Raw genomic sequence first — 113,739 nt, 5'->3', positions numbered from 1 at the left:
CGTCACATCTCCAGGGTTCCTCGGAAGTCTCGCGTCCGGACGGAGGGTGGGGCATGATCACCCCTCTAGCATCTGATGCGGCGCCCCGCCGGGGTGCGCAGCTCTTCGAGAGGCCCCCCATGAAGCGCCGATCCTTCGCCCACCTGCTCCTGTTGCCGTCTCTCTTGTGGACGTCGTGCCGGTCGCCCGTCGACGAGCCGGGCTCCAACCTCCCCGGGAAGTGCGAGAGCGAGTCTCCCGTCATCGCGCCGCAGAAGACGGACATCCTCTTCGTCATCGACAACTCCGGATCCATGGAAGAGGAGCAGAACGCCATCGCCACCGAGCTGCCCGCCTTCCTGGAGGCGCTGAAGGAGGGCAGCGGCGTCTCGCAGGACTTCCGGGTGGGCGTGATCACCACGTCCGTGTACCGGCTGGCCATGTTCCAGGGGAACACGCAGTACCGCGAGTACGCCAATGAGTCTGGCCGGCTGCAGCGCGTGCCGGACGCGGCGGGCAACCCCACCGACGAGCGCTTCATCGACGGCACGGATCCATACGTGCTGGAGAAGTTCCGGCGGCTGGTGATCCAGGGCACGGAGGGCAGCGGCCAGGAGACGCCCTTCGAGGCGGTCCGGCTGGCCGTGACGGAGCCACTGGTGTCGACGCCGGGCGCGGAGAACGGCAACGCCGGGTTCCTGCGCGACGGCGCGCGGCTGCTGGTGGCGGTGGTCACCGACGAGGAAGACTGCAGCACCATCCAGCGCCCCCCTCCAGTGTGGGTGTCCGACGACACGTCCATCGACAACTGCAGTGAGCAGTCCCAGCTGCTGACGCCGGTGGAGGAGTACTTCGCTACGTTCCAGCAACTCCGGGATTCAACGGGGGCCTCGCGCCAGGTGCTCTGGGCTACGATTGGCCCGGTGGCGCTGTCCGACAAGCGGGCGGAGCTGATCCGCGACACGACACCCGATGGTGTCTTCGTGCGCAACGTCGACTGCCCGACCTCCTACGGTCCCGGCCACCGGCAGCGCGCCATGGCGGAGGCGTTCGACCAGGGGCTCGACAACCTCGACTCCGTCTGCCGGGACAACTACCGCGACACCCTGCTGCGCATCGCGGAGCTGGCCACGGTGGCGCAGAGCATCGAGGTGGTGAACCTGCCCGACCCCCGGCTGGTCCAGGTGGAGCTGACGCGCGCGAACGACGAGGTGGAGCGGTGCTCGGTGGCCGCGGGCGACCTGCGCTACGAGGCGTCCACGGAGGCGTACCCGGCCCGCCTGTTCTTCCAGTCGAGCTGCCTGCGCCGCGCGGACGACAAGAAGGTGGAAGTGAAGGTCCTCTGCGCCGGCTGAGCCCGGGGAACCCGCGCCAGCGGGTCTGATCCCCGCACCCACCGCCATGCGTCCCATGAAGGCGCATGTCAGACCTCCGAGGATAGTGGACGACCGCCCCACCGGTCGTCCGGTCCGGAGGGGACTGGCGAGGAGGCGAGATGAGCGCGGCGGAGCAGCGAGTGGGAGGGGAGCAGGGGACGGGCTCGGTCGTGGAGCAGCTTCGGGAGCGGATCCGCCAGTTGCAGGCGGCGCCCCGGCGCTACCTGGCGGTGCTGCGCACGGGCCTGTCGGCGGTGGACGCCCTGCTGCCGACGGGGGGCCTGCCGCTGGGGCAGGTGGTGGAGCTGTGCGGCGAGGCGGCCTCGGGGCGCACCAGCCTGGCGCTGCGCGCGGTGGCCGCGGCGCACCAGGAGGCGCGGCTGTGCGCCTGGGTGGACGGCCCCCGGGAGCTCTACCCGCCCTCGGCCGCGGCCCTGGGCGTGGACCTGGAGCGGCTGCTCATCGTCCGGCCCCAGGCTCCCGAGCAGCGCATCTGGGCGGCGGTGCAGTTGGCCCGGAGCGGGGCCTTCGCCTGCGTGGTGCTGGACCTGACGCGCGGGGTGAGTCCCGGCGGGCGCGCGTGCCGGGTGGCCCTGGCGGAGGCGCGCAAGCTGGCGGACGCGGCGGCGCGCGGCGGCGGGCTGCTCCTGCTGCTGACCTCGCCAGAGTCCCCTGCGGACGGCGGGGTCCGGCTGCGGACGGAGGCCCGGGACGGGGACGGCTGGTCGGTGGAGGTGGTGCGCAGCCGGCAGGGGGGCACGGGCGCGCGGGCGGAGCTGCCGTGGCGCGCGCTGTACCCGGCGCTGGGGCTGGAGGGGGGAGGTCGGTTGCTGGACGTGGCCGAGGACGCGGAGGATGACACGCCGGACTTCCTGCGAGGGCAGTCCGGAGCGCTGCGCAACGGGCTGGGCATCCTGGGCCAGCGCCCCGGCCGTGACGCGCCCATGCCGCCCCTGCGGCAGGGGCTGCTGGACGCGGCCCTTCCGGCGCGCTGAGGCACGGCATGCGCAGGGCCTATCTGCACCTCACCCGCTTCCCGGTGCAGCGCCGGGTGGTGGAGTCCCCGGAGCTGGCGGGCCGTCCCTTCGCGCTGGTGGAGGCGGTGCGTGGCCAGCGCCGCGTGGCCTTCGCCTCCACCTCGGCGCTGAAGGTGGGGGTGCGCCCGGGGATGACGCTGACGGCGGCCACGGCGCTGGAGCCGGGGCTGCGGCACTTCGACTACCGCCCGGAGGACGAGCTGCGCGCGCTGACGGCGCTGGGGGAGGCGCTGCTGCCACTGGCCCCAGGCTTCCAGCTTTGCGCGCCGGACGGGTTGTGGCTGGACGCGGGGGCCGCGCACCTGTGCGACGGCGAGGAGGGCCTGGGCGCGCGGATGCTGTCGCGGTGCGCGGAGCTGGGCTACCGGGCGCACGTGGTGGTGGCCTCGGAGGCCTTCACCGCGCGCGCGGTGGCCCGGCATGGCGCGCGCCGGGTGGAGGTGGTGGCTCCGGGGGGCAGCGCCCGGGCCCTGGCGCCGCTGCCGTTGTCCGCGCTGGAAGGCCGCGAGGGGGCGGCGTTCTCCGCGCTGGGCCTCACCACGCTGGGGGAGGTGGCGGCGCTGCCCGCGGGGGCCGTGGCGGCCCGGGGCGGCGCGGCGGGCGCACGACTCCACGCGCGGTGCCGCGGGGAGGACGACACGCCCTTCGTCCCCGCGGCGCTGGAAGCGGTGCTGGAGGAGCGCGTGGTGCTGGACTTCCCGGCCGAGTCCTTCGAGCCGCTGCGCTTCGCGCTCAAGACGCTGACGGACCGGTTGGGCGCGCGGCTGTCCGGGCGGTGCCGGGCGGCGGTGCGGCTCACCTTCACGCTGAAGCTGGACCCCTCGGGGCAACGGCAGGTGACGCTGACGCTGGCGCGGCCCACGGCGCGGGCGAAGCTGCTGCATGAGCTGGCGCGGCACCGGCTGGAGGAGCTGCGGCTGGAGAACCCGGTGGCGGAGGTGTCCGCGCGGGTGGACGAGCACTCCGAGGACGGAGGGCAGCAGCTCGCGCTGGGGGACGCGCCGGAGGGCGACGCGGCGCTGGAGGTGGTGCTGTCGCGGCTGGCGTCCACGCTGGGGGAGGCGTCGCTCTTCGCGGCGGGCCTGGCGTCGGTCCACCGGCCCGAGGCGGCCCATGGGGCACGGGCCTTCCGGCCGCCGGAGGCGCGGCGGGGCCTGTCCGCGGAGTTGCTGGAGCCAGGGGCCCGGCGCGGCCCGGCGCCGGCGGCCTCGCGGGAGCGGCCCTCCCGGTTGCTGGCGGAGCCGGCGTGCCTGGACGCGGAGGTGGCGGAGTCCGGGCGCTTGCTGGCCGCGCGCATGGGGGGCCGGCGGCACCGGGTGACGGCGCTCACGGGGCCGGAGCGGCTGGGCGGGGAGTGGTGGTCCCAGACGCCCTTCCAGCGGGACTACTACCGGGTCCACTTCGAGGGGCTGGGCCCCGCCTGGGTGTTCCGCGACGGACGGGATGGACGCTTCTACCTCCAGGGACTGTTCGACTGAGGCCCGGCGGCCCAGCATAGTGGCCCCGTACCCGTCTCCCAGGTTCCCCGTCATGCGCGTCCTCCGCCCCGCGGCCGTCCTGCTGTGCCTCCTGCTCGCTTCGTGCGCTCCGCGTCAGGTCCGCCCGCCAGGGGCCCTGCGCAAGGTGGTGGTGGTGGTGGGCTCCCGGGTGGACGCGCTGCCGACCTTCACGTACCGGCAGGACATGATGGGGGAAGGCAACCCCCGCTCGGTGCTCGTCAGCCAGGCCCAGGCCACGCTGGGCGAGCGCGGCTTCGAGGTGGTGGGGACGCGCATCTCCCAGTCGCCGTCACCCACCATCCACGAGGTGGTGGCGATGATCGACGATAACGACGCCGAGGCTGGAGTGGTGGTGGTGCTGAACTGGGTGGACGTGACGTCCGCCCAGTTGATGGGCCGCGCGGAGGTGTTGCTGGAGACCGGCGTGGTGGGCCCCAACGGCAAGCTGCGGTGGAACAACTCCACGCGCACCGTCTCCACGATCGGCATGTACCAGGCGCAGACGGACCTGCGCTCCTACCTGCGCAAGGCGGTGGTGGAGGCCATCCAGGCCATTCCGTGAGGCCCGGGCGCGGGGCGGCTCAGGGCGCGTTCTTCGGGACGGCCAGGCGCAGGTGTTCGTAGACGGTTTCGGCGCGCAGGTAGAGGAACTGGGCGTCGCCGAAGGCCAGGGTGTCCCCGTCGTGGAGCAGCACCTGGGCGCGGTAGCCCAGGGGGGCGCCGTTGATGAAGGTGCCGTTCATGGACTCGGCGTCACGCACGGAGAAGCCGCCGCGGGCGGCGTTCCAGCGCATCGTGGCGTGGTGCTGGGAGACGGACGGGTCGGGCACCACCAGGTCGCACTCCTCGGTGCGGCCGACCGTCAGCTCCTCGCCGTCCACGGAGGGCTGGAGGAAGTGGACCTCCAGGTTGTCGAAGTCGCGGAGCATGGCGAGCAGCCGCTCGTCCATGTGCGCGCGGTGTGCCATGCCGACGGTGCGCGCCGCCAGGCCCCGGTGGTGCTGGCGGATGAGTTCCACGGGCTGCTGGATGAGGGCCACGGGGCCGGACGCGGCCCGGAACGCGTCCAGCGAGGCACCGGCGAAGGGGCGGAGCTGATTCACGGACACCATGAGGGCCTCCACCCTACGTGCAAGTGGCGGGGACGGGAAGCGCCGCGTCCACGTCTTCCGCCGTGGCGTGTTGGGGGCAGGCGTGGGAGCGTGAAGGTGGATGCGGGTACTCGTCACGGGAGCTGCGGGCTTCATTGCCCACCACGTCAACGCGCGGCTGCTGGCGCGCGGTGATGACGTCATCGGCGTGGACAACCTGGACCCGTCCGGGGACGTGGCGTTGAAGCAGGCCCGGCTGGCGCGGCTCGGCGCGCTGCCGGGGGCGGCGGGCTTCACCTTCCGTCCCGCGGACGTCACCGACGGCCCCGCGCTGAGGGCGCTCTTCGAGCAGGCGCGCCCCGAGGCCGTGGTGCACCTGGCCGCGCGAGTGGGCGTGCGCGCGCCGCCGGGCACCGCGCAGGCGTACGTGGACGCCAACGTGTCGGGGTTCCTCCAGGTGCTGGAGCAGGCCAGCGCGGCCCGGGTGCGGCACCTGGTCTACGCGTCCTCCAGCTCCGTGTACGGCGCCGGATCGGTGCCGCCGTTCCAGGAGGGCGCGGCGGCGGACCACCCGCTCAGCGTCTATGCGGCCACCAAGCGCGCCGATGAGCTGCTGGCGCACGCGTACAGCCATCTGCACGGGCTCCCAACCAGCGGCCTGCGCTTCTTCACGGTGTATGGCCCGTGGGGGCGCCCGGACATGGCGCCCCTGCGCTTCCTCCGGGCCCTGCGCGACGGCGCCGAGCTGGCACTGCATGACGAGGGCCGGATGCAGCGCGACTTCACGTACGTGGAGGACGTGGCGGAGGCCGTGGTGCGCGTGCTGGACCGGCCGCCCCAGGGGGCACCGGCCTGTCGCGTCCTCAACGTGGGCCGGGGCGAGCCCGTCTCCGTGCGGGCCTTCCTGTCCATCCTGGAGCGGCGGCTGGGCGTCCGGGCGCGGGTGAGGTCCACGCCCGCGCAGCCGGGGGAGATGGACGCGACCTGGGCGGACGCCTCCGCGCTGGAGCGAGAGACGGGCTTCCGTCCGCGCGTCTCCGTGGAGGAGGGGCTGGCCCGGCTGGTGGCGTGGTTCCACGCACGGCCAGGCACCTGACGGGCCCGAAGCGCGGCGGCCTCGCCGCGCCCCAGACCTCCGCCACGGGTGACTCGCGCGGGCGGCTCACAGCAGGGACGCGCGCGCGGCCACCGGGCTGGCAATCTGCTTCGCGTAGTCCGCCGGGGTGAGCACCTTCACCGTCCCCGAGTACGTGTACGTCCGGCCCAGGAAGTCGGAGTGGCTGAACTGCAGCGGGTACGTCCCCGCGCCCAGCCACGTGGAGAGGCTGCTGGACGAACTGTACGTGACGGCCGACAGCCTCCAGGAGAACGCGGAGGCGGCGAAGGACAGGTTGGCGCCGCGGGCGCCCCAGGCCGAGGTGAGGTTGAGCGCCTCGGTGGTCCGGATGACCGTCCTGCCCACGAACTCCGCGACGCGGACCGGCTCGGGGTAGAGGATGTGCAGCCCCAGCGCGTCCCAGGTGGAGGGCCCCGCGTGGCCGTAGTTGCCGTGGATGCCGCAGGACAGGAACTGGTAGTGCATCACCGAGTCCCTGTCGTAGGGCGTCAGGAAGCCGCTGCTCGCGCCGCCGCCATACCCGGAGGCGCCGCAGGTGGCGCCGCTCACGTCGTTGCGCTCGTGCTCGTGCCGCAGGCCCAGCGCGTGCCCGAACTCGTGCAGCGTGTGGTCCTTCCAGGGCACGCCGAACGCATCGGCGTCGTCACCGAGCTTCAGGTTGTGCCGGCAGCCGCGGTTGGCGCCCAGGTCGGAGGGCGCGTTGGACCAGCTCCCACCGCCATTGTTCTTGCCGTTGTAGTGGCCGTTGGCGTCCAGGAACATCGGGCAGCCGTTGCCGGGGACCTGGCCCGCGAAGGGGGAGTTGGTCCCTGGGATGACGACGCGGATGTCGCCGCCATGCCAGTGGTTGCCGTTGGACAGGACGATGGGGGAGGGGCAGGTGCCCAGGATGTTGAAGCGGATGTTGGCCACGCGCTCGAAGTCGCGGATGGAGTCAATCACCTGCTGCACGCGCGCGGGACGCGAGGTGAGGGCGTCCCCCACGAAGCAGACGCTGGGCGTGCTGCTCCGGACGCCGTGGCCCCAGTAGAGTGATGCGTGGACAGGGCCTGCTCCCAGCGTGGCGGCCAGGAGGACGAGCCCCGTCCAGAGGCTCCGGAGGTTCATGGCGCGCATCACTGCATCGCCGTCCAGTTGATGAGGCGGCAGTCGCTGGAGAGACACCCGACGGACGTGCCCGCGGTGCTGGACGGGTTGTAGTCCACGGCCAGCGTCCGGCCGCTGGCGAGCGCCGTGGTGAGCAGGGTGAGCGTCCGGTTCATGAACGCGGTGTCGGACGAGGCGAGCGCGAAGAACCAGATGCCGCCGGCGACAGAGGCGGCGCACTTCACGTGGATGCGGTTGGAGAACACCGCCACGTTGGTCGGGACACAGGAGGCGCTGTCCGCGAGCGCGGGCGTGGCGGTGAGGCTCATTCCAAGGGCGAGGGCGGGAATCAGGCGGGCGGCGTTCATCGAGGGTGTTCTCCGGAAAAGAGCGCGGAATCGCGCCGGCTTTCGGCAGGAGAACGGCCCCTCGATGAATCCTTCGCCGGGCCTACCCGGACGTCACCGTCACCTGGCCATGCTCCACGCGCCACACCTCGGAGGTGCAGGCCTGGGCGAAGGACGTGTCATGCGTGACGAGCAGCAGCGCGCCGGGGTACTCCCGCAGCGCCGCCTCCAGCCGTTCGATGGACGGCAGGTCCAGGTGGTTGGTGGGCTCGTCCAGCACCAGGGCCCAGGCGTGTTGTCCCAGGCCCCGGGCAATGAGGAGCTTGCGCACCTCGCCGGGGGAGGGCTGCTCGGAGGCGAGCAGCCGCTCCGGGTCCACGCCGAGCGCCGCGACGAGTGACAGCACGCGTCCGCGTTCCTCGGGAGGCAGCGCGCGCACCGCGTCCAGCGTGGCCCGGGCCTCATCCGCGCTGACGTCCTGGGGCAGGGAGAGCACGCGCTCCAGCGGAATGCGCGCGTTCTCCAGCAGCGCGCGCACCAGGGTGCTCTTGCCGGCGCCGTTGGGCCCTTCGATGCGCACGCGGGCCTCGCGGCTCACGGAGAGCTTCAAGGGGCCCAGCAGCTCCACGTCACCGGCGCGGAGGCCGGGCACGTCCAGCGTGAAGAGCCACGGATTCGGCGCGCGCACGTAGTCCATGAAGACGGAGCGGCCCAACGTCTTGTCCGCGGTGAACTCGCCCACGGCCTCGCTGACGCGCTCCAGCTCGCGCCGTGCGACGCCCACGCGCCGTCCGGCCCCCGCCTCCGCCCAGCCGGCAACGACCTTGGCGCCCATGGAGCGGGCGTCGTTGTCGTTCTTGTTCTTCAGGCGCTTGCGGGTGTGCCGCGCGGCGTCCGCGGACTGCTGTTCGCGCCGGGCCTGGTCCAGCAGGTGCGCCGCGCGGCGTTGCTCGGCGCGGGCCTGCTGGTGGGTGGCGATTTCAGTCTCGCGCTCCGCCTCCCAGTGCGCCCGCGCGGCGGTGTAGGCGCCGGGCCACAGCCGAACGCTCCCGTGGTGGACGCGCAGCGTGGAGGTGGTGAGGGACTCCAGCAGGTCGCGGTCATGGGACACCACGAGGCCCAGGCCCCGGAAGCGGCGCAGCGCGGAGACCAGCCACGTGCGGGCCTCCGCGTCCAGGTGGTTGGTGGGCTCGTCCAGGAGCAGCAGGTGGGGCTCGGCGGCCAGGGCGGCGCCCACCTGCCACCGCTTGCGCTCGCCCGGGGACAGCGTGGGCCAGCGCTCCAGCGCGGTGACGTCCAGGCCCAGCTGGCCGTGCAGTCGCCGCGCGACGGCGTCCCACGACTCCGCGAAGGCGGAGATGTCGGGCGTCAGCGCCTCCACCTCCTGACGGCAGAGGCGCAGGGTGGGCGCGGAGGGCTCGAACTGGAGGTGTCCCTCCGTGGGGGTCAGCGTTCCCGCCAGCAGCCGGAGCAGGGTGGACTTGCCGGCGCCATTGGCGCCCACGAGCCCCGTCCAGCCAGGGGACAGGTGGAAGTCGACATCGGAGAGGACGGGAACAGCGTCGGAAAAGGCGAACGAAACGCGGTGCGCGCGTACGGAAGGCATGAAGGAAGCTCCTGAAGCCAGGGCGCAAGCCAGCCTGAAGGCGGCTCAGCGCGGGAACGTCAACGGACCTGGGGGTTCAGCGAAGCGTCCTCAAGGGTGCGTCAGACCTCTCGTTGGGAGGGGGCGTCAATCCCTCCTGGGATGGCTGCAATCTATGTCCAGCCGCGCGCCGGAATGCAACCCTTGCCTTCATGGGGGGCAGGGCGCGCTACTCCGGCAGCGCGTCTGACTGTTTCGCATCAACCTGCCGCGGGCGCCGCGAAGTTCCCCATCCGGCGGGAGAGCCGCCACGCGCCGATGGACGCCAGCAGGGCGCCCAGCATGGCGAGCAGCAGGGCGAGCGCCACGTTGTGCAGCGCCTCATAGGTGCCGACGAAGAGGACGCGCGGGCCCTGGTCCCACAGCGGGCCGCTATAGGCGTGCAGGAGGGAGAGGATGCCGGTGGCGAAGCCGAGCGTGCCGGCAATCAAGGTGCAGAGTCCCAGTGACAGCATCAGCGGCACGTAGCGCGGCGCGGGCCGGCGCGCGTACTGGACGCACGTGGCGATGAGCGCGAGTCCCGCGAGCAACGTGGGGTACATCCCCCAGCCTCCTGCGATGAAGATGTCCTGCATGTTCCCCTCCGGTGGGTGTGTTCGGAGGCTCTGACATCCGGACACAGGGAAGGTTCCCGCGAAGCGCCCTTGGAGGCCTGCGCCGGGGCTCAGTCGTCCTGCGAGTCCAGGGCGGGCCGCTGGCGCCGGGGGGCCGCGGCGGGCGTGCCGCCGGGGAGGGTGGCGTGCTCGGGGACCTTCGCGTTCCGGGCAATGGCCTGGGCGCTCAGGCTCGCGGCGGAGCGGGCCGGCGCCGGGGCGGGCCTGGTGGCCTCCCCCGTCTGGGTGAAGACCTCCTTGAGCGCGGCGACGGCGCCCAGCGTGGCGGTGGCCTCGTAGGGGACGAACATCTTGTTGTCGCCCTTGCCCAGCTCCTGGAGGGTCTCCATGTAGCGCAGCGCGAGCACCTCGGGCGTGGCGCGGCCGGTGTGGATGGCCTCGAAGACGAGCCGGGTGGCCTCGGCCTTGCCTTCGGCCTGCAGCATGGTGGCGCGCTTGTGGCCTTCGGCGCGGGCGACCTCGGCGTCGCGTTCGGCCTCGGCGCGGAGGATGCGGGAGATCTTCTCGCCCTCGGCCTGGAGGATGGCGGCGGACTTGTCGCCTTCGGCCTTGGTGACCTCGGCGCGGCGCTCACGCTCGGCGGTCATCTGCTTGGCCATGGCGGCCTTGATGGCCTGGGGCGGCTCGATTTCGCGCAGCTCCACGCGCGTCACCTTGACGCCCCACTTCTCGGTGGCCTCGTCCAGCACGATGCGCAGCTTGGTGTTGACCGTCTCGCGGCTGGTGAGCGTCTGGTCCAGCGTCAGCCCGCCCATGATGTTGCGCAGGTTCGTCATCGTGAGCTGCTCGATGGCGAGCGCGAGGTTCTCTATCTGATAGAGCGCCTTCGCGGGCTCGACGATCTGGTAGTAGATGACCGAGCCGACCTCCATGTTGACGTTGTCGTGGGTGATGACCTGGACGGTGTCGAAGCCCATGACCTGCTCGCGCAGGTCCACGAGGTTGCTGCGCATGACGCGGTTGCCCGTGCGCATCTCGATGGCGCGGGGCGCGTCCACCAAGGGGATGAGGAAGTTGAGGCCGCTGCTGGCCGTCTTGTAGAACTTGCCCAGCCGCTCCACGACCATGACCTTGGCCTGCGGAACGATGCGGATGCCGGTGGCGGCGATGCCCACCAGGATGACCGCGAAGACGCCGAAAATCGTCACGACTTCCATCCCGTCTACTCCTTCCTCGGAGCCTCCGAGGGAACCGGCAATGACGCCGTCGGTCGGCGCACCCAGAGTTTGAGACCTTCCACCTGCTCCACGGTGACGCGTTCGCCTTCGGGCACCGGGCCCGACAGGGAGCGCGCCGTCCACAGCTCGCCATTGATGCGCACCGTGCCCCCGAGCGGGTCGCCCAGGGACTCCACCACCACGGCCTCCTGGCCAAGCATGGCCTCGATACCTGTCTTCAAATGCGTGGCGTCACGCATGAAAACGTTCTTGAAGAGGGTGCGGGAGGCCGCGAACAGGGCGACGGAGACGGCGGTGAACAGGTAGAGCTGGCCGTTGAGCCCCAGGCCCAGGGCCGCCCCGACAGAGGTGGCCAGCGCCCCCACGGCGAGCCAGAGGACCATGAAGCTGGTGAGCTGGAGCTCCAGCGCTCCCAGAAGGAGCGCCGCGATCAGCCAGAGCTGCCACGCGGTGGGAGTGAGGTCCATGGTGAAAGATGTTTGTCAGTCGGGTTGGCGTCCTGTCAAACGGTCGCGAGGGCTTCAGTAAGCGCCGCGCCGCGCTCTCGAAAGTGGACGACCGCGGCGCTCAAGCGCGCGGAGCAGCGCGGGGCGCAACCCATGAAGTCGCTTGCCCGCACCGCGAAGATCCAATCTAGCGCCTGAACGCCTGTTCGGTATCTAGATCCGGGCGTGGACTACGCCGAGCTGGTCTGCCGCTCCAACTTCTCGTTCCTTCGCGGGGCCTCGCACCCGGAAGAGCTGGTGGCCACCGCCGCGAGGCTCGGGCTGCGTGCGCTCGCGCTGACGGACGCGGATGGCCTGTACGGCGTGGTGAAGGCGCACCTGGCGGCGAAGGAGCACGGGGTGCGGCTCATCCTGGGCGCCGAGCTGACGCTGGAGGACGGCCCCCCGGTGGTGGTGTACGCGGCGGATGGGACGGGGTACTCCAACCTGTGCGCCCTGGTGTCCCAGAGTCGGATGACCCACCCCAAGGGCGAGGCCGGGCTGCCGTGGCGCGCGGTGGCGGACCGGTCCGCGGGGCTGCTCGCGCTCCTGCCCGCGCCCGCGCCCTTCGAGCAGGTCGCCTCGCTGGCGGAGGCCTTCCCGGAGCGCTTCCATGTCGGCATCTGTCGGACGCTGTCCGCGGGGGACGCGGAGCGCGAGACCCGGGCGGAGCGGCTGGCGCTGGAGCTCGGCGTGCCGCTGGTCGCGCACAACGACGTGCACACGCATCACCGCCGGCGGCAGGCCTTGCAGGACGTGCTGGTGTCCATCCGCCACGGGACGTCGGTGGACCAGGCGGGGACGCGGCTGCTGCCCAACGCGGAGCGGACGCTGAAGTCCCCACGGGACATGGCGCGCCTGTTCGCGGACCGGCCAGAGGCCCTGGCGCGCGCGGCGGAGCTGGCCTCGCGCTGCCACGCCTCATTGGATGACTTGCACTACCGCTTCCCGGAGGAGGGTCTGCCCGAGGGTCGCACCGCGGACGCACACCTGCGCGTGCTGACCGACGAAGGACTGCGGTTCCGCTATCCGGAAGGTGTGCCCCCGGCGGTGGTGAAGCAGATTGAACATGAGCTGAAGCTCATCGCCGCGTTGGACTTCGCCGGCTACTTCCTGGCGCTGTGGGACATCGTCCGCTTCGCCAGGGCCCAGGGGATTCTCTGCCAGGGGCGGGGGAGCGCGGCGAACTCGGCGGTCTGCTACGCGCTGCAGATCACCGCCATCGACCCGGTGCGGATGGGCCTGTTGTTCGAGCGCTTCCTGAGCATGGAGCGCAAGGAGCCGCCAGACATCGACGTGGACTTCGAGCACGAGCGTCGCGAGGAGGTCCTCCAGTACGTCTACGAGAAGCACGGGCGCCGGCACGCGGGCATGGTGTGCGAGGTCATCTGCTACCGGGGCCGGCTGGCGCTGCGTGAGGCGGGCAAGGCGCTGGGGCTGTCGTTGGACCAGGTGGACCGGCTGTCGAAGGTGTCCGCGTCGAACGGCTTCGACGTGACGCCGGACGTGCTGCGCGAGGCGGGCCTGTCCGCGGAGGACGGCCGGGTCCAGAAGACGCTGGCGCTGGCCATGGAGCTGGAGGGCTTTCCCCGGCACCTGTCCATCCACGTGGGCGGCTTCGTGATGACACGCGAGCCGCTGACGGAGCTGGTGCCGGTGGAGAACGCGGCGATGCCGGGCCGCACCGTCATCCAGTGGGAGAAGGACGACATCAACGAGGTGGGGCTGCTGAAGGTGGACCTGCTGGCGCTGGGCATGCTGACGGCGCTGTCGAAGTGCTTCGCGCTGATTCGCGAGCACCACGGGAGGGAGCTGTCCCTGGCGACGGTGCCGGCCGAGGACCCGAAGGTCTACGACATGCTGTGCGAGGCGGACACGGTGGGTGTGTTCCAGATTGAGAGCCGGGCGCAGATGAACATGCTGCCCAGGCTGCGGCCGAGGACGTTCTACGACCTGGTGGTGGAGATCGCGCTCATCCGCCCGGGGCCCATCGTCGGTAACATGGTGCATCCCTTCCTGCGCCGGCGCCACGGCCAGGAGCAGGTGGCGTACCCGAGCGAGGCGGTGAAGGAGATTCTCGGCAAGACGCTGGGGGTGCCGCTCTTCCAGGAGCAGGCGATGAAGCTGGCCATGGTGGCGGCGGGCTTCACCGCGGGCGAGGCGGACGGACTGCGGCGGGTGCTGAGCCACAAGCGCGCTGAATCCATGCTGCTGCAATACCGGGGGCGCTTCGTGGAGGGCTGCGTGTCGCGGGGGTACACGCGCAAGCAGGCCGAGGAGTGGTTCGACAACTTCCGGGGCTTCGCGCACTACGGCTTCCCGGAGAGTCATTCAGCGAGCTTCGCGTTGATTGCGTATGCGTCCAGCTGGCTGAAGTGCCACTACCCGGCGGCCTTCACGGCGGCGCTGCTCAACTCGCAGCCCATGGGCTTCTATGCGCCGCACACGTTGGTGGCGGACGCGCAGCGGCATGGCGTGGTGGTGCGGCCGGTGGACGTGCGGCACTCGAGCTGGGACTGCACGCTGGAGGAGGGCGGGGCCGCGCTGCGATTGGGCCTGCGGATGGTGAAGGGCCTGGGCGAGCCCGCGGGGCGGCGCGTGGCGACGGCGAGGCGCGAGGGCTTCCGCGACGTGGGCGACCTGGCGCGGTGGTCGCGGGCGCCTCGGCACGAGCTGACACGGTTGGCCCTGGCGGGCGCCCTGTCGTCGCTGTGCGGCTCCCGGCGTCAGGCGTTGTGGGAGCTCCAGGCGCTGGGGCCGCTGGACTCGGATGACCTGTTCTTCGGCATGGCCATGGACGGCACAGCGGTGGAGCTGCCGTCCATGGACGTGCTGGAGCGGGTCGTCGCGGACTACGACACGGTGGGGCTGTCGCTGGAGAAGCACCCGCTGGAGCTGCTGCGCCCGGTGCTGAAGCAGCAAGGCGCGGTGACGGCGGAGGGGCTGAAGAAGGTGGCCCACGGGCGGAGGGTGGCGGTGGGGGGCATGCTCATCTGCCGCCAGCGTCCACCCACGGCCAAGGGCATCTGCTTCATCTCCCTGGAGGACGAGACGGGCATCGCGAACCTGGTGGTGCCTCCGGACGTGTACGAGCGGTGTCGGAAGGACATCCATGGCGCGCTCTTCCTGGTGGGAGAAGGCGTCCTGGAGCGCTCCGGCAAGGTGACGAACGTGAAGTCCTTCCGCGTGGCGTCATTGCATGGACAGCGGGGTACGCTGCCTGGGCGATGACCGCCGAGCTCGAATGGAATGATGGGGTGCGCCCCTACACGCCGCTCTCCACCCTCAAGCCCGTGGCTGACGGCGTCTGGTGGGTGGACGGGCCGGTGGCGAGGATGCGCGTGGGCCCCATCTCCCTGCCGTTCCCGACGCGTATGGTCATCGTCCGCCTGGGGTCGGGCGGCTTGTGGCTCTGGTCGCCCACGGCGCCGACGCCCGGGTTGTTCGAGCAGGTCGATGCGCTCGGCCCGGTGGAGCACCTCGTCTCTCCGAACCGGTTCCACTACGCGGGCATCTCGGCCTGGAAGGCACGCCATCCGCGCGCGACGGCCTGGGCGTCTCCGGGGGTTCGCGAGCGGGCGCGCTCCCAGAAGCTGGACGTCCCGTTCGATGCCGACCTCGGCGACGCCGCGCCCGCGGCCTGGGCCACGGAGCTGGGCCAGCTCATCTTCCGGGGCAGCCGCTTCGTGGAAGAGGTGGTGTTCTTCCACGGTGCGTCCTCGACCTTGATTGTCGCGGACCTGGTCATGGCGCTGGAGCCCGAGCGTCTCCGGCCCCGCCTGCGATGGCTGCTGACGCTCGGCGGAGCGATGTGGCCGGGACAGACGCCACGCGAGGTGCGGGTGGCGACCTGGGGACGGACGGCGCGGGCGCGCGCCTGCTACCAGCGGATGATGGCATGGCAGCCTCGCCGGGTGCTCCTCGCGCACGGCCGCTGTCACCTCGATGAGGGCGTGGCCCCGCTCGAGCGCGCCTTCTCCTGGCTGCGCTGAGGCACGGGCGTGGCGAGTCCTGGACGCGCGCGCCGCGTCAGCGCAGGTGCATGAACACCCTGGGGGAGGCGGGCAGCTCCACGTCGGGGGTGGTGAGCAGGCAGGTGACCCGGGAGCCCCCGGGGAATGGCAACCACCTGGAGCGCAGCATCAGGTGCGCGGGCGTACACGGGCTGCGCAGCATCGCGGCGCAGTCGACATCCTGGGTCACCATGTCCTGCATGGCGACCCACAGCAGCCGCCGTTGCTCCGAAAAGGGCAGTCCGTCCTGGAAGGCGAGCAGGTCCACCAGTCCCGTCGTCAGGAGGCCTCGGGCCGTCATCTGCAACGTGTAGTAGTTGACCAGGCCTTGGATGACGCCGCCCCGCTCCAGGACGAAGGTGCGTGGGACGTCGCGGAACTGGAGCTGGTGGGCCAGACGCTCTGACGTGTAGGCATAGCCCAGGTTCACCGGCCGCATCATCTTCTGGACCAGGGCCATGCATTGCGACAGGTCCCGGGGTTGGTAGGCCCGGATGCCGTCGGTGCGCGCCGCCAGGAAGCCCCGGTGGTGGAGCGGACGCGTGAAGGTGAGGAACGCGCGCTCGGCGACGCTCAGCGACCAGCGGACCGCCTTCTCCGTGTTGAAGACGTGCAGCCACATGCCCAGGCCGTTGAGGTAGCGCGTATGGCTCCGCCGGCCCCAGAAGCCCTGGCCCAGGGTGCCGTTGGCCACGCAGCCCAGGGTGATGGCCGCGCCACGCTCGCGGTGACGTGCCCGCATGGTGTCCGACAGCTTGATGCCAATCCCCTGGCCCCGGTTTTCTGGCGCCACGCTGACCCAGCTCCCGTAGGTGCCATCCACCTGCCGCTGACCGAGCTGGATTTTCGCCGGCTCCGCCAGGAAGGCCCCCACCAGCTTGCCCTTCGAATACGCCCCCAGCAGGTAGTCCCGGTCCGCCAGGGGATTGCTGAAGAGCAGCCAGTCGAAGAAACGCTCGTCCCAGACCGTCAATCCCATCTTCGCGCCGTAGGTGCGCTGCCAGACGCTGTTGATGAACCGGGACGCTTCCTTCGCGTCGCCCTCGAAGGTGCGGACCTCAACCATGACGGGCCTCGGGCGCGGAGATGGGCACCGGCGCCGAGGTAGGAATGGGGACGACGGTCATGGGCTCCGCGGTGGAGGCGGACGGGTGCTGGCCGAAGAGGTGCGTGTACAGCGCGCGCGTGGTGGGGATGAGGGCATTCCAGTCGGGGAGCTGGATCTTCTCCGGGCCGACGAGCACCTTCGCGTAGATGGCCTCATAGACGCGCTTCACCGTGTTGGGCGCGATGGCGTCCACGTCGAACGCGGGCACCAGGCCCACCAGCTTGAAGCCGCGGAGCTCGGCGTTGCGCTGCGCCCGGGCCATCTTCAGGGTGGAGTAGTACAGGATGACCTCCGCGCCGATGCCGCGCCCCACCTGCTCCAGCAGGGCGATGCCGAACTGCCCCAGGCCCAGGCCTCGCTGCGAGGGCTCGACGGCCCCCATCGCGGCGGACAATTGCAGGCCGCGAACGTTCTTCTCCAGCGTCAGCAGCCCGATGATTTCCTGGGTGGCCTCGTCCCTTCCCAGAATCGCATACACCGGCTGATCCGGAGACTCACCCTGGAGACAGACATGCTGATCATAGAAAGAGTGCTCCAGGTGCCGGCTCTCCGTGCCGACCCGGATGTCCGGATACCACTTCCCCAGGAGCGTCGTGACCTGATCGATGGAGTCCCGCGAGAGCTGCTCGAGGCTGCAGCCCTCTGGCGGTCTGAGCCCCCCCAGCATCTCGTCCAAACGGCGCCATTGCATCTTGTGCATGGTGAGCATGATTCAAGGTTGTGGACGCGCCGCGCAGCTGCTTTCTTCTGTCTTTTCTTGAGTATGTCTTTGGCCGATCATGTCCTCTCTTGAAGCGTGACGCGTTACACAGGCGCCACGTTTGGGAGTGGGCAGACGATATGCGGGCTCGGCGTGAGGGGAGGGGGGACGTCCGTGAGCCGACGTCCGCGCGCCCTCAAGGGCGCCCTCCCCGGAGGGAGGGGCCGGGCGGCCCCGGGTCAGGAATTGAATGTGAGTGATTGGGATTTTTTTAGTGTGTCGTGTCGCTTGGGGCGGATGCCAGGCGCGGCCCTCAGGCCAACAGCCGGACATCCTCCAGGCTCGCGGCCGGTTGGATGAGGTCCACGCCGTGCGCGGCGAAGCGCCGTGCCGCCGCCTTGCTCCGGGGGCCGTGGCCATGCTCCAGACACCACTGCGCATGGGCGCAGAGCAAGGCCAGCTCCAGCGTCCGTCCCAGCGTCAGCGAGAAGCGCCGGGCGCCCGCCTCCAGGGTGGCGGGGTCCTCCATGGCGCCGGCCACCCAGGCCCGCGCGTGCTCCAGCGCGCCGTGGGCCGCGTCGACACAGGGCCGCAGGCCCGCGTCCCGGGCCTGGCCCAGATGGCCCTCCACCTCGTGGAAGAGCGCCTCCAAGGCGCCTTCCTTCGCCAGGGCGCGCAGGGCGTCCAAGGAGAGGACGTTCGTGGTGCCCTCCCAGATGGACAGCACCTGGGCGTCGGCCTGCAGCCGCGGAATGCCCGTGTCCTCCACGTAGCCCGCGCCGCCGAAGGACTCCGTGACCTCGGAGGTGACGTGCACCACCTGCCGGCCGGTGGTCAGCTTCGCCAGGGGCGTCACCAGCCGCTGGAGGAGCAGCTCCTGCTCGGTGGCGACGCGCGCCTCCATGCGGCCCAGCAACTCCACGGCGCGGAAGGCCAGCAGGAACCCCGCCTGGAACTCCGCCTCCAACCCCGCCAGGGTGTCCATGTGCAGCGGCTTGTCCGCCAGCGTCGCGCCGAACTGCACCCGCCGCTGGGCATAGTCCCGGGCCAGGGCCAGCGCCCGGCGCATGCTCCAGGCGGAGCCCACCGCGTTCCAGGTGCGTGTCACATTCAGCATCCACGCCATGTTCCGGATGCCATCCGTCAGCCCCGCCACGGGAATGGCCAGCGTGCCATCCAACGTCAGCTCCGCCGTGGGCACCTTGCGCGTCCCCAGTTTGTCTTTGAGCCGGTTGATGTGGATGCCATTGAGTCTTCCGTCCGCGTCGCGTGTCTCCACGTAGAACAGGGCCAGGCCCTTGCCGCCGGGGCCATTGCCTTCCGGGCGCGCCAGTGTGAGCGCCATCTGCGCCGTCGTCGCGGAGGTGAACCACTTCGTCCCGGACAACCGCCAGCCCTCCGGGGACTGCCGGGCCACCGTCTGCGTGAGCCCCACGTCCGAGCCGCCGGTGCGCTCCGTCATCCACTGGCCGGACGTCCACGCCGTGGCTGGCTCCCGGGACGTCAGGCGGGGCAGGGCGCGCTCGATGAGCGCCGCGTTGCCCAGCGTGAGCAGCGAGCGCGCCGCGCCGTCCGTCATCGCCAGCGGGCACGAGTACACGTCCAGCGACGGCTGCACGAGGTAGTTGAGGACGAACTGATGGACGCGGCTGAGCTCGGCGTTCTTCTGCTCGTAGGCCGTGGCCACCAGGCCGCGCCGCGCGGCCAGGGCCTCGGCTTCCTTCCACAGCGGTGACACCTCGATGTGGTCGACGCGGTGGCCCCACGCATCCCACTGGGTCAGCGCCGGCTCGTTCAGCCGGTCGCGGAGCTGGAAGCGGTAGAAGTAATCCCCGCCCAGCTCTCCCAGCTCGCGGAACTCCTCCGTCAACCCGCGCTGCAAGTCTTGGGGCAAGGTGCGCGCCAGGTAGCTCTGGAGCAGCGCATCGTCGTCGTACTGGTTGCCCAGCCTCGGCGGTTCCTGGAAGAAGCTCATGCGCCAAGGCTAGCACCCACGCTCCGCGGACCTGGCTGGCGCGACGCCGTTGTCGGGGAGGCGTCGGACAGGAAGACTTGGGTTCAGTGCTTTTCTGCTTGTTCCGCAACTCCGTTTCGTTGAACCCGGACCGATGCGGTAGGCTCCGGCGCGAACACCTTGGAGCGAGCACCGCATGTCCCTGTTCAGGCGACCGCCATCCCCGGAGTCGGGCTCGTCGAGCGACGAGTCCAGCCGCAGCGTCACCCCCGTGGAGACGGCCGTGGTGCCGCCCACGGTGCCCACGCCGGTGCTGTCGGGGCCGCCTCGCCCGCGCGTCGGCGCCACGGGGGCGACCGCCGCGCTCCCGCCGCGTCCCCCGGGCGCCGCCACCGGCTCACGCCCCGCGCTGCCGCCGGAGCCGGCCGAGCCCGACTTCCCCACCGAGCGCCGCGCCGTGTCCTCGCCGCCGGACCGCCGGGCGCCTCCACAGGGCCCGGCCACGCTGCCGTCCGTCATCGTCGCCCCGCCGGAGCGCCGTGGGCCCGGGCCTTCCCAGTACTCGGGCCCGGACCGGCGTGGCAGCGCCGCCAGCCCGCCGCAGTACAACGGCCCCGAGCGCCGGACGCGGCGGCCGGGAGAGGAGGGCGGCGCCGGCCAGGGCGACCGCTACTGGCCCGCCCAGCCCCGCACCCTGCTGGAGACGGGCCTCAACACCACCTTCGTGGAGGAGCTGGTCCTCAAGGCGCTCTTCTTCGCTGGTGAGATGCGCGGCATGGACATCGCCGCGCGCCTCCAACTGCCCACCGCGCTGGTGGACGACGTCATCGAGGGCCTGCGTCGCCAGAAGTACATCGACATCCGCGGCGGTGGCGGCTCGGGCGTGGGCAAGTCGACGATGATCTACCAGCTCACCACGTTCGTGACGGACGTGCTGCGGCAGGTGCTCGACCGCAACCGCTACAACGGCCCCGCGCCGGTGCCCTACCTGGAGTGGGCGGCCGCCGTGAAGAAGCAGACCGTGCGCGGCAACCGCATCACCCGCGCGCGCATGCAGGACAAGTTCGGCGACCTCATCATCAAGGACTACATCTTCGACGGCATCGGTCCGGCGATGAACTCCGGCCGCGCCATCTTCTTCTACGGGCCCCCGGGCAACGGCAAGACGGCCATCTGCCAGGGCATGGTGAACTGCTTCGGCGGGGACATCTTCATCCCCCACGCCATCCTCATTGACGACTTCGTGGTGCGCATCTTCGACGCCAACCTCCACAAGGTGGTGGAGGACGAGCCCGGCACGCCGTCGTATGACCGGCGCTGGGTGCGCTGCCGGCGCCCGCTCGTCGTCGTGGGCGGTGAGCTGACGCTGGAGATGCTGGACCTCGTGTACTCGCCGGAGGTGAAGTACTACGAGGCGCCGTTCCAGATGAAGGCGAGCAACGGCATGCTCCTCATCGATGACTTCGGCCGGCAGAAGGTGTCCCCCAAGGACCTGCTCAACCGGTGGATCGTCCCGCTGGAGAGCGACATCGACATGCTCACCCTGCACACCGGCAAGAAGCTGCAGGTGCCCTTCGACGTGTTCGCGGCCTTCTCCACCAACCTGGACCCCAGCGACCTCGTGGATGACGCCTTCCTGCGCCGCGTCCGCTACAAGCTGGAGGTGCAGCGCCCGGACGAGCAGCAGTTCCACGACATCTTCCAGGTCATGTGCCGCAAGCGGGGCGTGCCCTACAACGCGGCGGCGGTGGACTACCTCATCGACGCGCACTACCGCCCGGTGGGCCGCCCGTTCGCCGCCTGCCAGCCGCGTGACTTGCTGGACCAGGTCATCGACATGGCGCACTACCAGGGCGTGGAGCCGCGCCTGACGACCGAGCTCCTGGACTCCGCCGTGCGTGGCTACTTCGTGCGCTTCGACAAGGACAAGCCGGCGGGCACGTCGGCCTCCGCGGGCTGAGTCACCGTCATCCGCCCGGGGGCCGGGGCGCGAACGGTCCCCAGGGCGAGGGCTCCAGCCACTGGCGCACCTCATCCACCGGCACGTTGGCCAGCACGTCCACCAGCGACATGCCGTGGACGAAGCGGCCCGGCCGGCCCTGCGCGTATTCGGGGTGGCGGAAGCGCTGCCAGAGCACGCGCACGTCCACGTCCCGGAACCGGCCCACCTGGAGGTACAGCGACGAGCCCAACCCCGAGTAGTACGTGTGCGCGCCCAGCTGCCGGCAGTACGCCACCAGCCGGGCTGACTTGTCCTCGCCCTGCTTGTCCAGCGTGGAGGCCAGGACGAGGTTCGGCGTCAGGCCCAGCGGCTCGTTGAAGAGGGCCATGCTCGCCAGCAGCACTCGCAGCAGCGAACCGGGGCCCGACTCGCGCGCCGCCGCGTCATAGAAGGGCTCCAGCCGGGGCAACACCTGCGAGGCGAAGCAGGGCCGCTTCGCGTACAGCGACACCAGCGTGCGCAGGTGCTCGCGGGCCCAGGGCTGACGTGCGTCCACCGCCAAGTCCTTGATGAGGGTGTCCCGGTGCGGGTCCTCCAAGGGGATGGACAGCCACTGGAACCCGGGCTCCGTGGGCGGGGGCAGGGGGACGTTGTGGGGCAGGGCCACCCGCGTGCGCCGCTGCCAGCCGCGCCGCAGCCACTGCACGTTGTCCAGCACGACGAAGGTCCCCGCGCGGGCCAGCTGTTCGTGGAAGTCCACCCACGGCAGGTAGTGCGGCTGCTCGGCGACCACGACTCCAGGGATGCCCGGCACGCGCCGAGGATAACGTCCTGGCGCCACCCCGTGGCCACCCGTTTGCCCGCGGTCCCGCATGTTTCCAGCGGGCGTGGGGTGTACCTGACCCCCGCGCTCCGGAGGCTCCCGGCTGGAAATGCCATGCTGCAGAACCGTAGTATTTTACAGCCCGTGTGTTTGGGGCCACGGAGCAGGGCGACTGGATGAAGTTCCTGTGTCTCACCACCGATGCGCGGCACCCCGTGGCGGAGGAGCTGCGGCGACAGGGCCAGGCCGTGCTCATCACCGCCGACCTGGTGGAGGCCGGCGCGGCGTTGGGGCACGGGCCCGTGGACGTGCTGGTGGTGGACGCGGCGGACCTGGCGGAGGACGCGCGCTGGTTGGACACGCTGCGGACGCGGGCCCGTCCCGAGGAGCCGTTGGTGCTGGGGCTGGCGCGGGAAGGCACCGACGCGGGGCTCGAGCCGCTGCTGGCCGCGGGGGTGGATGAGTTCCTGGTGGAGCCCTTCACCCCGGTGCAGGTGCGCGCGCGGCGGGTGTTGTTGGAGCGGCGGATGGCGGCGCGGCGTCAGCGGCAGACGTCCGAGGCGGAGGCGCGGGGTGAGCTGTCGCGGCTGGCCTCCATCATCCAGATGCAGTCGGACGTGTCGATGGCGGGCTTCGGGCTCGACGAGCTGATGCGGATGTTGTGCGAGCGCTCGCGGGTGCTGTGCGGCGCGGATGGCGCGGCGGTGGCGCTGCTGGAGGAGGCGACCGCGGAGGTGAACTACCTGGTGGCCACTGGCAGCCTGGCGCCCTTCATCGGCTTCCGGCTGAAGGTGGAGGGCAGCCTCACGGGCGCCAGCCTGCTGAGTGGCGAGGTGATGCGGACGGATGACTCGGAGACGGACGTCCGGGTCAACGCGGCGGCGCTGCGCCACGTGGGCGCGCGGTCGATGATTTGCGTCCCGCTGTGGCGCGAGGGCCGCCCGGTGGGCGCGCTCAACGTCACCAGCCGGCGGCCGAACGCGTTCGAGGACCGGGACGTGCGCACGCTGGAGCTGATGGCGGGCCTGCTTGGCGCGGCCATGGGCAACGCGGCCGAGGCCCAGGCGCGTCAGGAGTTGATGGCGCAGAACACGCTGGCGATGGGCGCGCTGGAGGAGTCGCAGGAGCTGTTCGCGTCCTTCATGGACAACATCCCCGCGGTGGCCTTCATGAAGGACGAGCAGGGCCGCCGCATCTGGGTGAACGCGCGCTACAGCCGGTTCTTCGGCTACCCGGTGGGCGTGGACATGTCCCACGTGTCCGATCTGGAGCTGATGCCCGCGGCCTCCGCCGAACAGTCGCGCCGGGACGACGAGGCGGTGCTCGCGTCCGGGAAGCAGAGCATCTCCGAGACGATGATTCCCGCGCGCGACGGCACCGAGCGCCACTGGCTCACCTACCGCTTCATCGTGCGGGAGCGCTCGGGGCGGCGGCTGCTGGCGGGCGTGGCGGTGGATGTCACCGACCGCAAGGCCATGCAGGCGCAGCTCGTGGTGTCGGACCGGCTGGCGGCGGTGGGCACGCTGGCGGCGGGCGTGGCGCACGAAATCAACAACCCGCTGGCCTTCGTCCTCTCCAACCTGTCGTTCCTCGCGGGCGAGCTGCACGCCCTGGCGCGGGAGCTGCCGCCGGGCCGCATGGGGGAGCTGGAGGAGGTGCTGCGCGAGGCCACCGACGGCGCGCACCGCGTGCGGCAGATCGTCCGGGACTTGAGGACCTTCTCCCGGGGCGACGACGAGGTGGCCACCGCCGTCAACGTGAAGGCGGTGCTCGAGTCGGCCATCACCCTGGCGCGCAGCGAGCTGAAGCTGCGCGCGCGGCTTGTCCGCGACTACCGCGAGGTGCCGCTGGTGGAGGGCAACGAGGGCCGCTTCGGACAGGTGTTCCTCAACCTGCTCATCAACGCCGCGCAGGCCATCCCGTTGGGCCATTCGGAGCGGCACGAGGTCCGGCTGAGCCTGCGGACGGCCGGGGACCGCGTCGTCATCGAGGTGCGGGACACGGGCGTGGGCATGCCGCCGGAGGTGCGCGCCCGCATCTTCGACCCCTTCTTCACCACCAAGCCGGTGGGTGAGGGCACGGGGCTGGGCCTGTCCATCTGCCACGGCATCGTCACCGGCTTTGGTGGAGACATCTCCGTGGAGAGCGAGGAGGGACGGGGCAGCATCTTCCGCGTCTCCCTGCCGGTGGCGCAGCGCGCGAAGGAGCCGGTGGCGCCGCCGCTGCGCATGCCCCTGGTGGGCTGAGCTCAGCGGCGGAACACGGGCGGGAAGACGCGCGGGGCCTTCTTCTTGCGCAGGCAGCGCACGTCCGCGTCCATGTAGCAGGCGGAGAAGGCGCGGCGGCGCAGGCCGGGGCGCCCGCGTCCGGAGCGGTGCCAGAGGTGGTTGTGGACCAGGAGGGCCTCGCCGGCGCGCACCGGCAGGGACACGACGCGGGCTTCGGCGTCGGCCGCCGCCACCGCGTCCGGAGGAATCACCCCGCCCAGGGCCGTCACCAGGCCGCCGCGGTGGCTGCCCGGAATGACCTCCAGACAGCCGCCGTCCTCGGGGGCGTCATCCAGCGCGGTCCAGACCTGCAGCTCCGGCTCCCGGGTGAGCCCCCACAGCCGGCCACCATCCTGGTGCCAGGGCAGGTTGCTGCCGCCGGCCTGTCCCTTGTGAAAGAGGATGGCGCGGTAGAGGACGATGTCGCCGGGGATGCGGGCCCGGGCGAGGCGTTCGAACAGCGGGTTCTCCAGCCACGCCAGGAAGCGCGGGTCCTTCTCCAGCTTCTCCAGCTTGCGGTAGTCCAGGGAGGGGCCCTGCCAGCCCAGGCCCAGGGGGGCGTCCTCGTAGCGGCCGGTGGTGGCGTCCGGCTGAAAGAAGAGGCCTGGGTGGACGACCCGGCCCAGCATCAGGTCGTCGGCTCGCTCGCGGAGCGCGTCCAGGCCCTCGTCACCCAGCACGCGGCCCAGCTTCGCGTAGCCGTGCTCGGCGTAGTGGGCCAGGGCAGGGCGGATATCGAACCGTTCCACGTCGACGCAAAGCATGGCGCCCCCTCATACCCCGGCACACGCCCGTCAGGGCAGGTTGATGCTTGCGCCTCCGGCCCGGGGGCCGCATGGTGGGAGGTGGCATGCCCTACCGTCGCACCACGCGCTTTGTGACTGCCCCGGATGGTACCCGGGTCGCCTGGCATACCCACTTCGGCAACCTCCGGGAGGCCACCGCCGACTCGGAGCTGGTGGCCCGCCCCACGGTGCTGCTGACGAACGGGATTGGCTCCTCGGAGAACTTCTGGCGCTACCTGGTGGCGAACCTGGAGCAGGACCACCGGGTGGTGCACTGGAACTACCGGGGCCACGGCAGCAGCGATGAGTCCCTGGCGGACGGGTACCAGATTCCCGTGCACGTGGACGATTTGGAGCGCGTCACCGAGGCGCTGATGGCCCGAGGGGACGGCAAGCCGCCGCACCACGTGGCGTTCTCCATGGGCGTGCGCGTCCTGCTGGACTTGTACCGGCGGCGGCCGGACCTGGTGCCGTCCATGACGCTCATCGCCGGGGCGCCGGGCGCGTTCGGCTCGGGGGCGGATACGGCGGGCGCGCGCGCGTTCCTGTCCGCCGCCCGGGGCATGCTCAAGCTGGCCACGCCCACGCTGCCGCTGGCGGCGCCCGTGGCGCACGCGGTGATGGCCAGCCGCTTCGCCTATCCCTTGGGCCGCATGGTGGGGGCGCTTCGGGCCCGGGCGCCTCGGGCGGACATCGACGAGTTCATGCTCGCCCTGCGCCGGATGAGCCCCCGCGCCTACTGGTACACCCTCCGGGGCATGGTGGAGGGCCACGCCTGGGACGTGGCCAGGACGGTGCAGGTGCCCACGCTCATCGTCGCCGCCAGCAACGACATGCTCGTCCCGCTGGGGGAGATGGAGCGGATGCGTGACGTGATGCCACACGCGCATTGGATGCGGGTGGATGACGCGGGGCACGCGGGTCTGCTGGAGGCCGGGTCGGAGATCGCCGAGGCCGTGCGTGTCTTCCTCGTGGACCACGGGTTGGAGTCGCCCCATGCGGTCGGGGAGCACGCTCCGGTGCCTCCGGCCTAGCGCCTGGAGCGCAGCCGCGTCCCGGGCCCTTGAAGTGGGTCAAGGCGCTGCGCGTCCGCCGATCTCCGGGAACCGCTCATAGGCCCGCAGGAGCGCGTCCAGGTGGGCGGGGTTGTCCAGGTCGAGCGGCGCGTCGGTGAGCTGCACGACCCAGCCGCCCGACTTCGTGCGCCGCGCTCGCGAGAGCAGTTCGGCGTCACGGGTCGGGTCCGGGAACCCGATGGCTTGCGCGGCAGCGGCGGACCAGTAGTTGAGCCACCCGAGGTAATAGGGAATCTCGGGCGCGCGGAGGTGCTCGAAGAGCTTCAGGGCGGGCAACCCCCGGCGAGGGGACGGCGGCCCTTGCGGCGTGGGGGCTGTCTGATACGCGATGTCCACCGCCGCGTCGTAGGGCGTCGCTCGTCCCCATAGCGCATGTGCCCCTTCCGCCACGCCCTCAAGCACCGCCACCGCCGACGCGATCACCGGCTCGTCCAAGGGCAGTTTCGCGTGCACCTCAAACTGGGCCTGACCGCCTGGGCTGAAGGGGCCCGGGTTTTCCGTTCCCCAGACCGTCACGGGGTAGCGCTCGTCCCCGTTACACACCATCGGGAAACCTCCGTCCTCAATCTTTTCCATGAGCCACGCGTCACGCTGCGGCAATGCAATGGGGCGCCCGCTCTTGGAAAGCCGCCATTCCAGCCGCAAGCCGGGAAGCGTCTTCTCCATCCCATGAATGCTATCGATTGCGCGGCGATCTCTGCCCGCAAGCGCAGGCGCGTAGACGATGAAGGTGAGTCTTTTTCGCGCAGTCATCGCTTACACCCCGTGACGACGACATTCAGGGACTGATTCTCTTGCAACAGCGCGTCTCTGTGCGCCTCGGTACTCACCCCAATGACAAATTCGTATCCGCACGCCATAGCAGCTTTTCTCTCCTTTCGTAGCTGCTCGATTTCCCTCTTGATCTCCTGGTCTTGGATGAAATCATTGTACAAATCAAACCGATGGGTCTTGATCTCCCAGAGCACGCGCCTGCCGACTTGAAGCGCATCGAAGCGTACACCGCCAACAAGCACATCCATTCCGGGATAACGGTTGGGCGGGAACTGGTCGGCGCACTCATTGTGTGGGTCGTCCTCGCCCGCGTGGGGCACTGGAACAGGCTCGCAACTGGCGCGGCGCGTCCGGTCCACGAGTTCAGGTGGCACCGGGGGCTGCCAGTCCTGTCCCGCTGGATCGGGCTTCAGCTTGGGTTTGCGTTGCGCTACAGCTTCCCGGGTTGCCACTTTCGCTCCTCGTGAGGCCCCTGCCTCCTCGGGGTAGGCGTGGCGTAGCGCATATGCATCCAGTTCTTCCTTGATGGCGACGGCGACCACCACCACGCCAAGGACGATGACGGCTCCCACAACGATTTCAGGAGCCAGCAGAACGCAGAGCCCGACGCCCAGGGCACCAGCGCCAGCGGAGGCGACCGCGCATCTTCCGGTGGTGTCGTGGAACTCGAGCCGGTCATGGTCGAGGGTTTGATAGCACCGCTCAATCAGCACGGGCCAAGGCTGGGAAGCCTCGCGGACAACGCACTGCCCGCCGTCCGTCCAGGGCAGCGCCGCCGCTCGCTGAAGGTTGGCGATTCTCTGGATCCGAGTTCCCCGCGCGCTGGGCGACGGTGTCGACGTAGCGCAGGCGGAGAGAAGAAGGAGGAGTCCGATGCAAGCGCGGGAACGCATGACCACCGCCCTTCCACCAAGGTAATGAGCTACGGGGCCGGGATGGCCCACTCTGGAGTATGCCAGCACGCGCTGATGACGCGGGGACTCGGTACGTGCCCGTTGGCGAGGGATGCGCTTCGCCGAGTCGGGAGGTCCGTGGTTTGTTGCGCCGCATGGCACTCCCCGCGCTTCATCACGCCCGGCGCCCCGCCTTCGCCGCCACCTGGCCCACCGAGCTCCTGGACGTCATCACCGCGAGGCTCGCGGACGAGGTGCACGCCCAGGACTTGCGCGTCATCGTGCTCGCCCCCACCCAGGACCGGCTGCGCGTGGGCGTCTGGCTTGGCACCGAGTGGGACAACTACCCCTACGTGACGGGAGACGCGGCGGCCGCCGGCTTTGTCTCGCTGACGCCGTGGCTCGACGAGCTCGACGCGCTGTCCCGAGGGGAACGGACGCTCCCCCCGCCCGAGGACTGGACGCCGCTCGCGCCGCTCCACTTCCACGATGCGGCGCGCGATGCCTCCTTCCTGGCCTGGTGGCTCGAGCTCCACCGCGCCCTCGTCGCCAGCGCCATCGAGCTTGGCACGCGCCTGCTGGCGGAGCGCTTCGAGCAGCCCGTGGGCGTCTTCGTGTCCATGGACGGAACCGAGGCCCAACTCGTCTCCTTCTGTCACCCCCGAGGCGCCCCGCTCTGGCCCGTGCAGGAGCACCGGAAGGAGCACGGCTACGGCAGCGTCTATCCGCGCGCGTCCCTCGAAGGCGACACGATGGTCCTCTTCTACCCGGAGGGCGAGGGTGAAAGTGGCGGGCCGCCCGCCATCCGTTGCTGGTCCCATGCCCAGGTCGTCCGGGCCCGCGTGGACCGGAAGGCGCTGCACGTCACCGCGCGCTTCAAGGGCGAGGACTTCGACGTGCGCTTCAGCGCGGGCCACACCCACCCCCGGTTCGGAGGGCCAACGCCGCCCGCCATCATCAACGCCCTGCTCGGGTTCTTCAGGGCCAGCGGCGGGCTCGATGCTGGCGACCTGGCGCCACCGCTGCCCACGAGCGCCGAGGAGGTGGCGGCCACCCTCGCCGCGCTTCCCACCGCCCAGGAGCAGCTCCGGTACGTCACCGGCCTCGCGCGTGTCGTCAGCCTCGAGCGGCTGATCAGCCTTCTGGCGGGCCTCGAGGTGGCCGCGCCGACGCGCGGCGCCCTCCAACGCGCGCTTGCCGCGGACGCGCTGGACGCAGGGCAGTGGGCCACGGTGCTCGCCCATTTCGAGCAGCTCTCCGAAGAGGACCGCTCGTCCTGGATGGAGACACGGGCCCTCACCGGGCTTGGGCGCTGGGAGGACGTGCTGCGCGTGGCCAGCGATGATGCCCTCCCGGAGCGGGCGCTGGCGCTCGGTGCACTCGGGCGCCTCGACGAGGCGCTGCCCCTGGTCGACAAGGACAGCTCCGGGAGTGACGCGTTGGCGGTGCTCGCGCTGCTTCAGCATGCGCATGCGCCGGAGCAGGCCTCCGCCACGCTGCGCGCCGCCCTCGCCGGAGGGGTCCGCGAGCACCTGCTCGTTCATGTGGAGGCCTCGCCCGGGCTGAGTCCCATCCTGAAGGCGCACCGGGACTTCGAAGCGGCCGTGCGCGCCAGCCGCGACGCCTGCGAGCGGCTCGACCTCTCCCCGCTGAGGCTGGAGCCGGCGCGGATCCTCGCTGTCGAGCCCGCCACGCGGGCGCTGATCGCGCCACTCGAAGATGCCGACGCGGAGTCCAAGCGTTCGTACTTCCTCGCGGTCGTGGAGCGCCCCGGTGGAAGCTGGTGGGGGGCTGACAAGGAGGGCACGCTGTGCGAGTACCGCGCGGACGGGGGCGCGAAGACACTCGCCACGTTCAGCCCCCGCATCGAGGAGCTCGTCGCGCTGGAGTCCGGGGTCGTGGCGGCCGTGGGCTCGACGCTCGTGCTGCTGGATGCGGCGGGCCAGGCACGAGCGACGCTCCAGAGCCCCCGCGCAGGGGACGGCCCCATGGCCGCGCAGGGCGCGCTCCTGGCCTGCGCGAACGGCGAGGCGCTCAACCTCTACCGCGTCACGGGCGACACGTTGCAGTGGCTGGCCCCGCTCGCCATGCCTGGCCACAGCGCCATCGGCCAGCTCGGCTTCACCGGGCCTGGACAGCTGCTCGTCACCGCCGGGCGGCACCTGGTCCTCTTCGACGTGAGCGAGCCCACGCGGCCGGTCCCCCTGCGGCGCTGGACTGACGACGTGGACTTCGAGCTCGTCTCCACGCGTGAGGGGGCCGCCGCGCTGACCCGGGGGGAGTGGGTCTGGCTGGTGGAGGTGGGCGAGATGCTGCGCGGCAAGCACAAGCTGCACCTGGGCGCCTCCCCGACGGCCGCGGCGAGCGACGCGGCGCCGTGGGCCTTCTCGGCGCGCGGCCGTGTGGTGGAGGTCTCCGGCGCAGTCGCGCGCGAGGTCTTCCTGGTGGGCGCGGATGGCTCCCGCCTTGGCCCCCGGGCCCTCTCCCTCTCGGGCAGCCAGGGCACCGCCGTCACCCATGACACCGTGCTGCCGCTGTCGTCCGTGGAGCTCGACACGGCGCCCTTTACCGCGCACGTTGAGTCCCTCCTCCCGCGAGTGCGGGAGTGGCTGTTCGGCCACCTGGAGGCGTGGGCGCGCGACGGCGTCCGGGCCCCCGCCGGCGGGGGACATGCGCCCCTGGGGGGCCTCGTCCTCACCTGGATGACGGGGTTGTGGGCCGGCCTGCGCGGCCAGCCGCCCTGCAGCGTTGTGTCCCTGGGGTATGACAACTCCGGGGCGCTGCCGCTCGAGGGGGTTGGGACGCCACCGCCGCCCCGGGTCGCCCCCGCGTCCTCCTCCATGGCCGCGGAACGACAGACCCGGGCGCTGGAGGACGCGCGAGAGCAGCGCGCCATGCACGAGCAGCTCCGGGTGTGCCGCGCGCTCCTCCGCGAAGCCGCGGCGGCCTTCGCGCACCGCACCTCCGCGCGGACCTTCTTGCTCGCGCTCGACACCGAGGATGGCCTCGAGGTCCTCGACGTCCTCCCGGGAGGGGGAGCGGCGCTGCCCCACCGCGCCGCGGACGCGCCGCGCGCTGAGCGGACGCTCCGGGAGCTGCTGAGCGCCGCGGATGCGGGCCTGTCGATGCCGAACCTCGTGGCCCGCGCGCGCCGCGACGCCGCCGTCCGCGCCGCCGTCCTGGCCCTCTTCGAGCAGGAAGGGCTCGAGGCCGCCGGCCGGCTCTCGCTCGAGCTGCTCGACGTCGACCTGGAGGGCTGCGCGCGCGCGTGGCTCGCCGTGGCCGCGCGCGACGCTCACCAAGGACTCCCAGGCCTCATCGCCCTGGCTCGGCGCGGCCACGCCGGGGCCCGCGCGCGGCTGCTGAGCCTCGTTGATGCCAGCGACGCCCGTCTGGCGCTCCAGGCGCGCGTGGAGCTCGGCCGCGCCGACGAGGACGCCACGGTGCCCCTGCTGGAGCGCCACCTCGCGTCGCCTGGGGAGGTTGACGAGGTGCTGGCGCGTGCGCTCGCTGCCCTGAGCGACGCGCGCATCGTCCGCCTGCGAGCCGCGCTCGAGTCCGCGCGCGCGCGACAGGGCGCCGAGACGGACAGGCTCCTGCTCCCCCTGGTGCGCAGTGGCTGGGCTCCCGACGAGGAGACGGTGAGGGCCGGCAACGAGGCCCGCCTTGATGAAAGCGAGTTCGTCGCGAGCGTCTTCAGCGACGACGCGCCGGAGGGCTCGGCGAGCGCGGTGCGGCACTGGACGGCGCAGCGCATCGCCAGCGCGGTGGCCGCGGCAGGCCCCCTCTGGCCCCAGGAGGTCCCCCTTGAGCCACACCGGACGGGTTGGCAGCGCTTCTTCACGCTCGCCTGGCCGTACTGGGAGTCCCGTGGGGTGCTTCCCAGGCTGTACGAGACCCTGGCGAAGTGTGAGCAGGAGGCGGACGCGGAGCTGGCGTACCAGTTGCTCTTCCAGGGGCTGCTGCGCGGAGACCCACGGGGCGCCGAGCTCGGGCGGGCGCTCGCCCGGAACGCGGCCCACGCGAGCCGCCATGCGGAGACGACGCGACTGGCCGTGTTCTCGCGCCTTCAGTTCGGATGGTCCCTGGTGAAGGCCAGGCGCCTGACGGAGGCGCGCCAGGTGGCGGACGCGGCGCTCGCCGACGCGCCCGGAGATGGGCAGGTGCGCTTCTTCGACGCGCGCGTCGCCTGGCTCGAACGCGATGACCCCACCGCGGCGCTGGAGCGCATCGAGCCGGCCCTCCGCGCCGCGCGTGACTCCGTGGGGCGCGCCCGGCTGCTCAACCTGTACGGCGCCGCGCTCGACGCGCTGGGCCGCCACGCGGAGGCGCTCGACTGGTTCCACAAGGCCTTCGCCGCCAACGAGTCGTCGGTGGACGGCCACACTGGCAAGTCAGGTGACCCGGAGATGTCCCACGCGATTCTGTCGAACATCGCGGAGATGCACTGGAGGCTGGGTCAGCGGGAAGAAGCCCGGCGTCACGCCGAGCAGGCCGCGCGACGGGGCTCCACGACGGAGATCGTCATGGAAATCCTCGCTGAAAAGCGAGCCTGACGGCCGGCCCTGGCTCCCACCCTTCGGCCCTTGCCGCCGGGTGGATCAAGAGCCGGGCTTGGGTCCAGTGAAAACGGAAACTGCCGCCCAGATTGCGTCGCGGGTGACAGATATGGGATGCAGGGGGCTCTTCAAGGTTCAACGGAGACTCTTTACTCATGCCCTGGTCCTACCGGCAGATGCTGGCGCCGCTGTCCGCGCTGCTCCTTTTGATGTCCGCATGTGGCGACGATCCTGAAGTCCGGCCCGTCTGCGGCAATGGCGTCGTCGAGGCTGGCGAGACGTGCGACGACGGCAACCGGAACAACGACGACACCTGTGACAACTCCTGCCGGCGTCCCACCACGGACGATGCGGGCACCGACGCGGGCACCGGTGAAGAGGACGCGGGCACCGGCGAAGAGGACGCGGGCACCGGCGAAGAGGACGCGGGCACCGGCGAAGAGGACGCGGGCACCGGCGAAGAGGACGCGGGCACCGGCGAAGAGGACGCGGGCACCGGCGAAGAGGACGCGGGCACCACCGAGGATGGTGGTTCGGGCGAGCCGGACTCCGGCACGGCCGAGGACGGCGGCTCCGGTGAGCCGGACGCGGGTTCGGAGGAGGACGGCGGTTCGGGTGAGCCGGATTCCGGCACCGACCTGGATGGCGGCCCGGGGCCTGACCTGGACGCCGGCACCGACGCGGGCACGGGCGAGGACGACGCCGGCACCGACGCGGGTACGGGCGAGGACGACGCCGGCACCGACGCGGGCACGGGCGAGGACGACGCCGGCACCGACGCGGGCACGGGCGAGGACGACGCCGGCACCGACGCGGGCACGGTCCAGGTCTCGCTGGACAGCTTCGGTCCGACGGGCACCTTCGCGCGCTCCGGCACCACGGGGGCGACGTTCCCCGAGGCGCTGACGGTGCGCCTGCGTGAGGACGCTCCGGCGGAGGTCTGGGTGGAGGTTGCTTCGTCCAGCGCCGTGCTGAACGTGCAGGGCGGCCTGGTGCGCATCGCCCCGGGTGAGCGCTCCGCCACGGTGCAGGTGACGGCGAACCTGGCCGCGGATCCGGAGACGGACAAGGCGACGCTGACGGCCACGCTGGGCAGCGACACGCGCGAGGCCACGGTCCGGGTGCTCGCGGAGGATCAGGCCGCTGAGCTGTCCACGCTGTCGCCCGAGGTCATCTCGGTGAGCGCGGGCCAGACGCAGGGCTTCACGGTGGAGCTGGACGTTCCCCCGGCGCAGGACACGGTCATCCAGCTCGCGCTGGAGCCCGCGTCGCTGGGCACGGTGCCGGCGACGGTGACGGTGACGGCCAACAGCCTGTCCGCCAAGTTCGACTTCACCGCGGGCAGCGAGGGCGGCGAGGGTCAGCTGGTGGCCGCGCTGAACGGCTCGTCCATCGCGGCGGCGGTGCAGGTGAGCGGCGGCGGCAGCAGTACGGGCCATGTGGTCATCAGCGAGATCGCGCCGCAGGGCCCGGGTGGTGCCGGCGATGAGTTCGTCGAGCTCTACAACCCCACGTCGAGCCCGGTGGACCTGAGCGGCTGGAAGCTCCAGTACAAGTCCGCGACGGGCACCTCCGGCTACACCGGCAACTACTCGCTGCCGGACGGCTCCATCATCGCGCCGCGCGGCTACTTCCTGGTGGGCGCGGGCGCGTACTCGGGCAGCGGCGCCACGGGGCGTGACGTGAGCTGGGGCACCATCTTCGCGATGGGCGCTGCCGGCGGCCATGTGCGCATCGGCTACCCGGAGTTGGAGGGGAGCGACCCCATCGACTCGGTGCTGGTCGTGGACACCGTGGGCTACGGCAGCACCGCCAACCAGCCGGAGGGCAACCGCATCCCGGCCTCGGCGCCCGCCGCCGGCAGCTTCGAGCGCAAGGCCTCGGCCACGTCGACCGTGGAGTCCATGACCACCGGCGCGGACGCGCTGCTGGGCAACGGCCACGACTCGGAGGACAACGCGGCGGACTTCATCATCCGTCCGACGCGCCAGCCGCAGAACACGTCGAGCGCGGCGGAGCCGTAGCAGACCCCCTTGTCCGCCCCTACCGCCCGTGTGTGCGGTAGGGGCTGGTAATGCCGCACGGGGCGGGCCATAAGCCTTCCCCGTGCGAGTCGTTTCGTGGAACGTGAACGGACTGCGCTCGGTGCACCGCAAGGGCTTCCTGCCCTGGCTCGCGGGGTGCCGAGCGCAAGTCGTTGGCCTTCAGGAGGTCCGCGCGCGCGCCGACCAGCTCCCCGACGAGGTGCGCTCACCGCCCCGGTGGAAGACGCACTTCGTGGCGGCGGAGCGGCCGGGCTACAGCGGCGTCGGGCTGTACAGCCGCCTGGAGCCCGATGAAGTCGTGACGGTGCTCGGCGTGGGGGAGCTGGACGTCGAAGGGCGCCTGCAGATTGCCCGCTTCGGCAAGCTCACCGTGGTGAACGGCTACTTTCCCAACGGCAACGGGAAGGACCGGGACCTCAGCCGCATCCCCTACAAGCTGACCTTCTACCGGCGCCTCTTCGAGCGGCTGGAGAAGCCCCTGCGCGACGGTGGCCGGGTGCTGGTGATGGGCGACTTCAACACGGCGCATCAAGAGCTCGACCTGGCGCGGCCCAGGGAGAACCGGGAGACGAGCGGCTTCCGGCCCGAGGAGCGCGAGGAATTCGACCGGTGGCTCCGCGCCGGCTGGGTGGACACCTTCCGCCACTTCAACAAGGGTGGGGGGCACTATTCGTGGTGGAGTCAGCGGTTCGGCGTTCGGGAGAAGAACATCGGCTGGAGAATCGACTATGTCCTGGCCTCGCCAGCGGCCATGGCCTACGTGCGCAAGGCTGGCATCCACCCGGACGTGCTCGGCTCGGACCACTGTCCGGTGAGCGTGGACCTGGACCCCGCGGTTCGCTGACGCTTGTTCGAGGCTCTCATGAACGCACTGCTCTCCATCTGGACGTGGATCGAGATTGGCCTGGTGGCACTGGTCGGCTTCTGTGTGCAGCTGTCGCTGGCCATCCTGACCTGGGCCTTTGACCGCAAGCGCCACGTAACGGGGCGCTGCTTCCGGCTCATCGGCGTCACCGCGGCGAAGCTGACGCCGTTCTGGCGCTTCGGCGTGCACGGCCAGGTGCCGGACAAGCTCGCGCCGAACACGGTGGTCGTGAGCAACCACGAGTCCAACGCGGACCCGTTCCTGATTTCTCACCTGCCGTGGGAGATGAAGTGGCTGGGCAAGGCCAGCCTCTTCAAGATTCCCGTGGTGGGCTGGAGCATGTGGATGGCGGGGGACATCCCCGTGCACCGCGGCGACCGGGACTCGGCGACGGGCGCCATGGCGAAGTGCCGCCAGTGGCTGGCCAAGGGCATGCCGGTGATGATCTTCCCGGAGGGGACTCGCTCGAAGACGGATGACCTGCTGCCCTTCAAGGACGGCGCGTTCCGACTGGCCATTGAAGCGCAGGCGGACGTGCTGCCGCTGGCGGTGAGCGGGACGCGGCGCGCGCTGCCGAAGCACTCCTGGCGCTTCGCCACCTCGCGCGGTCTGGTGACGGTGGGCACGCCCATCTCCACCAAGGGGATGACGCTGGCGGACGTGGAGACGCTGAAGAGTCTGGCCCGCGATCAGATCTTGACGCTGCGGGCTTCGCTGATGCCGCTGACGCGCACCGGCACCGAGCCGGCCGTGCCTCCGGGGCCGGCCAGCGCCGCGTGACTCAGACGTCTTTGTCGTCGCGCTCGTCGACGATGTGGCAGCCGGTCTCCTCGTCGAGCGCGTCTTCAATGAAGCCGCGCACGATGTCCCGGCCGCCAATCTCGAAGGAGAGGCTGACCTTGTCGCCCTTGACCGCCTCATCCAGATCCACCTTCAGCCGTCCCCCCAGGGCGATGGCGTTCCCTTCGACGGCGGCGCCCTTGTGGACGCGGACCTCTCCGCCCAGGGACACCGCGCTGCCTGTCACCCGGGCACCGGCTTCGATGATGACGCGGCCCCGGATGGCGACGACGTCCTCCACCACCGCGCCCTTGCGGACGATGACGTTGCCCTCCACGGCGACGCCGTCCTTCACCTTCTCACCCGCTTCGATGATCAGGTCCGTGCCCTGGACGGCGCGGCTGCCGTCCTTTGACTGCGTGGCGCACACCACTTTCCACTTCTGGGGTGGCTTCGCGTCGTCCTCGGCGAGGGCAGGGGTGGCGAGGGTGAGCCCGAGGGCCAGAGCGGCAAAGGGGGACGAGCGCATGCGAGGCTCCTGTGAAAGCCGTGACACCGCTGCATACGCGCCCGTCCGGAAACGATTGCGTGCCCAGGCCCGTCGCGTTCCCGGCGTACGGCTTGCACACTTCAAGTTCCACCTCCACCCGGGAACACGTCCTGTCCGCCACGCCCCTTCGAGATGATGACGTCCGTGACTTGAGCATCTGGGGGTATGCCCTGGGCTACTTCGTGGCCTATGCCCCCTACAGCGCGCTGACGAAGGCGCTGTCCGGAGGCGCCTTGCCCGGCATGGGGCAGGGCATCTCCGGCTTCACGCTCCTGCCGGTGAGCACCGCGGCCTCGCTGGTGGGGATGTTCGCCTTCCTCACGTGGATGCGCTGGTGGCGTCACGCGGGGCACCGTCAGGTGCTGGGCCTCCAGGTGCCGGTGCCGGGGCGGTGGACGCTGCTGTCGGGGTTCTGCTCGGCGGCCATCATCGGCACCACGACGCTGGCGTACACCCTGCCGGGGGCGTCCATCGTCTTCATGATGCTGCTGATGCGCGGCGGCGTGCTCGTCCTGGCGCCGCTGGTGGATGTCCTCAGTGGACGGCGGGTGCGCTGGCCCTCCTGGGTGGCCTTGGGCTTGAGCTTCGCGGCGGTGGCGGTGGCCGCGGGCTCGTCGGTGAGCCCCACGCTGACGCTCCTGGCCACGGTGGACGTGGGCGTGTACCTGGCGGCCTACTTCTTCCGGCTGCGCGCCATGAGCCAGCTGGCCAAGTCCGGTGAACGTGAAGTCTCCATCCGCTACTTCGTGGAGGAGCAGATGGTGGCCACGCCGGTGCTGGTGAGCACCCTGGCGATGCTGGCCCTCATCGGCGGCGACGGCGTGCTCGGGGACATCCGCGACGGCTTCACCGGGGCCTGGTCGCGAGGCCACCTGGCCTCCGAGGTCGCGGTGGGACTGCTGTCGCAGGCCACCGGCATCTTCGGCGGCCTCATCCTCCTGGACGGGCGGGAGAATGCCTTCTGCGTGCCGGTGAACCGCGCGTCCAGCGTGCTCGCCGGGGTGGTGGCCACGGTGGTGATGTCCGTCACACTGGGGCAGCCGGGCGCGGGGGCCCTGGAGCTGGTGGGCGCCGCGCTCGTCGTCGCATCCATGGCGGTGCTGGCCGTGCCCACGGTGCTGGCCGCGCGGCGGAAGGCAGGGGCGCAGACCGCTCCTCCGGTGGCCTCCGCCCCGGGGCCATGAGGCGCGTCAGCGCGGTTTCTGCTCGGACAGGTGGATGGTGAGCACCGGGCAGGACGCGCGGGCGACGACCTTCTGCGCCACGCTCCCCAACAGCAGGCGAGGGAGGCCACGCCGGCCGTGGGTGCCCATGACGATGAGGTCGCACTTCTCCTGCTCGGCGAGGTCCAGGATGGTGGACGCCGCCTCACCCACGACGATTCGCTGGCTCATGGGGACGCCGGGTGGCTCACCCTGGTTCACCTGCGCCGTCAGCTCCTTGGTCGCCGTCTCCACGGCGACGTGCTCCAAGGATTGGGAGTTCCACCCAGGCGCGGCCACCAGCAGGTCGGGCGCCACGTACTGGGGCGGCTCCCAGGCGTGGACCACCTCGACCGAAGCATTGAAGGGCCGCGCGAGCTTCACCGCGTAGTCGATGACCTCCCGGGAGCCATCCGACAGGTCCACGGGAACGAGGATTCGGGAAACAGTCGCCATGTCTTCTTTTCTGGGCATGACCCGCTCCATATGGAAGCGCCGTGCCAGCGCCTCGCCGGCTGTCCGCTGGCCGGGCGTGCAAACCTTGCGGAGGGAGCGGCAGACCGCGCAAGGCGTGCGCACGATGGGCACCTCAACGAACGGAGGATTTTGTCATGCGTCCTCTCCCCATCGACCAGGGAACCGTGCTCATCATCGGCGCGGCCCGAGGGATTGGCCGGGAGCTTGCCCGGCTGCTTGCGCGTCGCGTTCGGACCCTGGTGCTCGTGGACCGTGAGGCCCAGGCACTGGAGCCCCTGCGCGAGGAGTTGCTGCTGCACTACCCGACGCTGGGCGTGCTCGTCGAATCCTGCGACGTCTGCGACCCCCGGCAGGTGGACGCGCTGCTCGCTTCGCTGGAGACGCAGTTCGTCCGCGTGGACGTGCTGGTGAACAACGCCGCGGAAGGTGACCAGGCGCTGTATGCCCAGGAGGGCTGGGAGCGCGTGGAGGCCATGCTGCGCGCCAACGTCTGGGTGCCCGCGCTGCTGACGCACCGGCTGCTCAAGCCCATGTTGGAGCGGGGGCGGGGCGGTATCCTCAACATCGGCTCCGGCGCGGCGCAGCTCATCCTGCCGGGCTCAGCCACCTTCGCCGCCACCCAGCGCTTCCTGGATGGCTTCACGGAGGCGCTGCGCCTGGAGGTGGAGGGGCAGGGCGTCACGGTGACGCGCGTGGCGCCGGGGCCGCTGTGGGAAGCGGGCATGGAGGGCACGGAGTCCCTGGCGCCGTTCTTCCACCTGTCGCTGGAGCGCTGCGCCCGCGAGGCGCTCGCCGGCTTCGAGCGCGGCGAGGCCCTGGTGTACCCGGGCCTGGGGCACCGGTGGGTGATGCGGCTGCTGCCAATGCTGCCACGCGGGCTCAAGCGGAGCCTGGGGCGGATGGCGCTGCGGGGCCTGCGGCGGGAGGCGTTGCTGCTCCCTGGGCAGGCCCCCAAGACGCTGCCGCTGTCGGGCGAGCCCTCACCCGCGTGACAGGCGTGGCTCGACGCTAGAGGCCAATCTCCGCCAGGCGCGCCTTCACGCGGGTGGCCTTCACGCCGGAGTTGGCCGTGCCGCGCCCTTGCGAGTTGCCGCCCAGGCCGTAGTGGTGCAGCCCCACCACCTGGTGCGAGGACGAGGACAGCACGGGCGAGCCGGACGAGCCGCCCAGCGTGTCCGCGTTGTAGGACAGGTCCGTGGTGCTGTAGTTGGCGTTGAGCACCACGCCCGGCGAGGACTTCTTCGTCGGCGTGCAGCCGCTCGACGTGTAGTAGTCGCAGTTCTGGTGGACCACGTAGATGCTGGAGTTGGTGGCGGCGTTGGCGCTGGCCACCGTCAGCCAGCCGTACACGTCACCCGGGAGCTGGCCGTTGGTGGCCGTGCAGCGCAGCGCCGTCATGTCGTCGCCAGCCCAGGTCCGAATCATCGTGCCGCAGTTGTACCAGACGCGGGCGGAGGAGCTGACGCCGTCCTCGTAGTTGAAGGACGCGCGCGCGCCGGAGGCCTGGGAGCTGCTGCCAACGCAGTGGTTGTTGGTGATGATGACGTCCCGCGACACCAGCCACGCCGTGCAGCGCGAGCCCACCGCCGGAATGGACAGGTAGCCCACCGCGCGTGAGCGCGTGCGCTGCGTGCCGGACAGGGTGGTGGCGCTCACCCAGTTCACCGAGCCCACGATGACGTTGGACTCTTGCGACTGCAGCGGCTCCTGGCCGTCCGCGTTGGGAACGTCGAGAGGTGCTTCGGTACCGCAGGCAGACAGGGCTCCCACCAGGAACAGCGCACGAACGCTCTTCGGGAACATCGGAACACCTCCTCGCGCTGAATTGCGCGGCGAGGCGCCAAGGCACGCGCCGTGCCATGCCAGCACATTGAGCGTCTCCGCTCGGAGCGTTCATCGCGCCGGCATGCGCGACTGGTGCGTCCTTGTCCCGGCAATCCGGTTGTTGATGTAAAGGAATTTCACAATCTCACTGGGGTGGTCAGTGAAATTCGCGATTTGCGAGATTGTCCGGAGGTGACGCGGTCCGGGTCAATCCGTTCCCCAGCCGTTGTCTCCGGCCAGGACAGGCGCTGGAAAAGTACAGGGGCTCAGCCGATGACCATGTCCTCGCGCTCCAGGGTGCCGGAGCCGAAGTCCCGCGAATGGCCCGCCGCGTCGGAGTAGCGCCGGAGGTTGAAGCGGGTGAAGAGCTCGTCGGACTCGCCGGTGGCCATCCACTGGGCCATGCGCTCCGCGACGGCGGGGGCCATCATGAAGCCGTGGCCCACGAAGCCTGACATCTGGAGCAGGTTGTCCAGGCCCGGGGTGCGCCCCAGAATCGGGTTGTTGTCCGGCGTCACGTCGTAGCAGCCGGCCCACTGGCGCAGCACCTTCACGTGGCCCACCTGGGGCAGCTGCTCCAGCAGCGCCTGCGAGAAGCGCGACACGAAGCGCAGGGTGCTGCCCATGTTGAGGCCCGCGGGCTCCTTGGCGTCACCCATGCCGCCCACGATCTCACCGCGCATGGACTGGCTGAAGTACAGCCCGCTGTCGAGCACGGACACCAGCGGCGTCAGGAAGGGCTTCAGCGGCTCGGTGCTGAGGATTTCGTGCCGGTGCGGCTCGTTGGGCAGCTTCACGTCCGCCAGCTTCGCCACCTGGGGGCTCCAGGCGCCGGCGGCCAGCACCACGGTGTCGCAGGCGATGTCGCCGCGCGTCGTCTTCACCTTGCGCACCTGGCCGCCGCTCGTTTCAAAGCCGGTGACGTCCGTGTACGTCTCCACGCGGACTCCGCGCTTCTGGCAGCCCTGCGCGTAGCCCCACAGGAAGGGCCAGGGGAAGATGACGCCGTCCTCCGGATTGTAGGACGCGATGAGGCTGTTCTTCATCGTGAGGCCGGGGACGATGCCGCGCGCCTCGTCGGGGGTGATGAGCCGGGTGGGGACGCCGAAGCGGTTGTGCAGCGAGACGTTGCGCTCCAGCCGCTGGGCCACCGGCTTCGTCTTCGCCAGGAAGATGTAGCCCCCCTGGCGCAGCCAGACGTTGATGCCCAGCTCGCGCGCGAAGCCCTTCATCAGCTCGATGGAGCGCTTGGCCAGCTCCACCAGCGAGGGCGTGCCCCACTGCATGCGCACGCCGCCGCCGTTGCGGCCAGACGCGCCCGCGCACAGGTAGCCGCGCTCCAGCACCACCACGTCCGTCTCACCGGCGCGCGCCAGGTTGTACGCCAGCGCCAGGCCCATGATGCCGCCGCCGATGATGACCACCTTCGCCTTCGCGGGCACCGGGCCCTCCGGGCGCAGCGCGGCGGGGAAGGCGTCCACTTCCTGGGGCAGCCCGCCCACGGGCGGCTGGGACTCGTCCACGGGCGCGGAGGCCAGCATCCGCAGCTCGGTGGGGTAGAGCGGCGGGCGCGGCGTGAAGGGCACCACGGCCGCGGGCTTGAGCGCCTTCTCCTTCTCCAGCAGCGCGGCCACCGCCGCCGCGCAGCTCTTGCCCTGGCAGATGCCGGTGCCGAAGCCGGTGTAGCGCTTCACCGACTCCACGTCGCGGAAGCCCCGGGACACCGCGTGACGGATGTCGTCCACGGTGACGTCCTCACAGGAGCAGATCATCGCCTTGCTCATGACAGTCCTCCCACCAGCGCCTGGGCCGCGCGCCGTCCGGCCGCCGCCGCTTCCCGCGCCGTGCCTCCGCCCGTGACGTCCCCCGCCGCGTACACGTCCTGTGCCTGGGTGCGTCCGTCCGCGTCCGTCTCCACCACGAAGAGCCCGCGCTGCGCGTCGAACGGCACCTTCGCGCCGCCCTGCCGCGCCAGCTCGAAGCTGGGGCTGACGGGGACGGAGACCAGCACCGCGTCACACGACACCTTCTCCCGGCCGCCGCCTTTGCGCGTGTAGCTGAAGGCGCTCACGCCGCGCAGGCCATGGGCCTTGGGCTCATCGCCGCGCACCGCCGTGGCATGGGCGCCCGGTGGCGGCGGGTCCCGCAGGTCCACCACCGCCACCACCTTCGTGCCGCGCTCCTGGAGCAGGTTCGCCAGCGCGTGCAGCTCCGCGCCCCAGCCCACCAGGGCCGCCGTCTGGGGCGCCACGTCGTAGCGGCGCAGCAGGAGGCTGGCCGCGCGGCCGGCGTAGACGCCGGGCAAGTCGTTGTTCTCGAAGGGCAGCGTGGGCGGATGGCCGCCGGGCGTGAGCAGGAAGCGCTCCGAGTACACCTTCACCAGGCGCGGCGCGTCCGCCTCCCAGGTGCCCACCGCGAGGAAGCGCCCCGCCTCGTCGTCGTACAGGCCCAGCGCGGTGGCCCGCGTGAGCACGCTGCTGGGTGGGATGCGGTGGACGTCGTCCAGGCTGGGGCCGCCGGCCTCCGGCGCGCCGTTCGCGAGCCGGCCCCCGAGCGCGTCGTCCCGCTCAATCAGGAGGAAGCCCACGTCCCGCTCGGTGAGCACGCGCGCCGCCGCCAGGCCCGCCGCGCCGCCGCCCACCACCGCCACGCGGGTGCGCACCGTGCGCGCGGGCGCCGTCACCGGCGCGGGCGTCTTGGGCAAGAGGCCCAGCCCCGCGAGCTGCCGCGCCACCTTGGCCATCACCTGCTCGGCCACCGGCACGCCGGCGAACATCTCGTGGTGGTCCATGCCCTTGGGGAAGGCCCAGTCGATGCTCTCGAAGATGTCCACCTTCGCGGAGGGGTAGGCGTTCTGCCGCTCCAGCTTCATGCCGTCCCGCGCGGGCGTGCGGCACGCGTAGACGTTGGGCACGCCGTCCACCCGCATCAGGCAATGCGAGCAGGCCCCGGCGAAGCAGTAGGGGCCTCGCGGCCGGTGGTACTTGATGGAGCGGGCGAGCAGCGGCTCACCCGCGGCAATCAGCGAGCACGCCACCGGCTCACCTTCGATGGCGGGGAGGCTCTCGCCCTCGAGGTCCACGGTGATGGCCCGGCCGCGCGGCGGTACGTCGGGAAGGCGTCGCATATGGGTGCGCGCAAAATGGCTTAGGCGGACCGGGCGGTCAAAGCCTCTGACGGCATGACGCGCAATGCCCAACACGCCTGGCTGACAGGCGCGGTGATGGCGCGCCCGAGCCTGGCTAAGGCGCACACCGTAAAACGAGCGGGGACCGTCCCGGGCGTGGGGCGCCCGGGACAGTCCCCGTGAAGGCTCGCGTCGGTGCGTGACGCGCCGGGCAAAGCACCCGGCAATCCCTGTCAGACGGGCTGCTCGCTGGACGGGATGATGGGCTCGGGCATGCCCTGCGGCCGGTGCCCGAAGCGGGTGCGGACCACCGCGCCCAGGGCCATCAGCCCGACCAGCGTGGTGAGGATGGGGCCGAAGATGGGGAGCGCGCCCACCACCATCAGCACCAGCAGCCCCAGGGCCAGCACCACCGCCTGCGTCTTCCGGCCGCGGAGGATGGGCAGCCTCGTGCCCAGCTCGCTCGCCACCGCCGCGTAGCCGAGCGCCGCCGCCAAGGGGGCCGCCATCCACAGCACCAGCGCCACCGGGATGCCGATGATGGTGATGCACAGCACCACCGTGAGGGGAAGCATCGCCAGCAGTCCCACGAAGCCGGTGAGCCCTGTCTGCACCGGCTTGCGGCGCACCTCCTCACCCAACTGCTTCATGCGCGCGGGGAAGAACATCTGTCCCAGGAAGCCGAGCCCGAAGAGCACCGCGAAGGTGAGGATGAAGCCCGCCAGGCCCGCGCCGTCATCGTCGCGGTCCCTCCGGTCTTCGTCAGGGTCCTTGGCTTCCTTCACGCCCTTCTTGATTTCGCTGGCCACCATGCGGCCAATGCCCGCGCCGCCGAAGGACTCGATGCTGCCCTCCACCCGGGCGTCGTCGTCGCGCTCCACGGAGCCGCCAAAGGCAGACACGTCGCCTTCCACGTGGGCGTCCGGCCCCAGGATGACGTTGCCGCCGAAGGCGTGGGCGTCCCCGTCCACGCGGCCGTGGACCTCCAGGTTGCCGCCGAAGGCGACCGCGTCATCCCTGACGTGGCCGTTGACCACCAGGTTGCCGCCGTACACCACGGCGCTCTCCACCGCCTGGCCTTCCTTCACCTCCAGGCTCTGTCCGCGCGCCACCACGTTGCGGCTGCCGTTGCGGCGCATCGTGCGCCGCACCTCGTCGCGGGCCCGCTTCATCTCGTCCCGGGCGCGCTTCATTTCCTCCCGCGTCTCCTCGGAGAACGCGTCCGGGAGGTCGGGAATCGGAGGGATGGGCGGTGCCGCCATCACGGGCGGGGCCTCCGGCGCGGGCGGAGCGCTGGGCGCGGTTGGAGCCTCCGGCGCGGCGGGCGCGACGTGGGCGTTGGCCGCACCCGATTCGGCGGCGTGCTTCTCCTGCGCCGTCATGGGTCGCAGCGTGAAGATGGTGCCGTCCTGGTCCAGCCGCAGCGAGTAGGCGCGGGCCACGGTGCGCAGGGCCTGGTTCGCCGTGACGTGGCGGACGTGGACCTCGGCGGGCACGTCCAGGTCACCGGTGACGACCAGGTTGAGGCCGCCCTTGTCGGCGATCGTCTTGAGGGCGTCGCGCAGGGTGCCGCGGAAGCTGATGTCGACGGTGCTCGCGGCGGGCGCCGTCACGCCGGCCTGGGGCGCCGTGTCCTGGGCAAGCGCCAGGGGGGCGCCGAGCAGCAGAGCGGGGAAGAGGATTCGAGAGAGGATCTTCATGGTTCGCTCACGCTTCGGAAGGAGAGGGACCGGTGCCGACGAGCCGCTTGAGGCCGTACAGTGACGTCAGCAGGAGGAAGGCGAGGGAGCAGGCCACCGTCAGGCCCGCGGTGGTCCACAACGCGTTGGCGCCGCTGAGGACGCCTTCGACGAAGGGCCGCCCCTGCACCAGCACGGAGGCCAGCCCGGTTCCCAGCCGGCCGAGCGCCTGGTCGCTCATCACCAGGTAGCCCAGCCCGCCCAGCATCGACGTCAGCAGGATGGCCAGCCCGGACCAGACCTCACGGCGCCGGGGCACGGGCTCGGCGGACACGCGCGCCATGACGCTGGCCACCAGGGTGGGCGGAGGGAGGGGGTCCGCCAGCCGGTACAGGTCCTGCTCCATCAGCCGGTGCTCTTCCAGGACGGCGGCGCAGGCGGCGCACTCGGCGGCGTGGTCCAGCGCGGGCCCTTCACCGGCTTCCAGCTCCGTGAAGAGGACTTCGAGGTCCGGACACAGGTGGGGATTCATCGCGGCGCCTCCTCCGTGGTCATCTTCTTGCGCAGCTTCTCACGAGCCCGGAAGAGCCGGGCCATGATGGTTCCAGGCGCACAGCCCATGATCTGGGCGATCTCCTTCGTCGTGCGCTTCTGGACGTAATAGAGGGCGAGCACCTCCCGGTCGTCGACGGACAGGGTGGCCATGGCCTCCTCCAGCGACTGCCGCTCCTCGCGGGCGATGGCGCCATCCTCCTGCGACGCCTCGCCGCTGGGGATCAGCTCCTTCATGGGCTCCAGCTCCTCGGTGCGCACCTTGGTGCGGCGGCGGAGCAGGTCCAGGCAGAGGTTGCGGGTGATGGCGAGCACCCACAGGTCGAACGGGCGCGCGTCGTCGTAGCGGTGGAGGTTCTGGTAGGCGCGAAGCAGCGCTTCCTGCGCCACCTCCGCGGCCTCGGCCTCGCGCTGGAGCAGCCGCAGCGCCAGGCCGTAGACGGGGCGCTGCACGCTGCGAACCAGGGCCTCGAAGGCGGACGGGTCGCCTCGTCGGGCGGCCTGCACGTCCGCTTTCCAGGGAAGCGGCGGGGCTTCCTCAGCCATCAGCATCCCGATGGCATGGGCGAGCGTCCCGGGAGCGTCGTCGAGGGCAAGAGCGTTCACGCCTTGTCCTACGGCGCGCCCGTCCGCCCATTGCATCCGGGCGAGACATCTCTATTTCTTCCGTGATTTCGCGGGTTTGGATTTCTGGGCGCGCTGGGCCGCGGTCTCAGCGCGGGCCGTCTCACGGGCGTCCTTGCGCTGGCGCTGGCGCTCGCGGAAGCCCACGGGCGTGGCGGGCTCCTCCGGGGCCGCGGGCCTGGCCTCGGGGGCCTTGGCGGCCAGGGTGCGGGCGCGGCCCGAGGTGGGCTCCAGGAGCTCCGGTTCCCGGGGACCGGTGCGGCGGCGGCCGGGCGCGCCAGCAGCGCCCCGGGCATCGCGGTTTCCAGCGGGCGCGCGCGTGTCGCGGTCTCCGGACGAGCGGCGGCGGGGCTCCGCGCCACGGCTTCCGGCGCGTGCGCCGTCCGTGTCACGGCGGGGCGGGCCCCGGCGGCTGGAGGGCTCGTGCGCGGCGGCGGCGGCTTCGGCCTCCACCAGCTTCGGCCGCTGCGAGGCGCGGATGGTCTCCGCGCTGTCCTCCGCGTAGTCGAAGTGGAACAGCCGCTTGACGACCAGGGTGGCGTAGGCGCCAGGCGGCAGGGTGAAGGCGATGTTGACCTTGATGTCGTCGCGGCTGAGCTCGTCCACCTGCGTGCGGCCCACGACGAGCTTGTGCGGGAACGACAGCAGGGGCCGCTCCTCGTGCTTGAAGTAGAGCCTGCGCTCGGCGCCGGGGACCTGCAGGTCCGACAGCTGGAGCTTCTCGCGGCCCAGCACCCAGCGCACGGCCTCCTCCACCTTCGGATCGCTGAACGTCGAGTTCGGCGCGAGCAGGGGGAAGGTGGCGTCGCGCAGCGTGCGGAGCACCTCCGGGCTGGCGTCGCGGTGGAACAGCAGCGTGCCGGCCTGGTAGCGCATGGGGAAGAGGTGCTCGCGCGGCAGCATGAGTTGGAGGTAGCGCCGCACGCCCTCGTTCCAGAGGAAGCTCTGGAAGGTGAAGATGAGCATCGCGCGGTAGTCCGCGTCGATCTGCATGAAGGCGCGCAGGTAGTCACCCGGCTGGTCGCGCAGGGACTTGAGGACGCGGTGGTACTTGCGCGTGCCCTCATACGGGACGCGCGCGTCCCAGCGGCCCCAGTTCTCCCTCCAGAAGGCCTTGATCTTGGCGTCCTCCGTCCGGTCCAGCTCGGACGGCTTGGCCATGTAGTTGTGCAGCGCGGCCTCGAAGTCGCCCCGGATGAGGTCCTTGGCGATGAAGCCCTGGCCGTGCTTCAGCGAGCCGAAGCGCTGGCTGTCGAAGTAGTTGATGACGCCCAGGCGGTTGACCTCGGCGGTGGCCACGTTGAGGGGCCCCAGCGACGCGGGCTGAAGCGAGCGCACCGTGACGGAGAAGCGGTTGGAGGTGATGTTGGCGGCGGACAGTGGCTTGTCCGTGCGGCCCAGGTACTTCAGCCGCAGGTCAGGCTCCTGCATGTCCACGTCGGTGCCGTCCACCGCGATGATCTGCTCGGTCCGGCCCTGCTTGTCCTTGAGGCCGCAGTAGCTGATGGCGCCGGGCTTGAGCCCGAACGCATCCCGCAGCCGCGTCACCGCGTCGAAGGTGGACAGCTTCTGCTTGTCCATCAGGTAGACGCGGTGACGTCCCGAGTCGACTTCGTCGAAACGGTATGACTCCTTGACGGAGAAGTCCTCGGGCTTTTGTTTGATTCGCACGGCGCCCCCTTACCAGCGCGGCGCCCCGGAATGAAGCATCTGCGCCAGAAAGGGGATAACGTGACTTCTCATGCGAATCCTTCCCCTGCTGCTCCTGGCCCTGGCCCCAGGGTGTGCCTCCACGCTGTCCACGCAGCAGACCGCCCGGACGCTGGCGCCGGGGCAGGTGCAGGTGACGGGCGGGGCGGGGTTCTTCATCCCGGTCGGCACGCTGGTCCGGGTGGTGGACGCCGGCAAGCGTGAGGGCGAGGCGGCCCGGGACGCGGTGGAGAATGACCGCCCCTACACGCTGAGCGAGGAGGCGCAGCAGGAGCTGCTGACGGCGGGCGTGGCGCTGATGGTGGCCCCGCCGGGCGTCAATCCGGAGCTGATGGTCCGGGTGGGCGTGGTGGACCGGCTGGACGTGGGCCTGCGCTACAGCGGCATCTCCCTGCGCGGGGACCTGAAGTTCCAGCTGGCCCATGGCGGGGATGAGGTGGGCCGCTACCTGGAGCTGGGGCAGCGCTCCTACGACATGTCGCTGGGGGTGGGGGTGTCCCGGCACTTCTTCAGCAGCCCGGTCCTGGACGTGCTGGAGGTGGTGGAGATGGGCGAATTCAGCCGCTACGACGTGGAGGTGCCCCTGTACCTGAGCGCGGACTGGGGGGACGTCTTCAAGCTCTACGCGGCGCCCAAGTACATCTACAGCCGGACCCGGCTGGACGCCCGGTTGGTGGACTACGCCCAGCAGGGGAAGCCGGTGTCGGGCTTCGACGCGACGCTCCCCGCCTCGGTGGGCAGCCACTTCGTGGGCTCCACGCTGGGCATCGCCGTGGGCTACCGGTACGTCCACCTCTTCGCCGAGGTGACGGGGGGCTACTTCCGGAGCAGGCCCCAGCTCTTCGGGATGAAGCGGGACCTGGGCGGGGTGACGGTGATGCCGTCGGTGGGGCTGGCCATCCGGATGGGCGGCTCGGACCGGAAGCCGACGGCTGGTCGCTGACCAGGCGTGCAGTGGTGATTCCGAGCGTTCCCCGGTGACGATGGGCTCTGGTAGTGTCCGGGCCGGTGAGGATTTCCGCGTGAGCCAGTCCCCCGTCCCCTTCGCACCCAAACCCGGGCAGCTTCGTGGCCCCCGTCTGACAGGGCGCTTCGCGGATGGCACGCTCGGAGAGTTTCCCCTGGGGCCGGCGACGTCCCTGGGCCGGCATCCGTCCAACACGCTGCGGCTGGTGGACCGGGAGGTCTCCAAGGAGCACGCGGTCATCGAGCGCGTGGGCAAGGACTTCCTCCTCAAGGACCTGGGCTCGTCCAACGGCACCTTCGTGAATGGCCGCCGGGTGAAGGAGCTCAAGCTGCGCGACGGGGACGAAATCTCCCTGGGCGCCTCGCGGCTCATCTTCCACAGCGGCGAGCCGGTGGCGCCGGCCACCCTGCCCACCGCGCCGGGCGTGACGGTGGTGGCGCAGTCCATCTCCATGCCGGCCTTCCTGGCGCAGATGGACCAGGTGCCGCAGAACTTCCGACCCGCCGAGCAGGTGACGGACGTGGAGGCGCTGCGCCGCGACTACGAGAAGCTGCGCATCGCCCATGAGTTCCACCGGCAGGTGAGCCTGCAGGGCAGCCAGACGGGGCTCTTCGAGCAGATCCTCAAGGTGGCCTTCCAGTTGCTGGCCGCGGACCACGGCGTCATCCTGAAGGTGGCCGCGGACGGCGAGTTCATCCCGTCGGCGGTGCACCACCGCTCCGACAAGGCCGTCAACGTCATGCTGTCCGACACCGTGCTCAAGCGCGTGGTGGAGACGGGCAAGGCGGTGCTGACGGCGGACGCCATCATCGACGAGCGCTTCTCCGCGGCGGAGAGCATCGTCGCGCAGGGCATCCGGTCCGCCATGGCGGTGCCGCTGAAGGTGAACGGGAAGATTCAAGCGGTGCTCTTCCTGGACAGCCGGCAGCAGATCAACGCCTTCTCGGAGAAGGATTTGACCATCCTCTCCGGCATCGCCTCGCAGGCGAGCATCGCGCTGGAGAACGCGGCGCTGGCCGAGCAGATTCGCGCCGAGGCCGTGACGCGCGCGGAGCTCAGCCGCTTCCTGTCCAAGGCCGTCGCCGACGCGGTGATCGCCGGCGAGACGGAAGACCTGGCGCAGAGCCGGCTGGCGGAGGTGAGCTGCCTGTTCGCCGACATCCGCGGGTTCACCACCATCTCGGAGAACGACTCTCCGCAAGAGGTGGTGGACATGCTCAACGCCTTCTTCACCGCCATGGCCGGGGTGGTGTTCCGCCACGAGGGGAACCTGGACAAGTTCATTGGGGACTGTGTCATGGCCGTCTGGGGGCCGCCGTTGTCGCACCCGGATGACGCCGCCCGCGCGCTGCGGGCCGCCCTGGAGATGCAGGACGCCGTGCAGGAGCTGAACCGCCGCCGCGTGGACGCGGGCAAGCAGCCCATCGAGGTCGGCGTCGGGGTGAACACCGGGCAGGCCGTTGTCGGCTACATGGGCAGCGCCGAACGCCATGAGTTCACCGCCATTGGCGACACGGTGAACACGGCCTCGCGCCTGTGTGGCATGGCGAAGAGCGGTGAGGTGCTGGCCTCCGAGTCCACGGTGCGCAAGGCGGGCGCCGGCTTCGACGTGGAGGGGCTGCCGGCCCTCCAGGTGAAGGGCAAGGAGAAGGCCGTGCCGACCTACCGCGTCCACGGGCTGGAATACACCACCGCCGCCTCCTCACGCCGCGCATGAGCCCGACGACGCAGGCCTGCCCCAACTGCGGCCATCCCCACGACATCCGCGTCTACGTGAGCGGCCAGCGTGTCCAGTGCCGCTGCGGCATCCGGTTCGAGGCCCGCCGGGGTGACGTGGCCGCCGAGGTGGCGCGCAACACGATGGTGCCCACCGGCAGCGGCCTCCAGGAGCGGCGTCCACCGGCCCATGGGACCTCCGGCGCGGTGACGGTGGTGCCCCACGCGGAGCCGGCGCCGGGCATCGACATTTCGCTCTCGCGCGTTTCGGAGCCCGTGGGCTCCGGGCCCCACGGCGGCGTGAATGGGCCGCCGGGCGTGGTGGCGCAGGAGAGCAGCGGGGTGGCCATGCCGTCTAGCAAAGGGAGCTCGGACGCGCCGGTGGACCCGACGCTGGTGCGCTCGTCCGCGAAGACGGGCTCGGGCAGCGCGCGCTCGGACCTGAACGGGCACGAGGACAGCACCTTCGTGGGGGGCGGCAAGGTGGACCTGCCGGGGTTCGAGCTGCTGGAGATGCTCGGGCGCGGCGGCATGGGTGAGGTGTGGCTGGCGCGGCAGCAGTCGCTGGGGCGCACGGTGGCGGTGAAGCTGCTGCCGCCGCGGCTGGCGAAGGACCCGGAGTTCGTCACGCGCTTCGAGAAGGAAGCCACGGCGCTGGCGGCGCTCAACCACCCGCACATCATCCAGATCATCGACCGGGGCGTGGCGGGCGAGCACTACTACTTCGTCATGGAGTACGTGGAGGGCCGCTCGCTGCGCGAGGCGATGTCGGCCGGGCTCACGCCGGAGAAGGGCATCAAGCTCCTCCTGGCGGTGGCGCGCGCCATCGAGTGCGCGCACGACAAGGGCATCATCCACCGCGACCTGAAGCCGGAGAACATCCTGCTGGACGGGCGTGGGCACGTGAAGGTGGCGGACTTCGGCCTCGCGGGCATCCGCGCGCCGGACTCACGCCTGCAGCTCACCGCGACGTCGGTGGCCATGGGCACGCTGAACTACATGGCGCCCGAGCAGCGCCGCGACGCGAAGAACGTGGACGGCCGCGCGGACCTCTTCTCGTTGGGCGTCATCCTCTATGAGGTGCTCACCGGAGAGCTGCCGCTGGGCCGCTTCAAGCTGCCCTCCGCGAGGGTGCCCGGGCTGGATTCGCGCGTGGACCCGGTGGTGGACCGCCTGCTGGAGCAGGACCCGGCCGCGCGTTATCAGAAGGCCGGTGAGCTGTGCGCCGCGCTGGAGGCGATGACGGCCACCAGCTCCGCGCCGGGCATTCCCCAGGGCGAGCTGGACGGGCGCCTGGTGCCCGCGGCCGCGCGGTCGGTGCGGCCGGCGCGGCAGACCGCGCTGTCGCGTCAGCTCCGTTCAGGCTGGCGGCGCGTGCGCGGTGGCCTGTCGGTGGTGGGCGGACTGGCGCTGCTGGGCTTCGCGGTCCGGTGGTTCGTGGGGCCGGTGAGCCTCCACCTGGGCGAGGACCAGGGCGTCATCATCGGCACGAAGGGGGTCCGGGTGAAGCCCGGCAACCAGGTGCTGCCGCCGAACACCTACGGCGAGGTCTTCTCCACGCTCTCCTTCGCGGCGCCCGCCAAGGCCGGGGGCACCTCGCGCCTGGAGCTGGGCTTCAACGAGGGAAACGAGGAGATCAACGTCCACAGCGGCCAATGGCGGCTGGTGGATGGGGAACTCCAGGCCCTGCAGGCGGGCAAGGAGACCAACGGGCGGCGGCTGGTTCCGCGCGCGTACATCGCGCAGCGCTACTTCTCCTCCAACGAGTTCACGGCCGAGGTGCTGATGGACGTGGCGGCGCTGGGACAGGAGTACGCGCAGGACGCGGACGCGCAGCACTACGGCGAGCTGGCGTTCCGCATCAAGGACCTGCAGGTCTCCGCGTTCGCCATTCCGGACGTAGGCATGCGGCTGTCGTGGCGCTACTTCATGCCGGACGGGCGTGAGGTGGTGGGCAACAGCGCGCAGGACACGGAGGCGCTCGTCGAGGACGAGATGCCGCTGCCGGCCCACGGCCCCTACCAGGTGCGGCTGCAGCTGCGCCGGAACAGCTCGGGCGTGCTGGTGGAGGCGTTCCTCAACAATGAGCGCTTCGCCCGCAAGCTGCTGGTGGGCCTGGAGGACCGGGTGGGCAAGGTGGCCCTGGGCTGCCGCAACCTCTCCTGCTCGTTCGATGACCTGAAGGTCCGAGGGCACCTGATGCCCCGGCCCGTCCGCCGCGTCGCCGCCAGCCCCGAATAGCAGCCCACACGGGCAGGCGGAGGCTTGCGCGGACGCCGCGTCATCCCCACCTTGCGCTCGGCAGGCTTCGCCACGCGGGTGGCCATGCCCAAGCCTGCAGGGGGACGCGATGGAGCTATGGCGCATGGCGCTGGCGCCGGTCTACGCGGCGTGCCTGTTGGGGTTGTTGGTGGCGGCCTTCGCCTACGGGCGCAAGGACGCGGCGCCGCGTCCCTACCGCGTGCCCTTGTTGTGGTTTGGACTTCTGGCGGGGGCGTCGCTCGTCGTGCTGCGGCACGTCCAGGGGACCGGGGCGGTGCTGGCCTCGGAGACGGCCGTGAAGGCCCTGGGCTCTGTCCTGCTGGTGCTGGCCGCGGGGTTGGCGCTGCGGGGCGCCTGGGCACGGACGCGCGCCAAGGTGCTGCGGGGCTCGGCGCCGGTGCCGTTGGAAGAAGCCGTGGCGGCCCTGCGCGCCGGAGCGTCGCCGGGCTGGGGCGTCTACCACGGCGTCCTGGACGCGGAGTCGACGTTGACGTCGCCCGGCGGCGTGCCGTGTGCCTTCTTCGACGCGGAGGTGCGCGAGGTGGCGGCGGACGGCCAGCGCGGGGCGCTGCTGTCTCGTGAGCGCGCGTATGCGCCGGTGCTGGCGCTGCGGGGCCAGCGCGTCAGCGCCTCCGTGTCGTTTTCGCCCGCGTCGCTGATGGCCCCGGTGGAGGTCCGCCGGTGCAAGGCGCTGCCAGGCACGGTGCCCGCGTCCTGGTATCAGACGGCGCATCCTGGGGCGGCGAACGCTCCTCCCACCGGCGCCGCCGAACCCGAGGCCCTGTCCTGGGAGCGCGTGGGCGCGGTGGGCGAAGCCTGCCTCGTGGTGGGCGAGCTCCGCCGAGGCCCTGTCGAGGGCAGCTACGTCCTGGGCGGCCGGGAGGGAGGCCCCGCGCTGGTGGTGCTGGGGCCGCAGGCGCCGGCCACCCGTGAGACGCTGGCGCGCCGGGCCTGGCGGCACTTCGCCGCGGCCGGGGTGTTGTCCATGGCCGCGGCCGTCGTCCTGTCACGGGCGCTGTGAGGCGCGCTCAGTCGGCCCGGGTGTTCCCGGTGCCGCGTGTGGTGGAGAACACGAGCTGTTCCTCGCTGTCCGCCACCCGCACCGTGAGGGTCCGCTCCATGCCCGCGAGGCCCAGCGGCGTGGTCTGCGCCAGGTCCGCGAGCAGCGAGCCCGCGGCGCGCAGGTGGAAGCCGGTGGTCCACATGCCCTCCAGCTCGCCGAACACGGTGCGCAGCTCGTCCGGGGCCTTGCGCTCGTCAATGGCGCGGCGCAGGCGCACCATGCCGCTCACGAAGCTCCGGCACCGCGTGAGCGTGTTGGGGTTCTTCGAGATGACCTCCGCGAAGCTGAAGTTGCCGCCGCCCGGACGCCACTCGCTCTCGATGAGCTGCAGGTCCTTGCCCAACTCGCGCACCGTGGGGTCCTTCTGGAAATACCATTTGGCGATCTGCGCCGCGCGGCTGGGCGACAGGTCACTCAGCATGAGGCTGCCTTGCTCCTGCACCTCGCGGAGGTAGGCCTCCCAGATGGGGGCGTAGACGGCGCGCCGGAACTCGGGGGAGGCGCGGGGGAGCTGCTCGCTCCAGGGCAGCGCGCGGGCCAGGGCGCGTGAGAAGCGCGACAGCTCGAGCGTCTGGATGCGGGGCACCAGGGCGCGGAACGAGTCATCCGCCATCTTCAGCTCGAGCCGCGTTTCGATGGGGTGCTTGCCCACGTCCTCCTGCATGACGCTGATGACGCTGGCCGCGTCCTTCGCGTCCAGCACGCCCCAGACGACGGCGTCATCCACCGCCTGCTGCAGGTCCTTGCGCGACAGCTTCTTCTGCCGTCCCCACAGCATCAGGTGCAGGCCGTAGCCGAAGTCGGAGGCGACGGGGGTGGGGGAGAAGCGCGTCATGTCCGCCTTCAGGTCCACCACCCACTGGCCGCGGGTGCCCAGCAGCTTGTCCTCGTAGCCCCGGCGGCCGAGGAACGCCATGCGCCGGGCGCCCTGGAAGTTCTCCTGCGTCACCCAGGACTGCTTGCTGACGTTCTTCGCCTTGAGCAGCTCGAACGAGCCAATCCCCAGGGAGAAGCCGTAGGCCTGCTGGCGCGTGAGCGTGGTGGCGTGGAGGTAGTTGCGCAGCTCGAACTCGCTCTGCTGGGCGGGGAGGCTCTTCATCCACTTCAGCAGCTCCACCAGGTTGCCCTTGAGCAGGGACTCGTGGAAGCGCATCGCGGTGACGTCCTCCACGACGACCTCCATCAGCGTGGAGGCCTCTGACAGGCGCAGGTATTCGTACTCGAAGCCCTCGGCGACCTGCGTGCGGACGGCGTTGTCCAGCGCCTCGGAGACGCGGGCCTTGAAGTCGGCCCAGGCCTGCGGGAGGTTGGCCGGGTCGGCCAGCTGCGGGTCGATGCCCAGCCGCTCCAGCACCTGGCCCAGCACCTTCTTCTGGGTGTCGTCCAGCTTCGCCTTGCTGGCCTTGTCCACCAGGCCGTCCATGAGCTCCACCGCGGTGGCGCCCTTCTTGGCGAGCTCGCGGAGGACGGGTCCCAGCAGCGCCTCCAGCACCTGGCCCAGCTGGGACTTCACCGCCGCCGGGTCCAGCAGCTCCACGGTGATGCCCAGGCCGGCGGAGAGCGCCTGCTCATGGGACTTCACCTTGCGCACGGCGACCTGGATGCGGCCGGCGCGGGGACGGGAGAAGCTGAGCTGGTAGTCGTCGGTGAGGGACACCCGGGCGGCGAGGCCGGCCTTGGCGCTGACCTTCAGCGCGAGCAGCTCGTTGCCGCGCAGGAAGCCCAGGCGGTTGAGGTTGGCGGGGAAGAGGTCCGCCCAGTTGAGCTCCAGCCGCGTGTGGAGCGCGCCGCGGGCCTGCCACGCCACCGCGTCCCCCGTGCCAAGCTTGGCCAGGTCGGTGGCCTGCATCAGCCGCAGCTCGGACAGGTCCGCGCGCACCGCCTCGCGCATGTTCTGCCCCAGCGGGTGCGCGCGGTAGTCGCTGAGCGTGACGGACAGCTCCGACTGGTTCTCGGAGGCGAGGAAGGACAGGCTGGCGCTCACGGCGGCCTTCACGCGCGCGGACACCTGGTAGCGCATCCAGCCCACGTCACTGCCCAGCAGCAGCTGGGGCCGGGGCCCTGACTCGGCGCTCTCCGGGCCCGGCTCGCCGATGATGCCGTTTTCGTCCACGTCACCGGGCGAGTTGAAGTTGCGGATGGAGGCCTCGCCGGTGGTTTCGAAGGAGAGGGTGAGGCCGTGCATGGCCAGCTTGGGCGGAAGGATTTTCTCTTCCGTGAAGGTCCCCTGGGCCAGCGGCACCTTGATGTCCTGGTCCTGCAGCTTCACGTCGGGCACCTTGCCCGCCACGACGTCGGGAAGCTTCTCCAGCAGCTTGTTGACCACTTTCATGCGCATCCCCCTGGGCTGAAGCCTCCTGCTCGGTGGCCGGAGGTCTCTTCGTCGTACGCCGTTGCTCAGCTCGGAACAAGGCGGATACTCGAAAAGCCCGGTGGTCAGCGGAGACCTGCCCTGGAGGGAGGGGTCAGGGCTCGTCGCCCAGGCCGTACTCCTTGAGCTTGCGTGCGAGCGTGTTGCGGCCAATCTCCAGCACGCGGGCCGCGGCGGTGCGGTTGCCCTTCACGGCGTCCAGCACGCGCAGGATGTGGCGGCGTTCGACCTCCGCCAGCGACAGCAGGCCCGCATCCACGGGCGCGGGGGCCTCCGGCGCGTCGGCATCCTGGGCGGCGGCTGGAGGCGGCAGGGCGGCCCGGTCGACGTCGGGCAGGGGCAGGTGCTCTTCGAGAATCTCCCCTTCGCAGAGCACCACGGCGCTCTCGATGCAGTTCTCCAGCTCCCGCACGTTGCCAGGCCAGCGGTAGCGCTTGAGCCGCTCCAACGCGGCGGCGCTGAGGCGGGGCGGCGTCAGCCGGTGCCTCCGGGCGACGGCGGCGACGAAATGGCGGGCGAGCCGCTCGATGTCCTCCGCGCCGCGCTCCCGCAGCGGCGGCAGCACCACCTCGACGACCTTGATGCGGTAGTAGAGGTCCTCGCGGAAGCGGCCCTCGGTCACCATGCGGGCCAGGTCCCGGTGGGTGGCGGCGACGATGCGCACGTCCACCTTCACGGCCTGGGTGCCGCCCACGCGCTCGAACTCACGGTCCTGGAGGACTCGCAGCAGCTTGCCCTGCACGGGCAGGGGCAGCTCGCCAAGCTCGTCGATGAACACCGTGCCGCCACTGGCCGCCTCGAACTTGCCGGGCACGCGGTGGTCCGCGCCGGTGAAGGCGCCGCGCTCGTGGCCGAAGAGCTCGTTTTCGATGAGCGCGGCGGGCAGCGCCGCGCAGTCCACCTTGATGAAGGGCTGGTCCCTGCGGGGGCCGTTCACATGGACGGCGCGGGCGAACAGCTCCTTGCCGCTGCCACTCTCGCCGCGCAGCAGCACCGTCGCGTCGGTGGGCGCGGCCTTGCGCACCAGACGGTAGATGGCCTGGAGCTGCGGGGACTCTCCGATGATGCGGTTGAAGAAGTAGCCCACCGGCACCTGGGGCTGGTCCTTCGCGCGCTGAAGCTCCTGATAGAGGCTGGTGCCCTGGAGGGCGGTGCTCACCTGCGAGGCGATGGCGGTGAGCCGCTGCGTGTCCTCATCGGTGAAGCGATCCGCGCCGCGGCGGTTGAGGACCTGGAGCACGCCGTAGAGGGCGCCGTCCCCGTCGCGCAGCGGCACCGCGAGCAGGCTGGTGGTGCGGTAGCCCGTCATCCGGTCGATGTCCGCGAAGAAGCGCTGCTCGCCGCGCGGGTCCGGCACGTTGATGGCGTGGCCCGCCTCGGCGACGGTGCCGGCGACGCCCTGGCCCAGCTTGACGCGAATCTGGGACACCTCGGGCAGGTGCGCGGCGCGGCTGAACAGCTCGCGGCGGGCCGGGTCCAGCAGCCAGAGGGTCCCGCGGTCCGCCTGCAAGGTGATGGCGATGCGGTCCATCAGCGTCTGGAGGAACGCGTCGAGGTCCACCTCCCTGCCAACGAGTCCTCCGAAGGGGAGGAGGACCAGGGAGACGTCCGAGGAGGCTTGGGGCATGGCGGGCAACGGCGGAAGGACGAAGGCGGAGGCCGCACCATAACATCCGGAGGGCATGGGGCCGCCCTTCTCAGGCCGCGCGGCCCAGCACCAGCCGCTGGCCCTCTCGCGCGGGCTCGCAGACGGGGAAGAGCGCGCGCGCCTGCTCCGCCATGTCCTCGAGCACGTCGTCACCGTGCGCCGGGTCATGGTGGAAGAGGCACAGCCGGCGCGCGCCCACGAGCCCGGCCACGCCCGCCGCGTCCATCATCGTCGAGTGGCCCCAGCCCTTCTTCGACATCCCCTTGCGGCCCTCGTATTCGTCCGGCGTGTACTGCGCGTCCAGGCATAGGACATCCGCGCTCTCGAAGAGCCGCCCCACCTCCGGGGCCAGGTCCTCCACGCGCACCTCCACGTCGGTGGCATAGACGAACGAGTGTCCATCCGCCTCCACGCGGTAGGCCAGACATCCCTGCGGGTGCGGCACGTCGATGGGCGTGACGCGGAAGGGGCCCACCTCCACGGGCCGGGCGTGCAGCGCGGAGCGGAAGTCCATCCGCGAGCGCATGGTGGAGAGCGGCACCGGGAAGTGGGGCGGTTGCATCTGCGCGGCCAGCTCGGACTGGAGCGCCTGGGCCCCATTCGCCCCCGGGCCGTAGAGCGTCAGCTCGGACGTGGGCAGGTATGCCGGCGTGAAGAAGGGGAAGCCCTGCACGTGGTCCCAATGCAGGTGCGAGAAGAAGAGCGTGGCCTTCTGGGGCGCGCCCTCGCGCATCATGACTTCGCCCAGCGCGCGGAGTCCCGTGCCCGCGTCCAGGATGAGCCGGTGGCCCTGGCTGGTGACTTCCACGCAGGCCGTGTTGCCGCCAATGCGCGAGCCCGACACCGCGATGCTCCCCCGAACGCCATGAAACCGGACTTCCATCGTGAGGCTCCTTGAATGGGGGGGCCTCCGCCTGGGACGCCCTCATGCCCAGCGCTTCAGAGCACGGGGTGTGCCATTTCCAAGTGTCTGGAATCAGGAGCGCGAGCCACGGGGGGGCCTACCGGTGCTCCAGAATGGAGCGCGCCTGGCTGGTGCGGGCGATCCAAACTGGTGCTGAGGGCCCCGTGTCTACGCGGTGGCGGCGGGGGCTGGCTGCGGACGGCGGGAGTCGAAGGCCATCAAGATGGCGCCGACGACGAGCGCGGCGTCCGCGACGTTGAAGGCATACCAGGGGTTGAGCGGCCAGAACCCGAAGTCCGCGACGACGAAGTCCGTCACGCTGCCCAGGCGGACGCGGTCAATCAGGTTGCCGATACCGCCGCCGACGAGGCCGAGCGCGACGTGCAGCCGGTAATGGTCCGCGGGCGTCTGGCGGACCAGGTGGATGACCAGGAGGAAGACGGGGATGGCCACCGCGCTGAGGATGAGCTGGGCGTAGGGCAGCGACCGGAACATGCCGAAGGTGATGCCGGTGTTCTCCACGTACTGGAAGCGGAGGACGTCGCCGAAGACGCTCATGCCGAAGGCGCCCAGGGGCTTCACGTGCTCGCGGACCAGGACCTTCGTCCACTGGTCGAGGATGAGGAGCATCGTGGCCAGCCCGCCCACGACCAGGTACTTTCGACGGTCCGGAGTCATTGCGGCGCAGCCTCCTACAATTGCCGGGGCCCGACAACCACCCGGAGTCTCAGTCCGCCTGCCTGGGAAACGAGCGCTTCTGTTCCTCCAGAGGCAGCACCAAGATGGGGGCAGTGTCATCCCGTCTCGTCAGCCGCCCGCGGTGTTCCCGCTGCAACCTGTCGCTGCACCTGTGTCTGTGTGACGAGATCCCCCAGATCCACACACGGACGCGAATCCTCTTCCTGCAACACGTGATGGAGATCGCGAAGAAGAGCAACACCGGTGGTGTGGCCGTGCTGGCGCTGGTGAACTCGAAGCGCATCATCCACGGCGCACCCACGGGGAACTCGGAGCTGGAGCTGCTCTCCGAGCCCGGGACCTGGCTGCTCTATCCGGATGGGCCCGCCGCGCCCCCAGGTGCGCCCCCGCCGCGGCAGCTGGTGGTGCTGGATGCGAGCTGGTCCCAGGCCCGGCGGATGACCCAGCGGCTCCCCCTGCTGCGGACGCTTCCTCGCCTGGCGCTGCCGCCACCGGAGCCCGGCCTGCTTCGGCTCCGCGAGCCCTCGCACCCCTCCGGGATGTCCACCCTGGATGCCGTGGCTCGCGCGGTGGCGGCGCTGGAAGGGCCCGAGGTGGCCTTGCCCCTGGCGCGGCTGGCCGCGCTCCGGGTCCAGCGGATCGCCGAGTGTGGGACCTTGTATTGAGTCCCCCGGGAGCCGCGCTCCGCGCCGTGTCGTCGTGACGGGGCACGCGCTTGAGCGGGTATGGGGCGGCTCAGGATGTCTGTGATTGTGTTGCCGGGGGCTCGCGGCGGCGTCCGCCACCGCGATGTCAGAGGCGTGAGTTAAAGAGAATGCTGCCGCGGATGAGACGCCTTCGTGTACCTCGTGAAAAATCAGGAAAACTTGCACTTGCGGACAAAGTAAAATTCACGTAACGTCTCTGTGACGTCAGCGTAGGCTGGCTCTTCTATTTTCAAGAAGTGATGAGGGGGAGGGTCCCCGGGAGCTTCGGGGGCGCTGCTGGGCGGATGTGGCTGTATCCATGCCGACGCCGGCATGGGCGCCCTCCTGGGTGCGGTGAGCCTTTCAATTGGGCGGCTCAGATTCGTCAACCAAGGCTCTGCGGCCCATTGATGGCTGCGAAGCCGTACTTCATTCCACGCCATGTCCGCACGCATCAGAGAGCGCCAGGAGAGCTGGGGCACCATCATCTACGACAACCTCCGCGATGAGTTCTCGGCGAAGGTGTTCGAGGGCTGTGTACCTGTGCCGCGAAGTCCCATCGGTTGTGGATGGCTGGTCACCGCGCCGTGCAACCTCAAATGTATCCACTGCTACGGGAACGTCGAGGACCTGCCGTCGAAGCGGCTCTCCACGCCCCAGCAGCTCAAGGTGGCCGACGAGATCATCCGCGCGGGAATCATGCGACAGATTCTCTCAGGCGGTGAGCCTTTGATGCGCCGAGACACCCTGAACGTCATCGACAAGCTCACGGACCATGGTGTCGCCACCATCCTCGGCACCAACGGCACCTTCCTGACGCAGCAGATGATGAAGACGGTGTCTCGCTGCACGCGCGTGGAGATCAGCCTCGATTCCATGGACGAGCGGGTCAACAACGAGATTCGCCCCAGCCGTAGCGCCAAGGGCAACACCTACCAGGAGACGCTCCGGGCCATGGGCCTGTGCGTGGACCATGGCGTGGCGCCGCGAATCCTGACCTGTCTCAACCGCCACAACAGCCAGCATGTCGAGGAGCTGGCCCAGTTCATCTACGAGCGGGGCATCCGCGACTGGGCCATCTCCTGGACGCTCTCCGCCGGCCGCGCCTATCACATCTACGGCGAGCTGATGCCCGAGGAGACGTCGCACGTCACCGCGGCCGTGGAGCGGCTGCGGGAGCGCTACCCGGACATGCAGATTCGCCTGTCGGACCGCACCGTCAACTACAGCCGCTACTACTTCCTCATCTGGCCAGACGGCATCATGGGCACCGAGGAGATCGTCACCGGCAAGAAGCTCTTCTTCAGCTCCCTGGTGACGGGCACCGTCCAGGACGGCTGGAGGCAAGAGAACTACGACCTGGACGCACACCTCCGGAAGTGGGTGGGGGACCGCATCGAGGTCATTCCCGTGCAAGGCCGCGAGCCCCTGGTCGCATAGGATGTCCGCGGCATGGAGCTGATTGACGTCATCGACCCCCAGGGGCAGGTGGTGGGGCGCGCGCCCCGCGACCAGATCTACGGCCAGAAGCTGCCCCACCGCATCGTGCATGTGCTGGTGGAGCGCGACGACGGCAAGGTCTTCCTGCAGCGGCGCTCCCGGCACATGACCTTCATGCCCGGCCACCTGTGCACGTCCGCGGGAGGCCACGTGAGCGCGGGCGAGGCGCCCCTGGAGGCCGCCCGGCGGGAGCTCCTGGAGGAGCTGGGCCTGGAGGGCCCGTTGGCGCCCGTGGCCGAGTTCGTCTTCGACGATGGGCACCACCGGCGCATCTTCCTCTACCGCGCCCGCTTGGAGGGCCCGCTGCGCTTCTCCGAGCGGGAGGTGGACGGGGGCCTCTTCCTGGCGCCGGACGAGCTGGGGCGCCTGCTGGATGAGCCCTGTCATCCCCAGCTGTGGCCCTGTCTGGAGCGCCTCTTCCCCGGGCCGAGCGCGGACGCGCGGACGCGATGGAAACCGTCCTCTACTCGCTGACCTCCGTCCTGCTGCGGTCGGGGAACAGCGTCTTCGACCGGCTCAGCTACGGGCTCCGCCGCCAGTCCATCCTCGTCCTCAACTTCGCCAACAACTTCGTCCCGTTCCTCTTGCTGGCGGCGCTGACGCCGCTGCTGCCCATGGAGGACAGGGCGGGGTGGGCGCTCTACGGCAACGCGAGGCTCGCGCTGTTCGCGGTGAGCGTCCAGGGGGTGGCCTTCGCCTTCTCCTTCGGCTTCCGGAACCTCACGGTCGCCCGGGTGAACATCGCCTCGCGCGTCGGGGATGTGCTCATCCCCCTGGCGCTCATGCTGTCCGGCCGCACGGTGCACTGGACCGAGTACCTGTTCGCCCTCGCGGTGTCCGGCTGCTCGCTGCTGGCGGCGGGAGGTGGCTCGGACAGCCGTCGCGCCCTGTGGCTGCCGGCGTTCTTCATCACCGCGGCCGTCGTCGTGCAGAGCCTCTGCGGGGAGCTCTTCTTCCAGGGCCAGCCTTCGGGCGTGGCGTCCAACCTGGAGGTGAGCACCGCCTTGATGTTCTGGCGGAGCGCGGCCTGCCTGGTGTTGCTGCTCCTCTTCGGCGCTCGGGGGACGCTGGGGGCGCGGTTGAGCGAGCTGGTCGTGGACGGCCGCGCGCGCACCAGCCTGCTCGTGCGCGCCCTCTTCACCGTGGGCAATCAGGTCGCCTTCGTCATGGCCCTGGCGGCGGGAAACCGCGTCGTCGCCTGGCCCATCCTCAACTCGGTGACGCTGTTCTCCCTGGTGTTCGCCAACGCCTTCATCCAGGAGGCGCCCGCGCGGCGCGAGGTGTTCGCCGTCGTGGCCATCGTCTCGTTGGCCGTGCTCAAGGCCGCGCTGTAGCGCGTGGCGACGCCAGGTCAGGCAGCACCTGGTCCGCGAAGCGCAGCGCGAGGGCGGTGAGCGTCAGCGTCGGGTTGATGGCGCCGTTGTTCGGGAAGTTGCCGTTGGTGAGGGCGAACAGGTTCTTCGTCCCGAAGACGAGGTGCCTGCCGTCCACGACGCCCGAGTCCGGCCCCTGGCCAAAGCGCGCCGTGCCCACCGAGTGGTCCGCCCGGCGAATCACGCCCGAAACCCAGACCTCCGACTCGCGGCAGCCCGCGGTCTTCATCACCTGCATCAAGGTGTCGGTCATCCACTGCCAGCGCGCGGCGAACCCCGCGTCCACCGCGTAGTGAAGCTCCACCCGGCGCTCGCCCGGCGTGCCCGTGAAGCGCAGGCGGTTCTCCGCCTGGGGGAACTCCTCGATGAAGCCATGGAGGTTGAGCCGGCTCTCCCGGCCGAACGAGGCGATGTACTCGGGCGCCAGCTGCTCCTTGCGGACCCAGGCCTGCAGGTCCGGCTCCTCCGGGTACTCGGAGAAGATCATCTTCCCGGCGGCCTGCTGCTCCGGCGTGTCGAAGTGCCGCGAGAAGAGGGCGGGCATGGGGACCTCGCGCCCGTTGAACGCCCGGGGTGGCTTCGCCAGCTTGCCTTCGAGCTTCAGCATCGGGTGGGTAATCAGGTAGCGCCCGAGCGCGGGCAGGCGCTGCTCGTCGAAGCCCGAGTGCCACAGCAGCTTGGGCGTCTCCAGGGCGCCCGCGGCCACCAGCACGGCGTCCGCGTCCAGCGTGGCCGTCTCGCCCTTGGCGGTGCGGTAGGTGACGCCCTGGGCCACCTCACCCGCCATGCGCACGGCCAGCACCGGGCTGCTCGCCAGCAACCGGAAGCCCGGGTGGGACTCCATGTCCGCCAGCAGCAGGGTGGGGTCGAAGCGCGCGCCCATCGGGCAATACCGGCACGTGCCAAACGACATGCACGGGCCGCCCACGCCCTCGCCGCCGGGGCCTCTGCGCGACATGGGGATGTGGTCGTAGGTGATGCCCAGGGCCTTCAGGGCGTGGCGCACCGGCTCCGACTCGATGGGATACGGCGGGCTGTTCCACTTGAAGGGCCGCGAGCGCCAGGGCGTGGGATGTCCGTCCGCGGGCGCGTGGGGACCGGTGACGTTCAGCAGGGACTCGGCCTGGCCGTAATAGGGCTCGAGCTGGGCGTAGCCGAAGGGCCAATCGTTTCCCTTGCCGGTGCGCGTGCGCAGCTCCAGGTCCTCGGGCTGGAGGCGGGGCGTCCAGCCGCTCCAGTGCAGCGTGGATCCGCCCACCGCCATGAGCCGGCTGCCCTTGATGAGGAAGTGGTCGCGCTCGGGCTGGACACCGGGGCGGGAGTTGGCGTCACCCTGCGCGTCCTCACAGGCGTGGTAGGGCCGCACGCCCGTGGTGACGAAGTCCAGCCAGCGGCGCGAGTCCCGCATGGGCGTGCGAGGACCGGCCTCCAGCATCACCACCTCGTAGCCCCGCTCCAGCGCGGCGCGGGCGGTGATGACCGCGGCGACCCCACTTCCGACGATACACAGCCTCATGGTTGTCAATTCCTGTCAGCGGCAGCGCTGACTACAGGTCGTCCGAGGCGTGAAAGGAGCCAGACTCGCGCGGTTCGTGCCAGAGCCCGCCCATGTGGCCATTCATGTTGCCGAAGCCAAACGTCCGGAAGCCCCCGCCGACCAGGGACATGATGGCCAGCTCACCCACGACCTTCACGCGGTGGAGCTCCGGCAGCTCCGAGAGCCACTCCACCGAGAGCTGCTCGGGCCGCTTCACTTCCGCCGCGAAGCGGGTGTAGGTGGCCAGGTACGAGGGACGCTCCTCGCACTTGAGGCGCAGATGGCCTTCCAGCAGCGACTCGTCGAGCTGACCGTCCATTCCCACGAAGCGTGAGAGCCGGCGGGCCGTGTCGAGCAGGACCTCCCGCACGTCGTCGGGGAGGGGCCCCGCGCTGTCGGGCGCGATGAGCTGGAGGGGCGCCGCGCCCACCGTGGGAGGCGCGAGCCGCGGGCGAAGCGCGCCACAACTGGAGGCCACCACGCCGATTCCCAACCACTGCAGGAGCTGTCTGCGATTCAGCAGTGCTTCCGTCAGCACAGTCTCAGTGGAGGGAGGTGGTTTCACGGCGTTATTCATGACGCGCTCAGCCCCCCATGCTGCCCCAGTCTTCCCAGGGGAAGCAAGGGTTGCGGACATTGCTTCGTTTACTGTCGGTCGGCCTTGATATGCTGTGCGGACTGGAGACTTCAATGAAGCGTTTTCTGTGGCTGACTGTTTTCACGGTGGCGTCGGTGTCCAACGTGGCGTTCGCGAGCGAGGAGCTCGCGAAGGTCAAGAACTGCTCGACGTGCCATTCCGCGACGGCGCGGCTGGTCGGTCCCTCGTTCAAGGAGATTGCCGCCCGCTATGCGAAGCAGGAGGGCGTGGAGGACAAGCTGACGCAGCGAGTGCGCAAGGGCAGCAGCGGCGTCTGGGGCGCCATTCCGATGCCGGCGAACGCCCAGGTGTCGGAGGCCGAGGCGCGCGCGCTGGTGAAGTGGATCATGACGCAGAAGTAGGGCGTGAACCGCCGCTGCCCGTGGCTTCTCTCTCCGTGGGACGTCCGGTATAGACCGGGGCATGGCGTTCATCGCGTTCTCCACCATCAAGGGCGGCGTCGGCAAGACGACGCTCTGCGCGCATGTGGCGGCGGCTCTCGCGGATGCCGGGCGCCAGGTGCTGCTGCTGGACCTGGACCCGCAGGCCCATGCGTCGCTGGTCCTGGGGCTGGAGAGCCGGGAGGGCCCGTGCGTGGGGGACGCGCTCGGGCCCCGTCCCAAGCACACGCTGGCGCAGGTGGTGGTGGCTTCACCGAAGCGGCCCGGCCTCTTCATCGCCCCCGCCGCGCCGCGCATGGCCGCCCAGGAGCGCGAGCTGTTCCAGTGGGGCCACCGCCTCCAGGCCATTCCGCGCGCGCTCAAGACGCTGGGGTGGACGCCGGACGTCATCCTCGCGGACACCCCGCCCAGCATCGGCGCCTACACCGAGGCCGTGCTCGCCTCCGCGGACCTGGTCGTGGCCCCCGTGCCCACCGGCGCCTTCGCGCTCCAGGGCCTGGGGGAAATCGAGACCGCGTGGCGGGACGTCCGCGAGCAGGGCGGCGAGCTGGTCGCGGTGGTGAACCTGTGGGACCGCCGCACCACCGCCACCAACGAGGCCATGGAGGGCGCGCTGAGCGAGTCCACGGTGCCCGTGCTCCGGGCGCGCATTCCGCGCTCGGAGTCCATCAACCAGGCGGGGCTGGGCTACGAGGTGGTGTTCGACACGAGCCCCCAGGCGGCCGGCGTGGAGGAGCTGCGGGCCCTGGCGCAGGAGCTGGCGAAGCGCGTGGGCCTGCGCTGAAACGGCGAACGGCACCGTCCGCCACGAGGGCGCACGGTGCCGTCCAGGCGAAGCCGAATCAGAGGTGGTAGTGGCCCGAGGCCTCGGGCTGGTACGGCACCGCGACGATGCGCAGCCGCTTGGAGCGTCCGCCCGGCAGCGGCCAGGTGATGGACTGCCCCACGGACAGGCCGATGAGCGCGCTGCCGATGGGGGCCAGCACGGAGATGCGGCCGTCGTCGCTGCTGGCGTCGCGCGGGTAGACGAGGGTGACCTCCCGGCGCTCTCCTGACTGTTCGTCCTCGAAGACGACCTTGCTGTTCATCGTCACGACTTCAGGTGGGATCGCTTCCGAAGGCACGACGCGAGCCCGGGTCAGCTCCGCGTCGAGCATTTCCGCGAACTCAGCCGTCCGGCCGCCTCCGTTGTGGTCCACCACCTGGCGCAGGCGCTCCAGGTCGGTTTCGGTCACGATGAGGGACTGCTCGCTGGCCATGTCACGGGCCTCCTGTGGGAGGAAGTTATGGGTTAAGCCCATTCTAACTGCCCAGCCCACGGTTTATTCCCGAGTCGTTCCCAAAACGACCCGGGCGTCCAACTTCGCTCAGAAGGCGCAGTCGGCGCCCCGGGTGGGCAGCACGGAGCGCCCCCCGGAAAGATAGGCATCGCAGGCCTTGGCGGCTTCGCGGCCGTCCGACAGGGCCCAGACGATGAGGCTGGCGCCCCGGCTCGCGTCCCCGGCGCAGAACACCCCGTCCGCGGACGTGGCGAAGCGCGCGTCCACCTGCACCGTGCCGCGGGGCGACAGCTTCACCCCCAGCGCCTCGGAGAGGTTGCCCGCCTCGGGCCCGGTGAAGCCCATGGCCAGCACCAGCAGGTCCGCTTCGAAGGTCACCTCGGTGCCGGGACGCTCGATGAGGCGGGGCAGGGCGCCGGGCTCGGGCTGGAACTCGACTTCCACGGCGTGCAGCGCCTGGAGCCGTCCGTCGCTGCCCGTCAGCCGCTTCGTCATCAGCGCGAAGCGGCGCTCGCCGCCTTCCTCCTGGCTGGTGGAGGTGCGGAAGATGACCGGCCACCTCGGCCAGGGGTTGCCCTCCGCGCGCACCGCGGGCGGCGCGGGGAGCAGCTCCACCTGCCGCACGCTCGCCGCGCCCTGGCGCAGCGCGGTGCCCAGGCAGTCCGAGCCGGTGTCGCCGCCGCCCAGCACCACGACGTGCCGGCCCGCCGCGTCCAGGCGCGAATCCTTCTGGCCATGCCCCGAGACGAGCCGGTTCTGGTGCTCCAGGTACTCCATGGCCTGGACGACGCCGGACAGCTCGCGTCCGGGGACCTCCAGCTCGCGCGGACGGCGCGCGCCCAGGGCCAGCACCAGCGCGTCATGCTTCGCGCGCAGCTCGCGGTAGCTCAGGGCCCCGCCCACGTCCACGCCGGTGACGAAGGTGATGCCCTCCGCCTCCATCAACGCCAGGCGCCGGTCCACCACGGACTTCTCCAGCTTGAAGTCGGGGATGCCGTAGCGCAGCAGGCCGCCCGCATGGGCGTCCCGCTCATACACGGTGACGGTGTGTCCGGCCGCGTTGAGCTGCGCCGCCGCCGCCAGCCCCGCGGGCCCGGAGCCCACCACGCCCACCGTCTTCCCGGTGCGGCGCGCCGGCGGCCGGGGCGTCACCCAGCCCTCCTTGAAGGCCCGCTCGACAATCTCCTTCTCCAACTGCTCGATGGTGACCGGGTCCCGGTCGATGGCGAGCACGCACGCGGCCTCGCACGGCGCCGGGCACAGCCGGCCCGTCATCTCCGGGAAGCCATTGGTGCGGCTGAGCAAGTCATACGCCTCGCGCCAGCGCCCACGGAACACGGCCTCGTTGAAGTCGGGGATGAGGTTCCCCAGGGGACAGCCCTGGTGACAGAAGGGGACGCCACAGTCCATGCAGCGGCCCGCCTGCCGTTTCGCCTCGTCGGGGGCCAGCGGCAGCGCGAACTCGCGCCAGTCGCCCAGCCGGTCCGCCGTGTCCCGCTTGTCCGCGTGGACGCGCTCCCACTCGATGAATCCCGTCGGCTTACCCATGGCTCAGGCCCTCCCCGCCCCGGACCGGGGCAGCGGCAGCGGATGTGGACTCCGGCGGTCTGCGCGCCGCGCGCCGTGCCTGGAGGACCCGCTTGTAGTCCGTGGGCATCACCTTCACGAAGCGCGGCACCATCAGCTCCCAGTTGTCCAACACCCGCCGCGCCAGCGCGCTGCCTGTGTGATGCAGGTGCCGCTCCACCATGCCGTGCACCAGCCAGATTTCGGACTCGTCCACCAGGGACTCCAGCTCCACCATCTCCAGGTTGCAGCGCTGCCGGAAGGACTGGTCTCGGTCGAGCACATAGGCGATGCCGCCGCTCATGCCGGCCGCGAAGTTGCGCCCGGTGGGGCCCAGCACCACCACCGCGCCGCCCGTCATGTATTCGCAGCCGTGGTCGCCCACGCCCTCCACGACGGCCTGCGCGCCGCTGTTGCGCACCGCGAAGCGCTCCCCCGCGAGCCCCCGCAGGTACACCTCGCCGGCCGTGGCGCCGTAGAGCGCGGTGTTGCCCACCAGCACGTTCTCCTCGGCGGTGAAGCGGCTGGCCTGCGGCGGGTAGGCGATGATGCGCCCGCCGGACAGGCCCTTGCCCACGTAGTCGTTGGCGTCGCCCTCCAGCTCCAGCGTCACGCCCTTCACCACGAAGGCTCCGAAGCTCTGGCCCGCGGAGCCCTTCATCCGCACATGGAGCCGGCCATCCGGCAGCCCCTGGCCCCCGTGACGCCGGGCAATCTCACCCGACAGCAGGGCGCCCACTGCGCGGTGGGAGTTGGCCACCGGCACGGTGAGCAGCATGGGCGGCCCGCCGTCCAGCACCCCGCGGGCGTCGCGCAGCAGCGCGTGGTCCAGGTGGTCGGACACGTCCTTGATGCGCGGCGTGGTGCAGTGGCGCGGCTCGCTGTCCGGCGCGGCCGGCGCGGCCAGCAGCCCGGACAGGTCCACGCGCCGGGCCTTCCAGTGGTCCACCGCCGGGCGCTGCCGGAGCAGGTCCACGCGGCCCACCAGTTCTTCCAGGGTGCGGGCGCCCAGGGCGGCCATCCGCTGGCGCAGGTCCTCCGCGATGAGGAGGAAGAAGTTCACCACGTCCTCGGGCTTGCCCTGGAAGCGCTCGCGCAGCCCCGCGTCCTGCGTGGCGATGCCCGCCGAGCACGTGTTGAGGTGGCACTTGCGCAGCATGATGCAGCCCACGGCCACCAGGCTGGCGGTGGCCATGCCGAACTCCTCGGCGCCCAGGAGCGCGGCCACCAGCACGTCGCGCGCGGTGCGCATGCCGCCGTCCGCCTGCACGCGGATGCGCGAGCGCAGCCCGTTGTGCACCAGCACCTGCTGCGTCTCCGCCAGCCCCAGCTCCCAGGGCAGGCCCGCGTGCTGGATGCTGGACAGCGGCGAGGCGCCCGTGCCGCCCTCGTAGCCGGAGATGACCACGCAGCTGGCGCCAGCCTTGGCCACGCCCGCGGCGATGGTGCCCACGCCCACCTCGCTCACCAGCTTCACGCTGACCCGCGCGGCCGGGTTCACCGACTGGAGGTCGTAGATGAGCTGCGCCAGGTCCTCGATGGAGTAGATGTCGTGGTGCGGCGGCGGCGAGATGAGCGTCACGCCCGGCGTGGACCAGCGCACGCGGGCGATCCGCTCATCCACCTTGTGGCCGGGCAGCTGGCCACCCTCGCCGGGCTTGGCGCCCTGGGCCACCTTGATTTGGAGCTCGTCCGCGTTGACCAGGTACTCCGTGGTGACGCCGAAGCGCGCGCTGGCCACCTGCTTGATGGCGCTGCGGCGCGAATCGCCGTGCTCGTCCCGGGTGTAGCGCCGCGACTCCTCGCCGCCCTCGCCGCTGTTGGAGCGCCCGCCCAGCCGGTTCATGGCGATGGCCAGCGTCTCGTGCGCCTCCGCGCTGATGGAGCCGAAGGACATGGCGCCGGTGACGAAGCGCCGGGCAATGGCGCGCGCCGGCTCCACCTCCTCCAGGGGCACCGGCGCGCGGCCCTCGTGGGAGACTTCGAGCAGGCCGCGCAGGTTGCAGTGCTCGCGCGTCTCGTCGTCCGCCAGCCGCGAGTACTCCGCGAAGGTGGCGGCGTCATTCGCGCGCACCGCCGCCTGGAGCCTGGCGATGGTGGCCGGGTTCCACTTGTGCCGCTCGCCCAGCCGGCGCCAGCGGTACTGGCCGCCCACGGGCAGCATGCCGGCCTCCACGTCCGCTTCCGCGCCGAAGCCTCGGGTGTGGCGCTCTTGCACTTCGCGCCCCAGCTCCGGCAGGCCCACGCCCTCCACGCGCGACGCCGTGCCGGTGAAGTGCCGCTCCACCAGCGAGCGCTGGAGCCCCACGGCCTCGAAGAGCTGCGCGCCGCGGTAGGACTGGAGCGTGGAGATGCCCATCTTCGACATCACCTTGAGCAGGCCTTCCTCCACGGCGCGGATGAAGCGGTCCTGTGCCTTCTCCGCGTCCACGGCCAGCTCGCCGCCGTCCGCCAGGGCCCGGAGCGTGTCAAGCGCCAGGTACGGGTTCACCGCGGCGGCGCCGTAGGCGAACAGGCAGGCGAAGTGGTGCACCTCGCGCGCCTCCGCCGTCTCCAGCAGCAGGCCGGTGTACATGCGGATGCCGTCACGGACGAGCCGCTGGTGCACCGCGGACATGGCCAGCAGCGCGGGAATGGCCGCGTGCGCCGCGTCCACGCCGCGGTCGCTCAAGAGCAGGATGCTGGCGCCGGCGTCCACCGCGTCCACGGCCTCGCGGCAGAGCTGCTCCACCGCCGCCTCGAGCGCGCCCTCGCCGCCGTCCAGGGCGTAGAGGAGCGACAGGCGGCGCGTCTCGAACAGGCCCTCGTCGTTGATGGCCGCCAGCCGCGCGAGCTGTCCGTTGGTGAGGATGGGGCCGGGGAGGGACAGCCGGTGGCACTGCTCCGGCGTCTCCTCGAAGGTGTTGCTCTCCGGGCCCAGCGCGGTGGCCAGCGTCATCACCAGCGACTCGCGCAGCGGGTCGATGGGCGGGTTGGTGACCTGCGCGAAGAGCTGGTGGAAGTAGGAGAAGAGGCTGGGGGCCTGGTCGCTGAGCACCGCCAGCGGCGTGTCCGTGCCCATGGAGCCCACTGGCTCCTTGCCCGTCTCCGCCATGGGCGTGAGCACCGAGCGCACGTCCTCGGCGGTGTAGCCGAAGGCGCGCTGGGCCCGCCACAGCTCCTCGCCGCGCAGCCGCACCGGGGCGGCGACGGCGGGGAGGTTGTCGAAGGTATAGACGTTGCGCTGGAGCCAGCGGCGGTAGGGCCAGCGCGTGGTGATGTCGCGCTTGACCTCCTCGTCCTCCAGGATGCGGCCCTCGGTGGTGTCCACCAGCAGCATGCGGCCCGGCGTCAGGCGGCCCTTGCGGCGCACCTGCGAGGGCGGCACGTCGATGACGCCCATCTCCGAGGCGAGGATGATGCGGTCGTCCTCCGTGACGAGGTAGCGCGCGGGGCGCAGGCCGTTGCGATCCAACGTGGCGCCGATGAGCTGCCCGTCCGTGAAGGCGATGGCCGCGGGGCCGTCCCACGGCTCCAGCAGCGCGGAGGAGTACTCGTAGAAGGCGCGCCGCTCGTCGGACATCTGCGTGTCGCCCTCCCACGCCTCCGGAATCATCATCATCAGCGCGTGGGGCAGGGGGCGGCCGCCCAGGTAGAGCAGCTCCACCATGTTGTCGAACTGCGCCGAGTCGCTCTTGCCCGGGACGATGATGGGCTGGAGCGCCTCCAGGCTGCCGCCCAGGCGCGCCGTCTGGAGCAGGCCGCGCCGCGCGGTCATCCAGTTCCGGTTGCCGCGCAGGGTGTTGATTTCACCGTTGTGCGCGATGAAGCGGAACGGCTGCGCCAGCTCCCACGTGGGGAAGGTGTTGGTGGAGAAGCGCGAGTGGACCAGGCCCAGCGCGCTCACGAAGTCCGGCTGCTGCAGGTCGCAGTAGAAGCGCGGCAGGTCCGCCGGCAACAGCAGGCCCTTGTAGACGAGCGTCTCCGACGACAGCGACGCCACGTGGAAGCGGCCCGTGGGGTCCACGCCGCGCGCTTGGATGAGCTTCTCCGTCAGCTTGCGGATGCGGTACAGCTTCCGCTCGAAGGCGCTGGGCACCATGCGCCGGCGCGCCACGAAGAGCTGGCGGATGACGGGGGCGGCCTCTCGGGCCACGGGGCCCAGGTGCTCCGGGTCCACGGGCACGTCGCGCCAGCCGAGCACGCGCTGCCCCTCTTGTACGACGACCTCCTCGAAGGCGGCCTCACAGGCGGCCCGGGCCTCGGGCTCGGGCGGGAGGAACACCTGCCCCACGCCATAGTGCCGGCGCGGAGGGAGGGCGAAGGGCAGCTTCGGGGACTCGCGCTCGAAGAAGCGGTGGGGGAGCTGCACCAGGATGCCGGCGCCGTCGCCGGTCCGTGGGTCCCTGCCCGCGGCCGCCCGGTGGCTGAGCCGGTTGAGGAGCTCCAGGGCGTCCTCGACGATGCCGCGCGAGCGCTCACCTCTCAGGTGGGCGACGAACCCCACGCCGCAAGCGTCATGCTCGGTATCCGGCTCATACAGGCCGTACCGACCGGGGCGGAATGCCGACATCTAGAGTCCCCTTTCCCGACGACGCGGGATGTCATCAATAATAAAGCTGTGTCGCAACACGCTAACGCGCTGCGTTGGCTGGCGTAAAGGGAAGTCCCTACCCAGGGTGCGAGGAGGGCGGGGTGAGGAGGGACCTGGCTGGCCCGGCATGAACTACAGTGCCGCGCGCTGTCACATTCCGGCGGTGGCCAAGGGGCGTTGACGCCTGGATGCCGCGCCGCGCGAGGTCGCTCCCATGCCGTACACGCCCATCATCGGCACGCTCGGCTACGTGATGTCGCCGGACGGGCAGCGCGTGCTGCTCGTCCACCGCAACGCCCGCCCGGAGGACGCCCACTACGGGAAGTTCAACGGCCTGGGCGGGAAGCTGGAGCGCGACGAGGACGTGGCCGCCTGCATGCGCCGGGAGCTCCGCGAGGAGGCCGGCATCGAGTGCACGCGGATGGTGCTGCGCGGCACCATCTCCTGGCCGGGCTTCGGCAAGCACGGAGAGGACTGGCTGGGCTTCGTGTTTCGCATCGACGGCTTCGAAGGCACCCCGCTGGAGCGCAACCCGGAGGGCTCCCTCTCCTGGGTGCCGGTGGCGGACGTGCAGGGCCTCAACCTGTGGGACGGCGACCGCCACTTCCTGCCGCTGGTGTTCGACGCCGACCCCCGGCCGTTCCATGGCGTCATGCCGTACTCCGGTGGCCGCGCGCTGAGCTGGTCCTTCAGCCGCTTGTAGGCGCGCGAACCGTCCGTGGAGCACCGGGCGGGCATTCCAGCGCGCGTAGGAAGTTTACTCAGCGAGCGTTGACGGGTGAGGGCCGTGGGGGGTATCCCCGTTTGCTGTGCAAATGAGAACGATTCTCAATTTCGACATTTCGGTGAACTTCTCCCTGTCGTGAGCCTGTGCGGACCTTTCGAAACATCCTCTTCTGGATTCATCTCATCGTCGGTGTCGCCACCGGGCTGGTGATTGCGATCATGTCCTTCACGGGCGTGGTCATCGCCTTCGAGAAGCAGCTCATCGAATGGGCGGAGCGGGAGGTCCGGACGGTGCAGCTCCCGTCTCCGGGCGCGCCCCGGCTCCCCGTGGAGGAGCTGGTCGAACGCGTCCACGCGTCGCGCTCGGAGGGGCAGCCCTCCGGGGTGACGGTGTATCCGGAGCCGACGTCCGCGGTGCTCGTGAGCATCGGCCGGGGCGCGGTGAGCTACGTCAACCCCTACACCGGCGAGGTGCTGGGGAATGGCGCGACGGGCCTGCGCGGCTTCTTCCAGTGGAACGTGCAGCTTCACCGGTGGCTGGCCGCTGGCGGTGACAACCGCGCGGTGGGCAAGGCCGTCACCGGCGCGAGCAACGCGGTGTTCCTCTTCCTGGCCATCTCCGGCCTGTACCTGTGGTGGCCGCGCAAGTGGACGCTGCGCGCGATGCGGCCGTCGCTGTGGTTCCGGCGCGGGCTGAAGGGCAAGGCGCGCGACTGGAACTGGCACAACGTCATCGGCTTCTGGTCGCTGCCGGTGCTCATCGTGCTCACGGCGTCGGGCATGGTCATCTCGTACAAGTGGGCGTCCAGCCTGGTGTTCACCATGACGGGCAACACGCCGCCCGCGGCGAAGGGGCCGCCGGGCTCGGCGACGGTGAAGGTCCCCGCGCCCGCGGAGGAGACGCCGCGCAAGCCGCTGGACGTCCTCATCGCCGAGGCGCAGAGGACGTCACCCACCTGGTCGTCCGCCACGCTGCGCCTGGGCGGCGGAACGCGGGGCGGAAAGGGTGGCTCGGATGGCGTGGACGCGGTGACGGTCACCCTCCGCGAGGCGGAGGCGTGGCCGCTGTTCTCCTCCACGCAGGTGTCACTCAACCCCTTCTCGGGCGAGGTGGCGAAGCAGGAGACCTACGCGGACTACAACAGCGGCCGGAAGCTGCGCACCTGGCTGCGCTTCCTGCACACCGGAGAAGCGCTGGGGCTCTGGGGCCAACTGGTGGCCGCCATCGCGTCGCTGGGCGGCGTGTTCCTCGTCTACACGGGCTTCGCGCTGTCGTGGCGCCGGTTCTTCTCCCGGCGCCGGACGAACACCGAGCCTCGGGAAGAAGCCGCCGCGCAGTCCGAGCCGGCGGCCTGACGGATTTCAGCCCTCCTCGTGAGCGTGACGGGTTCCCTCGTCATCCTCCTGCTCACGAGGCGGGCTTCCCTCCGAGTCGGAAGGTCAGTTCCGGTCCTTGCGGACGAGCACCTTCTTGCCGCGCAGGGTGGCGTTCTTCAGCGCGGCGATGATGCGGTTGGCCTCGGACTCCGGCACCTCTACCAGCGAGAAGCTGTCGCCAATCTGGATGGCGCCAATCTTGGAGGACTCTACGCCCGCCTCACCGGCGATGGCGCCCACCAGGTCGGCGGGGCGAATACCGGCGTGACGGCCGGCGCCAATCCACAGGCGGGTGACGTCCCACGTCGGCGGGACACCGCGAGCCCTCGGGCTCCGCTCCGGACGGCCTGCGCGTCCCGGGGGCGCTCCGAACTTACCCGTGCGCTCCTGCGGCGGCGCGACGACGGGAATCTCCGTCTCCTCCGAGTCGCGGCCCTCGTCCTGGGCCTCATGGAGGAGCTTCACGGCGGCGGCGGCGATGTCCATGGCGTCGAACTCGCTGGCCAGGCTCTCCACCACGTTGCGGAGGGAGTCGTACTCACCGGCCACCAGCGTCTCGCGCAGGGACGCGCGCAGCAGCTCCTGCCGCTTCTCGCGCATGTCCGCGACGGTGGGCACGGTGGCCACTTCAATGCGCTGGCCGGTGACGCGCTCGATGTTGCGCAGCAGCCGGTGCTCGCGGGGCTCCACCAGGGTGATGGCCACGCCCTCGCGGCCGGCGCGGCCCGTGCGGCCGATGCGGTGCACGTAGGCCTCGGGCGCGTTGGGCACGTCGAAGTTCACGACGTGCGACAGGCGGGGGATGTCCAGGCCGCGCGCCGCGACGTCGGTGGCCACGAGCAGGTCGGTGCCCTGGGACTTGAGCTGCTTGATGACGCGGTCCCGCTGCTCCTGCGTCATGCCGCCGTGCAGGGCGTGGGCGCGCCAGCCGCGGCCGTTGAGGGAGACGGTGAGGTCATCCACTTCCGTGCGCGTGCGACAGAAGATGATGGCGGCGGTGGGGGACTCCACGTCGAGCAGGCGGCCCAGGGTGGCGATCTTGAAGGCGCGCGGGACGACGTAGGCCGTCTGGCGGACGCGGGGGATCTCCCCCTGCTCCACCTTCTCGCGGGCAATCTTCACGCGCACGGGCTCGTGCAGGTGACGCTCGGCGATGCTGGCGATGCGCGGCGGGAGGGTGGCGGAGAAGAGGGCCGTCTGCCGGTTCTCGGGCGTGCCGGAGAGGATGGCCTCCAGGTCCTCGGCGAAGCCCATGTCGAGCATCTCGTCGGCCTCGTCGAGCACGACGACGCGCACGTCATCGAGCTGGAGCGTGCCGCGGCGCAGGTGGTCCAGCGCGCGGCCCGGGGTGGCAACGACGACGTCCACGCCGCGCTTGAGGACGCGGAGCTGCTGCCCGATGACCTGCCCGCCGTACAGGGGCAGCACGGAGATGCCGAGCTTCTGTCCGTAGCGGTGGATGGCCTCGGAGACCTGCATGGCCAGCTCGCGCGTGGGGACCAGCACCAGCGCGGACGTGGTGTTGGGCCGGCAGGCGCCGGGCTCCACCTGGTTGAGCAGGGGTAGGGCGAAGGCGGCCGTCTTGCCGGTGCCGGTGGCGGCGATGCCGAGCAGGTCCTTTCCTGCGAGCAACGGCGGGAGGGCGGCGGCCTGGATGGGGGTGGGCTCCTCGTAGCCGAGCGCGCTGAGCGCCTCGACGAGCGCGGGCTTCAAGCCCAGGGAATCAAAGGTGGCCTCGGTAGGGGCGGGGGGCTGGGGTGCTTTCACGGCCTGGGCTTGTACCACCAGCAGTGGTCTTGTGCGCTCCCAGAATGGGGGGAGGGCGGGCCCTGAACACTCTCAGTCCTTCCAGAGCACCTTCCACGGGTGCTTGCGGAGGTCCGTCACCAGAGAGCGCAGCTCGTCGTAGAGCGTGCCGTCCTGGAGCACCGCGCCCGCGGTGCCCTCGCCGGCCTCCAGCTTCGCCAGCACCCGGTCCGCGCGGGCCGCGATGCTCTCCAACTGGCCCGAAGCCGAGGTCAGGCGCTCCAGCGCGAGCTTCACCCGAGCGCCGTCCTCGGGCCCCAGCGGACCCGTCACGGCCGCCAGCGCGTCCAGCGTCGTCCCAGCGGACTTCGTCAGGCCCGGCAAATCCCGGCGCGCCACGGAGGCCACCGCCGCCGCGTCGTCCAGCAGCCGCGCCCCCTTGCCCCCGGGCTGGAAGGCCTCGCGCGCCAGGCCCGCGAGCTGCCGCAAGTCCTTCGAGGCCGCCGCCAGCTCGGACGCCAGCACCTTCACGTCGCCCCGGTTCTCCGTCAGCAGCTGGTCCAGCGTCCGCGCCAGCCGGGACACGTTGGCCGCGAGGCCCCGGATGGCCTCCGGGTCCTCCTCCAGCATCTGTGAAAGCAGGTCCACGAAGCGGGTGAGCTGCTCGGCCAGGACGTCCAGCCGGGGCGCGTCCGTTCCCCGGACGACGGTGCCCGCGGGCAGCCGCTCCTGCGCCGAACCCGGGTTCAGCTCCAGGTAGGGCTCTCCCAGGATGCCCACCGTGGCCACCGTCACGCGCGCGTCCTGGCGCAGCGCGCCCACGGCCTCCGGCGCCACCGCCAGCTCCATCCGCACGGGCAACGGGCGGCCCTGCGCGTCCCGCCGCTCGGGCTGGAGCTGGATGTCCTGCACGCGCCCCACCTGCACGCCGCCCAGCTTCACGGGGGCGCCCTCCACCACGTTCCCCGTGTGGCCGAAGTCCACCGCCAGCCCCGTCTCCGAGCCCAGCTTCAACTCGCCCATCAGCCACAGCAACACCAGCACGCCCATGATGGTGGACAGCACCAGGGCGCCCACCTTCAACTCCAGCCGTCGCTCATCCATCCGTCGCGCCCTCCATGAATGGCGCCGTCAACACCCGCAGCTCGGGCGCGGAGGACTCCAGGAAGCCCTTCGGCGTGCCCAGGTAAGCACATTGCTTGTCCGCCACCACCAGCACCCGGTCCGCCAGCGCCTTCAACTGCCGGTAGTCGTGGGACACCACCATCCCCCCCAGGCCCCGCGCCTTCAGCGACGCGAGCACCTCCTCCACCTGGCCCGCCGCCTTCCGGTCCAGCCCCGTCGTCGGCTCGTCGAAGAGGAGATAGCGCGGCTTGAGCACCAACGCCCGGGCGATGGCCGTCCGCTTCTTCGCCCCGGGCCCCAGCTCCGGAGGCAGCCGGTCCGCCCAGTCCAGCAGCCCCACCTGGGCCAGCGCGGCGTCCACGTCATCCACGGCCGCCGCCGGGTCCGCCAGCCAGACGTTCTGCCGGAGCGTGCGCCAGTCCAGCAGCGCCGGGCCCTGCACCAGATAGGGGGCCTTGCGCCGCAGCGGCACCAGCTCTCGCTCGGGCCGCGAGTCCACGCGCTCTCCCCACAGCGTCACTTCACCCGCGTCCGGGCGCAGCAGCCCCACCGCCAGCCGGCACAGCACGCTCTTCCCGGTGCCACTGGCGCCCGCGATGAACGTCAGCTCCTTCGTGGACACCTCCGCCGTGAGCCCCGCGAGCACCGGCCGGCGTCCCTCGTCGAACGCGACGTGCACGTCTCGGAATCGCAGGGCCTCGCTGTCGGGAAGTGAAGTCATGCGCGAGGCTCACTCACAGGCGCAAGAGCTGGAAGGCCAGCGACACGGCGAGGTCGATGAGCAGGCACCCCAGGCTCGCAGCCACCACGCCGTCGGTGGTGGCCTCGCCCACGGCCTCGGCGCCGCCGCGCGCCTTGAGGCCCGCCACCGCCGCCGCCAGCGGAATGTAGAGCCCGCAGCCCGCGGCCTTCAGGAACGCGGCCAGCAAATCCCAGCCATCCACGTAGCGCGGATCCATGAACGCCCGCCCGTCCACGCCGAAGGCGAGCTGCGCCACCGCCGACGCGGACAGCGTGGCCGCGATGGTGCCCAGGGTACACAGCAGGGGCACGCCCACCACGCCCGCAATCACCCGAGGCGCGACGAGGTCCGCGTAGGGGTCGCCCGCGGACATCTCCAGGGCCTCCACCTGCTCGTTGACGCTCATGGTGGACAGCTCGGCCGCGTGCGCCGCGCCCGCGCGTGAGGCCGTGAGCAGCGCGGACACCGCCGGGCCCAGCTCGCGGATGAGCAGCTCGAAGTACGCGGGCCCCAGCACCGCCACGTTGCCCACGAAGCGCCGCGCCTGGCTGTTGGCGATGGTGACGAGCACCGCGCCGAAGAAGGCCATGCCGGACATCACCAGCCACACGCTGCGCCCGCCCAGCTCGTGGAGCTGCGCCAGGGACTCACGCCAGGGCACGCCGTCCCGGGTGGAGGCCCGCACCGTGCGCGCCAGCATCACCACGGGCGCTCCGAAGAACGTCAGCACGCTGCTCATCCCATCCACCCCGCGAGCACGGACGTGAGGACGAAGTCGAGGACGAAGATGGCCGCGCAGCCGCGCACCACCGCGCTGGCCGCCGCCTGGCCCACGGCGTGGGCGCCGCCCCGGGCGGACAGGCCCACGGTGGTGGACAGCAGGGCGATGGCCAGCCCGAAGATGCCCGTCTTCACCACGCCGCCCAGGAGATCGAACGGCCCCAGCAACTGAGAGAAGGTGCCGAAGAAGACGCGCACCGGGAGGCCCAGGGCGAGCAGGGCGGCCACGGACTCGAAGAGGATGGCCACCGCGAAGGTGACGCTGCTGAGCGCCAGCATGCTGACCTCCATGGCCACCACGCGAGGCGCGACGAGGATGGCGAAGGGGTCCAGGCCGATGCCGCGCAGGCCTTCAATCTGTCCGCCCACCTGCATCAGCGCCAGCTCCGCCGCGTTTCGCGCGCCCAGCCGCGCCGACATGATGAGGCCCAGCAGCAGCGGGCCGAACTCCCACAGCACGCCGTAGCCCGCCGCCCAGCCGAGGACGGCCCGCGCGCCGAAGCGCTGGACGTAGATGCCCGACTGCAGCACCACGATGATGCCGGCCAGCGCCGCCGTGGCCAGGGCGAGCGGCAGGGAGCCGTAGCCGAACTGCACCAGGGCGCGGCCCAGCTCGCGGCGCTCCAGCTTCGGCAGCGCCAGCACCGTGCGGCCCACGACCAGTCCGAGCGCGCCGGTTCCTCGGAGCACGTCCAGCGCCGTTCGTCCGAGCTTCGTCAGCACCGTCACGCGGGCACCTCGTCCGGTGCATCCTCCAATTCGGGCGCGGGCGGCCCGTCATGAACCAGTCGCCCCCCACGCAGGTACAGCCAGCGAGGCAGGGGCAGGTCCATTGGCGCCTCCGTCGACACGACCAGCAGCGTGCCGCCCCGGGACACGTCCAGGAGCACCCGGGCCACCTGCCGGGCCGTGCCCGGATCCAACCCCGCGAAGGGATCATCCGCCAGCACCACCGACGGACGCGCCGCCAGGGCCCGCGCGATGCCCGCGCGCTTCTTCATGCCGCCAGACAGGCGCTCCGGCAGCGTGTCCGCCGCGTCCGCCAGCCCCACCGCGCGCAGGACGTCACGGGCGCGGGCCTGGGCCTCGGCCTCCGGGACGTGGCGGCGGGTGAGGGGCGCCATCACGTTCTGCAGCACTGTCATCGAGTCGAACAGGGCATCCGTCTGGAACACCATGCCGAACGACGCCTGCTGCTCGCGCCGCTCGGCGGCCGTCAGCCGCGCCGCATCCCGCCCATCCCACAGCACGCAACCCTCCGTGGGCCGCACCAGCCCGGCCAGGGCCTTCACCAGCGTCGTCTTCCCCGCGCCCGAGCGCCCCAGCACCAGCGCCTGCGTCCCGGGCGGCAACGCGCAGCTCACACCGGACAGGACCTGCCTCGCTCCGTACCGCACCGTGAGGCCGTCCGCGCGCAGGTCCATGGTGTCCGTTCGCCCGCCGCCTCAGGGCCGCCAGCGCACGAGCGCGCCGCTTTGGCCCGCGGCCCAGACGTCCGCCGGGCCGGTTCCGCTCAGCGCGTTCATCTGGCTGGACGGAGACGGGTTCGTGGCGTGGCTCCAGGCCGTGCCGTCAAAGAAGTGGATGTGGTTCGTTCCGGAGCTCACGGCGTAGACGGCCTTGCTGCTGAAGGCAACCAGTCCGCGGATGTCCGCGGCGTTCCCGGAGGGCAGGGTGACGGCGGGCTTCACGCTCCACGTCGTGCCCGCGCGCTCCAGGAAGAGGCCGCCGTCACCCCCGGCGTAGACATGGCTGGGTGACAGCACCCGGATGGCGCGGAGGAACCCAGGCACTCCGACGTTGCCCAGGGGCTCCTTCTGCCACGCGCCGCCGTCCTCCGAGGGCCCGCGCCAGACCACGGGGTGGCTGGTGCCGCCCTGGTCCTCGGCGCCCGCGGCGAAGAGCGTCAGGGGGCTGGTCCCGTCAATGGACCGGAGGTTGCCGCCGAGCTCGACGAGCTGCTCGGGCGCGGCCTGCGTGGGCGCGCCCTCTTCGTAGTTCCACCGGAGGACGCGGCCCTGGCTGTCCACCGCGTAGAGCGCGACGCGGTTGCCGTCTTCAAAGCCCACCATCCCGTTGATGCTGATGCTCACCGGGCCCGCCACGTCGACGCAGGGGCCGGTGTCGGTGGGGAGCCGGGTGGTGAACGTGCCCGCGCCGGAGCCCAGGAAGACGCGCCCGGCGCTCGTCACCCAGGAGGTGTTCCACTCACCCGGGCAGTCCGCCACGAGGGTGATCGTCTCGCCGTCAACGTGGGCGACCCGGCCGTCGCGTCCCGCCAGCCAGCCCTTGTTGCCGGCGTACGCCGCCACCGTGTCCCAGATGATCGAAGCGGGCGTCGCGTTCGTCGTCGTCCAGGCCACGGTGTCGCAGCCCGCCAAGTCTTCGTCCACCTGTCCGTCACAATCATTGTCCAGCCGGTCGCACACCTCGGTGGCCGCGTTCGACGCGAAGCGCGAGCTCTCATCGCAGTCCGTGTCCTCCTCCACCGCACCCTGTGACGGGCTGACGCACCAGAGCCCCAAGGAGGTCCCCGCCTCACCGTCACCGTCCTCGTCCTGGAACCACTCCCGCGGCGTCTCGCTGCTGACGCAGGCCGTCAGCGCGCTGCTCGCGCACTGCTTGAACCCGGCGCAGCGCTGCGCGGTCTCGCACGGCGCGCTCACGTCGAACGGGTCGTTGTCGATGGTCCCATCGCAGTCGTCGTCCTTGCCGTCGCAGACGAGCTCCGCCTGGCGGGGGTGGATGTCGGGGTCCTGGTCGTTGCAGTCACCGGCCTCCAGGACATAGCCCGCGGGAGGCGTGCAGGAGAGGTTGGGCAGGGCGGACGGGTCGCCGAAACCATCACCGTCCGCGTCGCGGTAGTAGGTCGCGCCGCCGGGGGCATCCGCCTCGCCATTGACGCAGTTGTTGTCCACGCCGTCGCACAGCTCCGTCGCGCCGGGGTGGATGGCCGGGTCGTCGTCATCGCAATCCGAGCCAGGGAAGGTCCCTTCGCTGGAGACATAGCCGTCGTCATCCAGGTCCAGGGCGCGCAGGTCCAGCTCCACGGACGCGGTGCCCACCGTGGGCACCTGCGTGGTGACCTCGTGCAGCGCCACCACGGGCCCGTTGCAGGAGCGCTCATGCGCGGTCGCGGTGAGCCGCAGGTTCCGGCTCCAGCCCTCCCGGCCCAGGATGGCCACCGTCCGCACGTCGCTGCGGGCCGAGGGCTCCATCCGGACGTCGGCGGTCTCCGTGCGACTGGGTTCGTCCACATCCGTGACGGTCAGCGTGAGACAGCCCGGGCGAAACGTCGCATACGAGACGAGCACGCGGACGGCCCCGGCACTGGGTGGGTCTTCCTGCTTCCGGCAGCCGGAAACGGAGAACAGCACCGCAAGAACGCAACCCATCAGGAATAAACGCATCGGCTGAGCATTCCCGGGCGCTTGGCGGCGCCCGCAATCTTTCAACAGTGAGCTACGGAACCCAGGAGAACCCGACGCAACCCATAGACCGTCGCGCGGGCCACCGTCCAGCCGCCGAATCGTCATAGCCCGTTCTCTACACCTCCGTTTATATGGCGCGTCGCACCGCCCCCCGAGGCTCGAGCCTTCCCCGCCCGTTCATGCATAGACCTCGTCACGCCATCACCGTGCCCCTCTGCGCCTGGCTCGCCCTGACCGCGTCCAGTGCGTTGGGACAGCAGCCCTCGGCCTCCGACGTCGCGGAGGATGCCCCAGCAAGTCCTCCGTCCCAGCCCCCGCCCGCGGAGGCCCAGTCCACGGCAGGCGGTCCGCTGACGCTGGAACAGGCGGTGCAGCTTGCCGCGAAGCGCAACGAGGTGGCCCTGGCCGCCGAGCAGCAGGCCGAGGCCGCACAGGCCCGGCTGGCTCGGGCACGGGCCTTCTTCTTTCCAGAGCTGACGGGAACGGGCACCTACACCCGGCGTCTGAATGAAGTGACGCGCGAAGTGGGTGGCCAGACGGTGGTCATCCAGCGCAGCAACGCCTTCAACGCCAACTTCGTCGCCTCCATGCCGCTGTTCGACGCGCGCGGCATCTTCCTGTACCGCGCGGCGCGGCGGGAAGGCGACGCGGCGGAATGGGAGGCCGTGGAGGCGCGACGGCAGATTGGCTTCGAGGCCGCCAACGCCTTCCTCGCCACCCTGGCCCAGGAGCAGGTGTACCGCGCGGCCGAGCAGCGCCTCGCGTTCGCCCGCCAGTCGCTCCAGGACGCGGCGGCCCGCGCCAAGGCGGGGCTGGCCAGCAGCAACGATGCGACGCGCGCGGAGCTGGAGGCGGCCAGCGCCGAGGTGCAGATGGCCAACGCGCGCAACGCCGCGCAGACCGCGCGCCTGGAGCTGGGCTTCCTGCTGGTGTCCTCGGTGAAGGGCGCGCTGGCCTCGCCGGATGCGCTGCTGTCGGACGCCAGCCGGCCGCTTCAGGCACACGCCTCGCTGGCGGATGGGGCCCTGGACCGCCGGCCGGACATCCTGGCCGCGCGCCTGCGGGTGGACGCGCTGGAGGAGGGCGCCAAGGAACCGCTCGCCCGGCTGCTTCCGACGCTGGGCGCGTCCGCCACGTACCGCCTCACGAACGAGGCCGGCCTCGCGGGCCGCACGGGTGACGGGTTCCTGGGCGTCAACCTCATCTGGAACTTCTTCGATGGCGGCGAACGCTACGCCGAGCGCCGGGAGCGCGTGGCCCTGGCGAGGGCGGCGGAGCTCCAGGTCCAGGCCACCACGCGCCGGGTGGACGTGGACATCGAGCAGGCGAGGGTGGCACTGGAGAACGCGCAGGCCGCCCTGGCGCAGAGCGACCTGGCGGTCCGCACGGCGCGGCAGAACGCGGAGGAGCAGGGGATTCTCTACCGTCAGGGCCTGTCGACCGCGCTGACGGTGGCGGACGCCTCGCTGCGGCAGTTCGAGGCGGAGGTGGCGTATGCCCAGAGCCGCTTCGCGCTGGGCGTGGCGCTGCTGGGGCTTCGGGCGGCCGTTGGACTCGACCCATTGGGGAAGGAACCGTGAAGGCAATGCGACGCGCAGGAACGTTGGGTCTGGCCGTGGCCGTGCTGTCCCTGGGGGCTGGCTGCGAGAAGGACGCGCAGCGCGCCAAGGGCGGAGCCACGCCGGCGGGTGGTGGCCGCGCCGCCATCCAGTTCCCCGTCGAGGTGGCTCCGGTGGAGTCGCGGGACGTGGAGTACGTGGTGGACGCGGTGGGCTCCGTGGAGGCCTTCGAGCGGGTGCAGATCACCGCCCGCGTGCCGGGCGCCGTGGAGCGGGTGCGCTTCGCGGAAGGGCAGTCGGTGAAGAAGGGCGAGGTGCTCGCGGAGATAGAGCCCGCCCGCTACGCCATCGCCGTGCGCTCCGCGGAGGCTTCGCTGGCGCGGGCCCGCGCCACGCTGGAGGAGGCGGAGGCCGGTGCGAAGCGCCGCACCGCGGTGAACGAGGCCAGCCCCGGTCTGCTCCCGGCCGAGCAGCTGGAGACCTTCGAGGCCCGCGCGCGCACGGCGGCGGCGGACGTGGCGGCGGCGAAGGCGCTGGTGGACCAGGCGCAGCTCAACCAGCGGGACGCCTACGTGCGCGCGCCCATGGACGGCGTGCTCCAGACGCGCACGGTGCAGACGGGCCAGTACGTGCAGCCCGGCGTGGTGCTGGCCACGCTGCTGCGGCGCGAGCCGTTGCTGCTGCGCTTCACCGTCCCGGCGGCGGACGTGTCCCGCATCCAGCCCGGCATGACGGCGCGCTTCTCCGTCAGCTCCGCGGGGGGTGGGGCCTTCACGGCGAAGATCACACACGTGGCCGCCGCCGCGGACGACGCCAGCCGCATGGTGCCGGTGACGGCGGAGATCTCCGGCGAGGCCGCCGAGCGGCTGCGGCCGGGCGCCTTCGCCACGGTGGTGGTGCCGGTGGACATGCGCGGCGGCAGCCCGGTGATTCCGCAGACGGCGGTGCGCGCCAGTGAGCGCGGCTTCCTGGCCTACGTGGTGGAGGGCAACAAGGCCCGCGAGCGCGTGCTGGAGCTGGGCATGCGCACCTCAGATGGCCGCGTGGAGGTCCGCGACGGCGTGAAGCCCGGTGAGCAGCTGGTGATTCGCGGCGGCGAGGCCCTGCGCGACGGGGCCGCCGTCCGCGTGGCGGAAGCGCCCAGGCCCAAGGTCACCGGTGAGCCCGCCCTGCGGCCCGAGGCCGCCAGCGGCGGTGGAGGCACCCGGCCATGAACATCACCGAGGCGTGCATCAAGAAGCCCGTCCTGGCGTGGATGATCATGGCGGCCACCATCGTCTTCGGACTGGTGGCCGCGCAGCGTATCGGCATCAGCCAGTTCCCGGACGTCGACTTCCCCACCATCAACATCTCCGTCACCTGGGAAGGCGCCAACCCGGAGGCGGTGGAGAGCGACGTCCTCGAGTTCATCGAGGAGGCGGTGACGCAGGTGGAGGGCGTCACGGCCATCAGCTCCTCCGCGCGCCAGGGCGGCGGCAGGGTCACCGTCGAGCTGGACCTGTCGCGCAACGTGGACCTGGCGCTCCAGGACGTCCAGACGAAGGTGAGCCAGGTGCAGCGCCGGCTGCCGCTGGACATTGATCCGCCCATCATCTCCAAGTCCAACCCGGAGGACCAACCCATCCTCTGGGTCGGCGTGTCCGGGCCCTTCAGCCAGCAGGTGGTGAGCGACTACGCCCGCTTCCGTGTGAAGGAGAAGCTCCAGACGATTCCGGGCGTGGGCGAGGTGCAGCTCGGCGGCATGCTGGAGCGCAACGTCCGCATCTGGGTGGACGCGGAGAAGCTGGACGCGCTGGGGCTGACCGTCATGGACGTGACGGCCGCGCTCCAGCGGGAGCACGTGGAGCTGCCCGCCGGCCGCATCGAGACGCAGGGCCGCGAGGTCAACGTCCGCGTCATGGGCGAGGCGCTGGACCTGGAGACCCTGCGGCGCATCATCGTCCGGGAGCAGGACGGCTTCCCCGTCTACCTGAATGACGTGGCGCTGGTGGAGGACGGCTTCGAGGACGTGCGCCGCATGGCGCGCATCAACGGCGAGCCGGCGCAGGGCGTGGGCATCAAGAAGCAGCGCGGCGCCAACGCCGTGGCGGTGGCGCAGGGCATCCGGGCCGAGCTGGCCAAGATGCAGAAGGACCTGCCGGAGGGGATGCAGCTGGGCGTCAACTTCGACTCGACGCAGTTCATCGAGGAGAGCGTCCACGAGATCGAGTTCGAGCTGATGCTCGCGTGCCTGCTCACCGCGTTCGTGTGCTGGGTGTTCCTGGGCTCGCTGTCCAGCACGATGAACGTGGTGCTGGCCATCCCCATGTCGCTGCTGGGGACGGTGGCGGTCATCTACTTCCTGGGCTTCACGCTCAACACCTTCACGCTGCTGGGCCTGGCGCTGGCGGTGGGCATCGTCGTGGACGACGCCATCATGGTGCTGGAGAACATCTACCGGCACTCCGAAGAAGGGAAGGACCGGGTGCGCGCCGCGCGCGAGGGCACGGCGGAGATCACCTTCGCCGCGCTGGCGGCGACGCTGGCGGTGATCGCCATCTTCCTGCCCGTCGTCTTCATGAGCGGCGTCATCGGCAAGTACTTCCTCCAGTTCGGCGTGACGCTGTGCGTGGCGGTGCTGCTGTCCTACGTGGAGGCCATCACCCTGGCGCCCGCGCGCTGCGCGCAGCTGCTCAAGACGTCGCGTGAGGGCCGCAGCGCGGTGGGCGTGTGGGTGGACCGGGGCTTCGAGAAGCTGGAGCGCGTCTACGCGCGCGCCCTGGGGTGGGGGCTGAAGCGCCCCTGGTGGGTGCTGGGCGCGGCGGTGCTGCTGCTGGGCGTCAGCGCCTTCGTCTTCCGCGCGCTGCCCGGTGAGTTCGTGCCGTCGCAGGACCAGAGCCGCCTGCTGGTGCGCATGCAGACGGCGGTGGGCAGCGACATCGAGGAGACGAACCGGCTGTTCCTTCGGGCGGAGGAGTTCGCCAGCAACCGGCCCGAGGTGACGCGCGTGTTCTCCGTCGTCGGCGGCTTCGGCAGCGGCGCGGTCAACACCGGCATCATGTTCGTCAGCTTGAAGCCGCCCGACGAGCGCATGCCGCAGTCGGAGTTCCAGCAGATCCTCCGCAAGGAGTTCAACAGCTACCCGGGCCTGCGCGCGGTGGTGCAGGACCAATCCCAGAGCGGCTTCACCGCGCAGCGCGGCTTCCCGGTGGAGTTCAGCGTGCGCGGCTCGGACTGGGAGCAGTTGGTGGAGGGCAGCCAGCAGATGCGGGAGCTGCTCCAGGCCAGCGGCAAGGTGGTGGACGTGGACACGGACTACCAGCTGGGCATGCCGGAGCTGCGCATCACCCCGGACCGGGGCCGCGCGGCGGACCTGGGGGTGCCCATCCAGTCGGTGGCCACCACCATCAACGCGCTGGTGGGCGGCGTGCGCGTGGGCAAGTACAGTACCGGAGGCCGGCGCATCGACGTGCGCATGCGGCTGATGAAGGACCAGCGCGCCAGGCCGGAGGACCTGTCCACGTTGAAGGTCCGGACGGCCAGCGGCGCGCTGGTGCCGCTGTCGTTGCTGGTGACGCAGGAGGAGCGGCCCGCGCTGCAGGCCATCACCCGGAGGGATCGCGAGCGCGCCATCAGCATCTACGCGAACGTGGCGCCTGGCTCGAACCAGGAAGAGGCGCTGGCCACGGTGGAGCGGCTGGCGAAGGAGCTGCCCGGCGGCGTGCGCGTGGTGGCCGGTGGCGCCAGCGTGGCCTTCCGCGACTCGATGAGCAGCCTGTTCTTCGCGCTCTTCCTCGGGATTGGCGTGGCCTACATGGTGCTGGGGGCGCAGTTCAATTCGTTCCTGCACCCGGTGACGGTGCTCACGATTCTGCCGCTGTCGGTGGCGGGCGCGGCCTTCGCCCTGTTCACCACGGGCACCACGTTGAACATCTTCAGCATGATTGGCCTGCTGCTGCTCATGGGCATCGTGAAGAAGAACTCCATCATCCTGGTGGACTACGCGCTGCAAGAGCGGGATCGGGGCGCGGACGCGATGCAGGCCATGCTGCGCGCGGGGCCGGTGCGGCTGCGGCCCATCCTCATGACGTCCACCGCGACGATGATGGCGGCGGTGCCGGCGGCGCTGGCGCTGGGGGCGGGCTCGGAGACGCGCGCGCCCATGTCCATCGCCGTGCTGGGTGGGCTGTCCGTGTCCACGGTGCTCAGCCTGCTGGTGGTGCCCGCCTTCTACGTGGTGGCGGACCGCATCAAGACGCGGCTGGGGGAGCGGTTCGGCAAGAAGGACGACGCGCCGCACGAGCCGCCCCAGCACCCAGGGCACGGTGAGGAGCCCCGCCCGGCGGCGCACGGGTAGGCGGCACATCGCGTCGTCCTTGACGCGGGGGCCATCGCGGACGTCTTCGTGACGCCGCGGTGGCCTTTTCTTTGTGGTGCGAGGCCGCAATCGGTCCTTCATTGAAGCGTTGGTGGATGGCCATGGTCCATTCTTCGTTTCGCGGTCGCAGCGCCTCCTTCGTCAACCGTCTGGGCGCAGGGGGCCTCGGGGTGGCGCTCCTGATGGGAGGCTGTGCCTCCTTCCCAGCTGCTCCGGAGGTGTCTTCCGCTTTGGCTCCGTCGGGCGCGGCCTCGGCCTATGCCGTGGGGTTCACGTCGCTGACGTTCGAGGACGCGGCCCGCCAGCGCTCGTTGAAGACGGTGGTCTGGTATCCGGCGCCGCTGGGCTCCCGCATGGTGGAGCACACGGCGTCTCCCATCTTCGTGCCCTTCGTCGCCGCGAAGGACGCACCGCTCTCGGATGCCCGGGAGCGCTGGCCGCTGGTGGTGCTGTCCCACGGCAACGGTGGCGCGGCCATCAACATGTCGTGGTTCGGCGCGCACCTGGCCGCGCACGGCTTCATCGTCGTGTCGGTGGACCACCCTGGCAACACCTACGGAGACACGAGTCCGGAGGGCTATGTGCGCGGCTGGGAGCGGCCCCAGGACTTCACGGCGCTCCTGGATGGGCTCTTGAAGGACGCCGCCTGGGGGCCACGTGTGGACGCCGCGCGCATCGGTGCCGCCGGGCACTCCATGGGCGGCTACACGGCGCTGGCGTTGGTGGGCGCGCGGCTCAACCTGGCGCCGCTCGCGAACCGCTGCTCGGCACCTGGGACGCGCGAGCACCCGGGATGCGACGAGCTTCGAGACGTCGACTACAGCCGCATCGACCTGGCGGTGGCGCGTGCGTCGTACAAGGACTCGCGGGTGCGCGCCGCCTTCGCCATGGCGCCGGGCCTGGCGGGGACCTACGAGGCGCGGGACGTGGCGGACATCGACGTGCCGGTGACGCTGGTGCTCGCCAAGGGGGACGAGCTCATGCCCCACGCCCAGCACGGCCTGCAGTTGGCGAAGCTGCTGCCAGACGCGACGACGGTGACGCTGGACGACGCGGCCCACTTCACCTTCCTGCCCGAGTGCACGGAGCTGGGCTTCAAGGCCGCGGCCATGCTGTGCCGGGATGCCACGCCCGGCACGCGGGCGGCCTCACAGGCGCGCACGAGCGCGGAGGCGGTGGCGTTCTTCCAACGGACGTTGGACGCTCAGCGATAACGTCGCGGATGCGCTGGCGTCGAGCACCGCGAGCGGAGCGGCTGGAGTGGGGCTCCGGCCGCACCTCGCGCGGCGCCCGCGCTATTCAGGGCGGAGCGTGGAGCGGTCGATGTCGACGGAGTCCTCGTCCAGCGAGGCCTCACTGGCCCGGAAGCGCTTGCCGTCGGGGGTGACGAGAAACCAGGTGCTGGCGATAGCGGGGTCGTCCGCGGGAGGCGAGACGAGGGCCTCTTCCCCGAGCAGCGCTGAGACGCGCGAGGCCACCTCCACGGAGGTGAGCCCACGGGCGCCGCTGGCGCGGGAGACATCGATATAGAGGGACACATCGGTGCGGAAGCCCGCGGGCCGGAGCGCGCGCTCGACGAGCACGGCCGCATCCGAGGAACCGTCCACGTCGAAGCGGGCCACCTCCTCGTGAGGCACCCCGAGGGCGCGGGCGATGCTCTCGAAGAGGCGCTCCTCGCCCACTTCGCCGCGCATGAGAAATCCAAGAATGAGTCGTTCGGGATGCATGGTTCTCCCTCTCAGCCTGCCTTGTGCGCCTTGAGCGCTGCCTTCCTATCTGCTGGCGGGATGCCGATTTTGTCCATGATTTCCTTGGCGCGCGGCGTGTCCTTGAACTTGTTGTAGACCTCCAGCGCTTTGTAGGCGCCGCGGTTCAGTTCATGGAACCCGGCGCCCCGGATGGGGAACAGCGTGCCGTTCGAATGGGCGCCATAGGTCCGCTTGTTGAGGGTCCACGTCACCGTCCCGGACGCGTTGCCCTGCTTGGCCTTGCCCTCGTTGATCTCCTTCACATCCCGGCTGACATCGACGCGTGACTCGATGACGGTGTTCTTGTCCTTGGCGGGGAACTTGGAGGGGAGGACCTTCCGGATGTAGTGCCGGTCAACGGGCTTGCTCGTGGGCTTGGCCGGCTTGTCCGCCCAGGCGGGCGGCGCGGCGAGCAGGGCACCGAGCGCCACCAGCACGGTGGCCAGCGGCAATAAGAGGGATGACCTCGGAGCAGCGGAACGAAGCACGATGTTTTCTCCCGGAGAGAGGGATTGCGTCTGTCAGGAAAGTCTCTCACGGGTTCGGACCGAATTGCTCGAATTTAGAGTGGCGTGCGTCAATCGCGCTTCCTTGGGAGAGCATCCTGCCGGGCCCCCACACGGCCGCGGAATCCTTGCGTCTCGGTCCTTCTTGACCCGCCTCACGCAACACGGCCGCGTTTCAGTTATGCGTGGCGATACGTTGAAAAGCTGACGTAGGGTTCGTCGTCATGAATCTCATCAGACCCGTGGTGGCGTTGTGTCTGTTGTCTCTCCTCTCGTGTTCGAAGAGCCAACCCGAACTCACGGCTGAGGACCTCGCGGGCGAGAAATTCTCAGAGGGTGCGAAAGTGAAGGCGCCGCTCGGCAAGCGCAAGAAGCAGAAGGCCACGGTGCTCGAGGTGTACGGCAAGCTGGCCAGGCTGCGCTTCGCCGACACCAACGTCGGCTGGGCGCTGCTCAAGGAGATCGAACCCCAGGGCGCCGTGTCGCATCCCCCCAAGGAGGACACCTGCGACGCCGCTGTGGGCGACCGCGTCCGGGCCCGCTGGAGCACCGCCATCACGCTCACCAAGGGCACGGTCGATGAGGTGTACGGCAAGCTCGCGCACATCCAGTTCGACGACAAGGACGTGGATTGGGCGCTGTGCGCCGACCTGAAGCCGATTGAAGAAGCTGAAAGCGATGAAGGGGGCGACGTCGAGGAGAGTGGGGCGTCCGCGGCGGTCACCCAGTGCAAGCGCGCGTGTAACGGCAACTGCAAGGGCGCCAGGAACAAGGCGAAGTGCGTGGGGGCGTGCCGCCGCTCCTGCGAATAAGCTTCATGATACACTGTTGATGCATGAACCCAGGCGTCTCCAGCGTCGCGAATCCGGGCCCGGGCCTCCTGCTGAGCGTGACTGACGGCCTTGCGCGGCTACGCGAGCAAAGAGGTGGACCCTCGTCTCGGGCATGGGCAAGCGCGCCGCCGGGCAACAAGGCTTGAGTCAGCGCTGGCCAAGGGGGCGTCGGTAGCGAGGGCTTGGAGGCAGGGGCCGGGGCGGGGCTCCCAATGGAGGCCCCCGCGCCGGGCAGTCCATCCTCGGTTGACGCGGTGCCCCACGCAGTGGGCTTCTCGGCATTGACCTTTCAGGACGAGGCGCGCAACCGCGCCTTGAAGACGGTGGTCTGGTGCCCGGCCCCTCAAGGTACCTCCATGGAGGCGAACACGACGGCGCCCTTCGTCGCCGCGAAGGACGCGCCTGTCTCGGATGCGCAGCCGCGCTGGCCCCTGGTGGTGCTGTCCCATGTAGTTCGCCGAAGACACGTGGGCATCCCGGGTGCGATGCGCTTCGCGAGGTGGATTACAGCCGCGTCGACATGAAGATGGCGCGTGCGTCGTACAAAGACGCGCGGGTGCGCGCGGCCTTCGCCATGGCGCCGGGCATGGCGGGGACTTATGAGGCGCGGGACGTGGCGGACATCGGCGAGTCGTCGTTGTGCAGAGGTTCGCGTGTGCGCTCGGGTTCTCTCGCCGGAACGGGGAGGGGCGGCTCCCTGCCGGGCTCTCGCCTGGAAGCCGACGGGCCGAGGCGCACGGCGTTGCCCGGCTGAAGCAAACGCGCGCCATGCTCACCATGATGGGCGCGCGGCACGGACGCGCTGGCACGCAAGGAGGCAGCCCCATGGCGGAGCACACCGAAACCCCCATCAACGCCACGCCGGTCAAGGAGCGCGACGAGCCGCAGGACCTCCAGGGCTTTCTGGACGAGCTCGGCAACAGCCGCGAGTTCCAGGTGAATGGCGTGGACGCCCGGAAGGGCGCGGAGGCGGTGTTCTGCACGCTGGCCCGGCGCCTGTCCGACGGAGAGGACCTCAAGCTGCTCTGGTCGCTGGGGAAGGGCGGCATCGGCGCCATCCTGGGGACGTGCGACATCCACCGGGGCCCGTCCCACGCGAAGCGCATGGGCCGCGCGGAGTTCATCACCGACGTGGCGGACCACCTGCGCATCCCCGTGGACCAGGCGCAGCGCGTCCTGACGGCGGTGTTCACCGCCATCCGGGACAGGATTCCAGAAGACGAGGTGGCGGCCGTGGCCTCGCAGCTCCCGGCGGACCTCGCGGACCTGTGGCGCCGGCCCGTCTAACGCTACGGCGCGGCCTCCACCTGGAAACCCGCGGAGTCGTTCCACTTGTCCACGCGGACGAACCGAATGCCCTCCGAGGGGGGCATCAACGCGAGCAGTCGCTCCACCAGTGAGCGGTGGAACACTTAGGTGCTGGCTCCAGCACCTCAACGATTCGAGCAGAGAACACCGGCTGCGGCAGGCTGTGGTGGTCCACCATGACGGACTTCCGCGGTACTGGAGAGCCCAGCCGCAACCGCACTGGATGCGAGACGGCAACGGGCTCCGGTCTCCCAAATCCCCACACGACTTCGTCCCATTGAAGGAGCGGGTGGTTGTTGTTGGGCGCTGACTCGATGACGAAGTAGTCAGTCTGCATGACTCACTCTCCAATGCGAAGGGAGTGCCTCGACAGGGGCCTGCCCGTCCCGGCGTGCCTCTGGCGGTGCCGTCTCTCCTTGGGGTGTTCTTCTTCGGCATGGCTCCCCGTCGTCTGGGATGGACAATGACGAGCCTCCCGCTGCGGCTGTATCAGCCTGGAGTACAAGTGCTGCCTGACTGACACACTTGGGCTGTCATGCCATGGCCGACCTCATCCCCTGAAGGAGGGGAGAGGCAGCGGCTACTTGCGCCTGGGCTTCTTCAGAAAGCGGCTCAGGCGCACCTTGCCCAGGCCTCGGCCGCCGAAGAGGTACCAGGTGATGGCCGCGCCGAAGAAGGCCGCCGCCACCGCGATGCCCACCACGCCGAGCACCGGCACGTTGCCGTACATCCACGGCTTGGGCGCGAAGGAGATGAACGCGCCCACGATGAAGCCGCACGCGCACAGGCCCATGAAGGCAATCACCGCCGCGCTGCGCAGGTTCTCATTCAGCTTGTCGAACTGGTCCGCGCGCACCGTGACGGTGAACTTGCCGGACTCCATGTCCAACAGGATCTGCGACAGCTGCGTCGGCAGATCCTGCGCCATGGACTGGAAGCGCAGCAGCGTGCGCATCAGCCCGCCCTGGAGCTGCATCGGATCGTACCGCCCGGCGAGCAGCTCCTTGGCGTAGGGCAGCGCCACCTCGATGATGTTCATCTCCGGGTACAGGCTGCGCAGCATGCCCTCCGTGGACACGGAGGCCCGGCTGAGCAGCGCGTACTCCTTGGGGATGCGGATGCGGTACTTCACCGCCAAATCCAACAGGTCCCGCAGCAGCGAGCGCGTGTCCACCTGCCCCAGCGTAGTGGCCAGGTGCTGGCCGAGCAGCGCCTCGATGTCGTTGCGGAAGCCCACCAGGTTGGCGCGCGCGTCGGGCACGCCCACGCGGTAGAGGATGCGCGCCACGGACTCGCTGTCCTTGAGCGCCACCGCCAGGCACAGCATGACCAGCGTCTCCTGCATGGGGCGCGACAGCCGGCCCACCACGCCGAAGTCCAGCAGCGCCAGGCGGTGGTCCTCCATCAGCAGGAGGTTGCCCGGGTGCGGGTCTCCGTGGAACAGGCCGTCCTCGAAGAGCTGCCGGAAGGAGGCGTCCAGGATGTTCTGGGCAATCGCCTTGCGCTCGGGCTCGCTCAGCTCCGCGGGGTTGAGCTTCACGCCGCGGATGAACTCCAGCGTCAGCACCGTGCGGCTGGACAGGCCGGTGTAGACGCGCGGAATCTTGAGGTAGGTCCGCTCGCGGTGGTTCTCCAGGAAGGCCCGGATGTTGGTGGCCTCGTTGATGAAGTCCAGCTCCTCGTGGATGGCCCGGTCGAACTCGTCCACGATGCCGGTGGGCGTGTACACGCCCGTCTCCTCCACCACGGCCTCCAACAGGCGCGCCAGGCTGCGCAGCACGCCCAGGTCGGAGTCGATGCGCTCGGCGATACCCGGCCGCTGCACCTTCACCACCACCTCTTCACCCTCCAGCGTCACCGCGCGGTGCACCTGGGCGATGGACGCGGCGGCCAGCGGCGCCGGGTCGATGGTGGCGAAGAGGCTCTCCACGGTGGCGCCGAGCGAACCTTCAATCTGCGCGCGGACCTCCTCCAGGGTGATGGGCTCCACGTGGTCCTGGAGCATGGCCAGCTCGTCGATGTACTCGGCGGGCAGCAGGTCGGCGCGGGTGGACAGCACCTGGCCCAGCTTGACGAAGGTGGGGCCCAAATCGTTGAGCAGCATGCGGAAGCGCCGCGCGGTGGAGGCGCGCTGGGCCTCCGGAGAGACTTCCACCTTCTCCTTGCGGCCGACGATGCGCCACAGCCCCGCGCGCTCCGCCAGCTCGCCAAAGCCGTGGCGCGCCGCGATGACGGTGATTTGCCGCACGCGGTTGAGGTCTTGGAGAATCACGGGGCGTTCCTGTCCTCTACGTTACGCCGGGACGGCCGGCTTCGCCACGAAGCGCAAGAGCGCGTAGCCCACCACCGCGGAGAGCAGCGAGCCCACCAGGATGCCCAGCTTGGCCTCCGTGAGCAGCGCCGGCTGGGTGGGGAAGGTCAACCCCGCCACGAACAGGGCCACCGTGAAGCCAATGCCCGCCACCACCGCCACGCCGTGGAGCTGCGGCAGCGTCGCGCCGCCGGGCCGGTCCGCCACGCCCAGCTTCACCGAGCCCCAGGTGAACAGGAAGATGCCCACCTGCTTGCCCACGAAGAGGCCGACGATGATGCCCAGCGGCAGCGGCCGGAGCAGGTCCGCCCAGCCCATGCCCTCCAGGGAGATGCCCGAGTTGGCCAGGGCGAAGAGAGGGACGATGCCGTACGCCACGGGCACGTGCCACAGGTGGACGAAGCGGTTGAGCGGCGGCTCCAGCTCCTCCAGGCGCTCCTCGATGTAGAGAATCTGCGCGCCCCGGGCCGCCTCGTCCATGGCCGTCTGGAGCGCCCGGTCCACGTAGAAGCGCAGCTCCTCCAGCACCTGGCGGCCCGGACGCAGGGGCCGCGCGGGCATGAACAGGCCCAGCACCACGCCCGCCAGCGTGGCGTGGATGCCGCCGTGGTGCATCGTGTACCAGAGCGCCGCGCCCGCCAGCGCGTAGGCTACGCCGTCGCGCACCTGGAAGTGGTTGAGGCACGCCAGCACGACGAGCACGCCCAGCGCCCCCACGAGCCAGCTCGCGTGAAGCCCCGTGCCGTAGAACAGGGCGATGACGAGGATGCCGCCGATGTCGTCAAAGATGGCCAGCGCCGTGAGGAACACGACCAGCCCGTGGCTCACCCGCGCCCTGACCAATGTGAGGCAGCCAATGGCGAAGGCGATGTCGGTGGCCATGGGGATGGCCCAGCCCGCCTGCGCGGGCGTCCCGTGGTTGAAGGCGGCGTAGAGCGCGGCGGGGACAATCATTCCGCCCAGCGCGGCGATGAGCGGCAGCACCGCGCGGGAGAAGGTGCGCAGCTCGCCGGAGCTCAGCTCGCGCTTGATCTCCAGGCCGATGACGAAGAAGAACAGCGTCATCAAGCCGTCGTTGATGAACTCGCGGACGGTGAAGCCCGCGTGGCCGCCCGCCACCCCCACCGTCATGCGGGCGTCGAACACGGCGAAGTAGGTGGCGGCCCACGGCGAGTTGGCCCACGCCAGGGCGGCCACGGCGCACGACGCCAGCAGGATGCCGCTGGCCGCCTCCAGGCGGAAGAAGGCCTGGATGGGGGCCAGGGCCACGCGGAAGAGCGCGGGCACGGGAGGCCGGGGCCGGGCCTCGGAGGGAGGGGATGTCTGCGCCATGCGGCGCGCAAGATGCACCGCGTCGCCGGGCATGGCACCCGTTTTCAGCGGTGGGGTGGATGGAATGTCGGCGGTGGGTGGTAAGGGAACTCGGCGGGTAGGGCGGCGGTTCGTTGATCCAGGGGTGGGGCCATGAGAGAAGGGCAGGGATGGCCGTGACGCAGCAGGCGAAGGCAGGCGGGACCGCAGCGGTGGCGCTCCCCGGGGACATGACGCCCGAGGTGGGGCCGGTGAGCGAGGCGGCGGGCGCCCGGGAGATCGCCTCCCTGACGCCCATGATGCGCCAGTACATGGAGGTGAAGGCGCTCCACCCGGACTCGCTGCTGTTCTTCCGGTTGGGTGACTTCTACGAGATGTTCTTCGAGGACGCGGTGAAGGCCTCGGAGATCCTCCAGATCACCCTCACCGCGAGGGCCAAGGGCGCGGACAAGGTGCCCATGTGCGGGGTGCCCTACCATGCCGCGCGGCGGTACATCGGCCGGCTCGTGTCGGAGGGCCTGAAGGTCGCCATCTGCGAGCAGGTGGAGGAGCCGGGCAACGGGCCAGGCATCGTCCGCCGGGAAGTCACGCGGGTGATTACGCCGGGCATGGTGCTGGACGAAGAGGTGCTGGAGCCGCAGGCCAGCAACTTCCTGGCCGCCGTGTCCTGGAGCGACAAGGGCTGGGGCGCGGCGCTGCTGGAGGCGTCCACCGGCGAGTTCCTGGCCCTGGAGGCCCCGGGCATCGCGGAGCTGGCGGAGTCCCTGTCGCGCGTGGAGCCCCGCGAACTGCTGGTGCCGGACGGGAAGCGGGACGCGCCGGAGGTGGCGCAACTGCTCGCCCGGCTGGCGCGCCCGCCCGCGGTGGCGGAGGGGGAGGCGGCGTCGTTCGAACCCACGCGGGCGGCGGGCTACCTGCGGAGTCACTTCGCGGTGCAGTCGCTGTCCGCTTTCGGACTGGATGACGCGCCCCTGGCCGCGGGGGCCGCGGGCGCGGCGCTGCGCTACCTGAAGGACACGCAGAAGACGGCGGCGGCGCACGTGGACCGGCTGAGCCGGCAGGAGCGCGGCGGCAACCTCCTGATGGATGAGTCCTCGCGGGCCAACCTGGAGGTGCTGCGCTCGCTGCGGGACGGCGGGCGCAAGGGCTCGCTGCTGGGGGTGCTGGACAAGACGGTGACGAGCCTGGGCGCGCGCAAGCTGGCGCGCTGGCTTTCGTCGCCGCTGGGCTCGCTGCCGGAGATCCACGCGCGGCTGGACGCGGTGGAGGAGCTGTCCGGGCGCAGCGTGTGGCGCGAGGAGCTGGCCGGCATCCTCAAGGAAGTGGGGGACCTGGAGCGGCTGTGCGGCCGGCTGTCGCTGGGCGCGGGCAACGCCCGGGACTTGCGCGCGCTGGGCTTGTCGCTGGCGCAGCTTCCCCGGGTGGTGGCGGTGCTGGGGCGGTGTGAGTCCCCGCTGCTCAAGTCGCTGACGGGGCCCCTGTCCGCGCTGCCGGAGCTGGCGGCGCTGCTGGCGCGCGCGGTGGCGGACGAGCCGCCGGTGACGCTGAAGGACGGCGGCATGATTCGCGCCGGCTTCCACGCGGAGCTGGACAAGCTGGTGGCGCTGTCCACGTCCGGCAAGGACCTGCTGCTCCAGATTGAACAGCGGGAGAAGGAGCGCACAGGCATCTCCTCGCTGAAGGTCCGCTACAACAAGGTCTTCGGCTACTACCTGGAGGTGACGAAGTCGAACCTCGACCGGGTGCCCAAGGACTACATCCGCAAGCAGACCACGGTGAACTCCGAGCGCTTCGTCACCCCGGAGCTGAAGGAGTACGAGGAGCAGGTCCTCACCGCCGAGGAGCGGCGCTGCGCGCTGGAGCTCCAGCTCTTCGAGGAGCTGCGCGCGCAGGTGGTGTCAGCGGCGCCGCGCATCCGGTCCGCCGCGGAGGGCGGGGGATTCGTTCGTCCCCAATGACGTCCGCCTGGACCCGGCGGAGGACGCGCAGCTGATGGTGATCACCGGTCCGAACATGGCCGGCAAGAGCACGGTGATGCGGCAGGTGGCGCTGACGGCGCTGATGGCGCAGGCGGGCTCGTTCGTCCCGGCGAAGGCGGCGCGCATTGGCCTGTGCGACCGCATCTTCACGCGCGTGGGCGCGGCGGACAACCTGGCGCGCGGGCAGTCCACCTTCATGGTGGAGATGACGGAGACCAGTCACATCCTCCACCACGCCACGAGCAAGAGCCTCATCATCCTGGATGAGATTGGCCGCGGCACGTCCACCTTCGACGGGCTCTCCATCGCCTGGGCGGTGGCGGAGCACCTGCACGACACGGTGGGGGCGCGCGCGCTGTTCGCCACGCACTACCACGAGCTGGTGGACCTGGCCCGCGAGCGGCCTCGGGTGAAGAACCTGTGCATCGCCGTGAAGGAGCAGAACGGCAAGGTCATCTTCCTGCGCAAGCTGGTGCCGGGTGGGGCCAGCCGCTCCTACGGCATTGAAGTGGCGAAGCTCGCGGGCCTGCCGCCCGAAGTCGTGGGCCGCGCGCGCGAGCTGCTCCAGAACCTGGAGTCCGGGGAGCTGGATGACGCGGGCCGGCCCCGGGTGGCCGTGCGGCAGCCGCAGGGTGGGCGCCGTGGGGCCACGTCCGGGCAGTTGGGCCTGTTCGGCGCGGAGCCGGCGCCCACGGCGCAGGGCCCTGTGGGGGTGACGCCCGCGCAGCAGCAGGCGCTGGAGGCGCTGAAGGGGGCGACCATCGACCGGATGACGCCCCTGGAGGCGCTCAACCTGCTGGCGAAGCTTCAGCGCGAGCTGGAGTAGCTCGGGGGGGGGCTTCAGGGCACGGCCTGGTGGGTCTGGGTGACGCCCTGGTACTGGTATTTGCCGCTGTCATACGGGGTGATGGCGTCGTCGGCCTTCTTGGTGCAGGCCGCCGCGGTGGGGTCGAAGGCCTGGTACTTGCCCTGGTCGTCCTTGAACTCCACCCACGCGTGGTCGCCCCGGTCCGTCTTGCCGAAGACGACGCGCGCGTCCACGCCGGCCTGCTCGAAGCGCTGCTCTGCCTCGATGGCCATGTCCACGCAGACGCCGGCCTGCGTCTTGTCGAAGGTGCTGGCGTTCTTCATGGCGGCATCCCACGTCTTGCCGCCCGAGTAGTCGTACTTCCAGGACGTGGCTTGCTTCGCGATGTCCTGGGCCACCCCATCCGCGCTCTTGCCGGAGGACGGGCCCTTCACGCCCTGCGCCTGCTCGGGAGGCGGCGTGGGCTGCGCCTGGGCGGGAGTGGGCTGAGGCTTCTGGGCCTGGGCCTTGGACGGCTCGAAGCTGTCACTGCGCCAGTTCTGCTGGAAGCGCTGCGACTCGGTGGGCTTCGGGCACGGGCCCTTCGCGCCCTCTCCCTTCAGCAGGGACTCCTTCGTCAGGCCCAGCTTCTTCAGCAGCGCGGCGAACTCCTGGGGCTGCTTCGCGGAGTCCACCGTCTTCACCGGTGAGCCGTCCGGGTTGACGACCTTCACCACGACATTCTGCGGGGCCTGCGCGGCCTCGGGAGGACGCTTCGCGCAAGGGCTGGAGGACGGACGCGGCAGGGAGGAGATCGTCATGGGACAGGGCCTCGAAGGAAGGAACCGTGGGGATGCCTGTCCCCTGAGCACGGCGTGTGCCAGCGCTGGTACTTCATGGGGTGAGTGCCAAGTCCCTGGATTTACGGGGCCCGTGGGCCTGTCCTCGTCTGCGAAGGGCCGCGGCGCTGATGACAGCCGTTGGCGGGGTGGTGTCCGGCGTCATCACCCCTCGCCCTTCGCGAAAACACGACGGCGCCTGCTCCGGAAGCGCAGAGGGGCCGGGCGTGCTCCATCCGATGAACCCGCCCAGCAGCGCGCCAAAGACGCTCACCGCTACTCTGCGCAGGTCCAAGGCCAATCGGTCAGAACCTCTGTGCCGAGGTACTGTTGCGTTCCAATGTCTACTTCGCTGGTGATTCAACTCTATGACTCCGCTGGCCTGGGACTCATCCTCCTTTGGCCGACCGGAGTCCTCTATTCGAACCAGACAGGGGGGAACTCATGCCTGCACCCACAGGCGGAGGGGGCATACCTTCCGCTCGTGGATGAGTTGGTCGATCTGGAGGGGCTGCTGCACCAGTTCTTCGTGGGGCCCCAGTGGATGGGGCGTTGCGATAGGGGACTCGACGAGGAAACGGCCCGTGAGATAGAGCGAATCCTTGGCCTGTCTTATACCACCCGGGAGTTGGGACTTCGGGTGGACCGCGCACTTCTCGAAGACTCCCACGAGGCGTGGGTGTACGTCGAAGTTCCAGCGCAACCTGGGGGAGATCTCGCGCTCCTTGGCCCCATCCCAACCTCGCGGGGCATCCTCACCTGGGCGAACAGCGATTGACAGCGACAGCCGACGCGCCGTGCCCAGCGTGGACGTGGCGAGCGAGCGGCCGGGCTGCGACGACATGTCCTGTAAAGTACGTCCGGGATCCATCAGGCCGGGCGCTGACGCGTCAACGTGCTCGGTTGGCGTGTCAATCATAGCATACCGACCGTCGGCGATTCCTGGCCCCAGCGCCTCGTTTGACGCGTCAATCCCCGCGCTGAAGTGTCTGTTGTTGCCTGTATGGATTCGATTGCCTTTCTGCGTATGCTGTCCACCCCCCTCAAAGGAGCCTTATGACTGGGTCTCTGCGTAGCGCCGTCTCACGTCCTCCCCGCGCGTTTCCTCGCGGTTCCATGCTGATCGCTGCGCTCGCATTCCTGTCGTCCTGCGCGGCGCCCATCGAGCGCGGCCCCGCGAGGCCTGGCGCGACCCTGTTCGTCGGGAAGGTTGTCACCCTGGATGACCAGGGGACCATCGCCGAAGCCGTGCTGGTGGACGACCGCGGCCAGATCCTGAAGGTCGGCACCGAGCGTGAGCTGCGGCAGGGCCTGGGCTCCGAGGTGGAGGTCGTCCAGCTCGCGCCGGAGCAGGTGTTGATGCCGGGCTTCTTCGACCCGCACCTGCACTTCCTGCCGACGCTCGTCCAGAGCGTGTTGGGCACCCACGACCTGGCGCCCTGCCTGCCGCCTCCGTACCAGACGCCCGGGGGAACCACGGACTGCAAGCGCCGCAACAATGTGCTGAGCGCGCTCGCCGCGATGAAGGTGGAGGCCGCGAGCGCCGTAGGGAGCGACACGTTCGTTCTGGGTATGAATCTGGATCCGTCGCGGCAGGTGTTCGACCCCGCGACGGAGCCGTGCGGGCAGGGCGGGCCCCCGGACTTCACGGCGCAGCCAAAGTTCTATCTTGCGAAGTGCGTGAGCGCGGACCGGCCGGTGCTCATCCTGGACCAGTCGGGTCACCTGGCCTACGTGAACCAGAAGGCATTTGATGTCGTTTGTCCAAGCACCCCAGGCAATCCGTGTACTCCCCCCGCGTCGGTCGCGGCCGGCGGCGGGGAGTGGGTCACGGACAAGGATGGGAACTTCACGGGCCTGCTCCGGGAGGCGTCCGGGTTCGCGCCGTTCATGAAGGCGTTGTCGCAGAACCTGCCCATGGCATTGATGCACTCCGAGCCGGTCAAGCTCGCGGAGCAGGGGGGCGCGGACATCGAGCGTGCCATTCGCGCGCTGCGGGACGCGGGCGTCACCACCATCGCGGACGGTGGACTCGAGAGCGTGTCGCAGGTCAACGCCGTGAAGCGGTTCACCGAGCTGCCCGGGTTCCCCTTCCGAATCACGGGGGTCGTGGTCGCTGACGCGGCGAACGCGGCGAAGCTCCAGCCGACGGCGCCCGCCTGCGAGCCGAAGCCCGGGAATGACTGCGCGTTGCCGAAGTGGTTGGGGGCGGGTGGAATCAAGCTCTGGGTCGATGGCTCGACGCAGGGCTGCACCGCGAAGCTCGAGGCGCCCTATCAGTACCTGGAGGGCGGACACTGCTCGGGCGAAGGTGAGGGCCGGGCCAACTACGACAGCGTGCAGGACATCGTCGACCAGGTGAGCTCGCTCTGGGAGCAGGGCTTGTGGCGGTTCCAGATCCACGCCAACGGCAACGGGGCGAATACGTGGGCGCTCGACGCGCTGTCGCAGCTCCAGCAGTCGAAGGAGAACCCGCACCGGGTCCTCCTCATCCACAACACGGTGGGACAGCCCGCGGTCTCCCAGCGCATTGGTGACCTGCGCAAGGGGGCAGGTGCCATGAATGGGCAGCCGGTGCCAGCGCTCGACATCCAGGTGACGCACCTCATCGGGCATGTGGCGTATTGGGGCGACGCGTTCGTGGGGATGGTGGGGGAGGAGGCCGCCAGCGAACTCGATCCCATCGCCTATGATCGTGAGAATGGAATCCCGTTCTCGCTCCACAGCGATTCAATGGTGACGCCGACGCGCCCGCTCTGGTTCGTGGAGCAGGCCGTCACGCGGCGCACCTGGTCCTATCCGGACTTCACGAAGGAATACGTGCTGGGGGCAAAGCATGCGGCGACCGTCGAGGAGGCGCTGCGCGCGGTCACCGTGGTGCCCGCCCGCCACCACGAGCTTGACACGCTGCTGGGCAGCATCGAGCCCGGCAAGGTGGCCGACTTCGTCGTCTTGGGGGCCAACCCGCTCGACTTCGACCCGGCCAAGGGGGGGGACCCGACGAAGATCAGCCAGATTCCGGTAATCCAGACGTACCTCAACGGGAGGGCCACCCAGGCGCGATGATGCCTGGCCTGAAGGGGTTCATTCCAGACTCCTCCCTGCACGGCAGGAGGGAGGAGTTTGTGAATATTCACACCCGCCTGGATGATGCGGCTTGTCAAGAGGCAGTGCATGTTGGGATTGCCGTTGGAGGTCCAAGGACATGTCGTGCCTGTCCTGGGTGTCATTCGGCAACGCCTGTGTAGGCAAGTGGCTTGCTCGACTTCATTGCCTGGTCATGCGTAGAGTGGGCGTTGTGGTGCGTTTTGATTTGCCGCAAAGCCTCGCATCGTAATTCCACCCTCTGAGTCCACCTCACCCCAGGGCCCTCCCCATGTTCAAGAACTACATCACCCATGCGGCCATGCTTGCGACCGCGGCTGTCCTCACGACCGGCTGCGGCACCGACATTCAGGAGGAAAGCCCCGAAGCCGACACGCTCAGCACCCGGAGCGACGCGCTAGAGAGCGTTCAGTTCTGGCACGACTTTCGCGCGTACAGCGGCGTGTCGCCCGAGTGTAACGGCTTCAATGTCTCCGAAGGCCGGGGCCTGGGGCAATGGACGAGCCAGGTTCGCCTGGACACCGACTCCCGGCCGCAGGGGTGCTGGCAGAAGTTTGGCATCCATGACCCCTACGGTGAGCTGAGCGGGCTGGCGCTGACGGTCAGCTTCTACGGCAACAGCGGCTCGACCTCCAACGGGCAGTGCGACAACCCAGGGACGTACGCCATCCCCGTGGGCCCCGTGCTCAGCTGGGCCGGCCCTTGGGGAATCGATACCACCGACGCCCACGGCGGCTGCGTGCAGACGTTCAGCGTCTCCGGGCGCAGCGACGTGGCGCTGGACGTGCGGTTCGACGCGGACCGTCACAATGGCCAGTGCCAGAACGCGGGAATGCACACGGTGACTGCGTTCAACCCCGTCTCCTTGACGCTTGAAATGGACAACCGTTACGGCGGTTGCTACCAGACCTTCCGGCTCCGCAAGATGACGTGTGGTGACAACATCTGTGAGGCGGGTGAGACCTGCCCGGCCGACTGCACGCAATGCGGTGACGGCATCTGCCGCGGCTCGGAGAACCGGTTCAACTGCCCCGAAGATTGCAGCCCCGTCATTCCGGGGGAGTGCGCGATTTTTTGCCCGCCTGAGTTCCCGTGACGTTGACTGCACGGAGAGGGCAGCGTGGCCCTCTCCGTGCGGTGGGGCGTTCAATCATCCTCGAGCCTGACTCATCGCGCAGCGCACGGCCACCCCAGGGGCCCCCTCGCAGCGGGGCGTCGGAGTCACTCCCGTAGCTCGCTGTTCGGAAATGTCGGGGGTTTTGACGCCACAAAAGTCCCGACATTTCCGAACAGCTATCCACCGGGCTGCGCGCCCGACCCACAGGAATGAAACGAGGTAGCCTGCGCGTGGCGTAGGCACAGAGGTTGGCGCGTCATGGGTGCAGGTGAGCCCGTCGAACAGTTGGACCCGGAGCATGGTGAGCACCCCGAATCCATGCTTACGGCCGCCTACCACATGCTGCGCCAGGACCTTCCCTACAAGGACCTGGGCGCCGACTCCTTCGAGTGCTCCAGCAAGGCGCAGCTCGCCAAGCGGCTACTACGCCCAACAGCCTCCGGCTGCTCGTTTCGTCCGCACGCCGCTCTCAGGCGCCGAGCACCAGCCACGCACCCACCAGGACCATCCAGCCGAACACCGTGGTCTCGATGAGGCGCTGAATGAGCCCGCGCATGGGCGATTCGAACGACAGCACGAAGATTCCGGCGAGCACGCCCTTGCCCAGCGCGGACGTGAGCACCGCGAGGCCGGACACCGCTGCCATGTCCTCGAAGGTGCGCCCGAGTTCGATCAACCCCGCGCCCGCGCCGAAGTAGCCGATGGCGGCGACGAGGTTGTGCATCTGGTTCCGCCACGTCCCCCAGAACGGCGCGCCGGCGTCACACGGGAACACCGCGGCGCCGACATAGCTCACGCCCAGAAGGGAGAGCAGCACGAGCCCCGTCCTGGCGTCCTCCGGAAGCCGCCCTCCGAGCAACGCCACGAAACCCCAAACCGCGAGCCCCAGGGGCGCGAAGGCGAGCCAGGCCACTCGGGCCGCGTCTGGAGCGCCTGTCTCCCCCAGCTCGCTGAGGGTGTTCCTCAAGTGGCTGTAGCCAGGGCGGCGGCGCGCGAACAACCACGGCGGTACGACGGCCAGCAACCCGGCAAGGACCGCCACAACGAGGACCCAGAGACTCATGTTCCAGGCCATAAACGCATGGCGCCCGTGGCGAAAGTCGGACCGGAGGTCGGCTTCCGGCCGCGACGGCTGAGCCGACGACGTCGCCCTGGCGCTGGCATCGTCCTCCATCCAGGCGTCCGTGACGCCCCCGGGCCGCATTCAAGCACATGCGGGACCTGTGCGTTGAAGGCCGGCCTCGCACCCAACGACCTGCCGGTGCACTCCCGATGTCTTCAATTGCACGTCAAGCCGGGCGGGGCCTTTTCACAATGCCAGAGCATGGTGTCTCGTCTGTGTGATTCCTCACCAGGGAGGCATGATGGGCAAAGGCAGCGGAAGCGGCAGTCAGGGTTCCGGTGGCGGCAAGGGCAACGGTGGAGGGCAGGGGAGCGGAGGTTCGGGCAAGGGCGGCGGCGGAGGTGATGGTGGCGGCGGTCATGGCAGGCCGGCCAATGCTCCGAGAACGACGGGGAACCCCTCTGGCGGAGGCCGCGGAAACAATCCTCCCAAGAAGTGATGGCACCGCGCGGCGCTGGCAACGCATTGACCCAGGATTTCGGGCAAAATCGCTCAGGCAGGAATGCCTGAGCGAAAGGAACCCTGAAGATGCTGCGAAATGCACTTGTCCTCATGGCGTTGTCGCTGTCCCTCACGGCGTGTGGCGTGGGCCAGGAAGCGCACGAGCCCGAGATGTCTGAAGCAGGCGCCGAGCACGTCGCCGCGCAGGAGCAGAACCTGTGTGAGCCGGGCCCGTCCTCGAACTGGTGTCAGAACGTCGCGGGCAAGGCCTGTTCGACCAACGTCAACCGCCGCTGCTACATCCCCAATTACTGCGAGTGGTCTCTCTGCCGCTGCATCGAAGGCGCCTGGCAGTGCCTGTAGGTTCCTGACGGGGCCGGCACGAAAGTCCCCGCCGTCCCCGTGTCGCCCAGCGCACAGTCAGCGTCACGCCACTCCCCGGATGCGCTGACCGTGGCCAAGAGTGGGGCCATGAAGCTGCTGCCTGTCTGCATGGGAGTGCTGGTGTGGGGCTGTTCGGCGCACGGCGTGGGCGAAAGGCCGGCCCCCGTGGCCGCCGCGTCCAGGGAGGGCCGCGACGTCCTGCGCTTCCAGGGCATGTGTGACGCCTCCGGCGCGGTGGCGCTTGGCGGCGACCTGTTCGTCGTGGGCGATGACGAGGACAACGTCCTCCGGGTCTACGACGCGCGCCGGGGTGGGCCGCCCGTGCAGAGCGTGGACCTGTCCCCGGACCTGGAGTTGCCCGCGGCGAAGAAGAAGGCCCCGGAGACGGACATCGAGGCGGCCACCGGGCTGGGCTCGCTGTCCTTCTGGCTGACGTCGCACGGCCGCAACAGCTCCGGGAAGAAGGCGCCCAGCCGGCTGCGCTTCTTCGCCACCGAGGACACGGACGCAGGGCCCCGGCTGGTGGGGCGGCCGTATACGCAGCTCCTGGATGACCTGCTCGCCGCGCCGCGGCTGGCGCGCTTCGGCCTGGACGGGGCGGAGATGAAGGCGCCCAAGGCCCCGGGCGGGCTCAACATCGAAGGCATGACGGCCATGCCGGATGGGCGCTCCATCCTCGTGGGCTTCCGCAGCCCCGTGCCGGACGGCAAGGCGCTGCTGGTGCCGCTGCTCAATCCGGTGTCCTTGGTGGAGGAGGAGGGCGCTCGGGCCCAGCTGGGCGAGCCCGTGCAACTGGACCTGGGCGGCCTGGGCATCCGCTCGCTGTCCTGGTGGCGAGGCCGCTACCTCATCATCAGCGGTGGCACGGCGGCAGAGGGCACCTCGCGCCTGTTCACATGGCGCGGCGGTGAGGATGCCCCGGTCGCCGTGGAGGCGGTGGACCTGGCGGGCCTGAACCCGGAGGCCTTCTTCACGCCGGAGGACGCCGAGGAGATCCTGCTGCTCAGCGACGACGGCACCGCGCCGGTGGACGGCGTCGAGTGCAAGCGGCTGAAGGACGCGTCGCGCAAGCGCTTCCGGGGCGTCTGGGTGCGGCTGCCGGAGGCGCCGTGAGGCGGCGTGCGCGTCCGTCCCCTCCGCTTGGGGTAGGCTGCGCGGCCATATGCAGCTGGCCATTCCGCATGCCCCCCGAAAGGTCCGACTGACGCAGGTGCCCGGCGCCGTGGGGCGCCTGGTGCGAGGCGTCCTCCTGGGACTGGTGGCGGTGGCCGTCCTGGGCACCGGTGCCGGCTGGGCCGGACGCTACTTCATCGAGGAGCAGGGCTTCGCCGCCCGCGCGGAGGAGGTGGAGGGGCTGGTAATGGCCTCCCGCCTGCCGCCCCTGGACGCCCGGGATGGCGGCGAAGCCGCCCTGGAGGTGCTCTATACGTTCGCGGAGGCGGAGCACTCCGTGGCCGGCATCCGGACCTTCGCCGAGTACGCGGAAGGGCTGGGGCGGGGCGCCCGCGTGACGCTGCTGGTGGACCCCGCCATGCCGGGCCAGCCGCGCGAGGCCGGCTTCGCCCGCTCCCGGGCGCTGCGCGTGGGGCTGCTCCCCTGGGGCATCGGCCTGGGCGTGCTGGTGGCCGTGGGGTACTTCGCGTGGGAGATGCGGCGGCTGTGGCGCTCCGAGGTGGAGCCGCTGCGGCTGGGCGCGCTGGTGTGGCTGACGCCAGACGGCCCCCTGCCAGAGACTCGGGGCGAGGTGTCCTTTCCGGCCCACTACTTCCGGCAGGACGTGAAGCACGCGGTGCGCGCGCGCGTCCGTCCGGGGCGGGCGCCCGTGCGCAACGGGGAGAAGGTGCTGGCGGCGGTGGTGCCCCGGCAGCCTGGGTGGGCGCGCGTCATCGACCAGGACCTCGCGAGCGTGCTGGGCTGGCTGCGCTGAGGCGGATGGTGGGGGCTGAAAATTTGCCGGCGGGGTGGGGCTGTGTGACACACGCCTGTAGCTCGCACCCACCCGGAGGAACCCCATGCACTCGCGCCTCGTCATCGTGCTGCCCGTGCTGTTGCTGCTCGTCCCGAGCGCGGTGGGGGCCGCCAAGCGAGATGAGGCCGAGGAGGCCTATCAGGGTGCTCGCAAGGTCTACTACGCGCTGAAGGACGACGCGGCCCGGCGCAAGCTGCGCCATCACTGGCTGAACGTGGTGGCGCGCTTCGAGTCCGTGGCCGCGCGCTTCCCGAAGTCGGCCCGCGCGCCGGATGCCCTGTTCACCGCGGCGGAGATGCTCCAGGAGCTGAGCCGCATCTCCTTCGTGGAGGACGACCTCAAGGCCTCCATCACCGACTACACCCGGCTGCTGGAGGGCTACCCGAAGCACCGGCTGTCGGATGATGGGGCGCTGGCGCTGGCGAAGATTCACGTCCACCGGCTGGACCAGCCGGAGTCCGCGCGCAAGGTCCTGACACAGACGCTGGCCGTCAACGGCAAGGGTGACCGGGCGCGGGAGATGCGGGAGCTGCTGGCCTCGCTGCCGTCGCCCAAGGCCCCGCCGCCGCCCCCGCGCAAGGCCGCGCCTGTCGTGGCGAAGACGGATTCCTCCGCGCCCGGCAAGGCAGGCACCGCTGAGAAGGCGGTCGTCGTGGCAGCGACCTCCAGCGCGGGCGACAGCGACACGTCCAAGGACGCGCAGCCGGCGCCGGCCGTGGAGGCCTCGGCGCCCGCGGAGCGGCCTTCGTCCAGCCTGGTGGCCGCTATCGAGAAGATGGCCCGCGAACCGTCGGCCAGGCCTCCCCAGAAGGCGCCGAGCGCCCCCGCGAAGGAGGACACGCGCGAAGGCAGCCTGGACGCGGCCGTCGCCGCCGCCGTGGCCTCGAAGCCCGCTGTCGCCGAGCCCCCGCGTCCCATCACCCGTCCGGTGGACGACAAGGTGGCGCAGGCTCGGCTGAAGGCCGTGGCCCGACAGTCGCGCAGCATGGAGCTGACGCTGGTGGAGCAGCTCGGCCTCAAGGTGCGGCGCGTGGTCATCGACCCCGGCCACGGCGGCCACGACACGGGCGCCATTGGCAAGAAGGGGACGCGCGAGAAGGACGTGGCGCTGGCCATCTCCCTCAAGCTGGCGGAGGAGCTGCGCGCGAAGGGCCTGGAGGTGGTGCTCACCCGCGACGATGACCGGTTCATCCGCCTGGAGGACCGCGCCAGGTACGCCAACGCCGAGCACGGCGACCTGTTCATCTCCATCCACTGCAACGCGGCGGAGAAGCGCACGCTGCGCGGCATCGAGACGTACACCCTCAACACGTCGGCGGACCGCTACTCCATCCGCCTGGCCGCGCGGGAGAACGCGTCCTCGGAGAAGGGCATCAGCGACCTCCAGTTCATCCTGGCCGACCTGGCCACGAAGGCGAACACCGAGGAGTCCTCTCGGCTCGCCAACCACGTGCAGCGCAGCCTCGTGGGGGACCTGTCCCGCAAGTACAAGGGCATCCGTGACCTGGGCCACAAGGAAGCGCTCTTCTATGTGTTGTTGGGCGTGAAGATGCCGGCCATCCTGGTGGAGACGTCGTTCCTTTCAAACCCAGACGAAGAGGCGCGCCTCAAGTCCACTGTCTACCAGACCGAGGTCGCCAAGGCGATTGCCCAAGGCGTGGAGGAGTTCCTCGGAGACCGCCGCCGCGTGGCGAAGGTGGACTGAGCGCGTCCGGCGCTTCGCCAGACGTGGGTAGCAAGGACGAACGTGCTGGGCGGTTCAGTTCCGTTCGCCTGAGGAGCGCGCGTGTCACCGGGTAGACGCCGCCGGTCACCCACGCGCTTCTCTTTCCAGGGGTGGGAAGAATCTTGCCCGGCGTGAGCAAGGCGCTACCGCTCGCTGGGCACCTTCCGTCACACGATGCCTCATGCCAAGGACCTGGCGCGGGCCGCGGAGCCTGTCCGTCCCTCCCTGCAGGGCTCCCTCCAGGGACGTGTGTGCGTTTCGCTGTAAAAACAAACAAGCAATCACTTTCGCGTATTGCATGGAGGCGCACGCGAGGCCTTGGTGCGACATGCGCTGAAGGGAGGGGTTCGCCGGACCGCTCAGCGGTAGGCGAGCGGGTTGCAGTGCCCTGACGCGGCCGGAATCAACCGGCCGCTCGCTGGAGCACGCAACTCAAATGAACGCAATCAAGACCGCCGTCGCCGCTGTCACCGCCGCCGCGTCTCTCGCCGCCTTCTCGCCCGCCGAGGCCGCCACCTCCACCGCCAACCTGAACGTCACCGCCAACGTCGGTGGCGCCTGCAGCATCGGCTCTGGCATCGGCGGCGGTACGCTGAACTTCGGCACGTACGACCCCGTCATCGTCAACTCCGCGCTCGGTATCGACCTCTTTGGCACGGGCGCGCTGAGCGTGCAGTGCACCCTGCTCGGCACCGCGGTCATCACCCTGGGCCAGGGCCTGTACCCGTCCTCGGGTTCGACGGACGCGGCCCCGCTGCGCCGGATGCGCAACACCGCGTCGGCGGACTACCTGGCGTACAGCCTGTACCAGGACGTCACCCGCCTCATCGTGTGGGGCAACACCGCTGGCACGGGCCTCCCATTCCTGGGCACGGGCCTGCCCGTCCCCGTGCTGGTCTACGGCACGGTGCCGCGCGGCCAGAACGTCCCCTCCGGCACGTACAACGACACCGTCGTCGCCACCATCACCTTCTGATTCGAGGCGACAAAACATGCGTAACCGTCTTCTGTCCTGGACTGGCGGCCTGATGTTTTCGGTTGCCTTGGAATGGCTTGTCATGGGGGCCGCGAGCGCGGCGGAGCTGGATGTCAGCCCGGTCCGGCTCGAATTGGATTCTGGCTCCCGTGGCGTGGTGATGAACGTGAGGAACAAGAGCAACGAAACCACACGCTTCCAAGCCTCTGTCTACTCCTGGGTCCAGGACGAAGACGGGCGCATGACGCTCGCACCGACGCAGGAGTTGTTCTTCTTCCCGTCCTTGTTGTCGCTGGAGCCTGGGGAGTCCCGCCCCATCCGGGTGGGCAGCTCCTCGGCTCCACAGGATACCGAGCGCTCCTTCCGCATCGTCGTGGAGGAGCTCCCCCCGCTGCAGCCGTCTACCCAGGATACTGGGTTGAAGGTCCTCACCCGAGTCTCAGTGCCTGTCTTTGTCGCACCCAAGAAGAAGACTGTTCAAGGGATGATCGCGGAGGCCGTGCTGCGCGAGTCGAAGTTCCATGTCCGGGTGCGGAACCCGGGCACGGTGAACTTCTTCATCCGGAACCTGCGGGTCCGGGGGCTCGACGCCAAGGGCAGGCGGCTGGTGGAGAAGGAGGAGCCCGGCTGGTACGTCCTGGCGGGCGACGCGCAGGTGTATGCCATGGAGGTTGCAGGCAAGGCCTGCCGCAAGGTCCGCACGGTGGAGGTGGAGATGGAGACCGACCAGGGCGTGCTCCGTCAGACGTCCCCCGTGGAGTCTCCCGCGCCCTGCGCTCGCTGACCGACGCACCATGGCCCCCACCTGGCTCGCAGCAACCCATGCGCCCTCATGCGCGGCGCTGGCGTTATCCTTGTCGTTGGGGGCCTCGCCGGCGGACGCGCAGGGCCCCGTGGCCGCCGGCCCCTCCGCGCCGCCGATGCCCATCGTCGCGGACTTCACCCTGAACGGCGTCCCTCGCGGCGCCACCTTCCCCATGCTGCGGGGCAGCGACGTGCTGCTCCCCGCGGCCACCCTGGAGGACCACGGCGTGGACCTGGTGGCGCTGGGGGGGCGCCTGGAGGTCATCGAAGGAAAGACCTACATCTCCGCGCGGTCCCTGGAGCCTGAAGGACGCTGCACCCTGAATGAGCGGACCGTCAGCCTGTCATGTGAGCTGCCCGCGTCCGCCTTCTCCCAGACGCGCATCAACATGGCCGCGCAGGCGCCGTCAGGCTATGCCGTGCGCGGCAGCCCCAGCGGCTTCATCAACTACGCGGCCCACGCCCGCAACACCGCGCTGACCTTCTTTGGAGAGGCCGGCGCGTCCATGGGGCGGGGCTTGTTGACGACGCAGGCGCGGTGGCGGCCCGGCACCGTGCCCCTGCGGGGACTCACGCAGCTGTCCCTGGACTTCCCCAAGCACATGGTGCGCGCCATCGCCGGTGAGTCCACGGGGTTTGGCGGCGTGCTGGGCGGCGGCGCGGTGGTGGCCGGCCTCCACGCCATGCGCACCTTCGAGCTGAATCCCTACTTCGTGCGCAACCCGATGCAGGACTACGCGGGGGACGTCGCCACGCCGTCCACGCTGGAGGTGTACGTCAACAACCACCTGGTGAAGCGCACCGAGCTCCCGCCCGGCCCCTTCCGGCTGGAGAACCTCACGGTGCCCCGGGGCGAGGGGAACACGCGCTACGTCATCCGGGACGCGTTCGGCCGGGCGAGCGAGGTGAACACGTCCTACTACCTCAGCGGGCAGCAGCTCGCTCCTGGCGTGGCGGACTACCGGCTCTCCGCGGGCATCGAGCGGGAGAACGTCAACCTCTCCAACTTCGACTTCGGCCGGCCCATGCTCCTGGGCAACTTCCGCATGGGCGTCACGCCGTGGCTGACGCCGGGCGTGCGGCTGGAGCTGGCGCCCGACGTCGTCAGCACCGGCGCCATGCAGCTCCTCCAGCTGCCCTTCGGCGAGCTGGAGCTGTCACAGGCCGTCAGCCGCAGCGCGCGGCGCACGGGGCTGGCGGCGGGCATCGTGTACTCGCTCCAGCGCCGTTGGGTGGGGGGCTCCGTCTTCGGCCGGGGCATGAACACGTCCTACACGCACACCAGCCTCAAGCTGGATGACGACCACCCCCTCGTGGAGACGGGCGGCTCGCTGTTCCTGGCGCTGGGAGAGAGCGTCAGCGTGGGCGGACAGGCGACCCTGTCGCGCTACCAGCGGGACGGGTGGACGACGTGGCTGGGGGCCACCACCTCCGCGCGGCTGACCGACTGGTCCACGCTGTCCTTCTCCGCCAGCCGCGGCAACTCCGAGCGAGGCGGCGTGGCCATCGAGGGGATGGTGTACCTGAACGCCATCTTCGACTCCCGCACCACGGCCACGGTGGGGCACTCCCAGGCGCTGCGCGGGGAGGGCACCACGTCGGTGGACGTGGCCCGCTCGGTGCCCATGGAGGGCGGGCTGGGCTACCAGATGCAGGGCAGGGT

The 113,739-nt window shown here is 70.5% G+C and carries 92 protein-coding genes and 1 pseudogene; 47 read left to right on the top strand and 46 right to left on the bottom strand.

What is annotated here, in order from left to right:
* The first annotated feature begins 119 nt into the window (after positions 1-119).
* The 4 genes from HV826_RS11730 (at position 120) to HV826_RS11715 (ending at position 4,453) form a co-directional block, all read left to right on the top strand.
* Positions 120-1,334 (top strand): vWA domain-containing protein, encoded by a 1,215-nt coding sequence (locus HV826_RS11730; RefSeq protein ID WP_176417098.1) that lies wholly within the window; start codon positions 120-122, stop codon positions 1,332-1,334.
* 140 nt (positions 1,335-1,474) lie between these two features.
* Entirely contained in the window at positions 1,475-2,350 is an 876-nt protein-coding gene (locus HV826_RS11725; protein WP_176417097.1) for an ImuA family protein, read from the top strand.
* Between the two features lie 8 nt (positions 2,351-2,358).
* Positions 2,359-3,870 (top strand): DNA polymerase Y family protein, encoded by a 1,512-nt coding sequence (locus tag HV826_RS11720; protein WP_176417096.1) that lies wholly within the window; start codon positions 2,359-2,361, stop codon positions 3,868-3,870.
* A gap of 52 nt (positions 3,871-3,922) precedes the next feature.
* Positions 3,923-4,453: a hypothetical protein gene (locus tag HV826_RS11715; protein ID WP_255217160.1), complete on the top strand. Its 531-nt coding sequence runs from the start codon at positions 3,923-3,925 to the stop codon at positions 4,451-4,453.
* 19 nt (positions 4,454-4,472) lie between these two features.
* Here the strand turns inward: HV826_RS11715 and HV826_RS11710 are convergent, their stop codons facing one another.
* A complete protein-coding gene (locus tag HV826_RS11710) occupies positions 4,473-5,003 on the bottom strand; it encodes an FHA domain-containing protein (protein ID WP_176417094.1) in 531 nt (176 codons plus the stop codon).
* A 100-nt stretch (positions 5,004-5,103) separates the two neighbouring features.
* Here HV826_RS11710 and HV826_RS11705 point away from each other — a divergent pair, with 100 nt between their 5' ends.
* Positions 5,104-6,078: an NAD-dependent epimerase/dehydratase family protein gene (locus HV826_RS11705; RefSeq protein ID WP_176417093.1), complete on the top strand. Its 975-nt coding sequence runs from the start codon at positions 5,104-5,106 to the stop codon at positions 6,076-6,078.
* A gap of 66 nt (positions 6,079-6,144) precedes the next feature.
* Here HV826_RS11705 and HV826_RS11700 read toward each other — a convergent pair whose 3' ends face one another.
* The 6 genes from HV826_RS11700 to HV826_RS11675 form a co-directional block, all read right to left on the bottom strand.
* Complete coding sequence (locus tag HV826_RS11700; protein WP_255217159.1) at positions 6,145-7,206, bottom strand: hypothetical protein; 1,062 nt, start codon at positions 7,204-7,206, stop codon at positions 6,145-6,147.
* A gap of 8 nt (positions 7,207-7,214) precedes the next feature.
* On the bottom strand, positions 7,215-7,553 hold the full coding sequence (locus HV826_RS11695) for a hypothetical protein (RefSeq protein WP_176417091.1): 339 nt from the start codon (positions 7,551-7,553) through the stop codon (positions 7,215-7,217).
* Positions 7,554-7,635: 82 nt separating this feature from the next.
* Entirely contained in the window at positions 7,636-9,138 is a 1,503-nt protein-coding gene (locus HV826_RS11690) for an ATP-binding cassette domain-containing protein (protein WP_176417090.1), read from the bottom strand.
* A 239-nt stretch (positions 9,139-9,377) separates the two neighbouring features.
* Positions 9,378-9,752, bottom strand: a complete 375-nt coding sequence (locus HV826_RS11685; protein WP_217918583.1) for a hypothetical protein — start codon at positions 9,750-9,752, stop codon at positions 9,378-9,380.
* Positions 9,753-9,841: 89 nt separating this feature from the next.
* Positions 9,842-10,948, bottom strand: coding sequence for an SPFH domain-containing protein (locus tag HV826_RS11680; RefSeq protein ID WP_176417088.1), 1,107 nt, complete (start codon positions 10,946-10,948; stop codon positions 9,842-9,844).
* Between the two features lie 5 nt (positions 10,949-10,953).
* Complete coding sequence (locus HV826_RS11675; RefSeq protein ID WP_176417087.1) at positions 10,954-11,436, bottom strand: NfeD family protein; 483 nt, start codon at positions 11,434-11,436, stop codon at positions 10,954-10,956.
* 204 nt (positions 11,437-11,640) lie between these two features.
* On the opposite strand from HV826_RS11675, the gene HV826_RS11670 reads away from it, so the two are divergent.
* A complete protein-coding gene (locus HV826_RS11670; protein ID WP_176417086.1) occupies positions 11,641-14,685 on the top strand; it encodes an error-prone DNA polymerase in 3,045 nt (1,014 codons plus the stop codon).
* On the top strand, positions 14,682-15,446 hold the full coding sequence (locus HV826_RS11665) for a DUF4336 domain-containing protein (RefSeq protein WP_176417085.1): 765 nt from the start codon (positions 14,682-14,684) through the stop codon (positions 15,444-15,446). Before HV826_RS11670 ends, HV826_RS11665 begins: the two co-directional genes overlap by 4 nt.
* A 37-nt stretch (positions 15,447-15,483) precedes the next feature.
* Here HV826_RS11665 and HV826_RS11660 read toward each other — a convergent pair whose 3' ends face one another.
* From HV826_RS11660 to HV826_RS11650, 3 genes are all read right to left on the bottom strand, one after another.
* Positions 15,484-16,533 carry a GNAT family N-acetyltransferase gene (locus HV826_RS11660; RefSeq protein WP_176417084.1) on the bottom strand — a complete coding sequence of 350 codons (1,050 nt, stop codon included), beginning with the start codon at positions 16,531-16,533 and terminating at the stop codon, positions 15,484-15,486.
* On the bottom strand, positions 16,526-17,284 hold the full coding sequence (locus tag HV826_RS11655) for a hypothetical protein (RefSeq protein WP_176417083.1): 759 nt from the start codon (positions 17,282-17,284) through the stop codon (positions 16,526-16,528). The genes HV826_RS11660 and HV826_RS11655 overlap by 8 nt, the downstream gene beginning before the upstream one ends.
* 304 nt (positions 17,285-17,588) lie before the next feature.
* Positions 17,589-19,250 carry an acyl-CoA dehydrogenase family protein gene (locus tag HV826_RS11650; protein WP_176417082.1) on the bottom strand — a complete coding sequence of 554 codons (1,662 nt, stop codon included), beginning with the start codon at positions 19,248-19,250 and terminating at the stop codon, positions 17,589-17,591.
* 175 nt (positions 19,251-19,425) lie between these two features.
* Between HV826_RS11650 and HV826_RS11645 the strand changes: the two genes are divergently transcribed.
* The gene (locus HV826_RS11645) at positions 19,426-21,189 is read left to right on the top strand and encodes an ATPase (protein ID WP_176417081.1); all 1,764 of its coding nucleotides are present in this window, start codon (positions 19,426-19,428) and stop codon (positions 21,187-21,189) included.
* 7 nt (positions 21,190-21,196) lie between these two features.
* Here the strand turns inward: HV826_RS11645 and HV826_RS11640 are convergent, their stop codons facing one another.
* Positions 21,197-21,964, bottom strand: a complete 768-nt coding sequence (locus HV826_RS11640) for a WbqC family protein (RefSeq protein ID WP_368670893.1) — start codon at positions 21,962-21,964, stop codon at positions 21,197-21,199.
* A gap of 206 nt (positions 21,965-22,170) precedes the next feature.
* On the opposite strand from HV826_RS11640, the gene HV826_RS11635 reads away from it, so the two are divergent.
* Positions 22,171-24,240 (top strand): ATP-binding protein, encoded by a 2,070-nt coding sequence (locus tag HV826_RS11635; RefSeq protein ID WP_217918581.1) that lies wholly within the window; start codon positions 22,171-22,173, stop codon positions 24,238-24,240.
* Positions 24,241-24,242: 2 nt separating this feature from the next.
* Here HV826_RS11635 and HV826_RS11630 read toward each other — a convergent pair whose 3' ends face one another.
* Positions 24,243-25,025 (bottom strand): phytanoyl-CoA dioxygenase family protein, encoded by a 783-nt coding sequence (locus HV826_RS11630; RefSeq protein WP_176417078.1) that lies wholly within the window; start codon positions 25,023-25,025, stop codon positions 24,243-24,245.
* An 86-nt stretch (positions 25,026-25,111) separates the two neighbouring features.
* Between HV826_RS11630 and HV826_RS11625 the strand changes: the two genes are divergently transcribed.
* The gene (locus HV826_RS11625; RefSeq protein ID WP_176417077.1) at positions 25,112-26,080 is read left to right on the top strand and encodes an alpha/beta fold hydrolase; all 969 of its coding nucleotides are present in this window, start codon (positions 25,112-25,114) and stop codon (positions 26,078-26,080) included.
* A gap of 39 nt (positions 26,081-26,119) precedes the next feature.
* Here the strand turns inward: HV826_RS11625 and HV826_RS11620 are convergent, their stop codons facing one another.
* Complete coding sequence (locus tag HV826_RS11620; RefSeq protein ID WP_176417076.1) at positions 26,120-26,875, bottom strand: DUF5953 family protein; 756 nt, start codon at positions 26,873-26,875, stop codon at positions 26,120-26,122.
* The gene (locus HV826_RS11615; RefSeq protein WP_176417075.1) at positions 26,872-27,789 is read right to left on the bottom strand and encodes a DUF6310 domain-containing protein; all 918 of its coding nucleotides are present in this window, start codon (positions 27,787-27,789) and stop codon (positions 26,872-26,874) included. Before HV826_RS11615 ends, HV826_RS11620 begins: the two co-directional genes overlap by 4 nt.
* Positions 27,790-27,944: 155 nt before the next feature.
* Between HV826_RS11615 and HV826_RS11610 the strand changes: the two genes are divergently transcribed.
* The 4 genes from HV826_RS11610 (at position 27,945) to HV826_RS11595 (ending at position 36,038) form a co-directional block, all read left to right on the top strand.
* Complete coding sequence (locus HV826_RS11610; protein ID WP_176417074.1) at positions 27,945-32,345, top strand: tetratricopeptide repeat protein; 4,401 nt, start codon at positions 27,945-27,947, stop codon at positions 32,343-32,345.
* Positions 32,346-32,503: 158 nt separating this feature from the next.
* Positions 32,504-34,372, top strand: coding sequence for a lamin tail domain-containing protein (locus HV826_RS11605; protein WP_176417073.1), 1,869 nt, complete (start codon positions 32,504-32,506; stop codon positions 34,370-34,372).
* A gap of 82 nt (positions 34,373-34,454) precedes the next feature.
* Positions 34,455-35,237 carry an exodeoxyribonuclease III gene (locus HV826_RS11600; protein WP_176417072.1) on the top strand — a complete coding sequence of 261 codons (783 nt, stop codon included), beginning with the start codon at positions 34,455-34,457 and terminating at the stop codon, positions 35,235-35,237.
* Positions 35,238-35,255: 18 nt separating this feature from the next.
* The gene (locus tag HV826_RS11595; protein ID WP_176417071.1) at positions 35,256-36,038 is read left to right on the top strand and encodes a 1-acyl-sn-glycerol-3-phosphate acyltransferase; all 783 of its coding nucleotides are present in this window, start codon (positions 35,256-35,258) and stop codon (positions 36,036-36,038) included.
* Between the two features lies 1 nt (position 36,039).
* Here HV826_RS11595 and HV826_RS11590 read toward each other — a convergent pair whose 3' ends face one another.
* On the bottom strand, positions 36,040-36,567 hold the full coding sequence (locus HV826_RS11590; RefSeq protein WP_176417070.1) for a hypothetical protein: 528 nt from the start codon (positions 36,565-36,567) through the stop codon (positions 36,040-36,042).
* A 170-nt stretch (positions 36,568-36,737) separates the two neighbouring features.
* On the opposite strand from HV826_RS11590, the gene HV826_RS11585 reads away from it, so the two are divergent.
* Positions 36,738-37,772 carry a hypothetical protein gene (locus tag HV826_RS11585; protein WP_255217158.1) on the top strand — a complete coding sequence of 345 codons (1,035 nt, stop codon included), beginning with the start codon at positions 36,738-36,740 and terminating at the stop codon, positions 37,770-37,772.
* Between the two features lie 6 nt (positions 37,773-37,778).
* On the opposite strand, the gene HV826_RS11580 is transcribed toward HV826_RS11585, so the two are convergent.
* The gene (locus tag HV826_RS11580; RefSeq protein ID WP_176417068.1) at positions 37,779-38,246 is read right to left on the bottom strand and encodes a universal stress protein; all 468 of its coding nucleotides are present in this window, start codon (positions 38,244-38,246) and stop codon (positions 37,779-37,781) included.
* Positions 38,247-38,401: 155 nt separating this feature from the next.
* On the opposite strand from HV826_RS11580, the gene HV826_RS11575 reads away from it, so the two are divergent.
* Entirely contained in the window at positions 38,402-39,259 is an 858-nt protein-coding gene (locus tag HV826_RS11575; RefSeq protein ID WP_176417067.1) for an SDR family oxidoreductase, read from the top strand.
* Positions 39,260-39,275: 16 nt separating this feature from the next.
* Here the strand turns inward: HV826_RS11575 and HV826_RS11570 are convergent, their stop codons facing one another.
* The 7 genes from HV826_RS11570 to truD all read right to left on the bottom strand — a co-directional run bounded on the left by HV826_RS11570 (position 39,276) and on the right by truD (position 47,744).
* A complete protein-coding gene (locus HV826_RS11570) occupies positions 39,276-40,070 on the bottom strand; it encodes a serine protease (RefSeq protein WP_176417066.1) in 795 nt (264 codons plus the stop codon).
* A 287-nt stretch (positions 40,071-40,357) separates the two neighbouring features.
* Entirely contained in the window at positions 40,358-41,875 is a 1,518-nt protein-coding gene (locus HV826_RS11565; protein WP_176417065.1) for an FAD-dependent oxidoreductase, read from the bottom strand.
* Positions 41,872-43,218 (bottom strand): 2Fe-2S iron-sulfur cluster-binding protein, encoded by a 1,347-nt coding sequence (locus HV826_RS11560; RefSeq protein WP_176417064.1) that lies wholly within the window; start codon positions 43,216-43,218, stop codon positions 41,872-41,874. The genes HV826_RS11565 and HV826_RS11560 overlap by 4 nt, the downstream gene beginning before the upstream one ends.
* Positions 43,219-43,451: 233 nt before the next feature.
* A complete protein-coding gene (locus tag HV826_RS11555) occupies positions 43,452-44,918 on the bottom strand; it encodes a hypothetical protein (protein ID WP_176417063.1) in 1,467 nt (488 codons plus the stop codon).
* A 7-nt stretch (positions 44,919-44,925) separates the two neighbouring features.
* Positions 44,926-45,429, bottom strand: coding sequence for a hypothetical protein (locus tag HV826_RS11550; RefSeq protein WP_176417062.1), 504 nt, complete (start codon positions 45,427-45,429; stop codon positions 44,926-44,928).
* Positions 45,426-45,995 (bottom strand): RNA polymerase sigma factor, encoded by a 570-nt coding sequence (locus HV826_RS11545; RefSeq protein WP_255207990.1) that lies wholly within the window; start codon positions 45,993-45,995, stop codon positions 45,426-45,428. The genes HV826_RS11550 and HV826_RS11545 overlap by 4 nt, the downstream gene beginning before the upstream one ends.
* 111 nt (positions 45,996-46,106) lie before the next feature.
* Entirely contained in the window at positions 46,107-47,744 is a 1,638-nt protein-coding gene (gene truD, locus HV826_RS11540; RefSeq protein WP_176417060.1) for a tRNA pseudouridine(13) synthase TruD, read from the bottom strand.
* Between the two features lie 70 nt (positions 47,745-47,814).
* Here truD and HV826_RS11535 point away from each other — a divergent pair, with 70 nt between their 5' ends.
* The 4 genes from HV826_RS11535 (at position 47,815) to HV826_RS11520 (ending at position 53,749) form a co-directional block, all read left to right on the top strand.
* Positions 47,815-48,726, top strand: a complete 912-nt coding sequence (locus tag HV826_RS11535; RefSeq protein ID WP_176417059.1) for a hypothetical protein — start codon at positions 47,815-47,817, stop codon at positions 48,724-48,726.
* Positions 48,727-48,805: 79 nt separating this feature from the next.
* Entirely contained in the window at positions 48,806-50,467 is a 1,662-nt protein-coding gene (locus tag HV826_RS11530) for an adenylate/guanylate cyclase domain-containing protein (protein WP_176417058.1), read from the top strand.
* The gene (locus HV826_RS11525; RefSeq protein ID WP_176417057.1) at positions 50,464-52,707 is read left to right on the top strand and encodes a serine/threonine-protein kinase; all 2,244 of its coding nucleotides are present in this window, start codon (positions 50,464-50,466) and stop codon (positions 52,705-52,707) included. Before HV826_RS11530 ends, HV826_RS11525 begins: the two co-directional genes overlap by 4 nt.
* Positions 52,708-52,816: 109 nt before the next feature.
* Entirely contained in the window at positions 52,817-53,749 is a 933-nt protein-coding gene (locus tag HV826_RS11520) for a hypothetical protein (RefSeq protein ID WP_176417056.1), read from the top strand.
* A 7-nt stretch (positions 53,750-53,756) separates the two neighbouring features.
* On the opposite strand, the gene HV826_RS11515 is transcribed toward HV826_RS11520, so the two are convergent.
* From HV826_RS11515 to lspA, 4 genes are all read right to left on the bottom strand, one after another.
* Positions 53,757-56,123, bottom strand: a complete 2,367-nt coding sequence (locus HV826_RS11515; RefSeq protein WP_255217156.1) for a hypothetical protein — start codon at positions 56,121-56,123, stop codon at positions 53,757-53,759.
* Between the two features lie 133 nt (positions 56,124-56,256).
* Positions 56,257-57,846 carry a sigma 54-interacting transcriptional regulator gene (locus HV826_RS11510; RefSeq protein WP_176417054.1) on the bottom strand — a complete coding sequence of 530 codons (1,590 nt, stop codon included), beginning with the start codon at positions 57,844-57,846 and terminating at the stop codon, positions 56,257-56,259.
* Between the two features lie 13 nt (positions 57,847-57,859).
* Complete coding sequence (locus HV826_RS11505; protein ID WP_176417053.1) at positions 57,860-58,693, bottom strand: MBL fold metallo-hydrolase; 834 nt, start codon at positions 58,691-58,693, stop codon at positions 57,860-57,862.
* A 189-nt stretch (positions 58,694-58,882) separates the two neighbouring features.
* Entirely contained in the window at positions 58,883-59,392 is a 510-nt protein-coding gene (gene lspA / locus HV826_RS11500; RefSeq protein ID WP_176417052.1) for a signal peptidase II, read from the bottom strand.
* Between the two features lie 104 nt (positions 59,393-59,496).
* On the opposite strand from lspA, the gene HV826_RS11495 reads away from it, so the two are divergent.
* The 4 genes from HV826_RS11495 to HV826_RS11480 all read left to right on the top strand — a co-directional run bounded on the left by HV826_RS11495 (position 59,497) and on the right by HV826_RS11480 (position 62,933).
* Positions 59,497-60,078, top strand: a complete 582-nt coding sequence (locus HV826_RS11495; RefSeq protein ID WP_176417051.1) for a tRNA-uridine aminocarboxypropyltransferase — start codon at positions 59,497-59,499, stop codon at positions 60,076-60,078.
* Positions 60,079-60,540: 462 nt separating this feature from the next.
* On the top strand, positions 60,541-61,539 hold the full coding sequence (locus HV826_RS11490; protein ID WP_176417050.1) for a radical SAM protein: 999 nt from the start codon (positions 60,541-60,543) through the stop codon (positions 61,537-61,539).
* 12 nt (positions 61,540-61,551) lie between these two features.
* On the top strand, positions 61,552-62,073 hold the full coding sequence (locus HV826_RS11485) for an NUDIX domain-containing protein (protein WP_176417049.1): 522 nt from the start codon (positions 61,552-61,554) through the stop codon (positions 62,071-62,073).
* A complete protein-coding gene (locus HV826_RS11480; RefSeq protein ID WP_176417048.1) occupies positions 62,049-62,933 on the top strand; it encodes a hypothetical protein in 885 nt (294 codons plus the stop codon). Before HV826_RS11485 ends, HV826_RS11480 begins: the two co-directional genes overlap by 25 nt.
* Here HV826_RS11480 and HV826_RS11475 read toward each other — a convergent pair.
* On the bottom strand, positions 62,917-64,488 hold the full coding sequence (locus tag HV826_RS11475; protein WP_176417047.1) for a GMC family oxidoreductase N-terminal domain-containing protein: 1,572 nt from the start codon (positions 64,486-64,488) through the stop codon (positions 62,917-62,919). The two genes, HV826_RS11480 and HV826_RS11475, sit on opposite strands and share 17 nt — an antisense overlap.
* Positions 64,489-64,519: 31 nt before the next feature.
* Positions 64,520-65,074 (bottom strand): hypothetical protein, encoded by a 555-nt coding sequence (locus tag HV826_RS11470; RefSeq protein WP_368670892.1) that lies wholly within the window; start codon positions 65,072-65,074, stop codon positions 64,520-64,522.
* Positions 65,075-65,199: 125 nt separating this feature from the next.
* Between HV826_RS11470 and HV826_RS11465 the strand changes: the two genes are divergently transcribed.
* Together HV826_RS11465 and HV826_RS11460 are read left to right on the top strand one after the other, a co-directional pair.
* Positions 65,200-65,508, top strand: a complete 309-nt coding sequence (locus HV826_RS11465) for a c-type cytochrome (protein ID WP_176417046.1) — start codon at positions 65,200-65,202, stop codon at positions 65,506-65,508.
* Between the two features lie 61 nt (positions 65,509-65,569).
* Positions 65,570-66,331, top strand: coding sequence for a ParA family protein (locus tag HV826_RS11460; RefSeq protein WP_176417045.1), 762 nt, complete (start codon positions 65,570-65,572; stop codon positions 66,329-66,331).
* A 58-nt stretch (positions 66,332-66,389) separates the two neighbouring features.
* Here HV826_RS11460 and rnk read toward each other — a convergent pair whose 3' ends face one another.
* The 3 genes from rnk to gltB form a co-directional block, all read right to left on the bottom strand.
* A complete protein-coding gene (gene rnk / locus HV826_RS11455) occupies positions 66,390-66,806 on the bottom strand; it encodes a nucleoside diphosphate kinase regulator (RefSeq protein WP_163780562.1) in 417 nt (138 codons plus the stop codon).
* Between the two features lie 108 nt (positions 66,807-66,914).
* Entirely contained in the window at positions 66,915-68,375 is a 1,461-nt protein-coding gene (locus tag HV826_RS11450; protein ID WP_176417044.1) for a glutamate synthase subunit beta, read from the bottom strand.
* Positions 68,368-72,945: a glutamate synthase large subunit gene (gene gltB, locus HV826_RS11445; RefSeq protein ID WP_176417043.1), complete on the bottom strand. Its 4,578-nt coding sequence runs from the start codon at positions 72,943-72,945 to the stop codon at positions 68,368-68,370. Before gltB ends, HV826_RS11450 begins: the two co-directional genes overlap by 8 nt.
* Before the next feature lie 235 nt (positions 72,946-73,180).
* On the opposite strand from gltB, the gene HV826_RS11440 reads away from it, so the two are divergent.
* On the top strand, positions 73,181-73,669 hold the full coding sequence (locus tag HV826_RS11440) for an 8-oxo-dGTP diphosphatase (protein WP_176417042.1): 489 nt from the start codon (positions 73,181-73,183) through the stop codon (positions 73,667-73,669).
* Between the two features lie 167 nt (positions 73,670-73,836).
* Entirely contained in the window at positions 73,837-75,048 is a 1,212-nt protein-coding gene (locus HV826_RS11435) for a PepSY-associated TM helix domain-containing protein (RefSeq protein WP_176417041.1), read from the top strand.
* A gap of 84 nt (positions 75,049-75,132) precedes the next feature.
* Here the strand turns inward: HV826_RS11435 and HV826_RS11430 are convergent, their stop codons facing one another.
* The 7 genes from HV826_RS11430 to HV826_RS11400 form a co-directional block, all read right to left on the bottom strand.
* Positions 75,133-76,836, bottom strand: coding sequence for a DEAD/DEAH box helicase (locus HV826_RS11430; RefSeq protein ID WP_176417040.1), 1,704 nt, complete (start codon positions 76,834-76,836; stop codon positions 75,133-75,135).
* A gap of 72 nt (positions 76,837-76,908) precedes the next feature.
* Positions 76,909-77,919 (bottom strand): MlaD family protein, encoded by a 1,011-nt coding sequence (locus HV826_RS11425; RefSeq protein ID WP_176417039.1) that lies wholly within the window; start codon positions 77,917-77,919, stop codon positions 76,909-76,911.
* Positions 77,912-78,661, bottom strand: a complete 750-nt coding sequence (locus HV826_RS11420) for an ABC transporter ATP-binding protein (RefSeq protein ID WP_176417038.1) — start codon at positions 78,659-78,661, stop codon at positions 77,912-77,914. Before HV826_RS11420 ends, HV826_RS11425 begins: the two co-directional genes overlap by 8 nt.
* Positions 78,662-78,674: 13 nt before the next feature.
* Positions 78,675-79,421, bottom strand: a complete 747-nt coding sequence (locus HV826_RS11415; RefSeq protein WP_176417037.1) for an ABC transporter permease — start codon at positions 79,419-79,421, stop codon at positions 78,675-78,677.
* On the bottom strand, positions 79,418-80,191 hold the full coding sequence (locus tag HV826_RS11410) for an ABC transporter permease (RefSeq protein ID WP_176417036.1): 774 nt from the start codon (positions 80,189-80,191) through the stop codon (positions 79,418-79,420). Before HV826_RS11410 ends, HV826_RS11415 begins: the two co-directional genes overlap by 4 nt.
* The gene (locus tag HV826_RS11405; protein WP_176417035.1) at positions 80,188-80,886 is read right to left on the bottom strand and encodes an ABC transporter ATP-binding protein; all 699 of its coding nucleotides are present in this window, start codon (positions 80,884-80,886) and stop codon (positions 80,188-80,190) included. Before HV826_RS11405 ends, HV826_RS11410 begins: the two co-directional genes overlap by 4 nt.
* A 21-nt stretch (positions 80,887-80,907) precedes the next feature.
* Positions 80,908-82,857 (bottom strand): putative metal-binding motif-containing protein, encoded by a 1,950-nt coding sequence (locus HV826_RS11400; protein WP_255217154.1) that lies wholly within the window; start codon positions 82,855-82,857, stop codon positions 80,908-80,910.
* Between the two features lie 215 nt (positions 82,858-83,072).
* On the opposite strand from HV826_RS11400, the gene HV826_RS11395 reads away from it, so the two are divergent.
* From HV826_RS11395 to HV826_RS11380, 4 genes are all read left to right on the top strand, one after another.
* Entirely contained in the window at positions 83,073-84,473 is a 1,401-nt protein-coding gene (locus HV826_RS11395) for a TolC family protein (RefSeq protein WP_176417033.1), read from the top strand.
* 5 nt (positions 84,474-84,478) lie between these two features.
* Positions 84,479-85,666, top strand: a complete 1,188-nt coding sequence (locus HV826_RS11390) for an efflux RND transporter periplasmic adaptor subunit (RefSeq protein ID WP_176417032.1) — start codon at positions 84,479-84,481, stop codon at positions 85,664-85,666.
* The gene (locus HV826_RS11385) at positions 85,663-88,788 is read left to right on the top strand and encodes an efflux RND transporter permease subunit (RefSeq protein ID WP_176417031.1); all 3,126 of its coding nucleotides are present in this window, start codon (positions 85,663-85,665) and stop codon (positions 88,786-88,788) included. The genes HV826_RS11390 and HV826_RS11385 overlap by 4 nt, the downstream gene beginning before the upstream one ends.
* A 251-nt stretch (positions 88,789-89,039) precedes the next feature.
* The gene (locus tag HV826_RS11380) at positions 89,040-90,023 is read left to right on the top strand and encodes an alpha/beta fold hydrolase (RefSeq protein WP_255217153.1); all 984 of its coding nucleotides are present in this window, start codon (positions 89,040-89,042) and stop codon (positions 90,021-90,023) included.
* A gap of 81 nt (positions 90,024-90,104) precedes the next feature.
* Here the strand turns inward: HV826_RS11380 and HV826_RS11375 are convergent, their stop codons facing one another.
* Both HV826_RS11375 and HV826_RS11370 read right to left on the bottom strand, forming a co-directional pair.
* Positions 90,105-90,503, bottom strand: coding sequence for a hypothetical protein (locus tag HV826_RS11375; RefSeq protein ID WP_255217152.1), 399 nt, complete (start codon positions 90,501-90,503; stop codon positions 90,105-90,107).
* A 44-nt stretch (positions 90,504-90,547) separates the two neighbouring features.
* Positions 90,548-91,045, bottom strand: a complete 498-nt coding sequence (locus tag HV826_RS11370; RefSeq protein ID WP_176412521.1) for a hypothetical protein — start codon at positions 91,043-91,045, stop codon at positions 90,548-90,550.
* A gap of 362 nt (positions 91,046-91,407) precedes the next feature.
* Between HV826_RS11370 and HV826_RS11365 the strand changes: the two genes are divergently transcribed.
* The 4 genes from HV826_RS11365 (at position 91,408) to HV826_RS11350 (ending at position 93,183) form a co-directional block, all read left to right on the top strand.
* A complete protein-coding gene (locus tag HV826_RS11365) occupies positions 91,408-91,875 on the top strand; it encodes a hypothetical protein (RefSeq protein ID WP_176417029.1) in 468 nt (155 codons plus the stop codon).
* Between the two features lie 377 nt (positions 91,876-92,252).
* The gene (locus HV826_RS11360) at positions 92,253-92,420 is read left to right on the top strand and encodes a hypothetical protein (protein WP_176417028.1); all 168 of its coding nucleotides are present in this window, start codon (positions 92,253-92,255) and stop codon (positions 92,418-92,420) included.
* A complete protein-coding gene (locus tag HV826_RS11355; RefSeq protein ID WP_176417027.1) occupies positions 92,417-92,650 on the top strand; it encodes a hypothetical protein in 234 nt (77 codons plus the stop codon). Before HV826_RS11360 ends, HV826_RS11355 begins: the two co-directional genes overlap by 4 nt.
* 71 nt (positions 92,651-92,721) lie before the next feature.
* Positions 92,722-93,183, top strand: a complete 462-nt coding sequence (locus HV826_RS11350) for a DUF2267 domain-containing protein (protein ID WP_176417026.1) — start codon at positions 92,722-92,724, stop codon at positions 93,181-93,183.
* A 2-nt stretch (positions 93,184-93,185) separates the two neighbouring features.
* On the opposite strand, the gene HV826_RS37075 is transcribed toward HV826_RS11350, so the two are convergent.
* From HV826_RS37075 to nhaA, 3 genes are all read right to left on the bottom strand, one after another.
* Complete coding sequence (locus HV826_RS37075) at positions 93,186-93,308, bottom strand: hypothetical protein (protein WP_255207832.1); 123 nt, start codon at positions 93,306-93,308, stop codon at positions 93,186-93,188.
* 476 nt (positions 93,309-93,784) lie between these two features.
* Positions 93,785-95,476, bottom strand: coding sequence for an AarF/ABC1/UbiB kinase family protein (locus tag HV826_RS11340; RefSeq protein WP_176417025.1), 1,692 nt, complete (start codon positions 95,474-95,476; stop codon positions 93,785-93,787).
* A gap of 21 nt (positions 95,477-95,497) precedes the next feature.
* Positions 95,498-96,847 carry a Na+/H+ antiporter NhaA gene (nhaA, locus tag HV826_RS11335; RefSeq protein WP_176417024.1) on the bottom strand — a complete coding sequence of 450 codons (1,350 nt, stop codon included), beginning with the start codon at positions 96,845-96,847 and terminating at the stop codon, positions 95,498-95,500.
* A 209-nt stretch (positions 96,848-97,056) separates the two neighbouring features.
* Here nhaA and mutS point away from each other — a divergent pair.
* Positions 97,057-99,631, top strand: a pseudogene (gene mutS / locus HV826_RS11330) (DNA mismatch repair protein MutS).
* A 14-nt stretch (positions 99,632-99,645) separates the two neighbouring features.
* Here the strand turns inward: mutS and HV826_RS11325 are convergent.
* Entirely contained in the window at positions 99,646-100,413 is a 768-nt protein-coding gene (locus HV826_RS11325; protein WP_176417023.1) for a transglutaminase-like domain-containing protein, read from the bottom strand.
* On the opposite strand from HV826_RS11325, the gene HV826_RS38065 reads away from it, so the two are divergent.
* From HV826_RS38065 to HV826_RS11310, 3 genes are all read left to right on the top strand, one after another.
* Positions 100,412-101,209 carry a DUF6210 family protein gene (locus HV826_RS38065; RefSeq protein ID WP_368670891.1) on the top strand — a complete coding sequence of 266 codons (798 nt, stop codon included), beginning with the start codon at positions 100,412-100,414 and terminating at the stop codon, positions 101,207-101,209. The two genes, HV826_RS11325 and HV826_RS38065, sit on opposite strands and share 2 nt — an antisense overlap.
* 278 nt (positions 101,210-101,487) lie before the next feature.
* Positions 101,488-103,497, top strand: a complete 2,010-nt coding sequence (locus HV826_RS11315; protein WP_176417021.1) for an amidohydrolase family protein — start codon at positions 101,488-101,490, stop codon at positions 103,495-103,497.
* A gap of 310 nt (positions 103,498-103,807) precedes the next feature.
* The gene (locus tag HV826_RS11310; protein ID WP_176417020.1) at positions 103,808-104,632 is read left to right on the top strand and encodes a hypothetical protein; all 825 of its coding nucleotides are present in this window, start codon (positions 103,808-103,810) and stop codon (positions 104,630-104,632) included.
* A gap of 490 nt (positions 104,633-105,122) precedes the next feature.
* On the opposite strand, the gene HV826_RS11305 is transcribed toward HV826_RS11310, so the two are convergent.
* Positions 105,123-105,827, bottom strand: coding sequence for a DUF998 domain-containing protein (locus tag HV826_RS11305; RefSeq protein WP_255217151.1), 705 nt, complete (start codon positions 105,825-105,827; stop codon positions 105,123-105,125).
* A gap of 477 nt (positions 105,828-106,304) precedes the next feature.
* On the opposite strand from HV826_RS11305, the gene HV826_RS11300 reads away from it, so the two are divergent.
* From HV826_RS11300 to HV826_RS11270, 7 genes are all read left to right on the top strand, one after another.
* Entirely contained in the window at positions 106,305-106,580 is a 276-nt protein-coding gene (locus tag HV826_RS11300) for a hypothetical protein (protein ID WP_176417019.1), read from the top strand.
* Between the two features lie 108 nt (positions 106,581-106,688).
* Positions 106,689-107,714, top strand: coding sequence for a DUF3616 domain-containing protein (locus HV826_RS11295; protein ID WP_217918580.1), 1,026 nt, complete (start codon positions 106,689-106,691; stop codon positions 107,712-107,714).
* Positions 107,715-107,763: 49 nt separating this feature from the next.
* Positions 107,764-108,528, top strand: coding sequence for a DUF3592 domain-containing protein (locus HV826_RS11290; protein ID WP_176417017.1), 765 nt, complete (start codon positions 107,764-107,766; stop codon positions 108,526-108,528).
* A gap of 85 nt (positions 108,529-108,613) precedes the next feature.
* Positions 108,614-110,275: an N-acetylmuramoyl-L-alanine amidase gene (locus tag HV826_RS11285; protein ID WP_176417016.1), complete on the top strand. Its 1,662-nt coding sequence runs from the start codon at positions 108,614-108,616 to the stop codon at positions 110,273-110,275.
* Between the two features lie 457 nt (positions 110,276-110,732).
* The gene (pru, locus tag HV826_RS11280; protein WP_176417015.1) at positions 110,733-111,272 is read left to right on the top strand and encodes a fruiting body spore coat protein U; all 540 of its coding nucleotides are present in this window, start codon (positions 110,733-110,735) and stop codon (positions 111,270-111,272) included.
* Positions 111,273-111,354: 82 nt separating this feature from the next.
* Positions 111,355-112,056 (top strand): molecular chaperone, encoded by a 702-nt coding sequence (locus HV826_RS11275; RefSeq protein WP_255217150.1) that lies wholly within the window; start codon positions 111,355-111,357, stop codon positions 112,054-112,056.
* Positions 112,057-112,126: 70 nt separating this feature from the next.
* On the top strand, positions 112,127-113,739 hold a 1,613-nt coding region (locus HV826_RS11270), incomplete at its 3' end, for a fimbrial biogenesis outer membrane usher protein (RefSeq protein WP_255217149.1).

Origin of the sequence: Myxococcus sp. AM010 (genome assembly GCF_013372585.1) — a bacterium.
In the GTDB taxonomy this organism is placed as follows: domain Bacteria; phylum Myxococcota; class Myxococcia; order Myxococcales; family Myxococcaceae; genus Myxococcus; species Myxococcus vastator.
This window is presented reverse-complemented; position numbering and strand designations above follow the sequence as displayed.

What these genes read in the sequence shown, in the direction of transcription:
- HV826_RS11730 (WP_176417098.1), top strand. Translation starts at nt 120, where the DNA reads ATGAAGCGCCGATCCTTCGCCCACCTGCTCCTGTTGCCGTCTCTCTTG.
- HV826_RS11725 (WP_176417097.1), top strand. Translation starts at nt 1,475, where the DNA reads ATGAGCGCGGCGGAGCAGCGAGTGGGAGGGGAGCAGGGGACGGGCTCG.
- HV826_RS11720 (WP_176417096.1), top strand. Translation starts at nt 2,359, where the DNA reads ATGCGCAGGGCCTATCTGCACCTCACCCGCTTCCCGGTGCAGCGCCGG.
- HV826_RS11715 (WP_255217160.1), top strand. Translation starts at nt 3,923, where the DNA reads ATGCGCGTCCTCCGCCCCGCGGCCGTCCTGCTGTGCCTCCTGCTCGCT.
- HV826_RS11710 (WP_176417094.1), bottom strand. Translation starts at nt 5,003, where the DNA reads ATGGTGTCCGTGAATCAGCTCCGCCCCTTCGCCGGTGCCTCGCTGGAC.
- HV826_RS11705 (WP_176417093.1), top strand. Translation starts at nt 5,104, where the DNA reads ATGCGGGTACTCGTCACGGGAGCTGCGGGCTTCATTGCCCACCACGTC.
- HV826_RS11700 (WP_255217159.1), bottom strand. Translation starts at nt 7,206, where the DNA reads ATGAACCTCCGGAGCCTCTGGACGGGGCTCGTCCTCCTGGCCGCCACG.
- HV826_RS11695 (WP_176417091.1), bottom strand. Translation starts at nt 7,553, where the DNA reads ATGAACGCCGCCCGCCTGATTCCCGCCCTCGCCCTTGGAATGAGCCTC.
- HV826_RS11690 (WP_176417090.1), bottom strand. Translation starts at nt 9,138, where the DNA reads ATGCCTTCCGTACGCGCGCACCGCGTTTCGTTCGCCTTTTCCGACGCT.
- HV826_RS11685 (WP_217918583.1), bottom strand. Translation starts at nt 9,752, where the DNA reads ATGCAGGACATCTTCATCGCAGGAGGCTGGGGGATGTACCCCACGTTG.
- HV826_RS11680 (WP_176417088.1), bottom strand. Translation starts at nt 10,948, where the DNA reads ATGGAAGTCGTGACGATTTTCGGCGTCTTCGCGGTCATCCTGGTGGGC.
- HV826_RS11675 (WP_176417087.1), bottom strand. Translation starts at nt 11,436, where the DNA reads ATGGACCTCACTCCCACCGCGTGGCAGCTCTGGCTGATCGCGGCGCTC.
- HV826_RS11665 (WP_176417085.1), top strand. Translation starts at nt 14,682, where the DNA reads ATGACCGCCGAGCTCGAATGGAATGATGGGGTGCGCCCCTACACGCCG.
- HV826_RS11660 (WP_176417084.1), bottom strand. Translation starts at nt 16,533, where the DNA reads ATGGTTGAGGTCCGCACCTTCGAGGGCGACGCGAAGGAAGCGTCCCGG.
- HV826_RS11655 (WP_176417083.1), bottom strand. Translation starts at nt 17,284, where the DNA reads ATGCTCACCATGCACAAGATGCAATGGCGCCGTTTGGACGAGATGCTG.
- HV826_RS11650 (WP_176417082.1), bottom strand. Translation starts at nt 19,250, where the DNA reads ATGAGCTTCTTCCAGGAACCGCCGAGGCTGGGCAACCAGTACGACGAC.
- HV826_RS11645 (WP_176417081.1), top strand. Translation starts at nt 19,426, where the DNA reads ATGTCCCTGTTCAGGCGACCGCCATCCCCGGAGTCGGGCTCGTCGAGC.
- HV826_RS11635 (WP_217918581.1), top strand. Translation starts at nt 22,171, where the DNA reads ATGAAGTTCCTGTGTCTCACCACCGATGCGCGGCACCCCGTGGCGGAG.
- HV826_RS11630 (WP_176417078.1), bottom strand. Translation starts at nt 25,025, where the DNA reads ATGCTTTGCGTCGACGTGGAACGGTTCGATATCCGCCCTGCCCTGGCC.
- HV826_RS11625 (WP_176417077.1), top strand. Translation starts at nt 25,112, where the DNA reads ATGCCCTACCGTCGCACCACGCGCTTTGTGACTGCCCCGGATGGTACC.
- HV826_RS11620 (WP_176417076.1), bottom strand. Translation starts at nt 26,875, where the DNA reads ATGACTGCGCGAAAAAGACTCACCTTCATCGTCTACGCGCCTGCGCTT.
- HV826_RS11615 (WP_176417075.1), bottom strand. Translation starts at nt 27,789, where the DNA reads ATGCGTTCCCGCGCTTGCATCGGACTCCTCCTTCTTCTCTCCGCCTGC.
- HV826_RS11610 (WP_176417074.1), top strand. Translation starts at nt 27,945, where the DNA reads ATGGCACTCCCCGCGCTTCATCACGCCCGGCGCCCCGCCTTCGCCGCC.
- HV826_RS11605 (WP_176417073.1), top strand. Translation starts at nt 32,504, where the DNA reads ATGCCCTGGTCCTACCGGCAGATGCTGGCGCCGCTGTCCGCGCTGCTC.
- HV826_RS11595 (WP_176417071.1), top strand. Translation starts at nt 35,256, where the DNA reads ATGAACGCACTGCTCTCCATCTGGACGTGGATCGAGATTGGCCTGGTG.
- HV826_RS11590 (WP_176417070.1), bottom strand. Translation starts at nt 36,567, where the DNA reads ATGCGCTCGTCCCCCTTTGCCGCTCTGGCCCTCGGGCTCACCCTCGCC.
- HV826_RS11580 (WP_176417068.1), bottom strand. Translation starts at nt 38,246, where the DNA reads ATGGCGACTGTTTCCCGAATCCTCGTTCCCGTGGACCTGTCGGATGGC.
- HV826_RS11575 (WP_176417067.1), top strand. Translation starts at nt 38,402, where the DNA reads ATGCGTCCTCTCCCCATCGACCAGGGAACCGTGCTCATCATCGGCGCG.
- HV826_RS11570 (WP_176417066.1), bottom strand. Translation starts at nt 40,070, where the DNA reads ATGTTCCCGAAGAGCGTTCGTGCGCTGTTCCTGGTGGGAGCCCTGTCT.
- HV826_RS11565 (WP_176417065.1), bottom strand. Translation starts at nt 41,875, where the DNA reads ATGAGCAAGGCGATGATCTGCTCCTGTGAGGACGTCACCGTGGACGAC.
- HV826_RS11560 (WP_176417064.1), bottom strand. Translation starts at nt 43,218, where the DNA reads ATGCGACGCCTTCCCGACGTACCGCCGCGCGGCCGGGCCATCACCGTG.
- HV826_RS11555 (WP_176417063.1), bottom strand. Translation starts at nt 44,918, where the DNA reads ATGAAGATCCTCTCTCGAATCCTCTTCCCCGCTCTGCTGCTCGGCGCC.
- HV826_RS11550 (WP_176417062.1), bottom strand. Translation starts at nt 45,429, where the DNA reads ATGAATCCCCACCTGTGTCCGGACCTCGAAGTCCTCTTCACGGAGCTG.
- HV826_RS11545 (WP_255207990.1), bottom strand. Translation starts at nt 45,995, where the DNA reads ATGGCTGAGGAAGCCCCGCCGCTTCCCTGGAAAGCGGACGTGCAGGCC.
- HV826_RS11535 (WP_176417059.1), top strand. Translation starts at nt 47,815, where the DNA reads ATGCGAATCCTTCCCCTGCTGCTCCTGGCCCTGGCCCCAGGGTGTGCC.
- HV826_RS11525 (WP_176417057.1), top strand. Translation starts at nt 50,464, where the DNA reads ATGAGCCCGACGACGCAGGCCTGCCCCAACTGCGGCCATCCCCACGAC.
- HV826_RS11520 (WP_176417056.1), top strand. Translation starts at nt 52,817, where the DNA reads ATGGAGCTATGGCGCATGGCGCTGGCGCCGGTCTACGCGGCGTGCCTG.
- HV826_RS11515 (WP_255217156.1), bottom strand. Translation starts at nt 56,123, where the DNA reads ATGAAAGTGGTCAACAAGCTGCTGGAGAAGCTTCCCGACGTCGTGGCG.
- HV826_RS11510 (WP_176417054.1), bottom strand. Translation starts at nt 57,846, where the DNA reads ATGCCCTCCGGATGTTATGGTGCGGCCTCCGCCTTCGTCCTTCCGCCG.
- HV826_RS11505 (WP_176417053.1), bottom strand. Translation starts at nt 58,693, where the DNA reads ATGGAAGTCCGGTTTCATGGCGTTCGGGGGAGCATCGCGGTGTCGGGC.
- lspA (WP_176417052.1), bottom strand. Translation starts at nt 59,392, where the DNA reads ATGACTCCGGACCGTCGAAAGTACCTGGTCGTGGGCGGGCTGGCCACG.
- HV826_RS11495 (WP_176417051.1), top strand. Translation starts at nt 59,497, where the DNA reads ATGGGGGCAGTGTCATCCCGTCTCGTCAGCCGCCCGCGGTGTTCCCGC.
- HV826_RS11490 (WP_176417050.1), top strand. Translation starts at nt 60,541, where the DNA reads ATGTCCGCACGCATCAGAGAGCGCCAGGAGAGCTGGGGCACCATCATC.
- HV826_RS11485 (WP_176417049.1), top strand. Translation starts at nt 61,552, where the DNA reads ATGGAGCTGATTGACGTCATCGACCCCCAGGGGCAGGTGGTGGGGCGC.
- HV826_RS11480 (WP_176417048.1), top strand. Translation starts at nt 62,049, where the DNA reads ATGGAAACCGTCCTCTACTCGCTGACCTCCGTCCTGCTGCGGTCGGGG.
- HV826_RS11475 (WP_176417047.1), bottom strand. Translation starts at nt 64,488, where the DNA reads ATGAGGCTGTGTATCGTCGGAAGTGGGGTCGCCGCGGTCATCACCGCC.
- HV826_RS11465 (WP_176417046.1), top strand. Translation starts at nt 65,200, where the DNA reads ATGAAGCGTTTTCTGTGGCTGACTGTTTTCACGGTGGCGTCGGTGTCC.
- HV826_RS11460 (WP_176417045.1), top strand. Translation starts at nt 65,570, where the DNA reads ATGGCGTTCATCGCGTTCTCCACCATCAAGGGCGGCGTCGGCAAGACG.
- rnk (WP_163780562.1), bottom strand. Translation starts at nt 66,806, where the DNA reads ATGGCCAGCGAGCAGTCCCTCATCGTGACCGAAACCGACCTGGAGCGC.
- HV826_RS11450 (WP_176417044.1), bottom strand. Translation starts at nt 68,375, where the DNA reads ATGGGTAAGCCGACGGGATTCATCGAGTGGGAGCGCGTCCACGCGGAC.
- gltB (WP_176417043.1), bottom strand. Translation starts at nt 72,945, where the DNA reads ATGTCGGCATTCCGCCCCGGTCGGTACGGCCTGTATGAGCCGGATACC.
- HV826_RS11440 (WP_176417042.1), top strand. Translation starts at nt 73,181, where the DNA reads ATGCCGTACACGCCCATCATCGGCACGCTCGGCTACGTGATGTCGCCG.
- HV826_RS11425 (WP_176417039.1), bottom strand. Translation starts at nt 77,919, where the DNA reads ATGGATGAGCGACGGCTGGAGTTGAAGGTGGGCGCCCTGGTGCTGTCC.
- HV826_RS11420 (WP_176417038.1), bottom strand. Translation starts at nt 78,661, where the DNA reads ATGACTTCACTTCCCGACAGCGAGGCCCTGCGATTCCGAGACGTGCAC.
- HV826_RS11415 (WP_176417037.1), bottom strand. Translation starts at nt 79,421, where the DNA reads ATGAGCAGCGTGCTGACGTTCTTCGGAGCGCCCGTGGTGATGCTGGCG.
- HV826_RS11405 (WP_176417035.1), bottom strand. Translation starts at nt 80,886, where the DNA reads ATGGACCTGCGCGCGGACGGCCTCACGGTGCGGTACGGAGCGAGGCAG.
- HV826_RS11400 (WP_255217154.1), bottom strand. Translation starts at nt 82,857, where the DNA reads ATGGGTTGCGTTCTTGCGGTGCTGTTCTCCGTTTCCGGCTGCCGGAAG.
- HV826_RS11395 (WP_176417033.1), top strand. Translation starts at nt 83,073, where the DNA reads ATGCATAGACCTCGTCACGCCATCACCGTGCCCCTCTGCGCCTGGCTC.
- HV826_RS11390 (WP_176417032.1), top strand. Translation starts at nt 84,479, where the DNA reads ATGCGACGCGCAGGAACGTTGGGTCTGGCCGTGGCCGTGCTGTCCCTG.
- HV826_RS11385 (WP_176417031.1), top strand. Translation starts at nt 85,663, where the DNA reads ATGAACATCACCGAGGCGTGCATCAAGAAGCCCGTCCTGGCGTGGATG.
- HV826_RS11375 (WP_255217152.1), bottom strand. Translation starts at nt 90,503, where the DNA reads ATGCGCGGCGAAGTGGGCGAGGAGCGCCTCTTCGAGAGCATCGCCCGC.
- HV826_RS11360 (WP_176417028.1), top strand. Translation starts at nt 92,253, where the DNA reads ATGGAGGCGAACACGACGGCGCCCTTCGTCGCCGCGAAGGACGCGCCT.
- HV826_RS11355 (WP_176417027.1), top strand. Translation starts at nt 92,417, where the DNA reads ATGAAGATGGCGCGTGCGTCGTACAAAGACGCGCGGGTGCGCGCGGCC.
- HV826_RS11350 (WP_176417026.1), top strand. Translation starts at nt 92,722, where the DNA reads ATGGCGGAGCACACCGAAACCCCCATCAACGCCACGCCGGTCAAGGAG.
- nhaA (WP_176417024.1), bottom strand. Translation starts at nt 96,847, where the DNA reads ATGGCGCAGACATCCCCTCCCTCCGAGGCCCGGCCCCGGCCTCCCGTG.
- HV826_RS38065 (WP_368670891.1), top strand. Translation starts at nt 100,412, where the DNA reads ATGGGACAGGGCCTCGAAGGAAGGAACCGTGGGGATGCCTGTCCCCTG.
- HV826_RS11325 (WP_176417023.1), bottom strand. Translation starts at nt 100,413, where the DNA reads ATGACGATCTCCTCCCTGCCGCGTCCGTCCTCCAGCCCTTGCGCGAAG.
- HV826_RS11315 (WP_176417021.1), top strand. Translation starts at nt 101,488, where the DNA reads ATGACTGGGTCTCTGCGTAGCGCCGTCTCACGTCCTCCCCGCGCGTTT.
- HV826_RS11310 (WP_176417020.1), top strand. Translation starts at nt 103,808, where the DNA reads ATGTTCAAGAACTACATCACCCATGCGGCCATGCTTGCGACCGCGGCT.
- HV826_RS11305 (WP_255217151.1), bottom strand. Translation starts at nt 105,827, where the DNA reads ATGGAGGACGATGCCAGCGCCAGGGCGACGTCGTCGGCTCAGCCGTCG.
- HV826_RS11300 (WP_176417019.1), top strand. Translation starts at nt 106,305, where the DNA reads ATGCTGCGAAATGCACTTGTCCTCATGGCGTTGTCGCTGTCCCTCACG.
- HV826_RS11295 (WP_217918580.1), top strand. Translation starts at nt 106,689, where the DNA reads ATGAAGCTGCTGCCTGTCTGCATGGGAGTGCTGGTGTGGGGCTGTTCG.
- HV826_RS11290 (WP_176417017.1), top strand. Translation starts at nt 107,764, where the DNA reads ATGCAGCTGGCCATTCCGCATGCCCCCCGAAAGGTCCGACTGACGCAG.
- HV826_RS11285 (WP_176417016.1), top strand. Translation starts at nt 108,614, where the DNA reads ATGCACTCGCGCCTCGTCATCGTGCTGCCCGTGCTGTTGCTGCTCGTC.
- pru (WP_176417015.1), top strand. Translation starts at nt 110,733, where the DNA reads ATGAACGCAATCAAGACCGCCGTCGCCGCTGTCACCGCCGCCGCGTCT.
- HV826_RS11275 (WP_255217150.1), top strand. Translation starts at nt 111,355, where the DNA reads ATGGGGGCCGCGAGCGCGGCGGAGCTGGATGTCAGCCCGGTCCGGCTC.